Below are 83,345 nucleotides of genomic sequence, written 5' to 3' on the forward strand. Positions count from 1 at the left end.
GATCGGGGTGATGGCGGGCGCGGCACTGTTCATCGTCGCTGTCGCCGTGGTGTCGTACGGCCGCCGCAAGAGGTACACGACGCTGGGGCGGGCGGCCGTCCGTGCGGGCAAGCACGACGTGCTCCAGGATCGTGCGGTCAGTGTGCGCAACTGGCGCCGGGGACACCGCTGGTGGCTGCTGCTGGCCTGGCTGGTCGCGCTGCTGAGTTCGTTCGCGGTGCCCGTCGCGGGCGGCATGCTGCTCGCCGGATGCGGTACGGGCCTCAGGCTCAAGGCCGCCTGGCTCGGGCGGCGCGAGCGGGACCTGGACGCGCTGCTGTGGGTGCGGGTGGACTGGCTCGCCGCGAACGGCGGACGCCCGGCCGGCAAGGCGGTCAGGGCGTACCGCAGCACGGGTATCGCGGCGGGCGACGCGGCCCCGGGAGGAGCGCGCCGCCGCACCGCGGCACTGGTCTAGGGCCTGTCGTCTGGATCAGGCCGGCTGTGAGGCGCGGTGCTTTTCAGCCGACCCGAGCGGGGTCTGGTGCGTGCAGCTGCAAGGCGGAGGAGGGAGTCGACGCGATGGGGGTCCCCCCGCTCGAGCGAAGCCGAGAGTGGGGGGAGCCGGCGACCGACGACAACGCCGCTGGGGGTCCCCCCACGCCTTTTGGGCAGTGGGGGAGGCGTGCCAGACCCCGCGACACCGGGATGATCCAAACGACAGGCCCTGGTTCCGGCGGTGCCGGGTCACACCTCCAGATCGGTTTCGATGGCCCGCAACTGGTGGCGGGCCATCGCCAGGTTGGCCCGCTTGGCGTCCAGGACCAGGTAGAGGAAGAGGCCGTTGCCACCGCGCCCGCTGATCAGGCGGATCAGGTGGTACTGGTCGGACAGGGTGATCAGGATGTCCTCGATCTGGCCCTTGAGGCCGAGGTGCTCCATCGTGCGCATCTTCGCGCGGATCACGTCGGTGTTGCCGGCGGCGGCCACGTTCAGGTCGAAGCCCTTGCTGCCGCCCATGGTGCCGAGCGCCATGCCGCTGGTGTAGTCGACGAGCGCGACGCCGGTCGCGCCCTCGATGGAGGCGAGGGCTTCCTTCAGTGCGGTTTCGGTGTTGGCCATGACTGTGTCTCCTCGGTTCTCTCAACTTTCGGTGGTGGTACGGGCCGCCGTCGGTGCGGTGGCCGCGGCGCCGGTGTCCACGGGCTTGGCCCGGGACGTGCGGGCCGCTCTGGCGCGTGCCGGAGCAGGCTTCGCGGGCGCCTTCGCGATGGCTTCTGTGGGCTCGGCGACCAGGTTGTCGACGAGCTCGGCGATCCGGGCGCCGGCCCGGCGTCCCTCCAGATGGAGGCGGCCGACGTTGACCCGGTCCTGCGCGAGCAGCGTGATGACGGCCCCGGCGCCCGCCGCGTACGTGGCGACGTAGCCGTACACGCCCCGTACGAGGAGCTCACGCAGGTCCCCCTGGCCGGTCGCGTCGGCCAGCTGGGCGGCGAGCACCCGGGTGGTCCCGGTGAGCGCGGCCACGGCCTGTGGATCGACGCCCGGGGTGTCCTGGGCCAGGACGAGACCGTCGGCGTCGGCCGCGAGGGCGCCGGTGAGCTGTGGCACCCGGGCTCTGAGCCGGCGCAGCTCCTCCAGGATCGCGTCCTGAGCTGCTGCCATCAGATCTCTCCTCTCGGCGCGGGTCCGCTGCCGCTCAAAGGGCCTCCAGCGCATCCCTGAGCCTCTTCAGCAAGGTGATGTGGGGATCGACGTGCTCGACGGCATTGACAGCGGCGACGGCATCGACGGTCCCGGCGCTGAGACCGACGCCAGGCGGACCGGGTGCCGGCTCGGGCAGGGTGAAGGACAGCGGCGGGCAGGGTGAGATCACTCCGGCCGCCACCAGCCGCCGTACGTCCACCAGGGTGTGGAAGGCCGGGCGGCCCAGTTCGCGTGCGATCTCCGACGCCGTGCGGACGCCGTCCACGCGGGCCAGCACCGCCTGCCGCCGGGCCGTGAGCGGCGGGGGCGCGGGGCGGTGGTCCCGGGTCAGCGGCACCTCGTCCGGCAGGGCGTCCGGCCAGATGCGGTGCAGCAGGTCGCGGCGGCGCAGGGTCTCGCGCTCCAGGTCGGCGACCGGGACGGGGCGCGGGGCGCCGGGGGTGCCGTCGGGCTCCCGGGGCGCGTCGGCGGGAGCGTCCGGTCCGTCCTCGGTGCGGTAGCGGAAGCGGCCCGGGGTGCTGCTCGGGGCGAGGGCGAAGTACGCCGCGTCGTACAGCGCGGTCAGCCGGCACATCTCCAGGGCGCCCGGGGTGAGCAGCCCGCCCGCGACCAGCCGGCGGCCTGCCCGGTGTACGGCCTCGGCGCCGGTGAGACGGCGGGCGCCGGTGCCGGGGCTCCCCGAACTCGCGACACTCTCGGCCAGGGCCTGCCGCCAGACGTCGGCGTCCAGCGTGCCGTGGGCGGCGAGGAGGACGTCGGCGCCGGGGGCGGCCGGGCTCTCGGCGTGTACGACCTGGCCGTCGGCGAGGTGCAGGGTGCCGCGTTCGCGTACCAGGATGCCGGTGGCGCGCTCGGCGGCCAGCCGGGTCAGCATCGGCGAGACACCGCCCCAGCCGCGGTCCAGGGCGGCCGCCTTGTCGCGCACGGGCAGCCGGGGTGGCGGGGTGGCGGGCGTGGTGCGGAGCGTCGTCATCCGAGCTCCAGCCGTCCGGCCATCTCACCGAGCCGGATCCGGGCCAGCGCGAGGTTGCCCTCCGCGCGGGCCAGCCACAGGTGCAGGAACACGCTGCTGTCGAAAGACGTCGGCACGAACCGCAGGACGTGGTAGCTGTCCCGGTTGCTGAGGATGAGGTCCTCGACCGGCGGGTCCGGCTGCTCTCCGGTGGCCCCCTCCTCGGCGGTCGGGGAGCTCTCGGAGGCGAAGGCGCGCTGCTCGGCGGCGAGCCGGGCGAGCTCGGCGGCCTCCGCGGCGGCCGCCTCCTGGTTGCCGCCGGGGGATTCCCCGACGGCGCCCAGGGCCAGCCCGCTCGTCCAGTCGACCAGCGCGGCCCCCCGCGCACCCGGCAGTCGCATGGCTTCCAGCAGGCACTCGTCGATTCCCTGCACCGTGGTTCCCCTCCCACCTGGGGTTCGGCTGAGTGACGCCGAAACTACGCAACGTGTGCGCGAGGGGTGAGGGATCTGGCATTTTCCGGTGGAACATGCTCGGGATGACTAGAGTGGGTCAACTTGCCTTGTTCACGGGCCCATTGATCAGTGGTCCCGCCGGCGCGTGTCAACTGCTCCCGGGTGCGTGCAGGGTGGTGAGCGCACCCGCGTGCGCCCCTCCGGATTCGGCCACGATGGAGTCGAGTGTCTGCGGATCCCGCACGGTCGCGAAGCGGACGCCTTCCGCGTGGCCGGGGACGAAGCCGTAAATGCCCGGCCGGGCAAGCGAGTTGTACGCGTAGTGGTGCGCGAAGTAGTACGCGCCCGTGTCCAGCGCCGCCGCGTAATCCCCCTGGTCGAGGAGCGGGAGCGCGCGCCCCTCGGCCAGCAGGTCGCCCGCGAAACAGGCCGGACCGGCGACGTCCTGCACCACCTCGGGCCCGCTCTTGGGCCGCCCCTTGCCGTCGTACGCCGCGATCCGCAGCGGCCACGACCCCGGTACGTACACCGTCCGCGTCGCCACCTGTACGCCCGCGTGCGTCACCGCGACCGGCCGTCCGCCCGCGCTCTTGGCGTACTCCACCCGCGCCACGATCGTGCCGTGCTTGGCCAGCAGCGACCGCCCGAACTCCGTGACCAGCCCGTACCGCCCGTCGAACAGCCCCGGCACCGCCTCCCTGAGCGCCCGCGCGTACTCGGCGTACGTCGGGGCCGTCGCGTCCGAGGCGAAGTTCACCGGCAGCCCGCCGCCGATGTCGATGGTGTCGATCTGCGGCCGCCCGACGCGCCGGTTGATCTCCTCGGCGAGCGCGTACGTCTCCGCGATCCCCTGGGTCATCAGGGACAGCGGGATGCCCTGCGAGCCGGTGTGCGCGTGCAGCCGGGACAGCCAGGGCCGCTCGGTGCAGGCGCGCACGACCCACTCGCGCGCCCCCTCGTCCCGCAGCGCCACCCCGAACTTCGAGGTGGCCGTGGCCGTGGAGGTCGCCCCGATGGAACCGCCGCCGACCTGCGGGTTGACCCGGATGCCGAGCGGAGAGTGGCTGACCGCGGACCGCATGAGGCCGTCGATGCGGTCCAGCTCCTGCGGGTTGTCCACGTTGACGGCGATCCCCAGGGCCAGCGCCTCCCGGAGCTCGGCCGGGGTCTTGGCGGGCGAGTCCAGGACGGTCCGGGCGGGTGAGAGTCCCGCCGCCCGCGCCAGCGCGAGTTCGCCCGGGCTCGCCACCTCCGCGCCGATGCCCTCCTCGCGCAGCAGCCGCAGCACCGGCACCAGCGGGGTCGCCTTCACCGCGAACGCGTGCAGTACCGGCGTGCCCGGCGCGGTGACCTCGTCGAAGGCCGCGCGCAGCTCCGCCGCCGACTCCCGGATGCCGGTGACGTCGAGAAGCCCGGCGATGGGGGAGTCCGGCCCCAGCAGGCCCTGCTCCACGGCCGCCCGCACCGCCTCGTCCCGGCGGGCGGCCCGCCCTTCGCCGGTGCTGCCGTACTCGTCCATCACGTCCCCGTCCTGCTCGTCACCCGCGTCTCGGACGGCCGGCCGCACATCCCCGGCCAGGACATCCATGTCCTGAAACTTCACTGTCCTACCGATGCTGACGCGAGAACGTATTGACTAGTTCTATTCAGAAAGCCAGGATGTGAATATCGGCAGCAACAACCGGCACGCGACCATCCGCAGCAGAGCCCCCAGGAGGCAGACCATGTCAGGACCCCGCCCCGTCCGAGCGCCGCGCGGTACGGAACTGAGCGCCCTGGGATGGCAGCAGGAGGCCGCCCTGCGGATGCTCCAGAACAACCTCGACCCCGAGGTCGCCGAGCACCCCGACAAGCTCGTCGTCTACGGCGGCACCGGCAAGGCCGCCCGTGACTGGCGCTCCTTCGACGCCATGGTCCGCACGCTGCGCACCCTCAAGCAGGACGAGACCATGCTGGTCCAGTCCGGCCGCCCCGTCGGCGTCATGCAGACCCACGAGTGGGCCCCGCGCGTCCTGATCGCCAACTCCAACCTCGTCGGCGACTGGGCCAACTGGGAGGAGTTCCGCCGCCTGGAGGCCCTCGGCCTGACCATGTACGGTCAGATGACCGCGGGTTCCTGGATCTACATCGGCACCCAGGGCATCCTCCAGGGCACCTACGAGACCTTCTCCGCGGTCGCCGCGAAGAAGTTCGGCGGCACCCTCGCCGGGACGATCACCCTCACCGCCGGCCTCGGCGGCATGGGCGGCGCCCAGCCCCTCGCGGTCACCATGAACGACGGCGTCGCGATCTGTATCGACTGCGACCCCCGTGCCATCGAGCGGCGCATCGAGCACCGCTACCTGGACGTGAAGGCGGACAGCCTGGAGCACGCGCTCCAGCTGGCCGTCGAGGCCCGTGACGCCCGCCGGCCGCTCTCCATCGGCCTGCTGGGCAACGCCGCCGAACTGCTGCCGCGCATGCTCGCCGAGGGCGCGCCCATCGACATCGTCACCGACCAGACCTCCGCGCACGACCCGCTCGCGTACCTGCCGGTGGGCGTCGACTTCGACGACATGGCGTCCGCCGCGGCCAAGGACCCGGCCGGGTTCACCGTGCGCGCCCGTGAGTCGATGGCCCGCCATGTCGAGGCCATGGTCGGCTTCATGGACGCCGGCGCCGAGGTCTTCGACTACGGCAACTCGATCCGCGGCGAGGCACAACTCGCCGGGTACGAGCGGGCGTTCGCCTTCCCCGGGTTCGTCCCCGCCTATATCCGCCCGCTGTTCTGCGAGGGCAAGGGCCCCTTCCGCTGGGCCGCGCTGTCCGGTGAGGCATCCGACATCGCCAAGACCGACAAGGCGATGCTGGAGCTGTTCCCGGAGAACGAGTCCCTCGCCCGCTGGATCAAGATGGCCGGGGAACGGGTCCACTTCCAGGGCCTGCCCGCCCGCATCTGCTGGCTCGGCTACGGCGAGCGCGACAAGGCCGGCGAGCGGTTCAACGACATGGTGGCGAGCGGGGAGCTGGCGGCACCGCTGGCCATCGGGCGCGACCACCTGGACGCCGGATCCGTCGCCTCCCCCTACCGGGAGACCGAGGCCATGCTCGACGGGTCCGACGCGATCGCCGACTGGCCGCTGCTGAACGCCATGGTCAACGTGGCTTCGGGCGCCTCCTGGGTGTCGATCCACCACGGCGGCGGCGTCGGTATGGGGCGGTCCCTCCACGCCGGGCAGGTCACGGTGGCCGACGGTACGAAGCTGGGCGGCGAGAAGGTCCGGCGAGTGCTGACGAACGACCCGGGCATGGGCGTCATCCGGCACGTGGACGCCGGGTACGACATCGCGGAGTCCGTCGCCGACGAGCGGGGCGTGCGGATCCCCATGCGCGAAGGCGGCTCGGAGTGACGGTGGGCGGCAGTTCCGGAACGGCTCAGGGCCACAGCACATCCTCCTTTCACCAGATGTGGCGCGAGCTCCTGCCCATCGGCCGGCACCCCGACTCCCACGGCTACCGGCGGTTCGCCTGGACGGGGGCCGACACAGAATGCCGGGCCTGGTTCAAGGAGCAGGCCGAGGCCCGGGGACTGGCCTACGAGGTCGACCGCAACGGCAACCAGTGGGCCTGGCTCGGTGACCCCGCCGAGGGGGACGCCGTCGTCACCGGGTCGCACCTCGACTCGGTGCCCGACGGGGGCGCCTTCGACGGCCCCCTCGGAGTCGTGTCCTCCTTCGCCGCACTCGACGAACTCCGGGCCAGGCGGGCCGAGTTCGCCAAGCCCCTCGGCCTCGTCAACTTCGGTGACGAGGAGGGCGCCCGCTTCGGGCTCGCCTGCGTCGGATCGCGGCTCACCGCAGGGCAGCTCACCGTCGAAGGGGCGCACCGGCTGACCGACGGGCAGGGCGTCACGCTCCCGCGGGCCATGGAGGCCGCCGGGCACGACCCCGACGGCATCGGCGCCGACCCGGAGCGGCTCGCCCGCATCGGCGCCTTCGTCGAGCTGCACGTCGAGCAGGGCAGGGCGCTGGACCTCTCCGGCGACCGGGTCGGGATCGCGAGCGCCATCTGGCCGCACGGCCGCTGGCGGTTCGACTTCCGGGGCGAGGCCAACCACGCCGGCACCACCCGCCTCGTGGACCGCCGCGACCCCATGCTGTCGTACGCCGAGACCGTCCTCGCCGCCCGCCGCGAGGCCGAACTCGCCGGTGCCGTCGCCACCTTCGGCAAGATCGCCGTCGAGCCGAACGGCGTCAACGCCATCCCCTCCCTGGTGCGCGGCTGGCTCGACTCCCGCGCCGCCGACCAGAAGAGCCTCGACCAGGTGGTCGGCGGCGTCGAGAAGGCGGCCAGGGAGTACGCGGAGGCGCACGGCATCGAACTCGACGTGGTCCGGGAGTCCTTCACCCCCGTCGTCGAGTTCGACCACGCCCTGCGCGACGAACTCGCCCGCATCCTGGGCACCGGCACCGATCTCACGGTGCCCGTCCTGGGAACCGGCGCCGGACACGACGCCGGGATCCTCTCCGGGAACATCCCGACCGCCATGCTGTTCGTGCGCAACCCCACCGGCGTCTCGCACTCCCCGGCGGAGTTCGCCGCCGAGGACGACTGCGTGGCCGGAGTCCTCGCGCTCGCCGACGTACTGGAAGGGCTGGCCTGCAGGTGACCTTGAAGACGTACTGGATGGAGCACGCCTGGCTCGACACCCACGTCGAGCCGGGCGTGGCCGTGACGGTGTCGACCAGCGGCTCCGCCGCGGGGGCGGACGGCCGCGTCACCGCCGTCCGCACCGGCACCGACACCCCGCCCCCCGGCGCCGAGATCCTGCGCGGCCTGACCCTGCCGGGGCTGGCGAACACCCACTCGCACGCCTTCCACCGGGCCCTGCGCGGCACCGTCCAGGTCGGTTCCGGGACCTTCTGGACCTGGCGCGAGGTCATGTACGCCACCGCCGACCGCCTCACCCCCGACACCTACCGCGACCTCGCCCGTGCCGTGTACGCGGAGATGGCACTGGCGGGCGTCACGGCGGTCGGTGAGTTCCACTACCTGCACCACGCCCCCGGCGGCACTCCCTACGCCGACCCCAACGCCATGGGCGAGGCCCTGATCGAGGCCGCCGCCGACGCCGGCATCCGCATCACCCTCCTCGATACCGCCTACCTGTCCGCCGGCTTCGGACAGCCGCCCACCACCCACCAGCTCCGCTTCTCCGACGGCAGCGCGGACGCCTGGGCCGCACGCTGTTCAGTTCTCAAGGACCGGGATCACGCGCGGATCGGTGCGGCGATCCACTCCGTACGGGCCGTGCCAGCCGACCAGTTGGCGACCGTGGCGCGCTGGGCCGAGGAGCGGCGGGCCCCGCTCCACGTCCACCTGTCCGAGCAGACCGCCGAGAACGACGCGTGCCGTGCGGCCCACGGGTGCACGCCGGCCGAACTGCTCGCCGAGCACGGTGTCCTCGGGCCGCGCACCACCGGCGTCCACAACACCCACCTCACCGACGAGGACATCGCCCTGATCGGCGGCAGCGGCACCGGCACCTGCATGTGCCCGACGACCGAGCGGGACCTCGCCGACGGCATCGGACCGGCCGTGGCCCTCCAGCGGGCGGGCTCACCGCTGTCCCTCGGCTCCGACAGCCACGCCGTCATCGACCTGCTCGAAGAGGCACGCGCGATGGAGCTCGACGAGCGTCTGCGCACCCGCAGACGAGGTCACTGGACGGCGGCGGCCCTCCTGCGGGCGGCCTCGGCCGACGGCCACGCGGCCCTCGGCTGGGACGGCGCCGGCACCCTGGAGCCGGGCGCGCTCGCCGACTTCACCACCATCGCCCTCGACTCGGTCAGGACGGCAGGACCGCCTCCGCGGCTCGGGGCCGAGACGGCCGTATTCGCCGCGTCGGCAGCAGACGTGTCGCACACGGTCGTGGGAGGGCGGCACGTCGTACGGGACGGGGTCCACGCGCTGGTGCCGGATGTGCCGAAAGCCCTCGCGGACGCCGTCGCCGCGCTGCACGGATGAAGCACCGCAACCCGGGCGGCGAACCCGCCCCCACCGCAGACCAGGCCACCGAGGACGCCATGAGCAACGCGACGACCGTCAGCCCCGCCCACTCCGCGAGCACCGCGAGCACGCTCATCACCAACATCGCCGCCCTGGTCACCAACGACCCCTCCTCCGGTGACGGATCCCCCCTCGGACTGGTCCAGGACGCGGCCGTCGTCATCGAGGGCGACCGCGTCGTGTGGACCGGTGATCAAAGCAAAGCACCCGCCACTGACAATCGGGTCGACGCAGGTGGAAGGGCGGTCCTCCCCGGCTTCGTCGACTCCCACAGCCACCTCGTCTTCGCGGGCGACCGCACCCAGGAATTCAACGCCCGCATGTCGGGGCGGGCCTACAGCGCGGGCGGCATCCGTACGACGGTCGCGGCGACGCGGGCGGCGAGCGACGAGGAACTCGAACGCAACCTCACCCGCTACCTCGCCGAGGCCCTGCGCCAGGGCACGACGACCTTCGAGACCAAGTCCGGCTACGGCCTGACCGTCGAGGACGAGGCGCGGGCGCTGCGCATCGCCGCCGCCCACACCGACGAGGTCACCTACCTCGGCGCCCACATCGTGCCGCCGGACCACGCGGACGACCCCGCAAGCTACGTCTCCCTCGTCACCGGCGAGATGCTCGACGCCTGCGCCCCGTACGCCCGTTGGATCGACGTCTTCTGCGAGAAGGGCGCCTTCGACGGCGACCAGGCCCGCGCGATCCTCGCCGCCGGCAAGGCGAAGGGCCTGCACCCCCGCATCCACGCCAACCAGCTCTCCTACGGCCCCGGCGTCCAGCTGGCCGTCGAGCTGGACGCCGCCAGCGCCGACCACTGCACCCACCTCACGGCCGAGGACGTCGACGCCCTGGCGAACAGCCGTACGGTCGCCACGCTCCTGCCCGGCGCGGAGTTCTCCACGCGCGCCGAGTGGCCCAACGCCCGCCGCCTCCTGGACGCCGGCGTCACCGTCGCCCTGTCCACGGACTGCAACCCGGGTTCCTCCTTCACCTCCTCGGTCCCCTTCTGCATCGCCCTCGCGGTACGCGACATGCGGATGACCCCCGATGAGGCCCTCTGGTCGGCCACGGCGGGCGGGGCGGCAGCCCTCCGCCGCGACGACATCGGCCGCCTCACCCCGGGCGCCGTCGCCGACCTGATCCTCCTGGACGCCCCGAGCCATGTGCACCTGGCGTACCGGCCGGGGGTGCCACTGGTCAGCGGGGTGTGGCGGCGCGGCGTACGCGTCGTCTGAGCCACCAGCACGAGACGGCCGCGACGACTACGAGGCCCCCGCCCGCCACCGCTGCTCCGCACCCCCGGTCAACGGCTCCAGCGAGACCGTGTCCCCGCCCCCGGGTGTCACCCCCGTCGCGATGGCGATCGCCGGGCGGATCACCCCGTCGGGGTCGACCGTGAAGCGCAGGTTGTCGGCGTGGTCGCCTTCGACTGAGTCGCAGGACCAGATGCCGAGACCCTTGTCGACGTCGCCGCGGCTGTCGAGGCAGAAGTCGGGGTCGGCGTACGACTGGAGGACACCGCGGCCGGTGTCGACGCGCCAGCGCTGGGAGGCGGCCGAGGTGCAGGGGGCCGTGACGACGTCCGTGCCCTCGGAGAACCCCCCGGAGACGTCCAGGCAGCGGGCCGTGGAGACATTGACCACCTGGGCGTACGCGCCGCTCGGCGGGCGGAACGGGGGAGCGGACTTCCGGGGCGGCGCCGAACTCCTCGTGGGGGAGGGTGAGGGCGGCCTGCTCGTGGCGGACGCGGAGGGGGAGAGCGAGGGGGAGACCGTCGTCGTCACCGTCACCTGCGGTGGGCTGGGCAGCGCCCCGCCCACCGAAGCAGGGGGTGAGGTGGAGGCCGACGCGCCCGCCGGAGGGCCGTCCTCCTGCGAGACCAGGAACAGCAGCAGCGGCGCCACAGCCACTCCCAGCGCCGCCGAGGCCAGGACGAGTCGGCGTGGTCGCGGCCAGGTGCCGGACGGCGTGCGGGACCTGGCCCGTGGCCGGGTCTCCGGCTCGGCCGGGCCGTGTCCCGCGTACGCCGTCCCGCCCCATGGCAGCAGTCCCTCCGCCAGTGCCGCCCGCGGGGTGTCCCGCAGCGCGCACAGCTCCTCGTGAGCCGCCGTGCAGTGCGGGCAGCGGGCCATGTGGGCGTGCAGGTCGGTGCTGGGGCGGGGGTTGTCCGGTCGTACGGACTCCTCGATGAGGCGGTGGAAGTCCGCGCACCGGGGGTCGTCCGAGGCGGCGAGGCGGAACCTCAGGGACGTCCGGGCGAGGGCCTGCAGGGCCCCCTCCGTGCCGTAGAGCACGTCCTCGCGGGTGAGGCCCAGGTGGCCGGCGGTGCGGGACTCCGGTTCGCCCTCCACCAGGCCGTACCAGACGAGGCCCTGGGTGCGGGCCGGCAGGGACTCGAAGGCGGCGAGCATGGGCGGCACCGGGCCGCCGGGCCCCGCCGTGTTCAGGAGCAGCAGGACGCTCGGGTCCAGGCCCGCCGCCCGGTCGTCCCCGGCCCAGTCCGCCGCCGACCGTGCCGTCAGCAGCAGGAGCCGGTGGCGCCACGGGACGCCGGGGTCGACCCCGCGGGCCGTCTCCCGGGCGGCGAGGGTGAAGGTATGTGCGGCCAGCTGCCGGGCGGCGGACTCGCCGGCCGTGCAGAGCCGGGCGTAGGCCAGGACCGCGGGCTGGTGGCGGGCGCGGAGCTCCAGCAGGGCCGCGTACGCCGTGGCCGTGTCGGCGCGCAGCAGCTCCGTGAGCCGGGCGTCGGACGCCCCGTCGGGGCGAGTCATGCGCACCCTCCTCCTGACGTACCGGCCAGTCTGTGAGGGACCATAGTGGGGGAAGCAAACCCCTGGGGAAAGGGTTTCGCCGGGTAATCAAGCCGGTGATCAAGAGGTGCCGTGGACGCACGGTGCCCGGTGTCCCACCGGACACCGGGCACACGCGCAGGTCAGCAGTGCCGACGCGTCACTCCTCGACGGTCAGGCCCTTCCGCAGGCGCACCAGGGTCCGCGACAGCAGCCGCGAGACATGCATCTGCGAGATCCCGAGCTCGTCGCCGATCTCCGACTGGGTCATGCCCGCGACGAAGCGCAGCGAGAGGATCTGGCGGTCCCGGGAGGGAAGTTCGGCGATGAGCGGCTTCAGGGACTCGACGTACTCGATTCCCTCGAGCCCGTGGTCCTCGTAACCGATCCGGTCGGCCAGCGCGCCCTCGGAGTCGTCCTCCTCCGGCTGGGCGTCCAGCGAGGAGGCGGTGTACGCGTTGGACGCCGCCATGCCCTCGACGACCTCCTCCTTCGACAGCCCGAGGCGTTCGGCGAGCTCGCCCACGGTGGGGGCGCGGTCGAGCTTCTGGGCCAGCTCGTCGCCGGCCTTGGCCAGGTCGAGCCGGAGCTCCTGGAGGCGGCGCGGCACCCGCACCGACCAGGACGTGTCACGGAAAAAGCGCTTGATCTCGCCCACGATGGTTGGCATCGCGAAGGTGGGGAACTCCACACCCCGGCTGAGTTCGAAGCGGTCGATCGCCTTGATCAGGCCGATGGTGCCGACCTGGATGATGTCCTCCATCGGCTCACTGCGGGAGCGGAACCGGGAGGCGGCGAACTTGACCAGGGCGAGGTTCAGTTCGACGAGCGTGTTGCGGACGTACGAATATTCGTGCGTGCCCTCCTCCAGCGACTCCAGCCGCGCGAAGAGGGTCTTGGAGAGGGCTCGCGCGTCCACGGCCCCCACCTCTTCGAAGGGTGGGATGTCCGGAAGCCCGGCGAGCACATCGCCTTCGCTGTCCTGCTCGATGGGATTCAGATGTTCCGGGGGGGATGTCGACGTCGCCTGATGGGTATGCGAGGCGTCGAGCCGGGGTGACATGATGTCCTCCATCGTTCTCGGCATAAGGCTGCCGAAGCCAGTTCGTGCACTGCGGTGTGCGGCGCCTCCAAAGCCGGCCGTGTCGAGTTCGTGTCTCTACTAGCCCTACCCGGTTTCCCGACACGACCGCAAGTGTGTTATGTGCGGTTATGTCCGTTTGCGTGTGATTGTTCGGGTGTCGGAGGGTGTGGAGAAGGCGTAGTGTTCGAGGGCGTCATCAGCAGCCACGACGTCGGGAGAGAGAGACGGCATGGACCGCGGGACGGTCGGCAGCGCACAGTCTGGCCGGCTTCTGGTTGAAGTGCGGCAAGAGGGCTCCAGCGCCGTCGTGACTCCAGCAGGTGAGTTGGATCACCACACGGCCGATTTGTTGCGTGAGCCACTCGAGGAGTGCCTCGCCAAGGGGAAGAGCCGGCTTGTCGTCGACTGCACACGGCTGGAGTTCTGTGACTCCACCGGACTGAATGTGCTGCTGGGGGCACGGCTGAAGGCCGAGGCGGCGGGGGGTGGCGTACACCTTGCGGGCATGCTGCCGGTCGTGGCACGGGTCTTCGAGATCACGGGCGCCGACGCGGTCTTCACGGTGCACGACACCCTGGAGGAAGCCCTGGCCGGCGAGTCCGGCGAATGAGGCGGCGGAGTCGGGCGGCGGCCCCGGTGGCCCCGCTCGTGTCCCGTTCGTCTCCTCCGGCCGGTGTCCACCGGGTGTCACACCTCCCGTGGCGGACATACGTCCCGAATGGAGGGGTGTTCTACCGGCCCGCTCGGGCAGGAGACATCCGTAACGACTGTTCGGTGCGCGACCATGCAGTGACGTTGTGAATCGTGAACCGGTGAATCGGTGAGGTGAAGCGCTGATGAGCACCACCCGGCCCTACTCGCCGGGCGACCGTGACCCGGAGCCCGGCGTGGAGCCTGGCGGCGAGGCCGAGGCGCCGACGGGACGGCAGGTCCGCCGGCTGAGCTTCGAGGGGGAGAGCGGGGTCGTCCCGCTCGCGCGCGACTTCACCCGGCAGGCGCTGCAGGCGTGGGGGTGGCTGCCGGCGGCGTCCGCGGACCGGCGGGCCGTGACGGAGGACGTGCTCCTCGTCGTCTCCGAGCTGGTGACGAACGCGTGTCTCCACGCGGAGGGCCCCGACCAGATGTGGATCTCCAGTGACAACAAGGTGATCCGGGTCGAGGTCGCGGACCGGGGGACCGGACAGCCGGCACCGCGCACTCCGCACCAGGCCGGGCGGCCCGGCGGGCACGGCATGTTCATCGTGCAGCGGCTCTCCCTGGACTGGGGGGTCGTACGGGCTCCCGGAGTGTCCGGCAAGACCGTGTGGGCGGAGCTCGGAGCACCCGCCTAGCCCCGTCCGGCGCGCACCCGCCGTCGTCCCCACAGTTCCGACACTTACTTTCTCTTCCTTCCTCTGGTGCCCCGGCGTACCTTGACGGCCGATCTGATGTGCCGTCAGGAACGAGTAAGGGGAGCGGAACCGTGTCGTACCCGAAACGAAGCGCCGCGCTCGCGTCCGTCGCGGCCCTGGCCGGCTCGGCGGTGCTGATGGCCGCCCCCGCTGCCCGTGCCGAGGTCGTGAGCGTCAACTACCAGTGCAAGACGCCCATCGGTGACAAGAGCGCCGTCTCGCCCATCGACATCGCGGGCGTCAAGAGCGGCGGCGGCTACAAGATCACCATGTCCTGGCAGAAGGGCGTCTCCTCCAGCCCGGTCGATCTCGGCAAGGGGGCGATGAACCCGAGCGCCACCATCAAGCTGGGCGGCGCGGACAGCGGGACGATGAACGTGACGGGCCCCGCCAACCAGGCGACCGTCCCCGCGAACACCCCCATCAAGATCAACGACCTGACCGGGACGTACAGCCCGAAGAAGACCGGCAAGGTCACCTTCACCCCGGGTGTCCTCACCATCAAGGCGCTCGGTACGACCACCACCTGCACGCCGACCAACAGCCCCGGGGCCGCACTGACCCTGGACGTCACCGCCGCCTCGGGCTCCTCCGGCGGCGGCACCCGGAGCGACGGCGACAGCGGCTCCGGCGCCGCACTCCCGCAGACCGGCCCCGCGGACTCGGCGATCGCCCTCGGCACGCTCGGCGGCACGGTGCTGCTCGCCGGTGCCGCGGGCACGCTGTGGCTGACCCGGCGCAACCAGGCGGCCCGCGCGCGCCGCTGAGCGGTCCGGTCCGCTCTCGTACGGCAGCCGGGGCGGGACCGACACGCCCCACGGCGTGGCGGCCGGGGGCGGTTGGTTCGCCGTACGGCGGCCAGGGAGCCGCACCACCGGGCACCTGCGAAGCGACCGGGTCCACCACGAATCCCCGCCCGAATCCCCGTGTACGGAAGCCGAGTTGACGGGAGCGACGACGTGAGCCCGAGCGGCAAGGTGCGGTGGGCGGCGATGGTGGCGGTGCTCGCGCTGCTGCTCGCGCCCCTGGCGGGGACGGCGGCCGCGGCGGACAGGCCCCGTGTGCAGCTGTCCAAGTCCCAGGCGGGGACCGGCGGTTCGATCACCGTGAGCGGCAGCGGATGGCGAGTGCGGGCCCTGCTGATGATCCTGGTCTGCGGACAGGCGGTGCCGTCGCGCGGGGTGCCGGGCGGCACCAACTCCTGCGCCAACGCGGACGGCCGGGCCGTCACCACGGACGCGAAAGGACGCTTCAGCAGGAAGCTGCCCGTCGCCGAGCCGCCGGTGCCCTGTCCCTGCGTGGTCCACGTGGCCACAGTGACCGGGGCGAAGGCCGAGGCCGACGCGATCTTCCAGGTCGCCGGGCACGCCGTGGAACCGCTGCCCGCGCAGACGGACGGCGGGCGGCTGTCCGTCCTCACCGACACCCGGCTCGACGGCTCCGGCTCCCTGCTGACCTGGTTCGGGGCGCCCCCCGCCCGCACTCTCGTCTTCACCGTCGGCAACGTAGGCACCTCCGCCGTCAAGAACCCCGTCTTCCAGGTCGGCACCGCACACGGCGTGTTCGCCCCGCAGTGGGAGGAACAGCAGTGGCGCGGCACGATCCGGCCGGGCGGCAAGGCGCGGATCGAACTTCCCGTCGAGCTCACCGGCGGCGCGCACGGCGAGTACACCGTCTCGCTGAAGTACGGCGGCAAGGTGCTGGCCGAGCAGCCCTGGGACGTGGGCCGCCCCTGGGGCGTGACCCTGTTCTGGCTCCTGGTCTGCCTGGTCGTGCCGGCGGCACTGTTCCGCATCGGCATGGCGGTGGTGGACCGGGTGCGGCCCCGGCCCGCCGGAGGCCTGCGGCACCGCGGCCTGCGACTGCCCGAACTCGCCCTGCGCCTACCGGGGTTCAGGCCCTCCACGGCCGCGCACGCGGCCACCCCGACGCCCACCCTGCCGTGGTTCACCCCGGACGCCGATCCGGGCGCGGCCGGTGGCCGGCTCTCCGCACCGCACGACGACTGCCCGACGAGTCCCACGACTCCCACCAGAGAGGGTTCCACGTGAGCAAGCGAAGGAGAGTCACGCCGGCCGACGGGCCGAGAAGAGCGGGCGCGGCCGGTGCCGCGCTGGTGCTGGCCGGGGCGGGCGCGGTGCTCGGCCTCGCCGCCGCACCGGCCCAGGCCGCCGAGGTGTCGTTCGCGACCCGGTGCGTGCCGCCCGCGGGCGTCGGACTCGACCCCGTCAACGGCACCACCAAGGTCGAGATCACCGCGCCGGCCGGCGCGAAGGTCGGCGACGCGATCGACGTGGTGTGGAAGTTCACGCAGGCCGCGTCGAAGAACCCGAACATCATCGACCTGCCCGCCGACTCGGTCCAGCCGACCGGCACGTTGAAGGCGTCCGGCGCGCAGAGCGCCGACATCGCGATGACCGGCCCGCGCGAGAACCCGGCCATCCCCAAGGGCGGCGACATGGTGCTGTCCGACATGAAGGGCACCCTGAAGCTGACGGCGGCCGGGAAGCTCACGCTGACACCGGGCGCCTACACGGTGAACGCGATGGGGACGAACACGGTGTGCACGCCGACGGAGACGGTGCCGGCGGCGGGGACGATCGACGTGGCCGCGGGGGACGGTACGCCGACACCGACACCGGATCCGACGGACACCCCCACCCCCACCCCGACCGACACGGCCACGGCGGCCCCGAGCGACTCCCCGTCCTCCTCGTCCTCCTCCGACGACGGCCAGACCGACTTCACCGGCAAGGCGGTCGACATCCCCTACACCTGCCAGTCGCCCCTCGGCGAGAAGAAGGCCACCTCCACGATCCAGATCAACGCCAAGAAGAACGGCGGCAGTTACGGCCTGACCGTGCAGTTCAAGAACTCCCCCATGGACAGCCCCGCCGACATCCCCGCGGACTCGGTCAAGCCCTCCATGGACGTGGTCCTGGGCGGCGCCGACAAGGGCTCGGTCCACGTCGAGGGCCCCACCAACTCCGGGGCCATCAAGTCGGGCGACCCGATAGAGATCCCGGACATGACGGGCACGTACAAACCGGGCGCGACCGGTGAGTCGACCTTGTCGCCGGGTGTCCTGACGATCAAGGCCCTGGGCACGACCACGACCTGCAAGCCGGACAGTACGGCGGTCTCCCTGACCCTGACCACGGAAGAGCAGGAGGGCGGGGCGTCGGGCGGTTCGTCGAGCTCAGGAGGCACGAGCGGTTCGTCGACCAGTGGCGGTCTGGCGGCGACGGGCGCGGACGACCACGGGGCCCTGAAGGCGCTCGGCCTGGTGGCGGGAACGGCGGTGCTGCTGGGGGCGGCCGTGTTCACGTTCATGCCTGGAAGGCGGACCAGGTAGGTCACTTCAGTGGCACGCACAGCACGGAAAACTACGGGGCCGTCGGAACCCACGCGGATTCCGACGGCCCCGTAGTTTCAGATCTGCTCAGCTCAGCGAACGTCCCCCATGAGGGACTTCACCTTGCGCCGGTACATCCACACCGCGAACCCGGCGAGAGCCGCGAGCGCGGCCTCCCCGAACACCGCGGACGTCCCGCTGAGATCGGCCCCGGCGATCGCCGGGTTGGACAGCAGGCTGGTGATCGAGTCGCCCGCGGTGACCGCGAGGAACCAGACACCCATCATCTGCGAGGCGTACTTCGCGGGAGCCATCTTCGTCGTCACCGACAGGCCCACCGGGGACAGGCACAGCTCACCCACGGTCTGGATGAAGTAGATGCCCACCAGCCACATCGGGCTGACCGCGGTGCCGTTCGCCGCCATCGCGATCGGGATGAGGAAGAAGAAGAACGAGACACCGACCAGGACCAGGCCCATCGCGAACTTCACGATGGTGCTCGGCTCCTTGCCCTTGCGGTTCAGCCACACCCACAGCCAGGCGAAGACCGGGGCCAGCGCCATGATGAACAGCGGGTTCAGCGACTGGTACCAGGAGGTCGGGAAGTCGAAGCCGAGCAGCGAGCCGGCCGTCTTCTGGTCGTTCGAGCCGAACGCCTGGACCGTGGACGCGCCCTGGTCGTAGATCATCCAGAACACGGCGGCCGCGACGAAGAACCAGATGTAGCCGGACATCTTCGACTGCTCGCCGGCCGTCAGCTCCTTGTCCCGCTTGATGCGCAGCAGCACACCCGCCGGGACGAGCAGACCGATGACGGTGAGCGGGATCATCGCCCAGTTCAGCGTGAAGTGGCCGGTGAAGCCGACGACGCCGTAGAAGACGGTCGCGGCGATCACCCAGAACAGGCCCTTGCGCAGCCAGGCCGCGCGCTCCTCGGCCGCCAGGGGCTTGGGGACGACGTTGCTGATCGGGCTCAGGTTGCGGGTGCCGAGCAGGAACGCGGCCAGACCGATCGCCATGCCGACCGCGGCGATGCCGAAGCCGAGGTGCCAGCTGACCTCCTGGCCGACCGTGCCGATGGCCAGGGGGGCGAAGAAGGCACCGGCGTTGATGCCCATGTAGAAGATCGTGAAGCCGCCGTCGCGGCGCGGGTCGTCCGGGCCGTCGTAGAGGTGGCCGACCATCGTGGAGATGTTGGCCTTGAGCAGACCGGAACCGGCTGCGACGAGCGCGAGTCCGGCGAAGAACGGCGCCTGGCCGCCGGGCACCGCCAGGGTGAGATGGCCGGCCATGATCGTGACGGCGGCGATGGCCACCGTCTTGCGGGGCCCCCAGACGCGGTCGCCGAGCCAGCCGCCGGGCATGGCGAGCAGATAGACCATCGCCGAGTAGACGGAGACGATCACGGTGGTGGTCGCCAGGTCCATCGCGAGGCCGCCGCCCATGCTGCCCTTGCCGGCGTCGGGGCCGCCGGAGAGCAGATAGACGGTGAGCAGGGCCTTCATCCCGTAGTAGGAGAACCTCTCCCACATCTCGGTCAAGAAGAGTGTGGCCAGTCCGCGGGGGTGGCCGAGGAAGGCTTTGTCGGAACCGGGGGTGCCCGGAGTCACCGAGTCCTTCGTCAGGCTGGACGCCATGGTCGTTCCTTGCTGGTGGGGATCACCGCACACAAAAGAGACCTTCAGCGACGGATGCGCGCCAAAGGTCCCCACGATGCGACAGGCATTGAATTCACCATACGACAGGATACTGACGGAAATGGAAGGACTTGAGAGGTGAATCACAGGTGCCCGAGGAACCGTACACCTGGTTTCTAAGGTCCTTACACAATTGGCACCGCATAGTCACAGGTTCACACCAGATCCGTGAAAGGTAAGAACCAGTCGGTTGCGATCACACCCCAGCATCTGTCAAGAGCGGTCTACCATCAGCTCATGACCCGTGTACTGCTCGCCGAGGACGATGCGTCCATTTCGGAGCCGCTGGCCCGCGCCCTGCGCCGGGAAGGGTACGAGGTCGAGGTGCGTGAGGACGGACCCACCGCACTCGACGCCGGAATGCAGGGCGGTATCGACCTGGTCGTCCTCGACCTGGGTCTGCCCGGCATGGACGGCCTCGAGGTGGCCCGCCGACTGCGCGCCGAGGGCCACGCCGTACCGATCCTCATCCTGACCGCCCGCGCCGACGAGGTGGACACCGTCGTCGGTCTCGACGCGGGCGCCGACGACTACGTGACCAAGCCCTTCCGGCTCGCCGAGCTGCTCGCCCGGGTCCGGGCCCTGCTCCGGCGCGGGGCGGCCGAGCCCGCGCAGCCGCCGGCCACCCACGGGGTGCGGATCGACGTCGAGTCGCACCGGGCGTGGATGGGCGACGAGGAACTGCAGCTGACCGCCAAGGAGTTCGACCTGCTGCGGGTCCTGGTGCGGGACGCCGGCCGCGTGGTGACCCGGGACCAGCTGATGCGCGAGGTCTGGGACACCACGTGGTGGTCGTCGACCAAGACCCTCGACATGCACATCTCCTGGCTCCGCAAGAAGCTCGGCGACGACGCGGCCAACCCGCGGTACATCGCGACGGTACGAGGCGTGGGCTTCCGCTTCGAGAAGAGCTGAACCCCGGGTACCCGTCGGGGTATCCGCCTGGCAGGTAAGAGGACATGCGCCGTCGACTGATCCAGTCCACGCTCGCCGTGGTGCTCGTGGTGATCGCCGTCTTCGGCGTCTCCCTCGTCATCGTCGAGACCCGCACCATCAGCAACAGCGCGCAGGAGCGGGTCGACTCCGAGGCGATCCGGCTGGCCGGCATCGTGGACAGCCGGCTGTTCGCCGCGGAGGACGTGACCGCGGAGATCCTGCGCGACCAGGTCGGACCCGACCGCCACGCCGTGATCCGGATCTCCGGTCAGCCACCGATCGAGGTCGGCGCCAAGCCTTCCGGCCAGGTCATCAGCTCCACGGAGAAGGGCGAGGAGGGCGAGACGGTCACCGTGCAGGAGCCGCGCTCCTCGGTGACCCGGGAGGTCGGCCGTACGCTCCTGATCATCGGCCTGGTGGCGCTGCTCGCGGTGATCGCCGCGGTGCTCCTCGCGATCCGCCAGGCCAACAAGCTGGCCTCGCCGCTGACCGACCTCGCCGAGACCGCGGAACGCCTCGGTTCGGGCGACCCGCGGCCCCGGCACAAGCGCTACGGCGTCCCCGAGCTGGACCGGGTCGCCGATGTGCTGGACTCCTCGGCCGAGCGCATCGCGCGCATGCTGACGGCGGAACGGCGCCTGGCCGCCGACGCCTCCCACCAGCTCCGTACGCCCCTGACCGCGCTCTCGATGCGCCTGGAGGAGATCACCCTCACCGACGACCCGGACACGGTGAAGGAGGAGGCGAACGTCGCACTCACCCAGGTGGAGCGGCTGACGGACGTGGTCGAGCGGCTGCTGACGAACTCCCGTGACCCCCGGGCGGGCAACGCGGTCACCTTCGACCTCGACGAGGTCATCCAGCAGCAGCTGGCGGAGTGGCGGCCCGCGTACCGCAGTGCGGGCCGGGCGATCGTGAGCTCCGGCAAACGCCACCTCACGGCCGTGGGCACGCCGGGCGCGGTGGCACAGGTCCTCGCGGCGCTGATCGAGAACTCCCTCATGCACGGCGGCGGCACGGTGGCGCTGCGCACCCGCGTCACCGGCAACCAGGCCGTCATCGAGGTCACCGACGAGGGCCCCGGCGTCCCCGCCGACCTCGGGGCACGGATCTTCGAGCGCACGATCAGCGGCCGCAACTCCACGGGTATCGGCCTCGCGGTCGCCCGGGACCTGGCGGAGGCCGACGGCGGCCGTCTGGAGATGCTCCAGGCCCAGCCCCCGGTCTTCGGCCTGTTCCTCTCCCGCACGCCGCTGAAGTCGGCGGTGCTGGACGACGACGAGCCGATGGTGCGGTGAGCTGCGCGGCTTGAGCGGTGGCGGGTCGGTGGGGGCGGGGGTGGCTGGTCGGGTGCGGGCTGGTGGGGGCGGGCGTTTTTGCGCAGTTCCCCGCGCCCCTGAGCCGCTCCCGGCGCCCGTCTCGCAGTGCGCTCCGCGGAACCTCGTGCCACCCCGTCCCCGCCCGGAGTGCGTGAGCGTCAGAGGACTCGCTGGCGTGGTCGGAGTTTCCTGGCCGCACCCTGCTCCGCCTCCTCCAGGAAGGACTCCGCGCTCGCCACGGCCTCGCGGGCCGGGAGGGCCTTGAAGACCCAGCTGCGGTAGGACCAGAAGCGGAAGAGGGTGGCGATGCCGATGCCGACGAACTTGAAGATGTTGCTCTGCAGGGGGCTGTCCCAGCCGAAGCCGTAGGTCGCGGCGTACAGGATGCCGTTCTCGATGACCAGGCCGACGACGCTGAACAGCAGGAACAGGGTCAGTTCCTTCGTACGGCCGCTCTTGTCGCGGTCACGGTACGTGAAGTAACGGAACCCTATGTAGTTGAAGACGATCGACACGACCGTGGCGACGACGCTCGCCCGGACCACGGGAAGGTCGGTGAGGTGCCGGACGACGTTGAACACGACGAGGTTGACGAGGAGCCCCGCTCCGCCCACCGCGCCGAACTTGGCGACCTCGCGAACGATCCTTTGCAGCCCTGAGGAACCATGTCCCATGGTTGTACAGTCCCCCAGTCGGGTCGGTCGGTCGAGTGATTTCGTCAACTCGGCCATGCTAACCATCCCCTCTACCCGTTGCCTGTGGATGAACTCACACACAGGGAAACAAGCTGGTAAGAGGACCGGTAAGAGGCGCGGAATCCGGCCGCCGTGGCGTGACCGATACCCTGGGGTCGTGACGTTCCCCGTAGTCGGCATGGTCGGCGGAGGCCAGCTCGCTCGTATGACACACGAGGCAGGCATCCCGCTCGGCATCAGGTTCAAGCTCCTCAGTGACACCCCTCAGGATTCCGCGGCGCAGGTGGTGAGCGACGTCGTCATCGGCGACTATCGCGACCTCGACACGCTGCGTGAGTTCGCGCGCGGGTGCGATGTGATCACCTTCGATCACGAACACGTACCCACCGAGCACCTCAGAGCCCTGGAGGCGGACGGCATCCCCGTGCGCCCCGGCCCCGACGCGCTCGTGCACGCCCAGGACAAGGGCGTGATGCGCGCGCGGCTCGACGCGATCGGCGTCCCGTGCCCACGGCACCGGATCGTCAGCGACCCCGAGGACGTGGCGGCCTTCGCGGAAGAGGGCGACGGTTTCCCCGTCGTGCTCAAGACCGTCCGCGGCGGCTACGACGGCAAGGGCGTGTGGGTCGTGGACTCCGTCGAGGAGGCCGCCGACCCCTTCCGGGCCGGTGTGCCGGTCCTCGCCGAGGAGAAGGTCGACTACGTCCGCGAGCTCGCCGCCAACGTCGTACGGTCGCCGCACGGCCAGGCCGTCGCCTACCCGGTCGTCGAGTCCCAGCAGGTCAACGGCGTCTGCGACACCGTGATCGCCCCCGCGCCCGACCTGGACGAGACGCTCGCGCTCAGGGCCGAGGAGATGGCGCTCAACATCGCCAAGGAACTGGACGTCGTCGGCCACCTCGCCGTCGAGCTGTTCCAGACCCGCGACGGCCGCATCCTCGTCAACGAGCTCGCGATGCGCCCGCACAACTCGGGCCACTGGTCGATGGACGGCGCGATCACCTCGCAGTTCGCCAACCACGTCCGGGCCGTCCTGGACCTCCCGCTCGGCGACCCGCGCCCCCGCGCGAAGTGGACCGTCATGGTCAACGTCCTCGGCGGCGACTTCCCCGACATGTACTCCGCGTACCTGCACTGCATGGCCCGCGACCCCAAGCTGAAGATCCACATGTACGGCAAGGACGTGAAGCCCGGCCGCAAGGTGGGCCACGTCAACACCTACGGCGACGACCTGGACGACGTTCTCGAACGCGCACGTCACGCTGCCGGCTACCTGAGAGGCACGATCACCGAATGAGCCCCGTTGTAGGCATCGTCATGGGTTCGGACAGCGACTGGCCCGTCATGGAGGCCGCCGCCCAGGCCCTCGACGAGTTCGAGATCGCGTACGAGGTCGACGTCGTCTCCGCGCACCGCATGCCGCGCGAGATGATCGCGTACGGCGAGCAGGCGGCCGAGCGCGGCCTGAAGGCGATCATCGCGGGGGCCGGGGGAGCCGCCCACCTCCCGGGCATGCTCGCCTCGGTCACCCCCCTCCCGGTGATCGGCGTGCCGGTGCCGCTGAAGTACCTCGACGGCATGGACTCGTTGCTCTCCATCGTGCAGATGCCGGCCGGTGTTCCCGTCGCGACCGTCTCCGTCGGCGGCGCCCGCAACGCCGGTCTGCTCGCGGCCCGCATCCTCGCCACGCACGACGAGGAACTCCTCGGCCGTATGCGGGAGTTCCAGCAGGAGCTGAACGACCAGGCCACCGAGAAGGGCAAGCGCCTGCGATCCAAGGTCGAGGGCTCCAACGGCTTCGGCTTCGGCAAGTGACCGCCCTGTCGCCGCTGGAGACGGCCCGGGAACTCCTGCGTGAGTTCCCGGTCGTCGACGGCCACAACGACCTGCCGTGGGCGCTGCGCGAACAGGTCCGCTACGACCTCGACGCCCGTGACATCGCCACCGACCAGTCGGCCCACCTGCACACCGACCTGGCGCGGCTGCGGGCCGGCGGGGTCGGGGCGCAGTACTGGTCGGTGTACGTCCGCTCGGACCTGCCCGGCGCGGTACCGGCGACGCTGGAACAGATCGACTGCGTACGGCAGTTGATCGCGCGGTACCCCGCGCAGTTGCGGGCCGCGCTCACCGCCGCGGACATGGAGGCGGCGCGCGCGGAAGGCCGTATCGCCTCCCTCATGGGGGCCGAAGGCGGCCATTCCATCGCCAACTCCCTCGCCACGCTACGCGCGTTGTACGCGCTCGGCGTGCGCTACATGACCCTCACCCACAACGACAACGTGGACTGGGCGGACTCGGCGACGGACGAACCCGGCGTCGGGGGGCTCTCCGCCTTCGGTCGTGCGGTGGTGCGGGAGATGAACCGCGAGGGCATGCTCGTGGACCTCTCGCACGTGGCGGCGACGACCATGCGGGACGCGCTGGACGCGAGCGAGGCGCCGGTGATCTTCTCGCACTCCTCCGCGCGGGCGGTGTGCGACCACCCGCGCAACATCCCGGACGACGTGCTGGAACGCCTCCCGTCCAACGGTGGCATGGCCATGGTGACCTTCGTCCCGAAGTTCGTCCTCCAGGCCGCCGTCGACTGGACGGCTGCGGCCGACGAGAACATGCGCGAGCACGGCTTCCACCACCTCGCGACCACCCCGGAGGCGATGAAGGTGCACCGCGCCTTCGAGGAGCGCACCCCGCGCCCGGTCGCCACGGTCGCGACCGTCGCCGATCACCTGGACCACATGCGCGAGGTGGCCGGCGTGGACCACATCGGCATCGGCGGCGACTACGACGGCACGGCGTTCACCCCGGACGGCCTCGGCGACGTCTCCGGTTACCCGAACCTGATCGCCGAGCTCCTCGACCGAGGCTGGTCCCGCACCGACCTCGCCAAGCTGACCTGGCAGAACGCGGTACGGGTGCTCGGCGCGGCGGAGGACGTGGCAAGGGAGCTCCGGACGACGCGGGGGCCGTCCAACGCGACGATCGGAGAACTGGACGCCTGAACCTCGACCGTGTGTGAGTGGTCGGTGGGGTCAGGGTTCGACGGGGTTGAGCGGGGCTCCGAGGCGAAGTCGGGTGAGCAGGGTCCGTGTCGGCGAGGAAGGGGCGGCCGAGGGCGATCAGGTCGGCGCCGGTGGCCAAAGCTCCTCGGACGCGCGGCCCACGGCCTCTGTGGTCGGTTCGCCGAGGACGGGGTGGAGGTAGGCGAGGCCCAGGGCCTGCTGCGAACCGGCCATACGTCAGGCGGCCACCGTCACTACCCGGAGGCGGCCGTCGACAGGGTCATCCGGATCCAGGAGCTGTACGCGGCAGGATCGCGCAGCCGTCGCCGTGCATGCGGGACGCGGACGGGGGGCCGTCCGCCGTTGCGACGCCTCGCCCGGTCTCCGACCTCGCGGAGGAACGTGACCGCGTCGACCGTATGATCGCCGATCTGATGCGCTCCCGGGACACCCCGGACGAGGTCATCGAGGCGGCGCGCGGCACCTGATCCGCCGTACCCCCGAACGCCCCGCCCACCAGGAAGCCCCCCGCGCTCCGTGCGACGGTGACCGTACGGCGATCAGAAGATCACGACGTACGGAGCCCGTCATGGCAGATCTCCAGGACGAACTGCACCCCGCGGCCGAGATGGGAGAGCTGCCCCAGCTCTTCGAGGCCGTGCCGGAGCCGTACACCTCCGGCTCCGACCCGGACGCCGCGCTTCTGGAGCGCGCCCGTGCCATCCTCGCCGCACACCCCGTCGCCGACGGCTACAGCGGGCTGCCCTGGGCCCTGAGACACCTGCCCTGGTTCGACCTGGAGGTCGGGGAGAGCGCTGTGGACACGGATGTGCCGAGGCTGAGGGAGGGGCACGTGGGCGCCCTGATGTGGTCGCTGCACCTGCCCGAGGGGCTCGACGGGGACCGTGCCGTCGGCGCCACCCTGGAACAGCTCGACCTGGTGAAGACGGTCGTGGGCAACCATCCCGAGGGCCTGCGTCTGGCCCGCACCGCGGGACAGACCACCGACGCCCGCAACTGCGGCCGCGCCGCCGTCCTGCTCGGCCCCGCCGGTGCCGCCGCCCTCGGCGACTCGCTCGGCATCCTGCGCTCCCTGCACGCCCTCGGCCTGCGCGCCCTCACCCTGTCCGGGGTGTCCTGGGCGAGTGGGGCGGGGCTCACCCGGTTCGGCGAGGAGGTGCTGCGCGAGATGAACCGGCTCGGAGTCCTCGCCGATCTCTCCGGCGCCTCCGAGGCCACCACCCGGCGGACCCTGGCGGTGTCCAAGGCGCCGGTGCTCTTCAGCCGCTCCGCCGCCCGCGCCCTGCGCCCCCACCCGGCCAACCTCCCCGACGACCTGCTCGCCGAGCTGGGCGCCGCCAAGGGCCTGTGCATGGTGCCGCTGACCGCCGAGCAGACCGGCCCGACGGTCCGGGCCGTCGCCGACCACCTCGACCATGTGCGCGCGGTCGCGGGTGCCGAGTGCGTGGGCCTGTCCGGCACCTACGACGTCGGCACCGCCCACCCGCAGGAACTCGGCGACGCCTCCCGCTACCCCCACCTCGTCGCCGAGCTGCTGCGCCGAGGCTGGGACGAAGCCGATCTCGCGCTGCTGACCTGGGGCAACGTCCAGCGGCTGCTGCGCGAGTCCGACTTCACCGCCCGGGCGGCGCAGCGGCGGCGGGGGCCGTCCACGGCGAAGATCGCCCAACTCGACGGGTGACCGGCTGCTCTACCTGACCGGCTCCGCTACCTGACCGGCCGCGCTACACCGGGTCGATCCGGCACAGGCAGAAGGGGTGGCCCGCCGGGTCCGCGTACACCCGGAAGTCCTCCTTGTCCTCGGCGTGCAGCAGCCGGGCGCCCAGCTCCAGCACCTTGGCCTCGGCCGCGTCGATCTCCTCCCACGTGGTCCCGCCGTCGAAGTCCAGGTGGAACTGCTGGGAGTTGCGGTCCGCCCGCGGCCACTCGGGCGGGGTGAGTCCCGGTGCGCTCTGGAAAGCCAGCCGGGGGCCTGCGGGGACACGCAGGACCACCCAGTCGGGGTCGTCGTCCTCCGGGGTGCCGCCCACGATCCCGGCGTAGAAACGGGCCAGCGCGCGGGGGTCGGGGCAGTCGATCACGACGGAACGGAAGCGTGCGACAGTCACGAGAGGTCCTCCTGGTTCGACCGGCGGGTTCAACAGGCGCAGAGGCAGAACGGGTGCCCCGCCGGGTCGGCGTACACACGGAAGGTGCGGGAGCGGTCCTCGGCGTCCAGCGGCTTCGCCCCGAGCGCCAGCACCTCCTTCTCGGCCGCGTCCAGGTCCTGGACGGTCAGGTCCAGGTGGAACTGCTGCGAGGCGTCGGGTGCGGGCCACTTCGGCGGTACGAAACCGGGGGCGGCCTGGAAGGCCAGCGACGGTCCGCCGGGGGTCCTGAGGTCCACCCAGTCGCCCTCGCCCTCGACGGTGCCGCCGAGCACACCGGCGTAGAAACCGGCGAGCGCGCGGGGGTCCGGACAGTCCAGTACGACGGCTCCGAGTTCGGCGATGGCCATGGCTTCCTCCTTGAAGCGCGGTTACCTGTAGGTGCGGGTAACCAGTAACCGTTACCGCATGCTCCCGCATCGGAGGTAACGTCGCAAGGGAATTCCCTAGCTAGGTAGCGTGCAGCCATGAGTGAGCGATCGCCCGCGCCCGGAGGGCTGGCCCTCGTCGAGTCCCTGGTCAACACGGTGGACCTGGAGTCGGGCGCCGATGCGCTGGACACGGCGGAGGGGCGGGCGCGGTTCGGGATCGCCGAGGGTGAGGTGGCGCGGGCACGCGAACTGAGGGAGTCGCTGCGGGTCGCTCTGCTGGCCCATGCGGGGCACCCGCCGCACCGCACGGTGACACCGCTGGGGGAGTTGCTGGCCGCGGCACCCCTCGTCCTCACGGTCGCCGCGGCCGACGGCTCGGCGGCCCTCACCCCCGCCGACGCCCGGCCCCTCCTCTCCCGGGTCGCCGCCGCCGTCGCCGATTCGCTGGTCGCGGGGACCTGGATCCGCCTGAAGGCCTGCGAGGCCGTGGACTGCCACTGGGCGTACTACGACCGCAGTCCGGCGGGGCGGGGGCGCTGGTGCTCCATGCAGGTGTGCGGGGCCCGGGCGAAGATGCGGCGCTACCGGGCCGCCAGGGGGTGAGTCCTGCCGTCAGGGTGCCTCCCGCTGCGCTCGGGACGTCCTCGAACCCACGAGCAGCAGACACAGGACCGCCACCCCGGCCACCAGCCCGGCCAGGACCAGCAGGGGATCCAGGGGGCGGGCCGTCGAGGCCGCCGCCTGGGTCGCGGGCGGTTGCGCTGCCGCCGCCGGCGCCGTCGTCTGCGGTACGGCCGCCTCGGGCGCCGACGGTGTCGGCGACGGCATCGTCATCGCCGGTGCGGAGTTTGCCGTACGTGACGGGGTGCGGGCCGGTGTCGTGTGCACGTGCTCTCGCGGTGCCGCCGAGGTCCTTGCCGGTACCGGAGCCGGAGCCCGTGCCGCCCGGACCGTGATCCCTGCCGTCATGTCCGGATGGACCGTGCACACGTAGCCGTAGGAACCGGCCGTGGTGAACGTGAAGCTCCAGCTCTGGCCCTTGTTCAGCATGGGGGAGTGGAGGGAGAGCGGACCGGAGGTGGTCTTCACGTCGTGCGGGGCCGTGTCGTAGTTGGTCCACGTCACCGTGGAACCGGCGGGCACGCTCAAGGACGCCGGCGAGAAGGCGTACCCCTTCATGGCCACGGAGTAGCTGGCCGCCGACGCCTGTCCGGACGGCAGCAGCCACACGGTGAGGAGGGCGAGCGCCGCCGCGGCCCGCAGCAGCCCCCTCATGCGAAGTCCGCCGCGACGAGCAGCCTGAGACGCGTGGCCGGCAGTCGCCACGGCAGCCGGAATCCGGTGGCCCGGCGCAGCAGCCGGTAGGGCAGCCGGGCGGTGCCCACCACGAGCAGCCGGCCCTCGGCGCGCTCGACCACGCGCATCCGCAGCAGGACGGGAAAGGCGGTGTCGTCGAGGACGAGGTCGGCGGTGAGCTGGAGGCGGTCGCCGGGCAGGTCCTCGACCCGTTCGGAGGTGAGTACAGCCCGCAGTTCGCTGTGGTCGAACTCGAAGCGGAACGCGGGGTGTCCGGCCTCCGGGGACGTCTCCAGGGACGCTGTGGCGAGGGGCACCCGACGCCGCCGTACCGGCAAGGGCCCGTACCAGGCGGTGAGTTCGGCGAGGGAGCGGCCGGGGGCCACGGTGAGGCGTCGGGGCGGCGGAACGGTGGGCAGGGTGACGGTTGTCATCCCGAACTCCTTGGAAAGCGGTTCCCGAAATGTGGTGAGGGTGTGGAGAATGGCCGTGGACGCCGTTCCGGCCGGCTGAGCCCCGGCCGGAACGGCGTCCACCCAGCTGTCAGCAGCTGGTGGTGAGGAAGTCCGTGGTGGGCGTGAGCAGGTGCTCGGCCCAGACGGTGTGCATCTTCACGTAGGCGTCGGGGTTCAGCAGGTCGGTGACCTGCTGTCCGAGCGACTCCTCCAGGTGCGCGGAGTTGATGTGGGCCAGCAGCACGCTGAGCGTGCTGTCGAGCACCGTGCCGCCGTCGTTGACGGCCGGCTTGAGGATGCTCTCGATCCACACCGTGTGCATCTTGATGTACGAGTCCAGCGACAGCGCGTCCTGAACCTGCTGGCCGGGCGACTCCTCCAGGTGTGCCGCGTAGAGGTGCTGGAGGATCGGCAGCAGTTCGTTGCGGATGCTGGTGCACTGCTCACCGGAACCGGAGCCGCCGCCGCTGGTGGGCGTGGCCGTCGGAGTGGCGGTCGGCATCGGCATGCCGGTCGGTCCCGACGTGGGGGTGGCCGTCGGCGTGGCCGTGGGGGCCGTCGTCGGTCCTGCCGTGGGGGTCGTCGCGGTCGGCGTCGGCGCGGGAGTCGTACCGCCACCGCCGGAGGCCGCCACCACCTTCACGGACGACACCATGTCCGGGTGCACCGCGCAGTAGTACTCGTAGGTGCCGACCTTGGTGAAGGTGTACGACCACGAGTCGCCCTTCTGAAGCGTCCCCGAGTCGAAGGCCACCGGGGCCTTGGTCGTGGTCACCGTGTGCGGGGCGCTGTCGTGGTTGGTCCACCGGACGGTCTGGCCGACCTCGACGACGAGCTGCTTGCCGTCGCCGAACTTGTAACCCGTGATGTCGACCTGGTAGTCGGGGGTGGCGGCCTTCATGTCGGCCATGTCGGCAGCGGCGGCAGCGGGCGCCTGAGCCGCGCCCGCGGCCTGCTGCGAGGCCGTCGTGGAACCCGTGGCCGCGCTCAGCAGTCCGAGACTGAGTACGGCGGCGAGGGCCGCGCCGAGGCCGGCGAACAGCAGGGACCGGTTCCCGGTCGGCGACTTGCTTCGCCGGCCACCGGACTCGTCTTTGCTTCTCACTACAACTCCTATTGCTTTTCAGGGAGTTCAGCGGCCGGGATCGGCCGTGACCAGCAGACTCGTCACGGCGAGCACGACGAGGGCCAGCCCCGTCTCGGCCGCGACCGAGTAACCGAAGGGCCGCACGGTGGCGGCGTCGCCGCGCAGCAGCACGGCGAGATCGAGGCGGGTGCGCACCCACTGGCGGCTCGCGTAGGCGGCGACCAGGACGCACCCGAGGACGGCTGTCTTGACGAGCAGCAGATGTCCGTAGGAGGTGTGCAGGAGGGCGCCGTACGACCCCACCACCTGCCACGCGAGCACCAGCCCGGCGCCGACGATGCCCGTGACGCTGACCGCCGCGAGCCGCGCGTAGCCCGGCACCACCTCGGCCAGCTCCGTGACCCGCCGGCGCGGCAGTACCGCCAGCGCGAGCATGGCGAGCCCGCCGATCCACAGCGCGGCCCCGAGCAGGTGGACGAAGTCGGCGACGGCTCCCCAGGTCGGCTCGCCGCCCTCGGAGTTGTGGCCCGTCATACCGGTCGTGCGCAGCAGCCCGAACGTCACCGCGAGCGCGCCCACCCGCCAGCCCGGCGAGCGCGCGGCACCCTGGAGCAGCGCGGCGAGCACCACCGCCGCGAGCACCCACATCAGGCCGCGCGCGGCGAGCACGATGCCGGGTTCGGTGGCCAGGACGTCCGCGTAGGTCGCCGGGCGCAGTGCGTCCCGCAGACCGCCGAGGGCGGCGTACGCCCCCTGCAGTCCCACGGTCGCCACGGTTGCCAGCAGTCCGCCCGTCCAGGCCAGGCCCAGCAGCGCGCGGGCCCGCGGCTCGTACGCCCCGCCCGGCCACAGCAGGGAGACGAAGGCGAGCCCGCCGACGAACAGGGCCAGCGCGAGATATCCGGCCCAGCGGACGGCGACGAGGCCCTCGCGCACCGAGGGGGACGGTGCGGGAGCGGCGACCGGGGCCTCGTCGCCGCCGGTCCTGGTGGCGGCCCCCACGGCGAAGGCGATGCGTCCGGAGGAGGTGTGCCCGTCCTCCTCGTCCACGACGGACCACACGAGGGCGAACTTCCCGTCCGCCGGGCTGCCGAGGGCCACCCGTACAACGTTGTCCTTGCCGGCGCGGGACGCGGGCAGCCGGTCCCCGTCCACCGTCAGCACCCGTACGTCGGACAGGTCGACGGCCTCGTCGAAGGTGAGGGTGAGATGGCCGGGGGCCTTCGCGAGCGTGGCGCCGTCCTTGGGGGAGGACTTCACCAACTCGGTGTGCGCGGAGGCGGGTTGGGCGGCGCCGAGGAGGGCGCACAGGAGGGCGGCGAGGAGCAGCAGGGCCCGGTGCGTGGTCCTCATGGGGTCGCCTCCGGCTGCGGGGAGGCGGAGGGGGAGGGGGAGCCGGCGAGGACCCCACCGAGCAGGCTGGAGACGGGAGCGAGGCCGACGCAGGGGGAGGGTGTGGGCGTCGGCGAGGGGGAAGCGCTTGCCCCGGAGCCGCCCAGGAGGCCGATCACGGGCTCGGTGAGACCGGCGAGCAGCGGCTGTACGAGGGTGACCTGACCGTCCTTGCAGCCGGCCGTGGCGGAGGGGGTGGGGGTCGGACTGGGCGTGGGGGAGCCGGTGCCCGGGGCCGGCGGTGCACTCTCGTGCCCGGTGTGGCCGCCGCCGTCCGCTCCGCCTCCCACGACGGGGCCGGAGCCGCCGGTCACCACGCCCCCGGAGCCGCCGTATCCGATGCCGGCACCGCCGCCGCCGTATCCGAGGTCCGCGCCGGCCCCGCCACCGCCGTACGGCGGCAACGCACCGGAACCCACCGGAACCTGACCGCTTCCCGGCATGGTTGCCGCCGGTGCCGTGACCGCGGGCGACGCGGCGGGGGGAACCGCGGCCTCGGCCGTTCCGGAGCCGGCCGGGGCGCCGATGCCCGAGGCGTACCCCAGCACGATCACCACCGCACCGACGAGCGCGCCGGCGACCAGCTCGTCGCGGTGATCCCGCGGCCACTCCCCCCTGCGGAACAAGGGCATGACTCACTCCTGACGTGCTCATATCAATCCGGCCGAAGAGCTCGGCGGACGACGAACAGTGGAGTGGAGGGTGGATTCCGCTTGACTACGCATCGGTTAACCGACCGTTGCCTACCTCTCCTTTACGGGGGCGTGGTCTGTGAGAACGGTCAATTCGCCGATGTACTCGAATGCAAATCGAACTCGTCTTGAGGATTCCGGGGAAGCCTGCATATGCCGATCACAGCGTCCGCCTGTGCCGGGTGGTCCGCGAGCCATGCGGAGACGTGTTCCCGGACGACCTCCTCGACGCAGGCACGCACCTCGGCGCCGCCGAGCAGACCCCTCGTGGCGCCCTCGAACTCGGGACGGTCCGGCCGCACCGACACCACCGACGTCAGTACCCTGCCGATCCGGCCGGGCCGAAGTCGGGATCGGCCACCGTCAGCAGCCCCGGGTCCGCCCGTGCGCGCTGAGCGCGCCCGGGTCCGCCCGTGCGCGCTGAGCGCGGCGGCCAGTCCGGCGCGGAAGCCCGCCGTGTGCGCCCCGCCCTCAGGGGTGGCCCGGCTGTTGGTGAAGGACCGCATCCGCTCCTCGTCCGAAAAGGGGTCCGAACCAGTCACCGCATCGTCCCCAGGGCTGCGCCGAGACCGCCTATGGGCCGATACCCCTCGTCGTCCTGGGCGCCGGTGAACCCCTGTTCTGAAGCCCCGTCACAGCGGCCGTCGGCGCTCAGGCCGTAGGCCGTCCCATCGCCCGGTACGTCCAGCCGGCCTTTCGCCACAGCACCGGGTCCAGGGCGTTGCGGCCGTCCAGGACGACCTTTGCCGCCGCGACCTCGCCGAGGGCCGCCGGGTCCAGTTCGCGGAACTCCCGCCACTCCGTGAGGTGGAGTACGACGTCGGCGCCCCGGACCGCGTCCACGGCGGTGTCGGCGTAGCCGAGGGTCGGGAACAGACGGCGGGCGTTGTCCATGCCCTTCGGGTCGTAGACCGTGACCTGGCCGCCCTGGAGGTGAATCTGCCCGGCGACGTTCAGCGCGGGGGAGTCGCGGACGTCGTCCGAGTCGGGCTTGAAGGTGGCGCCGAGCACCGCGACCCGCTTGCCGAGGAACGGCCCGCCGCCCAGTATCTGCCGGGCCAGCTCCACCATCTGCCCGCGCTGACGCATGTTGATCGAGTCGATCTCACGCAGGAAGGTCAGGGCCTGGTCGGCGCCGAGCTCACCCGCGCGGGCCATGAAGGCGCGGATGTCCTTCGGCAGACAGCCGCCGCCGAAGCCGATCCCGGCCCGCAGGAACTTCTTCCCGATCCGGTCGTCGTACCCGATCGCCTCCGCGAGCCTCGCGACATCGCCGCCGGAGGCCTCGCACATCTCCGCCATCGCGTTGATGAAGGAGATCTTCGTGGCCAGGAAGGAGTTCGCGGAGGTCTTCACCAGCTCGGCGGTCGGGAAGTCGGTCACCACGAACGGCGTGCCCTCACCGAGCGGCGTCGCGTACACCTCGCGCAGCAGCTTCTCCGCGCGCTCACTGCGCACGCCGACCACGATCCGGTCCGGGTGCAGCGTGTCGTTCACCGCGAAGCCCTCGCGCAGGAACTCCGGATTCCAGGCCAGCTCGGCGTCCGCGCCCGCGGGGGAGTGGTCGGCCAGGTAGCGGGCCAGCCGGTCGGCGGAACCCACGGGCACGGTCGACTTGCCGACGACGAGGGCCGGGCGGCTCAGGTGCGGGGCGAGGGAGGCGATCGCCGAGTCGACGTACGACATGTCGCAGGCGTACTCGCCGTGCCGCTGCGGGGTGTTCACACAGACGAAGTGCACGTCACCGAAGGCGCCCGCCTCGGCGAAGTCCATGGTGAAGCGGAGCCGGCCGGTGGAGCCCTCGATCCCGGCGACATGCTTGCGCAGCAGGTCCTCCAGGCCCGGCTCGTACATCGGGACCTCGCCCCGCTGGAGCATCTCGATCTTCTCGGGCACCACGTCGAGCCCCAGCACCTCGAACCCGAGCTCGGCCATGGCCGCGGCGTGGGTGGCGCCGAGGTAGCCGGTGCCGATCACGGTGATCTTGAGGGCCATGGAGACTCCAGGAAGAGGGACGGGCCAGTGCGCGCCCGAGCATAGTCGGAGGGTCTGACGGGCATTTTTCCCGCTGTCGCCAAGCTCACGTATCACTCGCGTGGGCCGGGCCCTAAAATTTGAGTTACTTAACGGTAATTAGCACAGGCATCGCAGCGTCCTTGGAGCGTGAAGACCTTGGCCGGATCGGCTGACTTCGACCTGTACCGCCCGTCCGAGGAGCACGACATGCTCCGGGACGCCATCCGTTCGCTGGCGGAGGCGAAGATCGCGCCCCACGCCGCCGCGGTCGACGAGGAGGCCCGCTTCCCGCGCGAGGCCCTGGAGGCACTGGTCGCCAACGACCTGCACGCGGTGCACGTCCCCGAGGAGTACGGCGGCGCGGGCGCCGACGCGCTCGCCACGGTGATCGTCATCGAGGAGGTCGCCCGCGCCTGCGTCAGCTCTTCCCTGATCCCCGCCGTGAACAAGCTGGGCTCCCTCCCGGTGATCCTCTCGGGCTCCGAGGACCTGAAGAAGAAGTACCTCTCGCCGCTCGCCAAGGGCGAGGCGATGTTCTCGTACGCCCTCTCCGAGCCGGACGCCGGTTCCGACGCGGCCGGCATGAAGACCAAGGCGGTCCGCGACGGCGACCACTGGATCCTCAACGGCGTGAAGCGCTGGATCACCAACGCGGGCGAGTCCGAGTACTACACGGTGATGGCCGTCACCGACCCCTCGAAGCGCTCCAAGGGAATCTCGGCGTTCGTCGTCGAGAAGTCCGACGAGGGCGTCTCCTTCGGCGCCCCCGAGAAGAAGCTCGGCATCAAGGGCTCCCCGACCCGCGAGGTCTACTTCGACAACGTCCGCATCCCCGCCGACCGCATGATCGGCGAGGAGGGCACCGGCTTCGCGACCGCGATGAAGACCCTGGACCACACCCGCATCACCATCGCCGCCCAGGCTCTCGGTGTCGCCCAGGGCGCCTTCGACTACGCCAAGGGCTACGTCCAGGAGCGCAAGCAGTTCGGCAAGGCCATCGCCGACTTCCAGGGCATCCAGTTCATGCTCGCCGACATGGCCATGAAGATCACCGCCGCCCGCGCCCTGACCTACCAGGCTGCGGCCGCCTCGGAGCGCCTGGACAAGGACCTCACCTTCCAGGGCGCCGCGGCCAAGTGCTACGCCTCGGACGTGGCGATGGAGGTCACCACGGACGCGGTCCAGCTGCTCGGCGGGTACGGCTACACGCGGGACTACCCGGTGGAGCGCATGATGCGCGACGCCAAGATCACGCAGATTTATGAGGGCACGAACCAAGTTCAGCGGATCGTCATGGCGCGCAACCTGCCGTAGCCGGCCCGACCGGCGACGACCGAGCCCCCGGACGTGTTCCGGGGGCTTTTGTCGTACTGCGGGTGGGGTGTTTCGGGGTGGATTGTTCGCGTCCGCCGGATGGCGCCCCGCCGGGGAGGGGCGTAGGACGGAAGGGCACGGGGCCCGCCCCGGGTTCCCGCATCCCCCAGGAGGAGCCATGACCCAGGCCGAGAACATGTCCGCGATGAGCAAGGAGATGCAGGACTGCGTGGCGGCGTGCATGGAGTGCCACAGCGTCTGCGAGGAGACCATGAGCTCCTGCATGCAGATGGGCGGCCAGGGGCAGATGCAGATCATGCGCGCGCTCATCGACTGCGCCGACATGACCCGCATGTGCGCCGACATGATGATGCGCCGCTCGCCCATGTCGGCGGAGATGTGCGCGATGTGCGCCAAGGCGTGCGAGATGTGCGCCGAGGCGTGTATGTCCATGCCGGACGACCCCCAGCTGATGCGCTGCGCACAGGCGTGTCGCCGCTGCGTGGAGACCTGTCGGGCGATGGCGGGCATGGCGATGTGACACACCTTGCCCGGGCGTGGCCGGGGGCACCCCCCGAGGTGCCCCCGGCCACGGATGCGGCAGGCTACGGGGCATGACCGCACCCGAGCACACGACACCGCCGCCCGCGGACGCCACCGAGGCCTTCGACGCCGCCGAGCGTCAGATGTGGAAGGGCCGCACCGAGGCCTACGCCGGCAGCTTCGCCCGTCTGTGCGCCTACCCCGTGGAAGCCCTGCTGGACGCGGCCGGCGTCGGTGAGGGCACGCGTGTCCTCGACGTCGGCACCGGCGCCGGTACGGCGGCCGTGGCGGCACTGGCGCGCGGTGCCCGGGTGAGTGCCGTGGACGCCGACGCCGGGATGGTGGCGGCGGCGCGGGCCCGCGGGGTCGACGCGCGCACCGGCGAGCTTCCTGAACTCCCCTACCCGGACGGTGAGTTCGATGCCGTCGTCGGGAACTTCGTCCTCAACCACGTCGGCCGCCCCCGCACCGCCCTCGTCGAACTCCACCGCCTCCTGCGCCCGGGAGGCCGGATCGCCCTCACCACGTGGAGTGCGCGGCGCGGCGCCGGACAGGACCTGCTCGGCCGGGCCTGCGAGGCGGGCGGGGCCGTACCGCCGCCGTACCTTCCGCGGCTGGATCCGGCGGAGGACTGGCCCCGCACGGTGGACGGTCTCGCCCAACTCCTCGGCGGAGCGGGCTTCGTGGCCTCCGAGGCGGCCGAACTCACCTGGGACCACCGGGCCGGCGTCGAGGAGTGGTGGAGCGGTGCCGCCGGCGGCGTGGCCACCATCGGGCTGGTCGTCACCTCGCAGGACCCGGAGACCGTCGTACGGATCCGGCGGGAGTACGAGCGGCTGAGCACCGAACACACGGTGGCGGAAGGGCGGTTGGCCCTTCCGCACATCGCGCTGCTCGGCTCGGGACGGCGGGCGTAGGGCCCTGGCCCTCAGTTGCCGGAGACGGTGACCTTCTCGTCGTTGTTCAGCTCCTGCACCAGCTGCTTCACCTTCGCCTTGTTCCAGACCAGGTTGCCGTTGGTGGACCCGGAGATCGGCATGTTCAGCGAGGTGCCGTCGCCGCCGTTGACGCCCTTCATCGCGAAGAACATGGACCCCAGGTCGTACAGGCCCATGTCCTTGTCGACGATGAGCGAGTCCAGGCCCGCGCCGAGCGTCGGGTAGAGCTTGAAGGGGTTCAGGACCGTTCCGGGGGTGGCCACCTCGTGGGCGAGGGCCGAGAGGAACTTCTGCTGGTTCTTGGTGCGCTGCAGGTCGGACGCGGCGAACGCGTGCCGGGTGCGGACGAAGGCGAGCGCCTGGTCGCCGTTCAGGGTCTGCTTGCCCGCCTGGAAGTCGGCGCCGGAATACTTGTCCTTGAAGCCCTTGTCGATGTTGATCTCGACCCCGCCGACCGCGTCCACGATGCTCGCGAAGCCGGCGAAGCCGATCTCGACGTAGTGGTCGATGCGCAGCCCGGTGTTGAACTCGACCGTCCGGACCAGCAGTTCGGGCCCGTCCTCGGCGTACGCGGCGTTCAGCTTCACGTGCCGGCCCGTGCCCTTGTAGGTCTTGCCGGACTCGGAGCCCACGAAGGTCGGGATCTCCACGTCCGAGTCACGCGGCAGCGAGACCAGCGTGTCGCCGTTGCTGCCGGTGTGCAGGATCATCATCGAGTCGGTGCGCTTGCCCTCGGCGGAGCCGGTGTGCAGCTGCTTCTTCTGCTCCGAGGAGAGCCCGGCGCGGCTGTCGGAGCCGACGATCAGGTAGTTGGTGCCGTCGCCCTGCTCCGGCCGGTCGATGACCTTGGACAGGTCGACCTCGCGGTTGAGCTTGGAGTCGGCCCAGAAGTAGGTGCCCACGGTCGTCACCACCAGCCCGGTGATCACGACGATGGCGGTCCACTTGATCCGCTTGCGCCAGTTCGGCGCGGGCCGCGGGCCGCGGCCGCCGCCCGGGTCGGCGGGCCCGCCGGGGCCACCGCCGCCGTAGACCTGGCCGGTGTTGTAGCCGCTGTCGTACTCGTCGTAGTCACCGCCGTGACCCCGGCCGTCGACGTACGACGGCTGCTGGGGCACACCGTTGCCGTACGGCGGCGCGGACGGCCCCTGGCGGCCGTACGCACCCTGCCCGGGCGCCGCCCGACCGCGGCGGACCTGCCGCATCACGCGGGCGCTCTCGGGCTGTGCGCTCGCGCTGCCGCGTCCGTACCGGTCGCCGCGGTTGTCGCCGGACCATCCCTCGGGCCAATCGTTCATGGGCCCCAGTGTGCCGGTACCCGCTGTGCCCTTTACAAGGGTCGTCGGAAAATCAGGGCAGCGCTGTTGCGAAGCTGACACAAATTCCCGAATTGTCATCGGCATAGGGTGGGGGTCATGACAGACCAGGCCATCGCCGCGCACCAGGGCGCCCCGGAGATCCCGGGCAAGCCCACCTCGGCGTCCCGCACCACGCTGAGCCACATCATGACCCAGGCCGACACCAACCTCCTCGGTACCGTGCACGGTGGCGTGATCATGAAGCTGGTGGACGACGCGGCGGGCGCGGTGGCCGGGCGGCACAGTGGCGGCCCCGCCGTCACCGCCTCCATGGACGAGATGGCGTTCCTGGAGCCGGTCCGGGTCGGCGACCTCGTCCATGTGAAGGCCCAGGTCAACTGGACCGGCCGGACCTCGATGGAGGTCGGCGTACGGGTTCTCGCCGAGCGCTGGAACGAGTCAACGCCCGCCACCCAGGTCGGCTCCGCCTACCTCGTCTTCGCGGCGGTCGACGCCGACGGCAAGCCCCGCCGGGTCCCTCCGGTGCTCCCGGAGACGGAACGGGACGAGCGCCGCTACCAGGAAGCCCAGATCCGCCGCACCCACCGCCTCGCGCGCCGCCGGGCGATCATGGAGCTGCGAGAGAAGCGAGCGGCGGAGGGCTTCGAGGACTGACCCGGCCCCCGGCCCGCCCGCACTCTCCCCTCACTCTTTCTCCCACACGGGCCCGGCGTCAGCCCGCGTGCCGCCCGAGCCCGGCCCGTGTCACCGTCACCGCCCCGGCTGCCCGTGTGCCGCCCGAGCCAGGTCCGCGTCACCGTCACCGCCTGGGCGGCCTGTGCGCCGCCGCGCCCCGGCTGCCCGTGTGCCCCCCCCGTGCTCGGTTCGTGTCACCGTCACCGCGCTGGCTGCCCGTGTGCCGCCCGAGCCCGGTTTCCAAGTCATCGCCGCTGCCCGGCTGGCCCGTTCTCCGCTCGTGCTCGGTTCGTGTCACCGTCACCGCGCCGGCTGCCCGTGTGCCGCCCGAGCCCGGTTTCCAAGTCATCGCCGCTGCCCGGCTGGCCCGTTCTCCGCTCGTGCCCGGCCCGTGTCACCGTCACCGCGCCGGCTGCCCGTGTGCCGCCCGAGCCAGGTCCGCGTCACCGTCACCGCCTGGGCGGCCTGTGCGCCGCCGCCCGTGCTCGGTCCGTGTCACGCCGCTGCCTCAGCTGCCCGTGTGCCCCCGAGCCCGGTCCGTGTGTCACCGTCACCGCCCCGGCTGCCCGTCTGCCGCCCGAGCCAGGTCCCGTGCCACCGCAACTGCCGGCTGCCAGCCAGGTCCCGTGCCACCGCAACTGCCGACTCCCAGCCCGGTCCCCTGTCACCGCCCCGGCAGCCCTGCCCCCGCCGGTCCTGCTCCGCCGCCTGGCTCGGACCCGTGCCGGCCGCACCAGCGAGACCGCCCCGCGCCCAGCCGCCCCGGAGCACCTGCCCCCGACCTACACGCACCCCACCTCATCCCCGGTGACCACGCCGAACTCCCCCTGCAGCTCGTCCTCGGCGCGTACCTTCCGTACCCGTTCGAAGTCCGCGCCCGCGAGCACCTTCAGTACCGCCCCCTGGCCCTTCACCGCCCGCAGCTCACTGCCGGGCAGGGCCGCCGCCAGGGAGCGGGCGGAGCGGTCCCAGCGGGGGTCGTAGGTGACGACCGTGCGCTTGACCGTGCGGTCGGCCGAGTTCACCGGGTGCCCCGTCGTGCGGAAGCCCGTCGAGGCCAGCGCCGCGTCCACCCGCTTGCCGAGGCCGCCCGTCGCCGTGCCGTTCTCGACCTGGACGCGGATCTGCTGAGGGGAGACCGGGACCAGCAGCGCCTTGCTCTTCGGCTTGTGCGCCGCCAGCGGCTGGTCCTCGCGCAGGGACTTGAAGAGGAGCGAGGACTTCGCGGGATCCCACTTCAGGGTCGACCCCACGCCCTTGACGGCGTATCCCATCTGCCCGATCGGCACGGTCGTGAACTCCGACGACGAGGGGGAGAAGTTCCGCATCGCCCGGCCCAGGTCGAGCAGTTCGTCCGTGCCGAAGCCCTTGTCGGCCCGTACGGAGCCGAGGACGGCCCGGGCCACATCGCGGAACCTCATCGGGTTCAGCAGGACGCCGGACGAGGTCGCCCGCTCGATCAGCGCCGCGAGGAAGCGCTGCTGCCGCTTCATCCGGCCGAGATCGGAGGAGACGTCGGTGTGCCGGGAGCGGACGTACTGGAGTGCCTGCCCGCCCATCAGCCGGTGCCGGCCCGCCTCGAGGTCGAGCCCGGTGTACGTGTCCTGCAGCGGGTCGGCGTTGCAGATCTCGACCCCGCCGAGCACGTCCACCGTCTTCATGAAGCTGGTGAAGTCGACCTCCAGATAGTGGTCGATCTTGACGTGGGTCATGTTCTCGACGGTCCGGACCGTCAGCTGGGGCCCGCCCTCCGCGTACGCCGCGTTGATCTTGATGGGGTGCCCGTGGTGCTCTTCCCCCGTGGTCCCGTCGGCATGCGGGGGCGTCATCGCGTACGAGTCGCGCGGCAGGCTCACCACGCTCGCCCGTTCCCGGTCCTCCGAGATGTGGACGATCATGATCGTGTCGGTGCAGTGGCAGGGCGCCCCGCCCAGCCGGTACATCTGCCGCTCCGCCTCGGTGATCTTTTCGCGGCCGTCGGTGCCGACCAGCAGCACGTTCATGCCGTGTCCGGCGCGCGGCCGGTTCTTCATGTCCTTGAAGGGGTCCACGCGTGTGATGTCCGCGTCGAGGCTGGTCATCACGGCGTGCCCGATCCCGGCGGAGGCGAGTACGACGACGGACAGCGTGGTCGCCGCCCGCATGGCCCAGCGGGGCCGCTTGCGTCGTACGGGCGGTGGTGCGGGTCGGCGCTGCGGAGGGCGAGGGCGGGCCGCGGAGGGCCGGGGCGGCGTGACGGGCATGGGGGGACACCTCCGCGAGGAACAGCCGAACGAGGGATCTTGAGCACCGTAGGCCCATACGATCTGCGACGACCGGCACCGCCCCGGGCGGGGCGCGGCGGTGTCCCCCGTTCGCGGTAACGTGATCCCCCTATGAACGCCAAGCCCGACGTGCAGCTCCCCGCCGTGTCTGTGATCATGCCCGTCCTCGACGAGGAGCGGCATCTGCGCGGAGCCGTCCAAGCGATCCTCGCGCAGGAGTACGCCGGCGAGATGGAGGTCGTGATCGCCCTCGGTCCGTCCAAGGACCGCACGGACGAGATCGCCGCCGAGCTCGTCGCGGAAGACGCGCGCGTGCACACCGTCCCGAATCCCGCCGGCCGCACCCCCGCCGCCCTCAATGCCGCGATCAAAGCGTCCCGCCACCCGATCGTCGTCCGCGTCGACGGGCACGGCATGCTCTCGCCGAACTACATCGCGACCGCCGTACGGCTCCTGGAGGAGACCGGCGCGCAGAACGTCGGCGGCATCATGCACGCCGAGGGCGAGAACGACTGGGAGCACGCGGTCGCCGCCGCGATGACCTCCAGGATCGGCGTCGGCAACGCGGCCTTCCACACGGGAGGGCAGGCGGGCTCCGCCGAGACGGTCTACCTGGGTGTCTTCCGCCGCGAGGCGCTGGAGCAACAGGGCGGCTACAACGTGGAGTTCATCCGCGCCCAGGACTGGGAGCTGAACTTCCGCATCCGTGAGGCCGGCGGCCTGATCTGGTTCTCGCCCGAGCTGCGGGTGTCGTACCGCCCGCGCCCCTCGGTGAAGGCGCTGGCCAAGCAGTACAAGGATTACGGCCGCTGGCGGCACGTGGTCGCCCGCTACCACTCCGGCTCCATCAACCTGCGCTACCTGGCCCCGCCGGTCGCGGTGTGCGCGATCGCGGCCGGCCTCGTGGTGGGCGCGGCCCTGACCCCGCTCGGCTTCGTGATCCCGGGCGGCTATCTCGCGGCGATCTCCCTCGGCTCGCTCCCGGCGGGCAAGGGGCTGTCCCTGAAGGCCCGCCTCCAGATCCCGGTCGCCCTCGCCACCATGCACATGTCGTGGGGGTACGGCTTCCTGACCAGCCCGAGGTCACTGGCGAAGAAGGTCATCGCGTCGCGGCGGCCGGCGGTGCTGACGGAGGCGTAAAGGCTCTGGACCGACCGAAGGCCCCCTTCCGGACGACCGGGAGGGGGCCTTCGCCATGGGCCGGAAGGGCTCAGCCGCAGTGGAAGTAGCCCGACGGGGGGACGTGGTCCTGCAGGAAGTTGGAGCCACCGTTGGGCTTCCACATGTCCAGCTCGAAGGTGATGCAGGTGTTCCGGCCGTTCACCTGGACGGGGCCTGCCTCGTAGCTGAAGTTGCCGTTGTCGTTGTCGTGCCCGCCGGCCTTGGACCACAGGTCCAGGTTCATGCGCGAGCTGACGCCGTAGTAGGAACCCGCCTTGACGGACCTCGCACAGTTGTAGGTGCCGTCCCAGTACAGGTAGGTCGTGGCGACGTGCGGGTGCGAGCTCACCGAGTAGTCGTAGTGGTTGATCTGGTCGATCAAGGTCCCGCTGCAGCCGGCGGTGGCGGCGGCGGACGCGGTGGGGGCGACGGCCATGGGGACCGCGACACCCAGGCCGAGGGTCATCGCCGCGGTGGCGATCCAACGGGTGGTTCTGAACTTGACGTGCTTGGACATCAGTTGGAGACCTCTCATCTCGGGACGTGACGGCTTGAAGAAGCTGGGCCGGTGGGGCTCAGCCGCAGTGGACGCCGTAGTCGATGCGCGTGTAGTTGGAGGCTGCGTGGCCGCCCCAGTCGATGCACCTGTCCGCGGCGGAGGCGTAGACCGGGCCCGCGTAGTACTTGTAGGTGCCGTTGTCGTACTCGCTGTCCTTCCACACGTTGTCGGTGCGGTGCAGCCGCAGGTTGGCGCCCAGGATCGTGGGCGTCCCCTGGGTGTCGGTGAGAGTGACGACGCAGTTCTTGCCGCTGGCGCTGTTGTAGGTGAGGTAGGCGATTCCGTCACCGACGTCCATGGTGTCGATCACGCCGTAGCCGGACCCGCAGGCGCCGTTGTAGGAGGCTGCCGAGGCGGTGCCGGTGGCGGCGATGGTTCCGGCTGCGGCGAGGCCGATGACGGCCGCGACGAAGCCAACTCGCTTCATCTTGAACACGTTTGGATCCCTGTCAGTGGTGGGGCTCAGCCGCAGTGCACGTTGTAGTTCACATGCCAGGTTTCGGTGCCCGCGTTGCCGCCCCAGTCGATGCACCTGCCTGCGGCGGAGGCGTAGACCGGGCCGGCGTAGTACTTGAAGAAGCCCGCGTCGTACTCGCTGTCCGCCCAGTCGAGGTTGGTGCGGTGCAGCCGCACTCGGGCGTCCAGGAGCATGGTGGTGCCCGGTGTGTCGGAGACGGTGACGACACAGTTCTTGCCGCTGGAGCTGCTGTAGGTGAGGTAGGCGGTTCCGGTGCCGACGTCCTTCGTGTCGATCACGCCGTAGCCGGACCCGCAGGCGCCGTTGTAGGAGGCTGCCGAGGCGGTGCCGGTGGCGGCGATCGTTCCGGCGGCGGTGAGGCCGATGACGGCCGCGGCGGAGCCAAGTCGCTTCATCTTGAGCATGTCTGAGTCCTCGTCAGTGCGCGGGCGAGTTCAGCCGCAGTGGTTGTAGCCGCCGGCCGGAACCCGGTCCTGGAGCATGTCCGAGCCGCTGGTGCTCCACATGTCGAGCTCGAAGGCGATGCAGGTGTTCTGGCCGTTCACCTTGACCGGGCCCGCGTAGTACTTGAAGTACCCGCTGTCCGGGTCCGCGCCGCCCTTCTGGTTGTAGATGGTCAGCGACATACGCGAGCTGACGCCGTAGTACGAGCCGACCTTGTCGGCGCGGACGCAGTTGGTGGTGCCGTCCCAGTACAGGTACGACGTCGCCACGTGGGTGCCGTTGTAGTTGTAGTGCTTGAGGGTGTCGACGATGCTGCCGGAGCAGCTGCCAGAGGCGGCCGAGGCGGCCGGCGCGGTGGCCACGGGGCCCGCCACGGCGACACCGAGCAGGACCGTGGTGCTCGTCAGCCAGCGGGCGGCCTTGGACTTGAGGATGCTCATGTCGGACTCCGTTCTCAACCGCAGTGGAAGTAGCCGGAGTTCGGCACGTGGTCCTGGATGATGTTGTTGCCGCTCAGGTTCCACACGTCCGTCTCGACGGCGATGCACCGGCCCTTGCCGTAGAACTTGAAGCTCGCGTAGTAGAGGTACTGGCCGTCGTCACCCGGCGAGACGTAGCCGTCCTTGTCCGTCCAGGCATCCACGGCGATACGCGACTTGACGCCGTAGTAGGAGCCCTGCTTCACGGCGGCGACGCAGTTGTACGTGCCGTCCCAGAACAGATAGGTCCTGGCGTACGTCGTGCCGTTGTAGGTGTTGCTCCAGCTGTCGATCTGGGACCCGTTGCAGCCGTAGGTGGCGGCGCTGGCGGCCGGAGCCGTGACGAGTGAGTAACCGGCGATCGCGGACAGCATCATCGCCATGGACGTGATGTATCTGGCGGCCTTGCTCTTGAGCTTCAACTTCTCCCCCTGGAGCGACAGTTGCGTCCGTCGTGGTCGCGGACCGCTCAAGATCCTGACATGTCCAAGTAACAAATGTGACCACGGTGTAAAGCATTGGCCAGAAATTGATCACCTGGCCGAAAGCGCTCTCAGGGGGCCCGCTACCAGGTGAAGTCGGGGTTGACGTGCATGCACGCCTTGGTGTCCGCGCCGTTGAAGGTGTCCTCCGACTTGGGCAGCGTGTTGTCCTCCTCCGCCACCTTGTACGTCGTACCCGACCGCCAGTCCGCGCCGACGACCAGCGTGACTCCGGAGACGTCCGTCGACCTCTTCACCGAACTCATCGGAACGCCGAAGGCCTTGGCGACCGCCTGGGCGTCACCCTCCAGGTCCGCGCTCGGATAGCGCACCAGGGTCTTGGCCTCGCTCACGATCACCGAGGAGTCCGCCTTGGCCGCCGTGAAACCCTTGCCGACGAGCAACTCGGCCACATCGGTCGCCCGCCCGGTCGCCGCTCCCAGCGTGCTGGTGCGGGTGCCGTTCTGCACCTGTACGGCGATCTCGTCGTCCGCGGCCGCCGGGTCGTCGGAGGTCTCGTCCTTGGTCGTGGTCTTCTTCTTGTCCTTGCCGTCGAGCGCGATGTCCTCACGGACGAGCCGGAAGACCTTCTCCGCCTCCTCCGGCTTGGGCACCACCCGATTGCCGTCCGAGGCGTACTGCCACGGCATCGTCGTCATGGTGATCCGCTTGGTGGGGACCTTGCGCAGCTCGTTGCTCAGGTCGTACAGCTTCGTCACCGTCCCGAGCCCGTCGTCCACCGTCAGCGCGTCCGTGGCCGTCTCGGCGAGCTTGCGCAGCTTGTTCGGGCTGCTCAGAGTCGCGTTCTCACGCAGCTCGCGGACCATCGAGTTCATGTACTGGTGCTGGGCCTTGGCCCGCGCGATGTCGGTGCCGTCCTCGAAGCCGTACCGGGTGCGCAGCCACTGGAGGGCCTGCTTGCCCTTGATGGGGGTGGTGCCCTCTTCCAGCCGCAGGCCGGAGCCGTGACCGGTTCTGGTGTGCGAGTAGATGTTGGCGTCCACGCAGACCGGTACGCCGCCGATCGCGTCCGCCATCGACACCACACCCGCGAAGTCGACCATGATGAAGTGGTCGATATGGATGTCGGTCAGCTTCTCCCAGGTGGCCACCGTGCAGCCGGGGCCGCCACGACCGAGGGAGTCGTTGGTCATCGCCGAGGTGAGCGCCGAGTAGACCTTGTCGTTGTCGGGGTCGGCGCACTTCGGTATGTCGAGAAGGGTGTCGCGCGGCATGCTGACGACCGACATGTTGGAGCGGTCCGCCGAGAGGTGCAGCAGCATCTGGACGTCGGCGCGCGGCGCGGTGTTGTACGTCTCCTTGGCGCCGCCGAGCTTCTGGTTCTCGGCGTTGTCGCGGGCGTCCGAGCCGATCAGCAGGATGTTCAGCGGGGTCTGTCCGGCGGCGTTCGCCTCCGTCTTCGCCGCCCTGTCCTTCTCGTCGCCGATGTTCAGGGCGTCCTTCTTGATGTTGCCGTTCAGGTGCCGGTAGTAGAGGTATCCGGCGCCCGCGGTGCCGGTTATCACCACCGCCAGCACGATCGCCGACCAGCGCAGAAAACGCCGGCTTCGTCGCCGCTCACCTCTGCCGTGCCGTCCCCCGCCGTGACCGGCGGGCGGCTGCGTGTCCTGCGGTGCGAGGGACATCGTGTCCTCGACCGCGGGCACCTCTCCGCGCACACTCTGCGCCAATTCCCTGTCCTCCCCACCCTGCGGACTGCCGAGCCTCCCCAAGCCCGACGACCGGCCTTTATGCCTCGTCCGCCTGGTCGGAAAGCGTACGGGAGAACCACTGTCGAATGCGGTGTCGAATGCCGATCGAGCTCTCGGACGTGAGCACGCTTCATCATTCTGCAGAGAGTTAGGAGTTCGCTGTGGGGGTGCGATTCCGGCTCACGCCTGCCGGGCCGCACCCGCCGGGTCAGTTGCAGCCCATGGCGTTACTGGTCCACGTGAGTTCGGGTGAGGTGAGGCGGAGGTAGACGCAGGTGCTGGGCGCGTAGACGTACACGGGACCCGCGTACTTCGTGTAGTTGCCCAGGTCCTCGTGCCAGCTGCCACCGGCCGCCCTGATGCCCATGCCGATGCCGCTGGACCTGCCGTAGTCGGTGTTGTTGCTGTCCTTGACGTTGACGGCGCAGTTGTAGCCGGAGGACGGGTTGTAGAGCAGGACGCTCCAGTAGTACTGCTTCGGGATGCCCATGTCGCCGGCGTCGACGGTGGCCGTGTACCCGGATCCGCACACCGATCGCGCCAGGCTCACGACGTCGCTCTTGGTCGACGCGCTCGCGTTCGTCGCCAGGGGGGCGACGACGAGGGCCAGTGCCGAGAGCATGACGGCGGCCAGTCTTCTGCGCATGGGGTACTCCTCGGTAGAGCGGGAATGATCGTCCGGGCGATCCCACCATCGAACACTCGTCGCAATGCTGCTGTGAGGCCCCTGTGACCATTAATTGATCATGGAATGGCTTGTTCCGGGTGCCCGTGATCGCATCCACAGCGCGATCCACGGGCCGCCGCTGCCCGCCGACGGTTCACCAGCGGTACCGCTTGTACACGTCCATGCACTGATCGCTGTCCGCGCCGTTCATCTCGTCGGCGTTGCTCGGAAGGTCCCCGGCCTTCGGAGAGGACTGCTTCGGATAGGTCGTACCCGAGCGCCAGTCGGCGCCCACGACGACGGTGACACCGGACACGTCAGTCGACCTCTTCACCGAACTCAGCGGAATCCCCAGTGACTTGGCGACCCGCTGGGCGTCGCCCTCCAGGTCTGGGCTCGGGAACCGCACCACGGTCCGCTCCTCGGCGAGCGCCGCCGAGGTGTCCGCCGAGGCCCGGGCGAAGCCCTTCTGCACGAGCAGCCCACTGATCGCCCCGGCCCGCCCGGAGACCGGACCGAGCGTGGTGGACCTCGTCGCGTTCCGCACCAGGACACCGATCTGGTCGTCGGCCGCCGCCGGGTCCTTGGAGACCCTCTCCTCGTCCGACTTCTTCTCCGAGGACGTGCCCTTGTCGTCGAACGGCACGTCGTCGCGGAGCATCTGCCACATCTTGTCGGCCCCGGCGCCGTCCGGGACCAGATGGTTCCGGTTCTGGTCGTCCTCGACGGTCGGCATCGTCGTCATGGTGATCCGGTTCGTCGGCACCGACTTAAGCTGCGTGCCCAGGTCGTACAGCTTCTTGACGGTGCCGATCTCCTCCGAGACGGTCAGCGAGTTGGTGGCCGCCTCGGCCAGATTCGTCAGCCGCCCGGTGTCCGTGAAGACGTTCTGCTTCTTCAATGTGCGGATCATCGAGTTCATGTACATGTGCTGGGCCTTGGCGCGGCCAAGATCGCTGTAGAAGGCATGGCGTGTGCGCAGCCACTGCAACGCCTGTTTGCCCTTGATGTCCTTGCGGCCGGCCGTCAGCTTCAAGCCGGAGCCTCCGGGCACGCCGGGCATCGGGCGGTCCCACACGTTCTGCTTCACACAGACCTCGACGCCGCCGATGGCGTCCGCCATGCTCACCACGCCCGCGAAGTCGATCGTCATCCAGTGGTCGATGTAGACGCCGGTGAGGTTCTGCCAGGTGGCCAGGGTGCAGCCGGCCCCTCCGCGGGCCAGCGACGTGTTGATGATGTCGTTGGTCGCCGGGTAGGTGGCGCCCGTCTTCGGGTCCTTGCACTTGGGGATGTCGACGCGGGTGTCCCGCGGGATGCTCACCACCGCGGCACTCTTCCGGTCCGCGGACAGGTGGATCAGCATCTGCACGTCGCCCAGCGGCGGGTTGCCGCGAGTGTCCTTGCTGCCACCGAGCTTCACGTTCTCGTCGGAGGAGCGGCTGTCGGAGCCGATGAGAAGAATGTTCAGCGGGGTCTGGCCGGCGGCGTTCGGCGCGGACTTGTTCGCCTTGGAGTCGCCGCTGCTGCGCTCACCCTTCTCGATGTTGCCGTTGAGGTGCTGGTAGTACAGGTAACCGGCGCCCGCCGTGCCCAGTATCAGCACCGCGAGCGTGGTCGCGGACCATCTGAGCACGCGATGACCGCGTCGCGGTCGCCGTCTCCCGTGCCCTGCGCCCTTCGGCCCTGCGCCCTTCGCTCCTGCGCCCTGGCCTCCGCCCTCGGACGGGCTGTCGGTCCGACCCCGCCCGAGAGCGGGCTCGACGCCCGAGAACGTTCCTCTTCCCTGCCCCCGCACACTGTTCTGCGGCACCGCCCCACCCTCCCCGCCCCACACCTGACATGGCCCTGTCTTGCGTCAAGTCAGACGTCGGACAGGGCCACTTGGTGCATTCAAGATTCATCATTCTGCGGTGAGTGGCGAGGCTCAGCCGCAGTGCACGTCTTCGTAGACGGTCCTGCCACCGCCGGCCCCCGTGCCACCGCTCGTGTAGTTGAGCTCGCCGTAGATGTCGATGCAGCTGCCGGCGGCGTAGACGTACAACGGGCCCGCGTAGGAGGTGTAGTTGGAGTTGTTCCCGTCGAGCTTCCAGGTGCTGGACCCGCTCTTGCGGATGCCCGCGATGATGTGGTTGGCGCCGCCGACCTCGCTGTCGTTCGCGCGGGTGATGACGCAGTTGTTCCCGTTCGAGCTGTTGTAGTAGACGTCGATGTAGCCGACGGTGGGATTGGGGTACCAACCGTCCTTGATCGCCCAGGACTTCAGGAAGCCGTAGGAGCTTCCGCAGTAGTTGACCCGGGACATCGCGTCAGCCTGTCCGGCGGAAAGGCATATCAGTCCGGCCGTCAGCAGCGTGACTGCTCCGGCCGCCGAAGTGATCCGCGTGCGCAACATTCCGCGCATAGCAACCTCCTAGGATTTCAATAGAGTTGACGCGCGATCAGTTAACCTGCGGACGTTGCGTTCCGGTGATCAAGTGCCGTCTTTTGTGATCTTCGCCTCACGTGGGGCGGCACAGCGAACGGGCCTGCCACGCGTCCGGTTCGACGTGTGACAGGCCCGTGAGGTCGCGGTCTCTCAGCTAGCGCACTTCACCTCGTTCGCCGTGGTCTTGTCCACGTTCGCCGGCGCCGCGGTGGAGTTCATCTTCACCCCGGCACCCTTGAAGTCCTCACCCAGCGTCAGCGTGATGGTCGGCAGACCCTGGGAGTTGGTGACGCTCTTGCCCGGCTTCATCATCGACCCGGACAGGCCCATGATCGCGGCCAGCCTGCGGGCCTGATCGGCCTGGTCGGGGGCGTACTCCAGCGTCGTCTTCGCCTGGGAGGCGCCGGCGTTGCCCGCGTTCTCCGACTTGGTCACGCCCGCCTCGGTCTGGAGGTAGGTGAGCTCCTCCTGGGCGCTGCCGGCCGCGGCGCCACCGTTGAGGATCCGCACCCGCACCTCGGAGGCGTCCGACTTGCTGCCCTTCAGCCGGGCGGCGACGGCGGACTTCTCCTTCTTCTCCTTGGCCTTGACCGCGGTGAAGGAGGTGTCGCTCTTGATCATGTTGAAGACCTGCGAGGCGTTCGGCTCAAGGGGCACGACGGTCGCCTTGACCACCTCGGCCGGGTTGTCCTTGACCGGGACCGTGGTGAAGGTGATGTTCTTCATCGGCACCTTCTTCAGCTCCAGGGCCAGGTCCTTGAGCGTGCTGGCCTTGCCGATGCCCTGGTCGACGGTGAGCGCCTTGGTGGCGGCGTTGGCCAGCTTGATCAGCTTCGTCGGGCTGGTGAGGGTGTCGCCGGAGGTCATCTTGCGCATCAGCGAGCTCATGAACTGCTGCTGGACCTTGATGCGGTCCAGGTCGCCCTTCTGGCCGAAGCTGTGCCGGGTGCGGACGAAGGCGAGTGCTTCCTCGCCCTCGATGGTGTGCTTGCCGGCCGACAGGTTCAGATGCGAGTCGGGGTCGTTGACGTCCTTGGCGAGACAGACCTCCACCCCGCCCACCGCGCTCGTCAGCGTCTTCACCGCGTTGAAGTCGGCCATCGCGAAGTGGTTCACGTCGATGCCGGTGAGCTCCTCGACCGTCTTCATGGTGCAGCCGGGGTTACGGCCGAACTGGCCGAGGCTGGTGTTGAAGCGCTTGTCCTGGGTGCCCGGGATGACCTTCTTGGTGCCGTCGTCCTCGGTGACCTCGCAGTCCGGCACGTCGACGATCAGGTCACGCGGAATGCTCAGCGCGGTCGCGTTCGTACGGTCCTTGGAGACATGCAGCAGGATGTTGGTGTCGGCGTGCCCGACGCTGCCCTTGTCGCCGTAGCCCTCGTTGCCCGCCCCGGTGCGCCGGTCGGTGCCGATGATCAGGATGTTGAAGGCCTCGTCCTTGCTGAAACCGTTGTCGGCCACGCTGCCGACGTCCTCGGTGGTGACGTTGCCTTCGAGGTGCTGGAGATAGAGGTAGGCCGCGCCCCCCGTGCCGACCAGCACGAACGCCATGACGCCGCCGGTCCACAGCAGCGCCTTCTTGCCGCGCGCCTTCTTGACCGGCCGCCGGTTGCGCCGCCCCGGCGGCGGCTCCTGGGGCGCACCGCGGCGCCGCCGCGGCCCCGGCACGTCACGGCCGGGGATGTCCGCGGGTGACGTACGGCCCGGCGCGGCCGTTCTGTCGCGCGGCGTACCGGAAGGTCCCGCCGGTCGGGGGGTGGTTCTGCTACGGGGCCCCGGGACCGCTGATTGCGGTGCGAAGGGAGTCAGTCGCAGTTCGTATTCGCCAGTGTTCGGATTGAGTACCCACTGGTCTGCGGGGTCGGTCTCGCCCGCCCGCCCACTGCCTTGCGCGTCCACGGTTGTCTGCATCCTCCGTCGGGGCCACGCGGCGCCTTGCCCCTCAAAGGCGCTCGGGTCTCGGTCATACAGTGCACGACCCCAGGAAGGACCTCGCGGCCTGCTGCACCGGATCGCTCACACTATCCGGCCAGTTCATCGGCTAGCGGCGACGGTGACAAATTCCACGTCCCTACAACTGGGCAATCCGCCCATTTCCTTGAACAAATGTGCGTCGACTTGGGAATCGCTTTAATCGCAGGTGTCGTGGGCGGCGGTGTTCCCGCGGAACGTGGGTGCGGGTGACGCGGCGGCGGGCCTGTCGGGGCGCCCGGCGCCGGACTTCCCGTCGTGGCCGTCCCCGTACCCGTCGTAGTCGTACGGCTCCTTGCGGTCATCCGCTCCTTCTTGCGAACCGCCGCTCGAATTGGGGTTCTTTGTCGCGGAATCCTGTGGAACTTCCTCGGCGACCGCCACCGGCGCGTCCGTGCGCAGCCGGGCGAACAGTTCCTCCGCCTCGGCTTCCACGAGTTGGTCGCGGTTGGCGTTGTAGGCGTACGGCTCCCGCGGCACGGTCAGGAATTGCACACGTTCGGTGGGGATGTCGCGGAGCCGGCGCACGAGTTCGTACAAGCCGCGCAAGCTCGCCAGATCCGGATCCGTCGTGAGCGAGGACGTGGCAGCGTCCAGCACCGGATAGAGCTTCACCGGATTGAGCAGGACGTCATTGCTCTGCACCTTGTTGACGAGCGCCCCGAGGAAACGCTGCTGCCGGTCCATCCGGTCGGTGTCGCTGCCGTCGCCGAGCGACTTGCGGGCGCGGACGTACCCGAGGGCCTGCTCCCCGTTCAGCGTCACCTTGCCCGCCGGGAGTGTCAGCTCGGCGGCTTTGTCGCGGATGGGTTTCGTCAGGCAGATCTCGACGCCGTCCACCGCGTCGACCATGTCCTTGAAGCCGTGGAAGTCGACGACCACGTGATGGTCGATCCGGATGCCGGTCAGCTTCTCGACGGTCCGGATCGTGCAGGCCGAACCGCCCTTCTGGAAAGCAGAGTTGAACATCGTGAACACGGGCTCACCACGGGTTCCGTCCGGCCCCAGACAGGACGGCACCTCCACCATCAGGTCCCGCGGCAGCGACACGGCCGTCGCGGTGCGCCGCCCGGCGGACAGATGCAACAGGATCGTGGTGTCCGACCGCTCGGTCCCCGAGTCCCGCCCGTACTGACCGTTGCCGTCGCCCGAGCGTGAGTCGGACCCGATCAGCAGGATGTTCTGCGCACCCTTGACCAGTGAGGTCGGCCGGTCCTTCTCGTACCGGGCGAGCTCCTCGGCGGCGGCGTCGTCCGCGGTGATGTTCCCGTCGAGCTTGGCGTAGACGGCCCATCCGGCACCGGCGGCGGCGAGGACGAGCACGCCGACACCGAGCCCGGCGCCGGCCAGCCGCCGCCGTCGGCGCCGCCGTATGAGCCCTTTCCCGCTCGCGGAGGACCCCGCGCCGGGCCCGAGGGTGCCTGCGCTGTCGGTCACGAGCGGTGCCCCCTCACGGCGTACGGGCATGCGTGCGGTCTGCTCCTACGACCATGGCGTGAGGAGGGCGCGGAGGGCTGCCGCTACTGCTCTGTACGGGTGACTGGGTCCACGCAGGGGCTGCGGGGGGCTGTGCCGATGTGCCGCTCCGCCGCCTGGGCGCGGCCAGCCACGGATGACCCGCACCCGGCACTCGACGGGTCCCGTCAACGACGAGTGGACGAAACCCGCTCACTCTCGATCCGCTTGGCAAGGCCCTCTTCGCTCAGCTGCTCGAGATTCCGGCACAGGACCACGGACCCCCCGTTGGCCAGCGGCCCGTACAGCCCGGCGTTCAATCCGTCCCACGTGTCGTACGGCAGCCCCGACAGCACGCGATCCCGGGTTCCCTCGGCTCGCGCCCTCTCCACCACCTCCGCTCCACTGAACTCCCGCCCCGCCACGATCAACGCGGGCTCCTCGGGACCCACCGGAGCGAACGGAACGAACCGGTCGCCCTGGCTCGGTACTTCCACGGCGTAGTCCACGAACCCGTCCGGGGTCTGCGGGAACCGCCCACCCAGCGGCCGTAGTGCGAGAGCGACCCGCTCCCCGGAGCAGGCCCTGGCCGCCTCCAGCGCATCCGGCCCACTCACCACGACGTCCGCCGTCGAAGGGTCCCCGCCGATGTCCGCGACGACTCCCACGGACGCGCACGCGAGCAGCCACACCGCCGTCTGCCAGTGCGCGGGCAGCAACAACACCACCCTGTCGCCGGGCGCGGCCGCGAGGTCGCCCTGGAGGAGGTTCGAGGTCTTGGCCACCCAATTGGCGAAGGTGGCCACGGACAGTTCGACACGTTCGCCCGTGGCATCGTCGTAGAAGGTCACCAAGGGGCGTCCGGGGTCCGCGGCGAGCGCGGAACGCAGCAGGTCGGCAGGGGTGCGATCGGTGGCGTTCATCCGCAGAAGCGTACGCGGGCACGAGGCCGGACACCTGCGCGCGGGGCCACCGGTTCGGCGCAACAGCACCCGACGGCCCGTCAGTTCCCCGATGGACAGATTTATATGACTATGTCCAGGATCGGGAGCATGCGTGGACTTCTTGCTTCCTCGGTCGGCGTCACCTGCGCGGCCGCCCTCGCCCTTCCCCTCACCTCGCCCGCGGTCGCGGCGAGACCGGTGTCCCCGGCTGCCGTGAGATCGGCGCCGGGCGCGGAAGCCCTCGGGGGCACCCAGTCCCTGCCCCTCGCGCCCCTCGCCCCCCGCGACCGCACCCTCGCCCCGGGCGCCGAACAGGGCCTGCCCCGCCGGGACGTACGGCACTTCTCCCTCGTGGGCGTGATCTGGGACGACCCGGACACCGTGCTGCACGGCCGTGTCCAGGTCCGCACCCGTGCGGTCGGCACCGACAGCTGGTCCGGCTGGCAGGACCTGGAGACCCACAACGACGACGCCGCCGACCCCGGCACGGCCGAGCGCACCTCCGGCCGCGTCCACGGCGCCACGGCCCCGCTGTGGGTGGGCGACTCCGACGGAGTGGAGGTACGGGTGCGCGCCGAGGCCGACCGCAGGACCGAGGACACGGCCCGCGGCTCCCGTACGGCGGCGACGACCGCCCCGCTTCCGGCCGGCCTGCGTCTGGAACTGGTGGACCCGGGGGAGAGCGCGCCGGAGCCCGCCCGGCAGGAGAGCACGCCTGCGGGCGCCGCCCAGCGCGCCGTCGCACCCCGCCCCGAGCCCACCGCCGAACCCGCCGAGGACCTCGCCGCGATGGACGCCAACGCCTCCGCGATGGACGCCTCCGCGGCCAACGCGGGCCTCGCCGGTCTCGCCGACCCAGGTGACACCGAGATCCCGGCGCTGGACCGGCAGCAGACCGAACAGGAGCTGTTCGCCCTGCGTGCGGGGGAGTTGACGGATCGGCAGCGTGCGAAGCCGTTCATCGGACCGCGCCCGCGTATCGTGACGCGGCGCGGCTGGGGCGCCGACGAGGGGCTGCGCGACCGGGGCTTCGTCTACACGAAGAAGGTCAAGGCGGCCTTCGTGCACCACACCGCGTCCGGCAACGGGTACCGCTGCACGCAGGCGCCCTCGCTCATCCGCGGTATCTACCGCTACCACGTCAAGAGCATGGGCTGGCGTGACATCGGCTACAACTTCCTCGTCGACAAGTGCGGAAACATCTACGAGGGCCGGGCCGGCGGTGTGGCGAAGGCGGTCCTCGGCGCCCACACCCTCGGGTTCAACTCCAACAGCATGGGGATCGCCGTCCTCGGCAGCTACGGCTCCAAGAAGCCGCCCGCGGCCGTGACGAAGGCAGTCGCACGGCTCACCGCGTGGAAGCTCGGTCTCTACGGCGGCAACCCGAAGGGCAAGACGTACCTGAAGTCGGGGGGTGGCAACCTCTATCCGAAGGGTAGGAAGGTACGACTGAACGTGATCTCCGGCCACCGGGACGGCTTCGCCACGGAGTGCCCCGGATGGCAGCTCTACCGCAAACTCGGGTCCACCCGCACGACAGCCGCCCGTCTCCAAGGTCGTTGACGGTCGCTGAGGGCCGAGGGGAGTGCCGCGGAGGTACCGAGGAGGTACCCGCGGAGGTACCGGGGAGAGTTCCGGGGAGAGTTCGTACCACCCGTTTCACCGCCGTCGGGGGGCAGGCGCGAATGCCGCACGGCCGCCGAAGGTGCCGCACAACGGTCTGCATACACTGGCCGGTCGAAAGACAGTTCGGGCCGGTCCCGGCAGGAAGCGGAGACGACAGGTGACAGAAGCGATCCTCCTGGTCGGCGGCAAGGGCACGAGGCTGCGACCCCTCACGGTCCACACCCCCAAGCCCATGGTCCGCGCGGCCGGCGTCCCCTTCCTCACCCATCAGCTGGCCAGAGCCAGAGCGGCGGGCGTCGACCACATAGTCCTCGCGACGAGCTACCTCGCTGAGGTCTTCGAGCCGCACTTCGGCGACGGCTCGTCCCTGGGGCTCCACCTCGAGTACGTCACCGAGGAGGAGCCCCTCGGCACGGGCGGCGCCATCCGCAACGTGGCCGCCCGTCTGCACTCCGCCCCCGACGACCCGGTCCTCATCTTCAACGGCGACATCCTGACGGGCCTGGACATCAGGGCCCTGGTGCGCACCCACGAGACGACGGGCGCCGACGTCTCCCTCCACCTCACGAAGGTGACGGACCCCCGGGCCTACGGGCTGGTCCCCACCGACGCGACGGGCCGGGTCCTCGCCTTCCTGGAGAAACCCCAGACCCCCGAGGAGATCGTCACCGACCAGATCAACGCGGGGGCGTACGTCTTCCGCCGCTCGGTCATCGACTCGATCCCCCAGGGCCGCCCGGTCTCGGTCGAACGCGAGACCTTCCCCGAACTCCTGGCGGCCGGCGCCCACCTCCAGGGCATGGTGGACTCGACGTACTGGCTGGACCTCGGCACCCCCGCCGCCTTCGTCCGCGGCTCGGCGGACCTGGTTCTCGGCCGCGCCCCGTCCCCGGCGGTCCCCGGCCGCTGCGGCGACCGCCTGATCCTCCCCACGGCACGGGTCGCCCCTGACGCGAAGCTGACGGACGGCACGGTGGTCGGCGAGGGGGCGTACATCGCGGAGGGCGCGAGAGTCTCCGGCTCGACGATCCTCCCCGGCGCGGTGATCGAACCGGGCGCCGTCATCACCGACTCCCTGATCGGCACCCGGGCCCGAGTGGGCGAACGCTCGGTCCTCACCGGCACGGTCATAGGCGACGGCGCGGTCGTCGGCGCCGACAACGAACTGCTGGACGGCACGAGAATCTGGTGCGACGCAAGGATCCCGGCGGGGGCGGTGCGGTTTTCTTCGGACCAGTGAATCCGGCCTGCCCGCTGGATCCAGCCCGGTGAATCCAGCCCCTCCGGCGTTTGAGGAGCGGGGGTCCGGGGGCAGCGCCCCCGGGACGGGGTCGAAGGGGCAGCGCCCCTGGGGATGGGACGGGTAGGGGCGGCGGGGGCGAAAAAATCCCGACGCCCTCGCAGACCACCGTCACAACCGCCCGATGTCCCCCCGAGTAATCTTCGGCGCCCGCCTGCCCGGCGTACGCCCACTCAACAAGATCAACCGAGCGGCCCGATGCCGCTGCCCCGCATACGGCTCCAGCAACGACAACATCGCCGCGTCATCCGCATCCCGATCCCCCGCGAGCGCGAACCCCACGATCCCCGGCAGATGCAGATCCCCCACGGTCACCGCGTCCGCCGCCCCATGGCTGCGCTGCACCACCTCCGCGGAGGTCCACGGCCCCACCCCCGGCACGACCTCCAACCGCGCCTGCGCAGCGGAAGGAGACATACCCACCGCCTCCTCCAACCGCGCGGCCACCCGCACACAGCGCAGAATCGTCGAGGCCCGCTTGTTGTCCACCCCGGCCCGATGCCACTCCCAGGACGGGATCAACGCCCACGTCCGCGGCGCCGGCATCACCCACAACCGCCCACCCGCCGCAGGCCCCGGCGCCTGCTCCCCGAACTTCCGCACCAGCAACCGCCACGCCCGATACGCCTCGTCGGTGGTGACCTTCTGCTCCAGCACGGAGGGAATCAACGACTCCAGCACCAGCCCGGTCCGCGTCAGCCGCAACCCCGGCCGCCGATGCCAGGAGTGCGCCACGATCCGGTGCCGGGGCACGAAGGCGGAGGGATCGTCCGCGGCCCCGAGCATCTCCGGCAACCGGGAGAGCAGCCACTCACCCCCCGGCCCCCACGCCTCACCGCGCACCTCACCGCCGTACACGCACACCCGCAGGGTTCCGGGCCCGAGGGGCGTGAGAGCGGCCCGCCACACGGACCCGTCCGGAAGAGCGCGGAAGGTGGGATCGGCGGGCCCCCGCCGCAGCGCGCCGAGCACCAGCCCGAGATCGACCGGCCACCCCGGCGTCCACCTCCGCACCAGCGGGGCGGCCTGCACCCGCGCCGCCGGCCGCCGCGCGGCGGGCACGACGACCTCCCCACCGCGCACGGTCGTACGCGTGGGGCGCGGAGTGAAACGTCCTGCCACGAATGAGGTCCTGAGCTACGAGAGGAACCGGAAGAAGCCCTACGAGACTAGGCGCAAGCCGAGGCCCGTCACCGCACCTCGGCACAACGGGCGCACATCACCGCACCTCGATGAAGCTCCCCGCGTCCCGCTCCGGCCGGGGCCGGGGCTCCTCCGCCGGATGCCCCACCGCCACGGCTCCCATCGGATCCCAGTCCTCCGGCAGCCCCAGCACCTCCCGCACCACATCGCGGCAGAACATCGTGGACGACACCCACGCCGACCCCAGCCGCTCCCCGGCCAGCGCGACGAGGAGGTTCTGCACCCCGGCGCCCGCGGCGACGACGAACATCTCCCGCTCGGCCGCGTCCCGACGCACATCGCCGTACGTGTGCGACCCGTCCATCACCAGACAGGGCACCACCAGATACGGCGCGTTCCGCAGGACGTCGCCCCGGCGCACGCGCTTGGCTATGGACTCCTCGGACTTCCCGTCCCGCCGCAGGTCGGCGATCCAGGCGTCCCGCATGGCGTCCAGCAGCCCGGTCCGGGCGTCCTCGGACTCCAGCAGCACGAAGCGCCACGGCGTGGTGTGGTGCGGCGCCGGCGCGGTGACCGCGAGCGCCACCGCCCGCCGCACGGCGCCGGGGTCGACGGGCTCGTCGGTGAAGGCCCGTACGGTACGACGCTGGGCGACCGCCTCGCGCACTGCCTCGGACGTCCCCAGCCGGAACATGTCGTCGCGCGCGTGACGCACCATCGCCCGCGCCCCCTCCCCGTGCTCCCCGGCCACGACATGCGCCAGCCCGCGCACCACGGCGACCGGCAGCCCGGCGGCCTTGCCCTTGACGAGATCACCGGCGGCGGCCAGTTCGTCGGCCGTCGCCACGACGGTCGCGCTCAGCGGATTGCCGTACGCGTCCGTCCCGCCCCGCAGATCGTCCAGCACCCGCACCCCGGCGGCACCGATCGCGACATCGGTGAGCCCGGCGCGCCAGGGCCGCCCGAAGGTGTCGGTGACGACGACCCCGACGTCGACCCCGAGGGCGTCCCGCAGTCCGTCCCGGATCGTCCGCGCGGACGCGTCCGGGTCCTCGGGCAGCAACAGCACGGTCCCCGAAGGGGTGTTGGAGGCGTCCACCCCGGCGGCGGCCATCACGAGCCCCTGCCGGTTCTCCACGATCCTGAGCGGCCCGCGCCGCGCCACGACCCGCACGGTCTCGGCGTCGATCGCGGCCTCCCGGTCGTCCGCCCGGACGACCCGGCCCTCCGCCTTGGAGACGATCTTCGAGGTGACGAGCAGAACGTCTCCGTCGGCCAGCCCGGGCTCGGCGGCGGCGATCATCTTGGCCAGGTCGTCCCCTCGCTGCACCTCGGGGAGACCGGCGACGGCCCACACCCGGTAGCCGTCGGCTTCGGTAGCCATCTCGCTCAAGCTCCGCGCACCTCCTCCGCCAGCTCCAGCGCCTGCCGGGCCATCCGCGCGGTTGCGTCGAGGTCGGTCATCATCAGCGGTACGGCCCGGCAGCGGATGCCGGCCGACTCGATCCGGTCGACCGCGCCGGCGTCCACGGTGTCGACGAGCCAGCCGTCAAGCAGTCCCGAGCCGTAGTGCTCGGCGACCGCCGCGGCCGTGGACTCGACGCCGACCGCCGCGAGGACCTTGTCGGCCATGCCGCGCACGGGCGCGTCCCCGACGATGGGGGACAGGCCCACGACCGGGACCCCGGCCTCGGCGATCGCCTCGCGGATACCCGGCACGGCGAGGATGGTGCCGATGGAGACGACGGGGTTGGACGGCGGGAACAGCACGACGTCCGCCTCCGCGATCGCCTCCAGGACCCCCGGCGCCGGCTTGGCCTGCTCCGCGCCCACCGGCACGACCGCGTGGGCCGGCACGGACGCCCGCAGCCGCACCCAGTACTCCTGGAAGTGCACGGCCTTGCGCTCACCGTCGATCTCGACGGCGACATGCGTCTCGACCCGGTCGTCGGTCATCGGGATCAGCCGCACCCCCGGCTTCCACCGGTCGCACAGCGCCTCGGTCACCGCGCTCAGCGGATACCCGGCACTGATCATCTGCGTCCGCACGATGTGCGTGGCGAAGTCCCGGTCGCCGAGCCCGAACCACTCGGGGCCGACGCCGTACGCCGCGAGCTCCTCCTTGAGGTGGAAGGTCTCGTCGGCCCGCCCCCAGCCCTGCTCCTCGTTGATGCCGCCGCCGAGCGTGTACATCACCGTGTCGAGGTCGGGGCAGACCTTCAGCCCGAAGAGGTGGATGTCGTCCCCGGTGTTGCCGATGACCGTGACGTCCGCGTCCGGCGTGGCCTGCTTCAGGCCACGCAGGAAACGGGCACCGCCGATGCCGCCTGCCAGAACCACGATTCGCATGGGAGCCAGTCTTGCAGGCGGGTACGACATCGCGTCACGCGGTCACGACGTCCACCTCGTCGTAGGACTCCGGAGCTGTGCAGGCGGTGTACATGGGCATCTCGGTCAGACCCGGGTAGTACACGTGCAGGCTCACCGCCGGCTCCAGCGCGTCGTTGACGACCTCGTGCACATACCCCGGCGCGAACACCCGCTGCGCCCCCGCTCCCAGCGCGCGCGTCCCCCGCTCGGTGCGCTCGGTCAGCGCGCCCTCCAGGACGGTGAGGACCCCGGAGGAGCGGCCGTGGTCGTGCAGCCCGCTGCCCTGGCCGGGGACCCAGGACAGCAGCCACACCTCGTAGCCGGGTCCGGTGCGCAGCCGGTGGTACCAGCGGCTCGTCGCGTCGTACCGGACGAGGTGGGCCCACTGCGAGCGGTCGGCGGCGATGGAGCGGGCCAGTCCGACGAAGTCGGCGACGGTGGCCGGGTGCTCGCGGGGGGCCTGGAGGAGGTGCGGGACCTCGAGGAGGTCGCCGGCGATCTGGAGGTCGTTGTCGCTGTTCATGGGGCGCGGTGGGTCCTCGGCGAAGAGTGGGGGCTGGCTGGGTGTCGCGTACCGTCCGCCCGGATCTCGGGAAGACAGGAATGCCCAGGTGCGGGCGGGGCACTAGCAGCCGAGTCACGGTGGACTCAGGAGCAGCCGGAGCGCGTTGGGCTCAACAGCTGGAACAGCAACAACAGCTACAGCGAGCGCGGGCAGCACCGTGGGACCCGGCCGTGCGGGTCGAGGTGAGTGCCAAGTTCGCGAGCATGCCCACAAGGACAGCGGCTCACACCTTCACTGTCAACTCGACACCCTGGAAGTGGGACATGTTTCACCTCATCCGGTCCATCTCCAAGGTGAAAGGTTTGTGCAGGCGCCGACCGGGACACATGGCGCACAACCGGGCGCACGGGCCGTGAGTTCGTCGCGACTTCCGCGCCCGCGTACGGAACGAGTTCGAACGGATGGGCGTCCTTCCCCGTACAGGCCGAAAGGTCCGGCGTGGCTGGGCAGCCCTCTCGGGTCTCGTCTGCCTGTCAAGGTTTATGCCGATTTGAACACTTTCAGCAAGGCCTTGGTTCCGCAGAGTGAATAAGGGGCCCAATAGCAGATCTCGGCTTGACTCGCCCGGAGCAGCACACTTGTAATTTCACTCGTGTCGTTCAGCCGAAATCGGTAACGGCCGTCACACGGGGACGCGAAGACAGACGAGGGGCGCACATGACCGAGCTGGTGCAGCAACTGCTGGTCGACGACGCGGACGAGGAACTCGGCTGGCAGGAGCGCGCGCTGTGCGCCCAGACCGACCCCGAGTCCTTCTTTCCCGAGAAGGGCGGCTCCACCCGCGAGGCCAAGAAGGTCTGCCTCTCCTGCGAGGTCCGCTCCGAGTGCCTCGAATACGCTCTCGCCAACGACGAGCGCTTCGGCATCTGGGGTGGCCTGTCGGAACGCGAACGCCGCAGGCTGAAGAAGGCCGCCGTCTGACCCGAGGCATGCTTCACCGCACTTCTCGTACGCAACCGAACGGCCCGTCGCACCTGGCTCATCCACAGGCGGCGGGCCGTCGTCCTGCCCAGCCGATAGTGTGGGCGCTCGTCCGAGACGCCTCGCCGCCCCCTTGAGGGCACAGGCGTCCACCGCAGTCCACCGAACCGGGGCCCGTACCTCGATGTCCGTGCACAGCCACACGGCAGCCCAAGACCACGCTGCCACTCCTGAGTTCCCGCGTCATGTGGTGACCGCGGTGCTCGTCTCCCACGACGGCGCCCGCTGGCTGCCCGACGCGCTCGCCGGGCTGCTCGGCCAGGAGCGCCCCGTGCAGTTCGCCATGGCCGCCGACACCGGCAGCGCGGACGAATCCGCCCAGCTGGTCACCGACGCCCTCGGCGACGACCGGGTCCTGCACCTCGCCCGGCGCACCGGCTTCGGCCAGGCCGTCGAGGAGGCCGCCCGCACGGCCCCCGTCCTTACCCCGGACGAGCTGCCGTATCTGAAGCGGCCCAGCGGCTGGGACCCCGTCACGCGCACGTGGCGCGACGACGCCTACGACATGCCGGAGCTGCCGCACGGCGAGCCGGTCCAGTGGCTGTGGCTGCTGCACGACGACTGCGCCCCCGAGCCCGACGCCCTGGCCCAGCTGCTGCGCGTCGTGGAGAACGAACTGGAGCTCGGCCGCGACGACGTGGCCGTCGTGGGCCCCAAGCTCCGCGGCTGGTACGACAAGCGGCAGCTCCTGGAGGTCGGTGTCACCATCGCCAACTCCGGCCGCCGCTGGACGGGCCTCGACCGCCGCGAACAGGACCAGGGCCAGCACGACCACGTCCGGTCCGTGCTGTCCGTGTCCACCGCCGGCATGCTGATCCGCCGCGACCTCTTCGAGCAGCTCGGCGGCTTCGACCCGCGCCTGCCCCTCATGCGCGACGACGTCGACCTGTGCTGGCGCGCCCAGGCCGCCGGCCACCGCGTCCTCATCGCCCCCGAGGCCGTCGTACGCCATGCCGAGGCGGCCTCCCGGGAACGCCGTACCGTCGACTGCGCGGGCCGCACCACCGCCTCCCCGCACAAGGTCGACAAGGCCGGCGCCGCCTACACCCTGCTCGTCAACGCGCGTACGGCCGCGCTGCCCTGGGTGCTCGTGCGCCTGGTCCTGGGCACCCTGCTGCGGACCGTCGCCTACCTCGTCGGCAAGGTCCCCGGGCAGGCCCTCGACGAGATCCGCGGTCTCCTCGGCACCCTGCTGCGGCCCGAGCGGATCATCGCCGGGCGCAGCAGGCGCGGCACTCCCGTCGTCGACAAGGCCGAGCTCAGACAGCTGTTCCCGCCGCCCGGCGCGACCGTGCGGGCCACCGTTGAGCAGGTCGCGGGCGGCTTCTTCGGCAGCTCCGACGCCGAGGCCTCCACGGCGGGACGCCATGGCGGCGGCATCGAGTCCGGGCCCGGCGGCGACGACGCGGATTTCCTGGAGATCGAGCAGTTCGCCCACCTCAAGCGCATCGCCCGCAAGCCGGGACCGGTGCTCTTCCTGGCGCTGCTGCTGGTCGCCCTGGTCGCCTGCCGCAACCTCCTGGGCGGCGGCGCGCTCGCGGGCGGCGCCCTGCTGCCCGCCCCGGCCGACGCGAGCGAGCTGTGGTCGCGCTACGCGGACGCGTGGCACGCGGTGGGCGCCGGCGGCACCCCGTCCGCGCCGCCCTACCTGGCGATCATCGCCGCGCTGTCCTCCGTGCTGTTCGGCTCGACCGGTCTCGCCCTGACGGTCCTGCTGGTCTGCTCGGTGCCACTGGCCGGCGTCACGGCCTACTTCGCCTCCCGCCCGCTCGTCGAGTCCCGCCTCCTGCGCGCGTGGGCGGCCGTCGTCTACGCCTTCCTGCCCGCCGCCACCGGCGCCCTCGCCGGCGGCCGCGTCGGCACCGCCGTCCTCGCCGTGCTGCTGCCGCTCCTCGCGCGCGCGGGCGTCGCGGCCGGCGGGCTGACGAACAGCACCGGTGCGCGCGGCAGTTGGCGCGCCACCTGGGCCTTCGCCCTCCTGCTCACGATCACCACCGCGTTCACGCCGATCATCTGGCCGATCACGCTGATCCTCGGCATCGGCCTGCTGGCGGTGCGCCGCACCGACATCACCGCCTACGGCCTGCGCTTCCTGGCCCAGTTCGGCGTCCCCCTGCTGGTCCTCGCGCCCTGGTCGCTGACGCTGCTCCCGTTCGGCTTCTTCGAGCAGGCGGGCCTGGAGTACGGCTCCTCGACCGCCTCCGCCCTGGACCTGCTCGGCGCGAGCCCCGGCGGCCCCGGCACCGTCGACGGGCTGATGCTCATCGGAGTCGTGCTGGCCGCGCTGGCCGCCCTGCTGCGCGCCGAGCGGCAGTTCGGCGTCTGGACGGCCTGGGCGGTGGCCCTGGTCGGCCTCGTCTTCGCGGTCCTGTCCAACGAATCGACCTGGGCGGGCCCCGCCACCCTCGTCTACGGCCTCGCCCTGCTCGCCGCCGCCCTGCTCGGCGCCGACGGGGCACGCGCACGCGTGGCGGAGCAGAGCTTCGGCTGGCGCCAGCCGGTCGCCGCGCTGATCGCCTTCGCCTCCGCCGCGGGCCCGCTGCTCGTCGCCGCCGGCTGGATGATCGGCGGCGCGGACGGGCCGCTGGAACGCCGCGACCCGGTACAGGTGCCCGCGTTCGTCGCCGAGGAGAGCGGCACCCGCGACCAGGCCCGCACCCTCGTCCTCGACAGCGACTCCGCCGCCCACGTGGGCTACATGCTGGTGCGCGGCTCCGGCGCCCGTCTCGGCGACGCCGAACTCGCCGCCGCCGACGGTGAGAACGACAAGCTGGACAAGGTCGTCGCCAACCTGGTCGCCGGCTCGGGCGCCGACCAGGCGAACCAGCTCGGCGGCTTCGCCGTGCGCTACGTCCTCGTCCACAAGGGCGCGCCCCGCGAGGTCACGCGCGTGCTGGACGCCACGCCCGGTCTGACCCGGCTCAGCCAGCAGGACGGCAGCGGACTGTGGCGGGTCGACCAGGAGGTCGCGCGCGCGACGATCGTCGCCAAGTCCGGCTCGGGCACCGCGCAGCCGGTGGCCGCGGGCCCCGTCGACATCCACACCACGGTCCCGTCCGGCGCCGACGGCCGGGTCCTGCGCCTCGCCGACACCGCCGACGAGGGCTGGACCGCCACCCTGGACGGCAGGCCGCTCACCCCCACCACCGTCGACGGCTGGGCCCAGGGCTTCGAACTGCCCGCCTCCGGCGGCAAGCTGGACGTCACCTTCGACGACCCCTTCCCCCACACCCTGTGGCTGTGGATCCAGGGCTGCCTCGCCGTCGTCCTCGTGGTGATGGCCCTGCCCGGCCGCCGCCGCGACGTCGACGACGACCTCCCCGAGGAGCAGGCCGTCCCCGCCCAGCCGGTGGCGGGCGAGGGCCGCCGCGCCCGCCGGCTGCGCGCCCAGGCCGAGGCCGAGGAGAGCGCAGGGCCCGAGGACTTCCCCGCTCCTCCCCAGGAGGCGCCCGCCGCGGTCCCGCAGCAGCAGCCCTACGGCAGCGACTGGGACGCCCCGAGCTACCCGAACGCCGAGTACGACACCTATGCCGGTGACCAGTACCAGGGCACCGCCCAGCAGTACCAGGCCGGCGGCTACGACCAGCAGCCGTACCAGGCGGACCCTTACCAGGGCGGCCAGTACGACCCGTACGGCTACGGCGGGCAGAACCAGCAGACGTCGTACGACCAGACGTACGGCGGCCAGTACGAGCAGCAGTACGACCAGGGCTACGACCCCGCGTACGACCCGGCGCAGCAGCACCCGGGCGCCACCGGCAGTGAGCGCCCCGACGGGAGTCAGCAGTGAACCGCACGACCGTGTCCCTCATCGCCGGCACCGCCGCACTCGCCGCCGTCACCGGGTTCGCCACGCTCAGCTCACCGCAGGCCGCAGGCACCGCCAGGACGGCCACCGAGCTGCCCGTGGAGCGCACCAGCCTGCTGTGCCCCTCGCCCAGCACCTCCGACATAGCGGAGACGTCGTACACGTCCTTCACGCCTGTCACGAAGGACGCGTCCGGCGGCGGCAAGGCCGAACTCCAGGCGGCCGCCGAGGAGTCGGACGGCAAGAGCAAGAGCAAGAGCAAAAGCGAGAAGGCCGGCAAGCCGGTCCTCGAACCCGAGGGGCCCGGCAAGCCCGCCACCGGTGACACCTCCGGCGGCGACGCACCGGCTCTCGTCGGCACCGCCGAGGGGAAGTTCGCGCCCGGCTGGACCGTCCAGGAGACCACGGAGGTCGCCGCCGGCTCCGGACGCGGGCTGCAGGGCGTCAACTGCTCCGCCCCCGACACCGAGTTCTGGTTCCCGGGCGCGAGCACGGCCGCCGACCGCACCGACTACGTCCACCTGACCAACCCCGACGACTCCGCCGCCGTCGTCGACATCGAGCTCTACGGCAAGGACGGCGCCCTGGACTCCACGCTGGGGGAGGGCATCACCGTCGCGCCGCACTCCAGCGACCCGATCCTGCTGTCCACGCTGACCGAGGAGAAGCAGGAGAACCTCACCGTCCATGTGAACGTCCGCAGCGGGCGCGTGGGCGCGGCCGTGCAGGCGCTGGACGACAAGCTCGGCGGCGACTGGCTGGCCGCGTCCACGGACCCGTCCGGCAGCCTGGTGCTGCCCGGCATCCCGAAGGACGCCACCGCCGTGCGCCTGGTCGCCTTCGCGCCCGGCGACTCCGACGCCGACGTGAAGGTGCAGCTCGCGTCCCCGTCCGGCCTGATCACCCCCGCCGGGAACGAGACGCTGCATGTGAAGGCGGGCATGACGGCCTCCGCCGACCTCGGTGACGTCACGCGCGGGGAGGCCGGTTCGCTGGTCCTGACCCCCACCGACAGCTCCGTGCCGGTGGTCGCCGCGCTGCGGGTCGTCCGCGGCAAGGGCGACGACCAGGAGACGGCCTTCATCCCGGCCACGCGTCCCGTCGGCACGCGCGCGACGGTCGCAGACAACAGCGCCAAGGGCACCACGCTCTCCCTGACCGCCCCCACGCGCGCGGCCACCGTCAAGGTCACCGCCTCGGCGGGCAGCGAGGGCGGCGAGGCCGTCTCGAAGACGTTCACCCTCAAGGCGGGCACCACGCAGAACGTCGAGGCCCCGGCCCCGACCGGCCTCAAGGGCACGTACGCCCTCACGGTCGAGCACGTCTCAGGAGGCCCGGTCTACGGCGCCCGCACCCTGGCGGCGACGGAGGACGGCGTCCCGGGCTTCACCGTCCAGACCCTCCCGGACGACCGGGGCATGGTGGCCGTGCCGGAGGCGGACCAGGACCTGTCGGTGCTCCAGAAGTAGCCCCGGGGCGATCCGCGGGCGGTTCAGTCCTCGCCGTACCGCGGATCGACCGTCTCGGGAGTGAGTCCCAGCAGCTCGGCCACCTGCTCCACGACGATCTCGTGCACCAGCGCCGCCCGCTCGTCGCGCCCCTTGGTGCGGATCTCCACCGGTCGCCGGTAGACGACCACGCGCGCGGGGCGTCCCTCACGCGCGGGAATCGTCCCGCCGAGCGGCACCGCCTCGTCGTTCCAGGACTGTCCGTCCAGCCGGGGCACCTCCAGGACGAGGAAATCGATGTCGGCGAGCTGCGGCCAGCGACGCTCCAGGCGCTCGACAGAGTCCTGCACCAGGTCCGCGAACGCCTCGGCCCGGCTCGCGGCGAGCGGCACCTGCGGCGGGGCGATCGGGCCGCGCATGCCTCGTCCGTGACGATCACGGCGGCGGGGCCCGGGGCCGGTGGCGCGGGGCGGTACGGGGTTCTCCATCACTGGTGAAGGGTAATCCTCGCCGCCCTCCCGCGCCTCGCTTCCACGCGCTCCCCCGGACATGGCCCGAAACGACGTACGACCGCCTCGTACGGCATGTCGGCAGTCGACCCTTCCAGCCAAGGTTGGACTCGATTCCGTATCTCTCCGGGACCGTCGATATCGAGTCAACTGACCTGGTTTGTGCCGAGTGGTGACCGGACTCAAGCCTGTTCGGCCCCTCGAAAACGCCCGTCCGCGCAGGTCATGGCGGTGTGACCGGAGTGGTGTGTGGGGCGTTTCACAGCACGACACGGTGGGGTGACCTGGGGCAGAGTCGTCGCGGCCCGCTCAAGAGTGCGGTACCGTCCAACATCGTGAGCCCTGTACGTCGCTGTTCGCGCACCGCTTGCGGCCGTCCCGCCGTCGCGACGCTGACGTACGTCTACGCCGACTCGACCGCGGTCCTCGGCCCGCTCGCCACCTACGCCGAACCCCACTGCTACGACCTGTGCGCCGAGCACTCCGAGCGCCTCACCGCCCCGCGCGGCTGGGAGGTCGTCCGGCTCCTCGACGCCTCGGCCCCGGCCCGGCCCAGCGGGGACGATCTGGAAGCGCTTGCCAACGCCGTGCGCGAGGCGGCCCGTCCGCAGGAGCGTGCCGCGGAGGCCGGCGGGGCCCGGCGGGCCGACCCGATGGAGGTCGCACGCCGAGGCCACCTCCGGGTACTGCGCTCACCGGACAACTGAGCCGCGTCCGCTGGGTGACGCACCGCACGCCCATCGGCGGTCGCTCGGGCTGTCCGCCCTCGTCGCGGCCCTGCCCCTCGTGATCGTCCTCGTCCTGCTCGGCGGCGTCCGCATGAAGGCGCACCTGGCAGGCCTCACCGGCCTCCTGGCTCGCCTACGGCATCGGCCCAGACCGTCTCCAGCGTCGCCCAGGGGCCGTCTTCGGCCTCTCCCCATCCTGTGGATCGTCGTCAACGTCCTGTGGGTGTACCGGATGCCCGTCCGCACCCGGCACTTCGACATCCTGAGCCGCTCCTGCTTCGGCGCACTCCTGAGGCCCTCGCCGGGTTCGGCGCCCCGGTCGCGATCTGCTCGGTCATGCTCGTCGCTCTCGGCTTCGACCCGGTACGCGCGGGCGGTCGTCGCGCCGGTCGCCAACACGGCGCCGGTCGCCTTCGGCGCCAGGGGCACACCCGTCGTGACACTCGCTCAGGTCACCGGGCCGCCGCAGGACGACGTGGCGTCCGTGGTGGGCCGTCAAAGGCCCTTGCCGGCCCTCGTGGTGCCCCTGGTGCTGGTCTTCCTGGCGTTCCTGGTCGACGGCAGGCAGGGCCTGCTTGAGACCTGGGTACCCGCGCTGGTCTGCGGAACCGCCTTCGCCGTAGCCCAGTTCGCGGCCTTCCACCACCTCGCCGCCCAACTGGCCGACATCGGCGCCGCCTTGGCCGGGGAGAACGTCGGCGAGCCCGACGGCGATCCGGTCGGCGGCACCGTCTTCACCTGGCCGGTCGTCTCCACCGGCGGCACCCTCGTGCTGCTCGCAGGGATTCTCATGGCGATCGTCCTCGGCGTACACGCGCGTGTGGCCCTTCGCGAACGGGCGGCGACCTCCATGAGTTGAGGTTCGCCATCCTGACCGTGACGTCCGTACCGGCGCTCGCGTACGTCATGTACCTCTCCGTCCAGGCCGCCGCCATCGGCCACTTCGTCGCGGCCGTGGGCGCCGGGCCGGCCTTCCTGTCGCCGGTCCTGGGCTGGTTCGGAGTGGCCGTCTCCGGCTCGGACACCTCCGCCAACGCGCTCTGATGACCTCGCCGCAGAACCTCACCATCGCCTGCCCTGACGCTCTGACCTGAGATAACGGCTGGGCGTCCACTCTGCTCTCGCACTACGGCTGTCAGCGCGTACGGGTAGTTTGTGGTGACCGACAGGACTTTCAGAAGGGTTGGCCGTGGCTGATCTGTCACAGCTCGTGAAGGCGTACGACGTGCGCGGAGTCGTTCCCGACCAGTGGGACGAGACGCTGGCCGAGCTCTTCGGCGCCGCCTTCGTCCAGGTGACCGGGGCGAGCGCCATCGTGACGGGTCACGACATGCGACCCACGTCCCCGGGCCTGTCGCGGGCCTTCGCGCGCGGAGCGGCCGCCCTCGGCGTGGACGTCACCGAGATCGGTCTGTGCTCGACCGACCAGCTGTACTACGCGTCCGGCGCGCTGAACCTGCCGGGCGCGATGTTCACGGCCTCCCACAACCCCGCCCAGTACAACGGCATCAAGATGTGCCGCGCGGGCGCGGCCCCGGTCGGCCAGGACACCGGCCTCGCCGAGATCCGCGAACTGGTCGAGCGGTGGAGCGAGACGGGCGCCCCGGAGCCGGCGGCCTCGACGGGAACGATCACTCAGCGGGACACGCTCGAGGACTACGCGGCCCACCTGCTCTCCCTCGTCGACCTGGCCTCCATCCGCCCCCTGAAGGTCGTCGTCGACGCGGGCAACGGCATGGGCGGCCACACCGTCCCCACCGTCTTCGCCGGACTGCCCCTGGACACCGTCCCGATGTACTTCGAGCTGGACGGCACCTTCCCCAACCACGAGGCGAACCCCCTCGACCCGGCCAACATCGTCGACCTCCAGAAGCGCGTCCGCGAGGAGGGAGCCGACCTCGGCATCGCCTTCGACGGCGACGCCGACCGCTGCTTCGTCGTCGACGAGCACGGCGACCCGGTCTCCCCGTCCGCCGTCACCGCCCTCGTGGCCTCCCGAGAGCTCGCCAGGCACGGCGGCAAGGGCACGGTCATCCACAACCTGATCACCTCCTGGTCGGTCCCGGAGGTCGTCGAGGAGAACGGCGGCACACCGGTACGCACACGCGTGGGCCACTCCTTCATCAAGGCCGAGATGGCGAGGACCGGCGCGATCTTCGGCGGCGAGCACTCCGCGCACTACTACTTCAAGGACTTCTGGAACGCCGACACGGGCATGTTGGCGGCCTTGCACGTCCTCGCCGCGCTGGGCGGCCAGGACGGCCCGCTGTCGTCCCTGGTGGCCCAGTACGACCGTTACGCCGGCTCCGGCGAGATCAACTCCACGGTCGCCGACCAGGCAGGCCGCCTGGCGGCCGTCAGGGCGGCCTACGAGGTCCGGGAGGGCGTACAGATCGACGAACTCGACGGCCTCACGATCACCACCCCCGACTGGTGGTTCAACGTCCGCCCCTCCAACACCGAACCCCTCCTGCGCCTGAACGCGGAGGCGAGGGACGAGGCGACGATGGCGAAGGTGCGGGACGAGGTACTGGCGATCATCAGGGCCTGATCCGGCTACGGCACGATCAGCCCCTGGGGGACAGGACGGGACGGGTAGGGGCGGCGGGGGCGCAAACCCCGACAGCACCCCCACCCGGACCTCGCCCCAACCCCCGCACCCAACTCTCCCCGGCGGTACCCTGACCAGGCACATCCGCACAACCAGCCCTACCGCCCCGAAGGGAACCCCCATGCCGCTCGAAGCCGGCCTCCTGGAGATCCTCGCCTGCCCGGCCTGCCACGCCCCCCTCAAGGAGCAGGACAGCGAGCTGATCTGCACCGGTCAGGACTGCGGCCTGGCATACCCCGTCCGCGACGGCATCCCGGTCCTCCTCGTCGACGAGGCCCGCCGCCCCGCGTAAGCGCCCCTCCGGCGTGGGCGGGACAGCGCCACAGCCGCAGTGAGCGACAACGACACAGCGACCCACAGCGACCACCGGTGTCCCGGACCCGCGCGACCGACGACCCGGCGAAGCGACAATCCGGTGTCCCGGAGACCCGCCGAAGCACCATCCGGCGTCCCGGAGACCCGGCGATCGGAGGCTGCCGCCCCATGCTCGACGAATCGCTGCTAGACACCCCCGAGGCCCTCTCGGAGGCCGACCGCCGAGGCCTGCTCCGCGGCGCCGCGGAGGCCGGCGCCCGCGTCCGTACGGCAGCCCGGCACGCCGCCGAGGCGGGGGTCAACGACCTCAAGCCCGACGGCCGCCCGCGCGCGGTCCTCATCGCGGGCCCCGGCGCCGCCGCCACCCACGTCGCCGACCTCCTCGGCACCCTCGCCGGCGCCGGCAGTCCCGTCACCCGCCTCGCCCCCACCGGCGTCGCACCCGCCGCCGGCGCCCTGCGCTGGGAACTACCCGGCTGGGCCGGCTCGGTCGACCTCCTCCTGATCGCCACCCCCGACGGCACCGAACCGGGCCTGTCCCTGCTCGCCGACCAGGCCTACCGCCGCGGCTGCACGGTGGTCGCCGTGGCCCCCGGCCACACCCCGCTCTCCGAGGCGGTCGAGGGCGCCCACGGCCTCTTCGTGCCCATGGCGACCGCCCCGTACGAGCAGGACACACCCCTCACTGCATCCGCCCCCGGCGTCCTGTGGGCCCTGCTCACCCCGCTCCTCGCGATCCTCGACCGCACCGGCCTGCTCACCGCCCCGCCCGACACCCTCGAGAAGATCGCCGGCCGTCTCGACCAGATCGCCGAGCGCTGCGGCCCCGCCATCGCGACCTACAGCAACCCGGCCAAGACCCTGGCCGCCGAACTCGCCGACGCGCTCCCGGTGATCTGGACCGAGGGCACCTCCGCGGGCCCCGCGGGCCGTCGTTTCGCCGCGGCCCTCGCCGAGCTCTCCGGCCGCCCGTCCGTGGTCTCCGAACTGCCCGAGGCCCTCGCCGCGCACAGCACGCTGCTCGCCGGACCGCTGGCCGCCAGCGCCGACCCCGACGACTTCTTCCGCGACCGCGTCGAGGAACCTCCCGCGCTGCACGCACGCGTGGTGCTCCTTCGCGACCGTCCGATCGGCGGCCTCAGCGCCGCCCCGTCCGCCCGCGAGCTGGCCCTGAGCCACGACACGCCCATCAGCGAGCTGGAACCGGAGTCCGGCGGCGAGATCGAGACCCTCGCGGAACTGATCGCCGTCACGGATTTCGCCGCCGTTTACCTGGCGCTCGCCTCAGGGGCCTGACGTTGTCAGGGACGCCTTGATCGCCGTACGTACAGAAAGAGCCTGATGGACCGCCTCGACAACACCGTCCGCCCCTACGCCTGGGGTTCCACCACCGCCATCCCCGAACTCCTCGGCGTCCGGCCGACCGGTGAGCCGCAGGCGGAGATGTGGATGGGTGCCCACCCCGGAGCCCCCTCACGCACCGGCCGGGGCACGCTGGTCGAGGTCATCGACGCGGATCCGGCGAAGGAGCTCGGCGCCGAGGCGGTCGCCAAGTTCGGCCCCCGCCTGCCCTTCCTGCTCAAGATCCTCGCCGCGGGCGCCCCGCTCTCCCTCCAGGTACACCCCGACCTCGCCCAGGCGAAAGAGGGCTACGACGACGAGGAGCGCCGCGGCATCCCCGTGGACGCCGGCCACCGCAACTACAAGGACGCCAACCACAAGCCCGAACTGATCTGCGCCCTCACCGAGTTCGACGGCCTGTGCGGCTTCCGCGAACCCGCGCGCGCGGCCGAACTGCTCGACGCGCTCGGCGTCGACTCCCTCAAGCCGTACGTCGACCTCCTGCACGCCCGCCCCGAGGAGGCGGCCCTGCGGGAGGTTCTGACGGCCGTCCTGAGCGCCGACCGCGCGGAGATGGCCCACACGGTCACCGAGGCCGCGGCCGCCTGCGCCCGCCTCGGCGGTGACCACGCCCCCTACGCCGACATCGCCCACCACTACCCGGGCGACCCGGGCGTCATCGCCGCGATGCTGCTCAACCACGTCCGCCTGCAGCCCGGTGAGGCCCTGTTCCTCGGCGCCGGCCTCCCGCACGCCTACCTGAGCGGCCTGGGCGTCGAGATCATGGCCAACTCCGACAACGTCCTGCGCTGCGGCCTGACCCCCAAGCACGTCGACGTCCCCGAACTCCTGCGCATCGTCCGCTTCGAGGCCGCCGATCCGGGCGTGCTCCGCCCCGAGGCGTCCCCCGACGGCGAGGAGGTCTACGAGACCCCGATCGACGAGTTCCGGCTGTCCCGGTATGTCCTCCCCGAGGGTGCCGCCATCCACGACCTGACCCGCCCGACCCCACAGATCCTGCTCTGCACGGCAGGTTCCGTGCGAGTCGGGGAACACGAACTGAGCCCCGGCCAGTCGGTGTTCGTACCGGCGGGCGAGAAGGCCGAGGTGTCCGGCAGCGGCACGGTCTTCCGGGCGACCGTGATCGTGTGACCGGGACGTGTGATCGTATGACCGGTCCTGTGGACGGCTGAGACGCCGTCGCCGGGGGAGGCTGCAAGAATGGCCCCCCGGCAAAGGACGGGCAAAGGCCTGGACGGCGTAGAGGCATTTGAGGCGAAGGGACAACGCGACCAGATGAGCGCGTCAGGCGGAACCAGGGCGATCGTGGCGGCACTCGGCGCCAACCTCGCGATCGCGGCATCGAAGTTCGTGGCGTTCGCGTTCAGCGGCTCGTCCTCGATGCTCGCCGAGGGCGTGCACTCGCTCGCCGACTCAGGAAACCAGTTCCTGCTGCTGCTCGGCGGCAAGAAGGCCCAGCGCGCGGCCACCCCGCAACACCCCTTCGGCTACGGCCGCGAGCGCTACATCTACGCCTTCCTGGTCTCCATCGTCCTCTTCTCGGTCGGCGGCATGTTCGCCGTCTACGAGGGCTACGAGAAGATCAAGCACCCGCACGAGATCGAGCACTGGTACTGGCCGGTGGGCGTCCTCGCCTTCGCGATCATCGCCGAGGGCTTCTCCTTCCGGACGGCCATCAAGGAGTCCAACCCGCTGCGCGGCAACCTCTCCTGGAAGGAGTTCGTGCGCCGCGCCAAGGCACCCGAGCTCCCCGTCGTCCTCCTGGAGGACTTCGGTGCCCTCGTCGGCCTGGTCCTCGCCCTCGGCGGCGTCGGCCTGGCCCTGCTCACCGATGACGGCGTCTGGGACGGCATCGGCACCCTCTGCATCGGCATCCTGCTCATCCTGATCGCCCTCGTCCTGGCGGTGGAGACCAAGTCCCTGCTGCTCGGCGAGTCCGCCGGCATCGAGGCGGTCCGGAAGATCGAGGCCGCGATCGTCGACGGCGACACCGTCACCGGCATCATCCACATGCGCACGCTCCACCTCGGCCCCGAGGAACTGCTCGTCGCCGCCAAGATCGCCGTCCAGCACGACGACACGGCCGGTGAGGTCGCCTCCGCGATCAACGCCGCCGAGTCCCGCATCCGCGAGGCCGTCCCCATCGCCCGCGTCATCTACCTCGAACCGGACATCTACAGCGAGGCCGAAGCCCTCAAGGGCCCCGACCGAGAGGCGACGCCCGGGGGACCGGCGCCGCATCCCGCCGAGCACTGATCACCGGCTCCACAGCGGCTGTACGGGCCCGCGTCCCCTCGCATGGGCGCGGGCCCTTCGCTCACCTGATCTCGCTCAGCACGTCCAGCACGGCCCTCTCGTCCGGCGCCTCGATGAGCCGCTCCCGGAACCCGGGGTCCATCAGCTGCCGCGACAACAGGGCCAGGATGCGCAGGTGTTCGTCGCCCGCGGCCGCCTCCGGCACGGAGATCATGAAGACCAGCCTCGCCTTCGTACCGTCCAGCGAGCCCCACTCGACGCCCTCGGCGGACCGGGCGAACCCGACGACGGGCGCGGTCACCGCATCCGTCTTGGCGTGTGGGATCGCTATCTCCTCCCCGAGCCCGGTGGTCCCCTGCTCCTCCCGCCGCAGGGCGGTGGCGACCAGCTCGTCCACGTCCGCCACCTTGCCGGTCCGGGTGAGCATTTCCGCCATCTCCCGGATGGCCGCCTCCTTGTCCCGGGAGTCGAGGGCGACCTTCACGGTCTGCTCGGTGAGGTAGCCGGAGAGGACTTCGTGGTCGGGTTCGGCCGGGAGGTCGAGGTCGTCGTCCTCGGTCACGGGGGCGCCGTCGGCGTCGGCACCGGTCTTGGCGGCCACATCGGCTCGGGTGCCGAATTGGGCCTCCGAACCGGCACCGGCTTGGGCGTCCGAACCGAGAACGGCATCGGCATCGGGATCCGAGGTTTTCTGACCCCCCGCCGGTGCCGCCTCGGTGGCGGGCGCGCTCGACGAGGCGACGACCCGCTGCGCCACCACGGCACCAACAGCCCCACCGGCCGCCGCACCGGTGCCCACCCCGACCAGCGCGGGCTCGAGCGGCCCGGCCACACCGCGCCCACCCGCGCCCGGCCCGGCCACCGGAGACGCCGCGCCCTTGCCCTTGCGCTCACTGATGTCGACGAGCGTGACCGTCGTCAGCGCGGTGACTGCCGTGCCGATCAGCACGGCCACGAAGAACACCGGCACCCCGCTCACCGCACCCAGCACCGCCACGATCGGTCCCCCGTGCGGCACCGCGTCCTCGACCCCGGCGGCACCGGCGACCGCACCGGCCACCGCGCCGCCCAGCATGTTGGCCGGGATGACCTGCGCGGGCCGCGCCGCCGCGAACGGGATCGCGCCCTCGGAGATGCCGAAGCAGCCCATGAACAGCGCGGCCAGTCCGGTCTCCCGCTCCTGCTCGGTGTAGAGCCGCTTCCGTATCAACGTGGCCAGACCCTGCCCCAGCGGCATGACCGGGATCGCGACCGCGCACATGCCCATGACCGTCTGGTTGCCGGTCGCGATCAGCCCTGTGCCGAACAGGAACGCCGTCTTGTTGACCGGCCCGCCCATGTCGAACGCGATCATGAGTCCCAGAATCGCGCCCAGCAGGATCGCACTGGTGCCGGTCATCCCGCTGAGCCAGTCGGTGAGGTGCTTGAACACCCAGGAGATCGGCTTCCCGATGACGTAGATGAAGAACAGCCCGAGCGCCGTGGTCGCCACGATCGGGATCACGATGATCGGCATGATGGGCTGTACGAACTTCGGGACCTTGACCTTCTTGATCCACAGCACCAGATACCCGGCGAGGAACCCGGTCACGATCGCCCCGATGAATCCGGCGCCCGCCTTGGAGTCGTACAGCGAACCCTGGTTCGCGATCCAGCCACCGATCATGCCGGGGACGAGGGCGGGGCGGTCGGCGATGGCGTAAGCGATGTAGCCGGACAGGATCGGGATCATCAGCTGGAATCCGATGACACCGATCTGATTGACGTCGGCCCAGAAGGTGCCCTCGGGGATCACATAGCCCTTGGCTGTCGCATCGCCTCCGAGCGCGAGCGAGACGGCGATCAGGAGACCGCCTACGACGACGAACGGGATCATGTACGAGACGCCGTTCATCAGCGCCTTGTAGACGATGCTCCGCTGCTTGCCGCCGTCGCCCGACTCGGCCGCTGCCGGCCCGCTGTCGGCCGTGTGCACCGGCGCCGACCGCACCCGCTCGATCAACCGCTCAGGATGGCGAATTCCCTCCGCCACCCCCACGGTCAGGACCCGCTTGCCCACGAAACGGCTCAGGTCCACGTCCTTGTCCGCGGCGACGATGATGCCGTCCGCGGTGCTGACATCGTTGTCATCGAGAACGTTCTCAGCCCCGATCGATCCCTGGGTCTCCACCTTCATGTCGATGCCACGGCTCGCGGCGGCCTGCGCGAGCTTCTCCGCGGCCATGTACGTGTGGGCGATGCCGGTCGGGCACGCGGTCACCGCCAGCAGCCTCACCCGCTGCTGCTCGCTGTCGCCGCCCGTGGGGGGAGGTCCGGCCGGACTGGTCACGTCGATCTCCTAACGCCGTTGTCACGCGAAAGCGCCGTCCCGGGCGCCCCGCAAGATCGATCAGAGGTGCCGATCTCTTCGCATCCTTCCTCACCTGCCCAGGCCGCCCAAGGAGCAAAAGTCCCCGGATGACCTGGTCTGTTGTCGCCTGTTCCCTGGTTCGTAGGCATGTTGTCACCGCCGCCCGGGCACCCTGGCAGGACAACTGACGGCACCCCGCCGGCATCCCGGCCGGCCGCCCCGGATCGGCCTGATGTATTCGGAGGCGGACTGGGGTGCCCCGGCCGACCGGTGTAGCTTGGGACGGAGCCAGACGTCGCTGCTGATGGCGGTCGGGCGGTCCCACCGCGGACCGACCGAGGGAGAGAGGGCCTCCGACGGACTGCGCTGCGTGCACCGGGCATGCCTGTGTCCTCTTCGGTCACTTCTGTGTCCGCCGCCGCGCAGACCAGCCGTACCCAACCTCGCCCCAACCCCGAGGAGTAGCTCGTAATGACGACTGTCGACAACCGACAGGACTTCAAGGTCGCCGACCTCTCCCTGGCCGAGTTCGGCCGCAAGGAGATCACTCTCGCCGAGCACGAGATGCCCGGCCTGATGGCGATCCGCAAGGAGTTCGCAGCCACTCAGCCGCTGGCCGGCGCGCGAATCATGGGCTCGCTGCACATGACCGTGCAGACCGCCGTCCTGATCGAGACCCTGGTCGCCCTGGGCGCCGAGGTCCGCTGGGTGTCCTGCAACATCTTCTCGACCCAGGACCACGCGGCCGCAGCCGTCGCTGTCGGTCCGAACGGCACGCCCGACAACCCCCAGGGCATCCCGGTCTTCGCCTGGAAGGGCGAGACCCTGGAGGAATACTGGTGGTGCACGGAGCAGGCTCTGACCTGGCCGAACACGCCCACCGGCGGCCCGAACATGATCCTGGACGACGGCGGTGACGCCACCCTCCTGGTCCACAAGGGCGTCGAGTACGAGAAGGCCGGCAAGGTCCCCTCGGTCGACACCGCCGAGAACGAGGAGCACCGGGTCATCCTGGAGCTCCTCAACCGCACCATCACCGACGGCTCCCAGAAGTGGACCCAGCTCGCCTCGGAGATCCGCGGCGTGACCGAGGAGACCACGACCGGCGTCCACCGTCTGTACGAGATGCACCGCGACGGCACCCTCCTGTTCCCGGCGATCAACGTCAACGACGCGGTCACCAAGTCGAAGTTCGACAACAAGTACGGCTGCCGCCACTCCCTGATCGACGGCATCAACCGCGCCACCGACGTCCTCATCGGCGGCAAGACCGCGGTCGTCTGCGGCTACGGCGACGTCGGCAAGGGCTGCGCGGAGTCCCTGCGCGGCCAGGGCGCCCGCGTCATCGTCACCGAGATCGACCCGATCTGCGCCCTGCAGGCGGCGATGGACGGCTACCAGGTCACGACGCTGGACGAGGTCGTCGACAAGGCCGACATCTTCATCACCACGACCGGCAACAAGGACATCATCATGGCCTCGGACATGGCCAAGATGAAGCACCAGGCGATCGTCGGCAACATCGGCCACTTCGACAACGAGATCGACATGGCCGGCCTCGCCCAGATTCCCGGCATCGTCAAGGACGAGGTCAAGCCGCAGGTCCACACCTGGAAGTTCCCCGACGGCAAGGTCCTGATCGTCCTCTCCGAGGGCCGCCTGCTGAACCTGGGCAACGCCACCGGCCACCCGTCGTTCGTGATGTCCAACTCCTTCGCGGACCAGACCCTGGCCCAGATCGAGCTGTTCACCAAGCCCGACGAGTACCCGACCGACGTCTACGTGCTGCCCAAGCACCTCGACGAGAAGGTCGCCCGCCTCCACCTGGACGCGCTCGGCGTGAAGCTGACCCAGCTGCGCCCGGAGCAGGCGTCGTACATCGGCGTCGAGGTCGACGGCCCGTACAAGCCGGACCACTACCGCTACTGAGCCGTACGGCACAGCAGTAGTCCCTCCGAGGCAGGCCCCCGCACCCCCGTGTCGGGGGCCTGCCCCTTTGGCCCAGTGACCCTTCTTCTGTCTTGCTCCCTCGCCGTGTGACCGTCAGGCAGGACAGCCCGTCAGAACCCAGGACCCCCATGCCCCGCGGCCGTTATTCGCTCCACGATCCGCACGATCACACCCCCCTCGCGGAAGAACACTTCCAGTGCGCCCCCGGCCCGTCCGGCTGGCGCTACGTCTCTCAACTGACCACCCCCGCGGGCGATCACAGCGGCTCGGTCGACCTCACCCTCGACGAACTCGGCCGCCCCATCCGCCTGGAACTGCACGCCGGGAGCTGGCAGGTGCGCGGCGCCGCACTGGACGGCGTCACCTGGGTCCGCACGGACCCCACCGGCACTCATGCCACGGAAGGCAATGTCCCCGCCCACGCCTTCACCGGCACATCCCCCGCGTTCTTCGTCGCCACCACCCGTCTCCTGCGCCTCACCCCCTCCGCATCAGCGACTCGCGTACGCCTCGTGGCCTTCACGGACCCCGTGCTCGCCCCGCGCACCGTGGACCAGTCCTGGACCTTGCTGAAAAGAGAAGCACACGGCACTGACAACGGGCCTCTGACAGTGGAGGAGTACCAGGTCACAGCCCTGGACACGGGAGAGCAGCACACCGTGCACATCGCCGGGGACGTGGTCCTGTCAGCCCCCGGCATCGAGCTGGAGGACCTCGAATCACCACCGTCGAGATTCCCTGGAACGCCTCTCGATTGAACCGGCCTTCAGCGGATGCTCGCTCCGCCACCTGACACGAGCGGGGAGGCGGACGGCTGCGGGATCACGCCGGAGGAACGAACCCGGAAGCGGGCCTGCCCTCCGACGGAACGCCAGGACGTTCAACGACCGGGGCCGCCTCGACGCCGTACGAGACAGACGGCTGCGGAGAGGATGGGGCAGTGGGCCGTACCCCCGGGTACGAGTAACCGCTCTGCGCCCCTACCGCAGGGCCGGGCCAGACGGCAGGAGGTGCCCCGGCGGCCGCTGTGCCGCTGCCGAAGGCCCGCCGGGACTCGCGGGCCTGCCGCTCCTGAACCACCGCCGCCAGGAACGCGCCCGGCGGCACATCCCGCGGCGCCGGAGCCCCCGTACGCGCCGCGAGATCGGCCGCCAACCGCTCGGCCATGGCCGAGCCGACCTGCGGATCAAGTTGGTGCATCCGCGTCAGGTACTGACGGACGGCAAGCCACAGGCCATCGGGAACCGCAGACAGGTCGAGTTCGGAGAAACGGCCGGCCAGCCAGGGCGGAGGCGGCGGCACGAAGCCGCTGGGCGCCACGGGAATCCGCTCCCGCACGACCAGCGTCCCCGCGAACACGTCACCGAGCCGACGCCCACGCGCCGAGACGAGCGAGGCGATACAGGCCACGACCCCGAACGTCATCAGAATCTCGACCACACCGATCGCACCCCGCACCAGCGCATGCCGGAACCGGATGGGCCCGCCGTCGTCCCGCACCACGCGAAGCCCCACGGCGAGTTTCCCCAGCGACCGACCGTGGCTCAGCGTCTCGACCGCGATCGGCCCGCCCACCAGGACGAGCAGGAACGCGGCGATCGACAGCGCCGTCTGGGCCGCGTCGTCCAAAGAAGCGGAAGCGGCCACGACCGCGACGGTCACGGCGATGAACACGACCACGGCCACGATCAGGTCGATCAGTACGGACAACGCCCTGCTGGGCAGCCTCGCAGGGCGCAACTCAAGCGCCACCGCCTCGCCCGTCACCAGCTCACTCACGCCCGCCGCCCTTCCCTGACCTGCCTCGTGAACAGTCAGTCTGCCAAGCTGAGGGCGCATCGCGCCGCAGTACGACAAGCTGACATCCACGACGGACCGCCGACGATCAGCCGAGGAGCAGGCAAACCGATGGACCTCGACGTCTTCGTCACCGCCCACCGAGCCGAGTGGGACCGCCTAGACGCCCTGCTCCGGCGCCAGCGCCGTCTCAACGGCGCCGAGACGGACGAACTCGTCACCCTCTATCAGCGCACCGCCACGCACCTCTCCCTGATCCAGTCCAGCGCTCCCGACCCACAGCTCACCGGCCGGCTCAGCCAACTCGTGGCACGCGCGCGTAGTGCCGTCACAGGAACCCGCCGCGCTTCTTGGCGCGACGTCACACGCTTCCTCGCATACGGCTTCCCCGCCGCCGTCTACCGATCGCGCCACTGGTGGGTGCCCACCGCGCTGCTGTCCACGGCCGTCGGGGCCCTCCTGGGCTGGTGGATAGGCACCCATCCCGAGGTGCAGTCCTCCATAGCGGCCCCCAGCGAACTGCGCGAGCTCACCCGCCCCGGCGGCCAGTACGAGACGTATTACTCGAGCCATCCCGCGGCGTCCTTCGCCGCCCAGGTCTGGACGAACAACGCCCAGGCCGCTGCCATGTGCTTGGTCCTGGGAATCTTTCTGGGTCTCCCGGTCCTCTGGATCCTGTTCCAGAACATGCTCAACCTCGGTGTCGGTGTCGGCCTGATGTCCTCGGCCGGCCGCCTGGACACCTTCCTCGGCCTTGTGCTCCCGCACGGCCTCCTGGAACTCACCGCGGTCTTCGTCGCCGCCGGCACGGGACTGCGTCTGGGCTGGACCTTGATCGATCCGGGCCCCCGCTCCCGCCGCACCGCACTGGCAGAGGAGGGCCGAGCCGCCGTCGGCATGGCCATAGGCCTCGCCCTGGTCCTGTTCGTGTCCGGCGCCATAGAAGGGTTCGTCACCCCCTCGGGCCTGCCCACCTGGGCCCGCATCACCATCGGGATCGTCGCCGAGCTGGCCTTCCTCGCCTACGTCTTCGTCCTGGGCGGACGAGCGGCCCGCGCGGGGGCCACGGGCGACGTCGAGGCGGCCGAACGCAGCGCAACGGTGCCGACCGCCGCCTGATGTGCGTGGGACCGGACTGAACTGCTACTGTCTCCTTCGCCCCACAGGAGCCGTTGACACGGACCGCGTGGGGAGGTAGATTCGAACAGTTGCCTGGAGCTGGGTTCATCCCGCTCGGTAGCAGTGAGTGTCTGTCTGCTTCTGGAAGTCTTTGATTTCAAAGAAGCCCCTTCCCGATTAATCGGAAACAGATGACCGGTCAGTCCGGTCCGAAAGTTCTGATAAAGTCGGGAGCGCCGGAAAGGGAAACGCGAGAGCGGGAACCTGGAAAGCACCGAGGAAATCGGAACCGGAAACGGTCTGATAGAGTCGGAAACGCAAGACCGAAGGGAAAAGCCCGGAGGAAAGCCCGAGAGGGTGAGTACAAAGGAAGCGTCCGTTCCTTGAGAACTCA

75 protein-coding genes and 2 pseudogenes (1 of these 77 only partly in view) are annotated in these 83,345 nt (G+C 70.9%); 38 read left to right on the forward strand and 39 right to left on the reverse strand.

The window, feature by feature from the left end:
* On the forward strand, positions 1-457 hold the 3' portion of the coding sequence (locus tag ABZT06_RS29060) for a hypothetical protein (protein ID WP_355747124.1). 137 nt of this gene lie to the left of the window's left edge; only the last 457 of its 594 coding nucleotides appear in the window; its start codon lies off the left edge, out of view; the stop codon is at positions 455-457.
* Between the two features lie 269 nt (positions 458-726).
* Here the strand turns inward: ABZT06_RS29060 and ABZT06_RS29065 are convergent, their stop codons facing one another.
* From ABZT06_RS29065 to ABZT06_RS29085, 5 genes are all read right to left on the reverse strand, one after another.
* Entirely contained in the window at positions 727-1,101 is a 375-nt protein-coding gene (locus ABZT06_RS29065) for a hypothetical protein (RefSeq protein ID WP_355747127.1), read from the reverse strand.
* A 21-nt stretch (positions 1,102-1,122) separates the two neighbouring features.
* Positions 1,123-1,644: a roadblock/LC7 domain-containing protein gene (locus tag ABZT06_RS29070; RefSeq protein ID WP_355747130.1), complete on the reverse strand. Its 522-nt coding sequence runs from the start codon at positions 1,642-1,644 to the stop codon at positions 1,123-1,125.
* 34 nt (positions 1,645-1,678) lie between these two features.
* Entirely contained in the window at positions 1,679-2,659 is a 981-nt protein-coding gene (locus ABZT06_RS29075; protein WP_355747133.1) for a hypothetical protein, read from the reverse strand.
* Positions 2,656-3,072, reverse strand: coding sequence for a hypothetical protein (locus ABZT06_RS29080; protein WP_355747136.1), 417 nt, complete (start codon positions 3,070-3,072; stop codon positions 2,656-2,658). The genes ABZT06_RS29075 and ABZT06_RS29080 overlap by 4 nt, the downstream gene beginning before the upstream one ends.
* A gap of 169 nt (positions 3,073-3,241) precedes the next feature.
* Entirely contained in the window at positions 3,242-4,612 is a 1,371-nt protein-coding gene (locus ABZT06_RS29085; protein WP_355747342.1) for a diaminopimelate decarboxylase, read from the reverse strand.
* A 205-nt stretch (positions 4,613-4,817) separates the two neighbouring features.
* Between ABZT06_RS29085 and hutU the strand changes: the two genes are divergently transcribed.
* From hutU to hutI, 4 genes are read left to right on the forward strand one after another with little or no spacing between them, the layout of a single operon-like run.
* A complete protein-coding gene (gene hutU / locus ABZT06_RS29090; protein ID WP_355747139.1) occupies positions 4,818-6,482 on the forward strand; it encodes a urocanate hydratase in 1,665 nt (554 codons plus the stop codon).
* Positions 6,483-6,538: 56 nt separating this feature from the next.
* Positions 6,539-7,741, forward strand: coding sequence for an allantoate amidohydrolase (locus tag ABZT06_RS29095; RefSeq protein ID WP_355747142.1), 1,203 nt, complete (start codon positions 6,539-6,541; stop codon positions 7,739-7,741).
* Positions 7,738-9,099, forward strand: coding sequence for a formimidoylglutamate deiminase (locus tag ABZT06_RS29100; protein WP_355747145.1), 1,362 nt, complete (start codon positions 7,738-7,740; stop codon positions 9,097-9,099). Before ABZT06_RS29095 ends, ABZT06_RS29100 begins: the two co-directional genes overlap by 4 nt.
* Complete coding sequence (gene hutI / locus ABZT06_RS29105; protein WP_355747148.1) at positions 9,096-10,373, forward strand: imidazolonepropionase; 1,278 nt, start codon at positions 9,096-9,098, stop codon at positions 10,371-10,373. The genes ABZT06_RS29100 and hutI overlap by 4 nt, the downstream gene beginning before the upstream one ends.
* A 27-nt stretch (positions 10,374-10,400) precedes the next feature.
* Here hutI and ABZT06_RS29110 read toward each other — a convergent pair whose 3' ends face one another.
* Both ABZT06_RS29110 and ABZT06_RS29115 read right to left on the reverse strand, forming a co-directional pair.
* Positions 10,401-11,909, reverse strand: coding sequence for an RICIN domain-containing protein (locus tag ABZT06_RS29110; protein ID WP_355747151.1), 1,509 nt, complete (start codon positions 11,907-11,909; stop codon positions 10,401-10,403).
* 178 nt (positions 11,910-12,087) lie between these two features.
* The gene (locus ABZT06_RS29115; protein ID WP_355747154.1) at positions 12,088-13,002 is read right to left on the reverse strand and encodes an RNA polymerase sigma factor SigF; all 915 of its coding nucleotides are present in this window, start codon (positions 13,000-13,002) and stop codon (positions 12,088-12,090) included.
* 238 nt (positions 13,003-13,240) lie between these two features.
* On the opposite strand from ABZT06_RS29115, the gene ABZT06_RS29120 reads away from it, so the two are divergent.
* From ABZT06_RS29120 to ABZT06_RS29140, 5 genes are all read left to right on the forward strand, one after another.
* Positions 13,241-13,621 (forward strand): STAS domain-containing protein, encoded by a 381-nt coding sequence (locus ABZT06_RS29120; protein WP_355747156.1) that lies wholly within the window; start codon positions 13,241-13,243, stop codon positions 13,619-13,621.
* Positions 13,622-13,847: 226 nt separating this feature from the next.
* Complete coding sequence (locus tag ABZT06_RS29125; protein WP_355747159.1) at positions 13,848-14,342, forward strand: ATP-binding protein; 495 nt, start codon at positions 13,848-13,850, stop codon at positions 14,340-14,342.
* A gap of 131 nt (positions 14,343-14,473) precedes the next feature.
* Entirely contained in the window at positions 14,474-15,169 is a 696-nt protein-coding gene (locus tag ABZT06_RS29130) for an LPXTG cell wall anchor domain-containing protein (RefSeq protein WP_355747162.1), read from the forward strand.
* 225 nt (positions 15,170-15,394) lie between these two features.
* Complete coding sequence (locus tag ABZT06_RS29135) at positions 15,395-16,453, forward strand: hypothetical protein (RefSeq protein ID WP_355747345.1); 1,059 nt, start codon at positions 15,395-15,397, stop codon at positions 16,451-16,453.
* 65 nt (positions 16,454-16,518) lie between these two features.
* On the forward strand, positions 16,519-17,757 hold the full coding sequence (locus ABZT06_RS29140; protein ID WP_355747348.1) for a hypothetical protein: 1,239 nt from the start codon (positions 16,519-16,521) through the stop codon (positions 17,755-17,757).
* A gap of 92 nt (positions 17,758-17,849) precedes the next feature.
* Here the strand turns inward: ABZT06_RS29140 and ABZT06_RS29145 are convergent, their stop codons facing one another.
* Positions 17,850-19,394, reverse strand: coding sequence for an oligopeptide:H+ symporter (locus ABZT06_RS29145; RefSeq protein WP_355747165.1), 1,545 nt, complete (start codon positions 19,392-19,394; stop codon positions 17,850-17,852).
* Positions 19,395-19,691: 297 nt separating this feature from the next.
* Between ABZT06_RS29145 and ABZT06_RS29150 the strand changes: the two genes are divergently transcribed.
* On the forward strand, positions 19,692-20,369 hold the full coding sequence (locus tag ABZT06_RS29150; RefSeq protein ID WP_007382513.1) for a response regulator transcription factor: 678 nt from the start codon (positions 19,692-19,694) through the stop codon (positions 20,367-20,369).
* A gap of 44 nt (positions 20,370-20,413) precedes the next feature.
* Entirely contained in the window at positions 20,414-21,688 is a 1,275-nt protein-coding gene (locus ABZT06_RS29155; protein ID WP_355747169.1) for an ATP-binding protein, read from the forward strand.
* A 179-nt stretch (positions 21,689-21,867) separates the two neighbouring features.
* Here ABZT06_RS29155 and ABZT06_RS29160 read toward each other — a convergent pair whose 3' ends face one another.
* Positions 21,868-22,383, reverse strand: coding sequence for a GtrA family protein (locus ABZT06_RS29160; RefSeq protein ID WP_355747172.1), 516 nt, complete (start codon positions 22,381-22,383; stop codon positions 21,868-21,870).
* Between the two features lie 178 nt (positions 22,384-22,561).
* Here ABZT06_RS29160 and ABZT06_RS29165 point away from each other — a divergent pair, with 178 nt between their 5' ends.
* The 5 genes and pseudogenes from ABZT06_RS29165 (at position 22,562) to ABZT06_RS29185 (ending at position 27,105) form a co-directional block, all read left to right on the forward strand.
* Positions 22,562-23,701: a 5-(carboxyamino)imidazole ribonucleotide synthase gene (locus ABZT06_RS29165; RefSeq protein WP_355747175.1), complete on the forward strand. Its 1,140-nt coding sequence runs from the start codon at positions 22,562-22,564 to the stop codon at positions 23,699-23,701.
* 20 nt (positions 23,702-23,721) lie between these two features.
* Entirely contained in the window at positions 23,722-24,219 is a 498-nt protein-coding gene (gene purE / locus ABZT06_RS29170) for a 5-(carboxyamino)imidazole ribonucleotide mutase (RefSeq protein ID WP_355747351.1), read from the forward strand.
* Positions 24,216-25,403 (forward strand): dipeptidase, encoded by a 1,188-nt coding sequence (locus ABZT06_RS29175; RefSeq protein ID WP_355747178.1) that lies wholly within the window; start codon positions 24,216-24,218, stop codon positions 25,401-25,403. The genes purE and ABZT06_RS29175 overlap by 4 nt, the downstream gene beginning before the upstream one ends.
* A 192-nt stretch (positions 25,404-25,595) precedes the next feature.
* Positions 25,596-25,891, forward strand: a pseudogene (locus tag ABZT06_RS29180) (MerR family transcriptional regulator).
* Between the two features lie 101 nt (positions 25,892-25,992).
* Entirely contained in the window at positions 25,993-27,105 is a 1,113-nt protein-coding gene (locus ABZT06_RS29185; RefSeq protein WP_355747181.1) for a dipeptidase, read from the forward strand.
* 43 nt (positions 27,106-27,148) lie between these two features.
* Here ABZT06_RS29185 and ABZT06_RS29190 read toward each other — a convergent pair whose 3' ends face one another.
* Together ABZT06_RS29190 and ABZT06_RS29195 are read right to left on the reverse strand one after the other, a co-directional pair.
* Positions 27,149-27,532: a VOC family protein gene (locus tag ABZT06_RS29190; RefSeq protein ID WP_031044079.1), complete on the reverse strand. Its 384-nt coding sequence runs from the start codon at positions 27,530-27,532 to the stop codon at positions 27,149-27,151.
* 29 nt (positions 27,533-27,561) lie between these two features.
* The gene (locus ABZT06_RS29195; protein ID WP_355747186.1) at positions 27,562-27,921 is read right to left on the reverse strand and encodes a VOC family protein; all 360 of its coding nucleotides are present in this window, start codon (positions 27,919-27,921) and stop codon (positions 27,562-27,564) included.
* Between the two features lie 117 nt (positions 27,922-28,038).
* Here ABZT06_RS29195 and ABZT06_RS29200 point away from each other — a divergent pair, with 117 nt between their 5' ends.
* Positions 28,039-28,545, forward strand: a complete 507-nt coding sequence (locus ABZT06_RS29200; protein ID WP_355747188.1) for a CGNR zinc finger domain-containing protein — start codon at positions 28,039-28,041, stop codon at positions 28,543-28,545.
* Positions 28,546-28,554: 9 nt separating this feature from the next.
* Here ABZT06_RS29200 and ABZT06_RS29205 read toward each other — a convergent pair whose 3' ends face one another.
* The 7 genes from ABZT06_RS29205 to ABZT06_RS29235 form a co-directional block, all read right to left on the reverse strand.
* Complete coding sequence (locus ABZT06_RS29205; protein ID WP_355747191.1) at positions 28,555-29,217, reverse strand: plastocyanin/azurin family copper-binding protein; 663 nt, start codon at positions 29,215-29,217, stop codon at positions 28,555-28,557.
* A complete protein-coding gene (locus ABZT06_RS29210; RefSeq protein ID WP_355747194.1) occupies positions 29,214-29,672 on the reverse strand; it encodes a hypothetical protein in 459 nt (152 codons plus the stop codon). Before ABZT06_RS29210 ends, ABZT06_RS29205 begins: the two co-directional genes overlap by 4 nt.
* 109 nt (positions 29,673-29,781) lie before the next feature.
* Positions 29,782-30,798, reverse strand: coding sequence for a plastocyanin/azurin family copper-binding protein (locus ABZT06_RS29215; protein WP_355747197.1), 1,017 nt, complete (start codon positions 30,796-30,798; stop codon positions 29,782-29,784).
* Positions 30,799-30,825: 27 nt separating this feature from the next.
* Positions 30,826-32,133, reverse strand: a complete 1,308-nt coding sequence (locus ABZT06_RS29220) for a copper resistance protein CopC (RefSeq protein ID WP_355747200.1) — start codon at positions 32,131-32,133, stop codon at positions 30,826-30,828.
* The gene (locus ABZT06_RS29225) at positions 32,130-32,804 is read right to left on the reverse strand and encodes a hypothetical protein (RefSeq protein WP_355747203.1); all 675 of its coding nucleotides are present in this window, start codon (positions 32,802-32,804) and stop codon (positions 32,130-32,132) included. The genes ABZT06_RS29220 and ABZT06_RS29225 overlap by 4 nt, the downstream gene beginning before the upstream one ends.
* A 149-nt stretch (positions 32,805-32,953) precedes the next feature.
* Positions 32,954-33,370, reverse strand: a complete 417-nt coding sequence (locus ABZT06_RS29230; protein ID WP_355747354.1) for a hypothetical protein — start codon at positions 33,368-33,370, stop codon at positions 32,954-32,956.
* Positions 33,371-33,515: 145 nt separating this feature from the next.
* Positions 33,516-34,859, reverse strand: coding sequence for a UDP-glucose/GDP-mannose dehydrogenase family protein (locus ABZT06_RS29235; RefSeq protein WP_355747206.1), 1,344 nt, complete (start codon positions 34,857-34,859; stop codon positions 33,516-33,518).
* Positions 34,860-35,027: 168 nt separating this feature from the next.
* Between ABZT06_RS29235 and ABZT06_RS29240 the strand changes: the two genes are divergently transcribed.
* The 3 genes from ABZT06_RS29240 to ABZT06_RS29250 all read left to right on the forward strand — a co-directional run bounded on the left by ABZT06_RS29240 (position 35,028) and on the right by ABZT06_RS29250 (position 37,654).
* Positions 35,028-36,194, forward strand: a complete 1,167-nt coding sequence (locus tag ABZT06_RS29240; RefSeq protein WP_355747209.1) for an acyl-CoA dehydrogenase — start codon at positions 35,028-35,030, stop codon at positions 36,192-36,194.
* Positions 36,195-36,372: 178 nt separating this feature from the next.
* Positions 36,373-36,735, forward strand: a complete 363-nt coding sequence (locus ABZT06_RS29245) for a four-helix bundle copper-binding protein (RefSeq protein WP_355747211.1) — start codon at positions 36,373-36,375, stop codon at positions 36,733-36,735.
* Between the two features lie 73 nt (positions 36,736-36,808).
* Positions 36,809-37,654, forward strand: coding sequence for a class I SAM-dependent methyltransferase (locus ABZT06_RS29250; RefSeq protein ID WP_355747214.1), 846 nt, complete (start codon positions 36,809-36,811; stop codon positions 37,652-37,654).
* An 11-nt stretch (positions 37,655-37,665) separates the two neighbouring features.
* Here the strand turns inward: ABZT06_RS29250 and ABZT06_RS29255 are convergent, their stop codons facing one another.
* Complete coding sequence (locus ABZT06_RS29255; RefSeq protein WP_355747217.1) at positions 37,666-38,973, reverse strand: LCP family protein; 1,308 nt, start codon at positions 38,971-38,973, stop codon at positions 37,666-37,668.
* Positions 38,974-39,090: 117 nt separating this feature from the next.
* On the opposite strand from ABZT06_RS29255, the gene ABZT06_RS29260 reads away from it, so the two are divergent.
* Positions 39,091-39,648, forward strand: coding sequence for an acyl-CoA thioesterase (locus ABZT06_RS29260; protein WP_355747220.1), 558 nt, complete (start codon positions 39,091-39,093; stop codon positions 39,646-39,648).
* Between the two features lie 803 nt (positions 39,649-40,451).
* Here the strand turns inward: ABZT06_RS29260 and ABZT06_RS29265 are convergent.
* Complete coding sequence (locus ABZT06_RS29265; RefSeq protein ID WP_355747223.1) at positions 40,452-41,912, reverse strand: LCP family protein; 1,461 nt, start codon at positions 41,910-41,912, stop codon at positions 40,452-40,454.
* Positions 41,913-42,044: 132 nt separating this feature from the next.
* Here ABZT06_RS29265 and ABZT06_RS29270 point away from each other — a divergent pair, with 132 nt between their 5' ends.
* Entirely contained in the window at positions 42,045-43,073 is a 1,029-nt protein-coding gene (locus ABZT06_RS29270) for a glycosyltransferase family 2 protein (protein ID WP_355747226.1), read from the forward strand.
* 70 nt (positions 43,074-43,143) lie between these two features.
* Here the strand turns inward: ABZT06_RS29270 and ABZT06_RS29275 are convergent, their stop codons facing one another.
* The 12 genes from ABZT06_RS29275 to ABZT06_RS29330 form a co-directional block, all read right to left on the reverse strand.
* On the reverse strand, positions 43,144-43,611 hold the full coding sequence (locus ABZT06_RS29275; protein ID WP_355747229.1) for a hypothetical protein: 468 nt from the start codon (positions 43,609-43,611) through the stop codon (positions 43,144-43,146).
* A 58-nt stretch (positions 43,612-43,669) separates the two neighbouring features.
* The gene (locus tag ABZT06_RS29280) at positions 43,670-44,080 is read right to left on the reverse strand and encodes a spore-associated protein A (protein ID WP_355747231.1); all 411 of its coding nucleotides are present in this window, start codon (positions 44,078-44,080) and stop codon (positions 43,670-43,672) included.
* A gap of 35 nt (positions 44,081-44,115) precedes the next feature.
* A complete protein-coding gene (locus ABZT06_RS29285; RefSeq protein ID WP_355747234.1) occupies positions 44,116-44,535 on the reverse strand; it encodes a spore-associated protein A in 420 nt (139 codons plus the stop codon).
* Between the two features lie 30 nt (positions 44,536-44,565).
* Positions 44,566-45,015 carry a hypothetical protein gene (locus tag ABZT06_RS29290; RefSeq protein WP_355747237.1) on the reverse strand — a complete coding sequence of 150 codons (450 nt, stop codon included), beginning with the start codon at positions 45,013-45,015 and terminating at the stop codon, positions 44,566-44,568.
* A gap of 14 nt (positions 45,016-45,029) precedes the next feature.
* Entirely contained in the window at positions 45,030-45,476 is a 447-nt protein-coding gene (locus ABZT06_RS29295; protein ID WP_355747240.1) for a hypothetical protein, read from the reverse strand.
* Between the two features lie 143 nt (positions 45,477-45,619).
* Positions 45,620-47,182 (reverse strand): LCP family protein, encoded by a 1,563-nt coding sequence (locus tag ABZT06_RS29300; protein WP_355747357.1) that lies wholly within the window; start codon positions 47,180-47,182, stop codon positions 45,620-45,622.
* Positions 47,183-47,456: 274 nt separating this feature from the next.
* Positions 47,457-47,894 (reverse strand): serine/threonine protein kinase, encoded by a 438-nt coding sequence (locus tag ABZT06_RS29305; protein ID WP_355747243.1) that lies wholly within the window; start codon positions 47,892-47,894, stop codon positions 47,457-47,459.
* A gap of 175 nt (positions 47,895-48,069) precedes the next feature.
* Complete coding sequence (locus ABZT06_RS29310; protein WP_355747246.1) at positions 48,070-49,728, reverse strand: LCP family protein; 1,659 nt, start codon at positions 49,726-49,728, stop codon at positions 48,070-48,072.
* 114 nt (positions 49,729-49,842) lie between these two features.
* A complete protein-coding gene (locus ABZT06_RS29315; RefSeq protein ID WP_355747249.1) occupies positions 49,843-50,319 on the reverse strand; it encodes a hypothetical protein in 477 nt (158 codons plus the stop codon).
* A 174-nt stretch (positions 50,320-50,493) separates the two neighbouring features.
* Positions 50,494-52,242, reverse strand: coding sequence for an LCP family protein (locus ABZT06_RS29320; protein WP_355747359.1), 1,749 nt, complete (start codon positions 52,240-52,242; stop codon positions 50,494-50,496).
* Positions 52,243-52,473: 231 nt separating this feature from the next.
* On the reverse strand, positions 52,474-53,751 hold the full coding sequence (locus ABZT06_RS29325) for an LCP family protein (RefSeq protein WP_355747252.1): 1,278 nt from the start codon (positions 53,749-53,751) through the stop codon (positions 52,474-52,476).
* Positions 53,752-53,957: 206 nt separating this feature from the next.
* On the reverse strand, positions 53,958-54,692 hold the full coding sequence (locus tag ABZT06_RS29330) for a TIGR03089 family protein (protein ID WP_355747255.1): 735 nt from the start codon (positions 54,690-54,692) through the stop codon (positions 53,958-53,960).
* 129 nt (positions 54,693-54,821) lie between these two features.
* Here ABZT06_RS29330 and ABZT06_RS29335 point away from each other — a divergent pair, with 129 nt between their 5' ends.
* Both ABZT06_RS29335 and ABZT06_RS29340 read left to right on the forward strand, forming a co-directional pair.
* Positions 54,822-56,276, forward strand: a complete 1,455-nt coding sequence (locus ABZT06_RS29335) for an N-acetylmuramoyl-L-alanine amidase (RefSeq protein ID WP_355747258.1) — start codon at positions 54,822-54,824, stop codon at positions 56,274-56,276.
* A gap of 220 nt (positions 56,277-56,496) precedes the next feature.
* Complete coding sequence (locus tag ABZT06_RS29340) at positions 56,497-57,579, forward strand: NDP-sugar synthase (protein WP_355747261.1); 1,083 nt, start codon at positions 56,497-56,499, stop codon at positions 57,577-57,579.
* A gap of 171 nt (positions 57,580-57,750) precedes the next feature.
* Here the strand turns inward: ABZT06_RS29340 and ABZT06_RS29345 are convergent, their stop codons facing one another.
* The 4 genes from ABZT06_RS29345 to ABZT06_RS29360 all read right to left on the reverse strand — a co-directional run bounded on the left by ABZT06_RS29345 (position 57,751) and on the right by ABZT06_RS29360 (position 61,675).
* On the reverse strand, positions 57,751-58,761 hold the full coding sequence (locus ABZT06_RS29345; protein WP_355747264.1) for a DNA-3-methyladenine glycosylase 2 family protein: 1,011 nt from the start codon (positions 58,759-58,761) through the stop codon (positions 57,751-57,753).
* A gap of 97 nt (positions 58,762-58,858) precedes the next feature.
* The gene (locus ABZT06_RS29350) at positions 58,859-60,166 is read right to left on the reverse strand and encodes a coenzyme F420-0:L-glutamate ligase (RefSeq protein WP_355747362.1); all 1,308 of its coding nucleotides are present in this window, start codon (positions 60,164-60,166) and stop codon (positions 58,859-58,861) included.
* A gap of 5 nt (positions 60,167-60,171) precedes the next feature.
* On the reverse strand, positions 60,172-61,131 hold the full coding sequence (cofD, locus tag ABZT06_RS29355; protein ID WP_355747267.1) for a 2-phospho-L-lactate transferase: 960 nt from the start codon (positions 61,129-61,131) through the stop codon (positions 60,172-60,174).
* 34 nt (positions 61,132-61,165) lie between these two features.
* The gene (locus ABZT06_RS29360; protein WP_355747270.1) at positions 61,166-61,675 is read right to left on the reverse strand and encodes a cysteine dioxygenase family protein; all 510 of its coding nucleotides are present in this window, start codon (positions 61,673-61,675) and stop codon (positions 61,166-61,168) included.
* 699 nt (positions 61,676-62,374) lie between these two features.
* On the opposite strand from ABZT06_RS29360, the gene ABZT06_RS29365 reads away from it, so the two are divergent.
* The 3 genes from ABZT06_RS29365 to ABZT06_RS29375 all read left to right on the forward strand — a co-directional run bounded on the left by ABZT06_RS29365 (position 62,375) and on the right by ABZT06_RS29375 (position 67,975).
* On the forward strand, positions 62,375-62,638 hold the full coding sequence (locus ABZT06_RS29365) for a WhiB family transcriptional regulator (protein WP_003990679.1): 264 nt from the start codon (positions 62,375-62,377) through the stop codon (positions 62,636-62,638).
* Between the two features lie 184 nt (positions 62,639-62,822).
* Entirely contained in the window at positions 62,823-66,488 is a 3,666-nt protein-coding gene (locus ABZT06_RS29370) for a glycosyltransferase family 2 protein (RefSeq protein WP_355747275.1), read from the forward strand.
* Positions 66,485-67,975, forward strand: coding sequence for a DUF5719 family protein (locus ABZT06_RS29375; RefSeq protein ID WP_355747278.1), 1,491 nt, complete (start codon positions 66,485-66,487; stop codon positions 67,973-67,975). Before ABZT06_RS29370 ends, ABZT06_RS29375 begins: the two co-directional genes overlap by 4 nt.
* Before the next feature lie 23 nt (positions 67,976-67,998).
* Here the strand turns inward: ABZT06_RS29375 and ABZT06_RS29380 are convergent, their stop codons facing one another.
* Positions 67,999-68,442: a metallopeptidase family protein gene (locus ABZT06_RS29380; protein ID WP_355747365.1), complete on the reverse strand. Its 444-nt coding sequence runs from the start codon at positions 68,440-68,442 to the stop codon at positions 67,999-68,001.
* 356 nt (positions 68,443-68,798) lie between these two features.
* Here ABZT06_RS29380 and ABZT06_RS29385 point away from each other — a divergent pair, with 356 nt between their 5' ends.
* The 7 genes and pseudogenes from ABZT06_RS29385 to ABZT06_RS29415 all read left to right on the forward strand — a co-directional run bounded on the left by ABZT06_RS29385 (position 68,799) and on the right by ABZT06_RS29415 (position 75,735).
* Entirely contained in the window at positions 68,799-69,170 is a 372-nt protein-coding gene (locus tag ABZT06_RS29385; RefSeq protein WP_355747280.1) for a DUF3499 domain-containing protein, read from the forward strand.
* A 10-nt stretch (positions 69,171-69,180) separates the two neighbouring features.
* A pseudogene (locus tag ABZT06_RS29390) lies at positions 69,181-70,232 on the forward strand (L-lactate permease); the annotation flags it as partial.
* Positions 70,233-70,374: 142 nt separating this feature from the next.
* Positions 70,375-71,742, forward strand: a complete 1,368-nt coding sequence (locus tag ABZT06_RS29395) for a phosphomannomutase/phosphoglucomutase (RefSeq protein WP_355747283.1) — start codon at positions 70,375-70,377, stop codon at positions 71,740-71,742.
* A 181-nt stretch (positions 71,743-71,923) separates the two neighbouring features.
* Positions 71,924-72,094 carry a Trm112 family protein gene (locus ABZT06_RS29400; protein ID WP_109005418.1) on the forward strand — a complete coding sequence of 57 codons (171 nt, stop codon included), beginning with the start codon at positions 71,924-71,926 and terminating at the stop codon, positions 72,092-72,094.
* Between the two features lie 191 nt (positions 72,095-72,285).
* The gene (locus tag ABZT06_RS29405) at positions 72,286-73,413 is read left to right on the forward strand and encodes an SIS domain-containing protein (RefSeq protein ID WP_355747287.1); all 1,128 of its coding nucleotides are present in this window, start codon (positions 72,286-72,288) and stop codon (positions 73,411-73,413) included.
* Between the two features lie 45 nt (positions 73,414-73,458).
* Entirely contained in the window at positions 73,459-74,610 is a 1,152-nt protein-coding gene (gene manA / locus ABZT06_RS29410; protein WP_355747290.1) for a mannose-6-phosphate isomerase, class I, read from the forward strand.
* 144 nt (positions 74,611-74,754) lie between these two features.
* A complete protein-coding gene (locus tag ABZT06_RS29415) occupies positions 74,755-75,735 on the forward strand; it encodes a cation diffusion facilitator family transporter (protein WP_355747293.1) in 981 nt (326 codons plus the stop codon).
* A gap of 61 nt (positions 75,736-75,796) precedes the next feature.
* Here ABZT06_RS29415 and ABZT06_RS29420 read toward each other — a convergent pair whose 3' ends face one another.
* Positions 75,797-78,064, reverse strand: coding sequence for a fructose-specific PTS transporter subunit EIIC (locus ABZT06_RS29420; protein ID WP_355747296.1), 2,268 nt, complete (start codon positions 78,062-78,064; stop codon positions 75,797-75,799).
* Between the two features lie 492 nt (positions 78,065-78,556).
* Here ABZT06_RS29420 and ahcY point away from each other — a divergent pair, with 492 nt between their 5' ends.
* Positions 78,557-80,014, forward strand: coding sequence for an adenosylhomocysteinase (ahcY, locus tag ABZT06_RS29425; RefSeq protein ID WP_355747299.1), 1,458 nt, complete (start codon positions 78,557-78,559; stop codon positions 80,012-80,014).
* A 149-nt stretch (positions 80,015-80,163) separates the two neighbouring features.
* A complete protein-coding gene (locus ABZT06_RS29430; RefSeq protein WP_355747301.1) occupies positions 80,164-80,793 on the forward strand; it encodes a hypothetical protein in 630 nt (209 codons plus the stop codon).
* 64 nt (positions 80,794-80,857) lie between these two features.
* On the opposite strand, the gene ABZT06_RS29435 is transcribed toward ABZT06_RS29430, so the two are convergent.
* Entirely contained in the window at positions 80,858-81,814 is a 957-nt protein-coding gene (locus ABZT06_RS29435) for an RDD family protein (protein WP_355747303.1), read from the reverse strand.
* Between the two features lie 129 nt (positions 81,815-81,943).
* Here ABZT06_RS29435 and ABZT06_RS29440 point away from each other — a divergent pair, with 129 nt between their 5' ends.
* Positions 81,944-82,951, forward strand: a complete 1,008-nt coding sequence (locus ABZT06_RS29440) for a stage II sporulation protein M (protein WP_355747305.1) — start codon at positions 81,944-81,946, stop codon at positions 82,949-82,951.
* Positions 82,952-83,345 lie beyond the last annotated feature (394 nt).

It is taken from the genome of Streptomyces sp. NPDC005483, from assembly GCF_040606035.1.
Taxonomy (GTDB): Bacteria; Actinomycetota; Actinomycetes; order Streptomycetales; family Streptomycetaceae; genus Streptomyces.

What these genes read in the sequence shown, in the direction of transcription:
- ABZT06_RS29250 (WP_355747214.1), top strand. Translation starts at nt 36,809, where the DNA reads ATGACCGCACCCGAGCACACGACACCGCCGCCCGCGGACGCCACCGAG.
- ABZT06_RS29405 (WP_355747287.1), top strand. Translation starts at nt 72,286, where the DNA reads ATGCTCGACGAATCGCTGCTAGACACCCCCGAGGCCCTCTCGGAGGCC.
- ABZT06_RS29440 (WP_355747305.1), top strand. Translation starts at nt 81,944, where the DNA reads ATGGACCTCGACGTCTTCGTCACCGCCCACCGAGCCGAGTGGGACCGC.
- ABZT06_RS29160 (WP_355747172.1), bottom strand. Translation starts at nt 22,383, where the DNA reads ATGGGACATGGTTCCTCAGGGCTGCAAAGGATCGTTCGCGAGGTCGCC.
- ABZT06_RS29150 (WP_007382513.1), top strand. Translation starts at nt 19,692, where the DNA reads ATGACCCGTGTACTGCTCGCCGAGGACGATGCGTCCATTTCGGAGCCG.
- ABZT06_RS29065 (WP_355747127.1), bottom strand. Translation starts at nt 1,101, where the DNA reads ATGGCCAACACCGAAACCGCACTGAAGGAAGCCCTCGCCTCCATCGAG.
- ABZT06_RS29245 (WP_355747211.1), top strand. Translation starts at nt 36,373, where the DNA reads ATGACCCAGGCCGAGAACATGTCCGCGATGAGCAAGGAGATGCAGGAC.
- ABZT06_RS29135 (WP_355747345.1), top strand. Translation starts at nt 15,395, where the DNA reads ATGGTGGCGGTGCTCGCGCTGCTGCTCGCGCCCCTGGCGGGGACGGCG.
- hutI (WP_355747148.1), top strand. Translation starts at nt 9,096, where the DNA reads ATGAAGCACCGCAACCCGGGCGGCGAACCCGCCCCCACCGCAGACCAG.
- ABZT06_RS29270 (WP_355747226.1), top strand. Translation starts at nt 42,045, where the DNA reads ATGAACGCCAAGCCCGACGTGCAGCTCCCCGCCGTGTCTGTGATCATG.
- ABZT06_RS29330 (WP_355747255.1), bottom strand. Translation starts at nt 54,692, where the DNA reads ATGAACGCCACCGATCGCACCCCTGCCGACCTGCTGCGTTCCGCGCTC.
- purE (WP_355747351.1), top strand. Translation starts at nt 23,722, where the DNA reads ATGGGTTCGGACAGCGACTGGCCCGTCATGGAGGCCGCCGCCCAGGCC.
- ABZT06_RS29255 (WP_355747217.1), bottom strand. Translation starts at nt 38,973, where the DNA reads ATGAACGATTGGCCCGAGGGATGGTCCGGCGACAACCGCGGCGACCGG.
- ahcY (WP_355747299.1), top strand. Translation starts at nt 78,557, where the DNA reads ATGACGACTGTCGACAACCGACAGGACTTCAAGGTCGCCGACCTCTCC.
- ABZT06_RS29075 (WP_355747133.1), bottom strand. Translation starts at nt 2,659, where the DNA reads ATGACGACGCTCCGCACCACGCCCGCCACCCCGCCACCCCGGCTGCCC.
- ABZT06_RS29365 (WP_003990679.1), top strand. Translation starts at nt 62,375, where the DNA reads ATGACCGAGCTGGTGCAGCAACTGCTGGTCGACGACGCGGACGAGGAA.
- ABZT06_RS29290 (WP_355747237.1), bottom strand. Translation starts at nt 45,015, where the DNA reads ATGAGCATCCTCAAGTCCAAGGCCGCCCGCTGGCTGACGAGCACCACG.
- ABZT06_RS29200 (WP_355747188.1), top strand. Translation starts at nt 28,039, where the DNA reads ATGAGTGAGCGATCGCCCGCGCCCGGAGGGCTGGCCCTCGTCGAGTCC.
- ABZT06_RS29095 (WP_355747142.1), top strand. Translation starts at nt 6,539, where the DNA reads ATGTGGCGCGAGCTCCTGCCCATCGGCCGGCACCCCGACTCCCACGGC.
- ABZT06_RS29120 (WP_355747156.1), top strand. Translation starts at nt 13,241, where the DNA reads ATGGACCGCGGGACGGTCGGCAGCGCACAGTCTGGCCGGCTTCTGGTT.
- ABZT06_RS29335 (WP_355747258.1), top strand. Translation starts at nt 54,822, where the DNA reads ATGCGTGGACTTCTTGCTTCCTCGGTCGGCGTCACCTGCGCGGCCGCC.
- ABZT06_RS29360 (WP_355747270.1), bottom strand. Translation starts at nt 61,675, where the DNA reads ATGAACAGCGACAACGACCTCCAGATCGCCGGCGACCTCCTCGAGGTC.
- ABZT06_RS29220 (WP_355747200.1), bottom strand. Translation starts at nt 32,133, where the DNA reads ATGAGGACCACGCACCGGGCCCTGCTGCTCCTCGCCGCCCTCCTGTGC.
- cofD (WP_355747267.1), bottom strand. Translation starts at nt 61,131, where the DNA reads ATGCGAATCGTGGTTCTGGCAGGCGGCATCGGCGGTGCCCGTTTCCTG.
- ABZT06_RS29110 (WP_355747151.1), bottom strand. Translation starts at nt 11,909, where the DNA reads ATGACTCGCCCCGACGGGGCGTCCGACGCCCGGCTCACGGAGCTGCTG.
- ABZT06_RS29230 (WP_355747354.1), bottom strand. Translation starts at nt 33,370, where the DNA reads ATGCGGTCCTTCACCAACAGCCGGGCCACCCCTGAGGGCGGGGCGCAC.
- ABZT06_RS29225 (WP_355747203.1), bottom strand. Translation starts at nt 32,804, where the DNA reads ATGCCCTTGTTCCGCAGGGGGGAGTGGCCGCGGGATCACCGCGACGAG.
- ABZT06_RS29415 (WP_355747293.1), top strand. Translation starts at nt 74,755, where the DNA reads ATGAGCGCGTCAGGCGGAACCAGGGCGATCGTGGCGGCACTCGGCGCC.
- hutU (WP_355747139.1), top strand. Translation starts at nt 4,818, where the DNA reads ATGTCAGGACCCCGCCCCGTCCGAGCGCCGCGCGGTACGGAACTGAGC.
- manA (WP_355747290.1), top strand. Translation starts at nt 73,459, where the DNA reads ATGGACCGCCTCGACAACACCGTCCGCCCCTACGCCTGGGGTTCCACC.
- ABZT06_RS29300 (WP_355747357.1), bottom strand. Translation starts at nt 47,182, where the DNA reads ATGTCCCTCGCACCGCAGGACACGCAGCCGCCCGCCGGTCACGGCGGG.
- ABZT06_RS29315 (WP_355747249.1), bottom strand. Translation starts at nt 50,319, where the DNA reads ATGCGCGGAATGTTGCGCACGCGGATCACTTCGGCGGCCGGAGCAGTC.
- ABZT06_RS29260 (WP_355747220.1), top strand. Translation starts at nt 39,091, where the DNA reads ATGACAGACCAGGCCATCGCCGCGCACCAGGGCGCCCCGGAGATCCCG.
- ABZT06_RS29265 (WP_355747223.1), bottom strand. Translation starts at nt 41,912, where the DNA reads ATGCCCGTCACGCCGCCCCGGCCCTCCGCGGCCCGCCCTCGCCCTCCG.
- ABZT06_RS29305 (WP_355747243.1), bottom strand. Translation starts at nt 47,894, where the DNA reads ATGCGCAGAAGACTGGCCGCCGTCATGCTCTCGGCACTGGCCCTCGTC.
- ABZT06_RS29400 (WP_109005418.1), top strand. Translation starts at nt 71,924, where the DNA reads ATGCCGCTCGAAGCCGGCCTCCTGGAGATCCTCGCCTGCCCGGCCTGC.
- ABZT06_RS29280 (WP_355747231.1), bottom strand. Translation starts at nt 44,080, where the DNA reads ATGAAGCGAGTTGGCTTCGTCGCGGCCGTCATCGGCCTCGCCGCAGCC.
- ABZT06_RS29115 (WP_355747154.1), bottom strand. Translation starts at nt 13,002, where the DNA reads ATGGAGGACATCATGTCACCCCGGCTCGACGCCTCGCATACCCATCAG.
- ABZT06_RS29085 (WP_355747342.1), bottom strand. Translation starts at nt 4,612, where the DNA reads ATGGACGAGTACGGCAGCACCGGCGAAGGGCGGGCCGCCCGCCGGGAC.
- ABZT06_RS29370 (WP_355747275.1), top strand. Translation starts at nt 62,823, where the DNA reads ATGTCCGTGCACAGCCACACGGCAGCCCAAGACCACGCTGCCACTCCT.
- ABZT06_RS29070 (WP_355747130.1), bottom strand. Translation starts at nt 1,644, where the DNA reads ATGGCAGCAGCTCAGGACGCGATCCTGGAGGAGCTGCGCCGGCTCAGA.
- ABZT06_RS29285 (WP_355747234.1), bottom strand. Translation starts at nt 44,535, where the DNA reads ATGCTCAAGATGAAGCGACTTGGCTCCGCCGCGGCCGTCATCGGCCTC.
- ABZT06_RS29235 (WP_355747206.1), bottom strand. Translation starts at nt 34,859, where the DNA reads ATGGCCCTCAAGATCACCGTGATCGGCACCGGCTACCTCGGCGCCACC.
- ABZT06_RS29195 (WP_355747186.1), bottom strand. Translation starts at nt 27,921, where the DNA reads ATGGCCATCGCCGAACTCGGAGCCGTCGTACTGGACTGTCCGGACCCC.
- ABZT06_RS29185 (WP_355747181.1), top strand. Translation starts at nt 25,993, where the DNA reads ATGGCAGATCTCCAGGACGAACTGCACCCCGCGGCCGAGATGGGAGAG.
- ABZT06_RS29275 (WP_355747229.1), bottom strand. Translation starts at nt 43,611, where the DNA reads ATGTCCAAGCACGTCAAGTTCAGAACCACCCGTTGGATCGCCACCGCG.
- ABZT06_RS29125 (WP_355747159.1), top strand. Translation starts at nt 13,848, where the DNA reads ATGAGCACCACCCGGCCCTACTCGCCGGGCGACCGTGACCCGGAGCCC.
- ABZT06_RS29145 (WP_355747165.1), bottom strand. Translation starts at nt 19,394, where the DNA reads ATGGCGTCCAGCCTGACGAAGGACTCGGTGACTCCGGGCACCCCCGGT.
- ABZT06_RS29430 (WP_355747301.1), top strand. Translation starts at nt 80,164, where the DNA reads ATGCCCCGCGGCCGTTATTCGCTCCACGATCCGCACGATCACACCCCC.
- ABZT06_RS29210 (WP_355747194.1), bottom strand. Translation starts at nt 29,672, where the DNA reads ATGACAACCGTCACCCTGCCCACCGTTCCGCCGCCCCGACGCCTCACC.
- ABZT06_RS29380 (WP_355747365.1), bottom strand. Translation starts at nt 68,442, where the DNA reads ATGGAGAACCCCGTACCGCCCCGCGCCACCGGCCCCGGGCCCCGCCGC.
- ABZT06_RS29205 (WP_355747191.1), bottom strand. Translation starts at nt 29,217, where the DNA reads ATGAGGGGGCTGCTGCGGGCCGCGGCGGCGCTCGCCCTCCTCACCGTG.
- ABZT06_RS29350 (WP_355747362.1), bottom strand. Translation starts at nt 60,166, where the DNA reads ATGGCTACCGAAGCCGACGGCTACCGGGTGTGGGCCGTCGCCGGTCTC.
- ABZT06_RS29155 (WP_355747169.1), top strand. Translation starts at nt 20,414, where the DNA reads ATGCGCCGTCGACTGATCCAGTCCACGCTCGCCGTGGTGCTCGTGGTG.